The sequence below is a fragment of the Pseudolysinimonas sp. genome, assembly GCF_051954455.1.
Classification (GTDB): Bacteria; Actinomycetota; Actinomycetes; order Actinomycetales; family Microbacteriaceae; genus Pseudolysinimonas.
This window is the reverse complement of sequence record NZ_JBQCHS010000025.1, coordinates 1-101,505: the sequence shown is the minus strand read 5'-3', so window position 1 is coordinate 101,505 and position 101,505 is coordinate 1. Positions and strand designations below refer to the sequence as shown.

The 101,505-nt window shown below is 72.4% G+C and carries 103 protein-coding genes and 1 tRNA gene; 52 read left to right on the top strand and 52 right to left on the bottom strand.

Going from position 1 to position 101,505, the window contains the following annotated elements:
* A partial coding sequence (locus ACTHM3_RS12065; protein WP_440406350.1) for a hypothetical protein occupies positions 1-220 on the top strand: 220 nt, incomplete at its 5' end.
* 68 nt (positions 221-288) lie between these two features.
* On the opposite strand, the gene recQ is transcribed toward ACTHM3_RS12065, so the two are convergent.
* Complete coding sequence (gene recQ / locus ACTHM3_RS12060) at positions 289-2,136, bottom strand: DNA helicase RecQ (RefSeq protein WP_440406349.1); 1,848 nt, start codon at positions 2,134-2,136, stop codon at positions 289-291.
* Between the two features lie 575 nt (positions 2,137-2,711).
* On the bottom strand, positions 2,712-4,583 hold the full coding sequence (locus ACTHM3_RS12055; protein ID WP_440406348.1) for a DEAD/DEAH box helicase: 1,872 nt from the start codon (positions 4,581-4,583) through the stop codon (positions 2,712-2,714).
* Between the two features lie 190 nt (positions 4,584-4,773).
* Between ACTHM3_RS12055 and ACTHM3_RS12050 the strand changes: the two genes are divergently transcribed.
* Positions 4,774-5,724, top strand: coding sequence for an alpha/beta hydrolase (locus tag ACTHM3_RS12050; RefSeq protein ID WP_440406347.1), 951 nt, complete (start codon positions 4,774-4,776; stop codon positions 5,722-5,724).
* A 63-nt stretch (positions 5,725-5,787) separates the two neighbouring features.
* Here the strand turns inward: ACTHM3_RS12050 and ACTHM3_RS12045 are convergent, their stop codons facing one another.
* A complete protein-coding gene (locus ACTHM3_RS12045; protein WP_440406346.1) occupies positions 5,788-8,892 on the bottom strand; it encodes an efflux RND transporter permease subunit in 3,105 nt (1,034 codons plus the stop codon).
* A 96-nt stretch (positions 8,893-8,988) separates the two neighbouring features.
* Positions 8,989-9,405, bottom strand: a complete 417-nt coding sequence (locus ACTHM3_RS12040) for a DUF2000 family protein (RefSeq protein ID WP_440406345.1) — start codon at positions 9,403-9,405, stop codon at positions 8,989-8,991.
* Positions 9,406-9,454: 49 nt separating this feature from the next.
* Here ACTHM3_RS12040 and ACTHM3_RS12035 point away from each other — a divergent pair, with 49 nt between their 5' ends.
* On the top strand, positions 9,455-10,249 hold the full coding sequence (locus ACTHM3_RS12035) for an AraC family transcriptional regulator (protein ID WP_440406344.1): 795 nt from the start codon (positions 9,455-9,457) through the stop codon (positions 10,247-10,249).
* 1 nt (position 10,250) lies between these two features.
* Here ACTHM3_RS12035 and yczR read toward each other — a convergent pair whose 3' ends face one another.
* On the bottom strand, positions 10,251-11,675 hold the full coding sequence (yczR, locus tag ACTHM3_RS12030; RefSeq protein ID WP_440406343.1) for a MocR-like transcription factor YczR: 1,425 nt from the start codon (positions 11,673-11,675) through the stop codon (positions 10,251-10,253).
* Between the two features lie 61 nt (positions 11,676-11,736).
* On the opposite strand from yczR, the gene yczE reads away from it, so the two are divergent.
* Positions 11,737-12,504 carry a membrane protein YczE gene (gene yczE, locus ACTHM3_RS12025; RefSeq protein WP_440406342.1) on the top strand — a complete coding sequence of 256 codons (768 nt, stop codon included), beginning with the start codon at positions 11,737-11,739 and terminating at the stop codon, positions 12,502-12,504.
* 111 nt (positions 12,505-12,615) lie between these two features.
* Here the strand turns inward: yczE and ACTHM3_RS12020 are convergent, their stop codons facing one another.
* Positions 12,616-13,791, bottom strand: coding sequence for a serine/threonine-protein kinase (locus tag ACTHM3_RS12020; protein WP_440406341.1), 1,176 nt, complete (start codon positions 13,789-13,791; stop codon positions 12,616-12,618).
* Complete coding sequence (locus tag ACTHM3_RS12015) at positions 13,788-14,213, bottom strand: hypothetical protein (protein WP_440406340.1); 426 nt, start codon at positions 14,211-14,213, stop codon at positions 13,788-13,790. The genes ACTHM3_RS12020 and ACTHM3_RS12015 overlap by 4 nt, the downstream gene beginning before the upstream one ends.
* 233 nt (positions 14,214-14,446) lie before the next feature.
* Between ACTHM3_RS12015 and ACTHM3_RS12010 the strand changes: the two genes are divergently transcribed.
* The 5 genes from ACTHM3_RS12010 (at position 14,447) to ACTHM3_RS11990 (ending at position 18,920) form a co-directional block, all read left to right on the top strand.
* Positions 14,447-15,268 carry a DUF4097 family beta strand repeat-containing protein gene (locus ACTHM3_RS12010; protein WP_440406339.1) on the top strand — a complete coding sequence of 274 codons (822 nt, stop codon included), beginning with the start codon at positions 14,447-14,449 and terminating at the stop codon, positions 15,266-15,268.
* A complete protein-coding gene (locus ACTHM3_RS12005; RefSeq protein WP_440406338.1) occupies positions 15,265-15,888 on the top strand; it encodes a PadR family transcriptional regulator in 624 nt (207 codons plus the stop codon). The genes ACTHM3_RS12010 and ACTHM3_RS12005 overlap by 4 nt, the downstream gene beginning before the upstream one ends.
* 64 nt (positions 15,889-15,952) lie before the next feature.
* Positions 15,953-18,169: an APC family permease gene (locus ACTHM3_RS12000; protein WP_440406337.1), complete on the top strand. Its 2,217-nt coding sequence runs from the start codon at positions 15,953-15,955 to the stop codon at positions 18,167-18,169.
* Complete coding sequence (locus ACTHM3_RS11995) at positions 18,169-18,552, top strand: fluoride efflux transporter FluC (RefSeq protein ID WP_440406336.1); 384 nt, start codon at positions 18,169-18,171, stop codon at positions 18,550-18,552. The genes ACTHM3_RS12000 and ACTHM3_RS11995 overlap by 1 nt, the downstream gene beginning before the upstream one ends.
* On the top strand, positions 18,549-18,920 hold the full coding sequence (locus ACTHM3_RS11990) for a FluC/FEX family fluoride channel (RefSeq protein ID WP_440406335.1): 372 nt from the start codon (positions 18,549-18,551) through the stop codon (positions 18,918-18,920). Before ACTHM3_RS11995 ends, ACTHM3_RS11990 begins: the two co-directional genes overlap by 4 nt.
* 252 nt (positions 18,921-19,172) lie before the next feature.
* Here ACTHM3_RS11990 and ACTHM3_RS11985 read toward each other — a convergent pair whose 3' ends face one another.
* Genes ACTHM3_RS11985 through ACTHM3_RS11970 form a run of 4 tightly spaced genes read right to left on the bottom strand, consistent with a single transcriptional unit; the run spans position 19,173 to position 23,517 of the window.
* Positions 19,173-20,093 carry a carbohydrate ABC transporter permease gene (locus ACTHM3_RS11985; RefSeq protein ID WP_440406351.1) on the bottom strand — a complete coding sequence of 307 codons (921 nt, stop codon included), beginning with the start codon at positions 20,091-20,093 and terminating at the stop codon, positions 19,173-19,175.
* Positions 20,094-20,095: 2 nt separating this feature from the next.
* The gene (locus tag ACTHM3_RS11980) at positions 20,096-21,160 is read right to left on the bottom strand and encodes a carbohydrate ABC transporter permease (protein ID WP_440406334.1); all 1,065 of its coding nucleotides are present in this window, start codon (positions 21,158-21,160) and stop codon (positions 20,096-20,098) included.
* Between the two features lie 6 nt (positions 21,161-21,166).
* Entirely contained in the window at positions 21,167-22,393 is a 1,227-nt protein-coding gene (locus ACTHM3_RS11975; protein WP_440406333.1) for a sugar ABC transporter substrate-binding protein, read from the bottom strand.
* Positions 22,390-23,517 carry a LacI family DNA-binding transcriptional regulator gene (locus ACTHM3_RS11970; RefSeq protein WP_440406332.1) on the bottom strand — a complete coding sequence of 376 codons (1,128 nt, stop codon included), beginning with the start codon at positions 23,515-23,517 and terminating at the stop codon, positions 22,390-22,392. The genes ACTHM3_RS11975 and ACTHM3_RS11970 overlap by 4 nt, the downstream gene beginning before the upstream one ends.
* A gap of 144 nt (positions 23,518-23,661) precedes the next feature.
* On the opposite strand from ACTHM3_RS11970, the gene ACTHM3_RS11965 reads away from it, so the two are divergent.
* Complete coding sequence (locus ACTHM3_RS11965; RefSeq protein ID WP_440406331.1) at positions 23,662-25,536, top strand: glycogen debranching N-terminal domain-containing protein; 1,875 nt, start codon at positions 23,662-23,664, stop codon at positions 25,534-25,536.
* Between the two features lie 136 nt (positions 25,537-25,672).
* Entirely contained in the window at positions 25,673-26,425 is a 753-nt protein-coding gene (locus ACTHM3_RS11960; protein WP_440406330.1) for an alpha/beta hydrolase, read from the top strand.
* Here the strand turns inward: ACTHM3_RS11960 and ACTHM3_RS11955 are convergent.
* On the bottom strand, positions 26,415-27,518 hold the full coding sequence (locus ACTHM3_RS11955; protein WP_440406329.1) for an NAD(P)-binding domain-containing protein: 1,104 nt from the start codon (positions 27,516-27,518) through the stop codon (positions 26,415-26,417). The genes ACTHM3_RS11960 and ACTHM3_RS11955 overlap by 11 nt on opposite strands.
* Positions 27,519-27,655: 137 nt before the next feature.
* Between ACTHM3_RS11955 and ACTHM3_RS11950 the strand changes: the two genes are divergently transcribed.
* Positions 27,656-27,859 carry a DUF3073 domain-containing protein gene (locus ACTHM3_RS11950; protein WP_440406328.1) on the top strand — a complete coding sequence of 68 codons (204 nt, stop codon included), beginning with the start codon at positions 27,656-27,658 and terminating at the stop codon, positions 27,857-27,859.
* Positions 27,860-27,923: 64 nt separating this feature from the next.
* Here the strand turns inward: ACTHM3_RS11950 and ACTHM3_RS11945 are convergent, their stop codons facing one another.
* The gene (locus tag ACTHM3_RS11945) at positions 27,924-28,805 is read right to left on the bottom strand and encodes an NAD-dependent epimerase/dehydratase family protein (protein ID WP_440406327.1); all 882 of its coding nucleotides are present in this window, start codon (positions 28,803-28,805) and stop codon (positions 27,924-27,926) included.
* 86 nt (positions 28,806-28,891) lie between these two features.
* On the opposite strand from ACTHM3_RS11945, the gene ACTHM3_RS11940 reads away from it, so the two are divergent.
* Positions 28,892-29,464, top strand: a complete 573-nt coding sequence (locus ACTHM3_RS11940) for a TetR/AcrR family transcriptional regulator (protein ID WP_440406326.1) — start codon at positions 28,892-28,894, stop codon at positions 29,462-29,464.
* A 34-nt stretch (positions 29,465-29,498) separates the two neighbouring features.
* On the opposite strand, the gene purM is transcribed toward ACTHM3_RS11940, so the two are convergent.
* Positions 29,499-30,605 carry a phosphoribosylformylglycinamidine cyclo-ligase gene (gene purM / locus ACTHM3_RS11935; protein WP_440406325.1) on the bottom strand — a complete coding sequence of 369 codons (1,107 nt, stop codon included), beginning with the start codon at positions 30,603-30,605 and terminating at the stop codon, positions 29,499-29,501.
* Positions 30,606-30,639: 34 nt separating this feature from the next.
* Here purM and ACTHM3_RS11930 point away from each other — a divergent pair, with 34 nt between their 5' ends.
* A complete protein-coding gene (locus tag ACTHM3_RS11930) occupies positions 30,640-31,194 on the top strand; it encodes a hypothetical protein (RefSeq protein ID WP_440406324.1) in 555 nt (184 codons plus the stop codon).
* Here the strand turns inward: ACTHM3_RS11930 and ACTHM3_RS11925 are convergent.
* Complete coding sequence (locus ACTHM3_RS11925; RefSeq protein ID WP_440406323.1) at positions 31,191-31,823, bottom strand: TetR/AcrR family transcriptional regulator; 633 nt, start codon at positions 31,821-31,823, stop codon at positions 31,191-31,193. The genes ACTHM3_RS11930 and ACTHM3_RS11925 overlap by 4 nt on opposite strands.
* A 92-nt stretch (positions 31,824-31,915) precedes the next feature.
* Here ACTHM3_RS11925 and ACTHM3_RS11920 point away from each other — a divergent pair, with 92 nt between their 5' ends.
* Positions 31,916-33,409, top strand: a complete 1,494-nt coding sequence (locus ACTHM3_RS11920) for an MFS transporter (RefSeq protein WP_440406322.1) — start codon at positions 31,916-31,918, stop codon at positions 33,407-33,409.
* Between the two features lie 14 nt (positions 33,410-33,423).
* Here the strand turns inward: ACTHM3_RS11920 and ACTHM3_RS11915 are convergent, their stop codons facing one another.
* Together ACTHM3_RS11915 and ACTHM3_RS11910 are read right to left on the bottom strand one after the other, a co-directional pair.
* On the bottom strand, positions 33,424-33,849 hold the full coding sequence (locus ACTHM3_RS11915) for a YciI family protein (RefSeq protein WP_440406321.1): 426 nt from the start codon (positions 33,847-33,849) through the stop codon (positions 33,424-33,426).
* A complete protein-coding gene (locus ACTHM3_RS11910; RefSeq protein ID WP_440406320.1) occupies positions 33,846-35,087 on the bottom strand; it encodes an RNA polymerase sigma factor in 1,242 nt (413 codons plus the stop codon). The genes ACTHM3_RS11915 and ACTHM3_RS11910 overlap by 4 nt, the downstream gene beginning before the upstream one ends.
* A gap of 108 nt (positions 35,088-35,195) precedes the next feature.
* Between ACTHM3_RS11910 and ACTHM3_RS11905 the strand changes: the two genes are divergently transcribed.
* From ACTHM3_RS11905 to purF, 4 genes are all read left to right on the top strand, one after another.
* A complete protein-coding gene (locus tag ACTHM3_RS11905) occupies positions 35,196-35,381 on the top strand; it encodes a hypothetical protein (protein WP_440406319.1) in 186 nt (61 codons plus the stop codon).
* 9 nt (positions 35,382-35,390) lie between these two features.
* A complete protein-coding gene (locus tag ACTHM3_RS11900; RefSeq protein ID WP_440406318.1) occupies positions 35,391-36,059 on the top strand; it encodes a cyclase family protein in 669 nt (222 codons plus the stop codon).
* Positions 36,060-36,102: 43 nt separating this feature from the next.
* Entirely contained in the window at positions 36,103-36,903 is an 801-nt protein-coding gene (locus ACTHM3_RS11895) for an isocitrate lyase/PEP mutase family protein (protein WP_440406317.1), read from the top strand.
* A gap of 106 nt (positions 36,904-37,009) precedes the next feature.
* Complete coding sequence (purF, locus tag ACTHM3_RS11890; RefSeq protein ID WP_440406316.1) at positions 37,010-38,467, top strand: amidophosphoribosyltransferase; 1,458 nt, start codon at positions 37,010-37,012, stop codon at positions 38,465-38,467.
* Here purF and ACTHM3_RS11885 read toward each other — a convergent pair.
* The 3 genes from ACTHM3_RS11885 to ACTHM3_RS11875 are packed head-to-tail and all read right to left on the bottom strand — an operon-like array spanning position 38,464 to position 39,750.
* Positions 38,464-39,039, bottom strand: coding sequence for a dihydrofolate reductase family protein (locus tag ACTHM3_RS11885; RefSeq protein WP_440406315.1), 576 nt, complete (start codon positions 39,037-39,039; stop codon positions 38,464-38,466). The genes purF and ACTHM3_RS11885 overlap by 4 nt on opposite strands.
* 28 nt (positions 39,040-39,067) lie before the next feature.
* A complete protein-coding gene (locus tag ACTHM3_RS11880; protein WP_440406314.1) occupies positions 39,068-39,388 on the bottom strand; it encodes a potassium transporter Trk in 321 nt (106 codons plus the stop codon).
* Complete coding sequence (locus ACTHM3_RS11875; protein ID WP_440406313.1) at positions 39,385-39,750, bottom strand: sterol carrier family protein; 366 nt, start codon at positions 39,748-39,750, stop codon at positions 39,385-39,387. The genes ACTHM3_RS11880 and ACTHM3_RS11875 overlap by 4 nt, the downstream gene beginning before the upstream one ends.
* 168 nt (positions 39,751-39,918) lie before the next feature.
* Here ACTHM3_RS11875 and purD point away from each other — a divergent pair, with 168 nt between their 5' ends.
* The 4 genes from purD to ACTHM3_RS11855 are packed head-to-tail and all read left to right on the top strand — an operon-like array spanning position 39,919 to position 43,185.
* Positions 39,919-41,199 (top strand): phosphoribosylamine--glycine ligase, encoded by a 1,281-nt coding sequence (gene purD / locus ACTHM3_RS11870; protein WP_440406312.1) that lies wholly within the window; start codon positions 39,919-39,921, stop codon positions 41,197-41,199.
* Positions 41,196-42,080, top strand: coding sequence for a phosphoribosylaminoimidazolesuccinocarboxamide synthase (locus tag ACTHM3_RS11865; RefSeq protein WP_440406311.1), 885 nt, complete (start codon positions 41,196-41,198; stop codon positions 42,078-42,080). Before purD ends, ACTHM3_RS11865 begins: the two co-directional genes overlap by 4 nt.
* 5 nt (positions 42,081-42,085) lie before the next feature.
* Complete coding sequence (locus ACTHM3_RS11860) at positions 42,086-42,541, top strand: GNAT family N-acetyltransferase (protein WP_440406310.1); 456 nt, start codon at positions 42,086-42,088, stop codon at positions 42,539-42,541.
* Positions 42,538-43,185 carry a GDSL-type esterase/lipase family protein gene (locus tag ACTHM3_RS11855; RefSeq protein WP_440406309.1) on the top strand — a complete coding sequence of 216 codons (648 nt, stop codon included), beginning with the start codon at positions 42,538-42,540 and terminating at the stop codon, positions 43,183-43,185. The genes ACTHM3_RS11860 and ACTHM3_RS11855 overlap by 4 nt, the downstream gene beginning before the upstream one ends.
* Here ACTHM3_RS11855 and ACTHM3_RS11850 read toward each other — a convergent pair.
* Positions 43,182-44,180, bottom strand: a complete 999-nt coding sequence (locus tag ACTHM3_RS11850; RefSeq protein WP_440406308.1) for an NAD-dependent epimerase/dehydratase family protein — start codon at positions 44,178-44,180, stop codon at positions 43,182-43,184. The genes ACTHM3_RS11855 and ACTHM3_RS11850 overlap by 4 nt on opposite strands.
* 43 nt (positions 44,181-44,223) lie before the next feature.
* Here ACTHM3_RS11850 and ACTHM3_RS11845 point away from each other — a divergent pair, with 43 nt between their 5' ends.
* From ACTHM3_RS11845 to purQ, 3 genes are read left to right on the top strand one after another with little or no spacing between them, the layout of a single operon-like run.
* On the top strand, positions 44,224-44,802 hold the full coding sequence (locus ACTHM3_RS11845) for a nucleoside/nucleotide kinase family protein (protein ID WP_440406307.1): 579 nt from the start codon (positions 44,224-44,226) through the stop codon (positions 44,800-44,802).
* A gap of 4 nt (positions 44,803-44,806) precedes the next feature.
* Positions 44,807-45,079, top strand: coding sequence for a phosphoribosylformylglycinamidine synthase subunit PurS (locus tag ACTHM3_RS11840; protein WP_440406306.1), 273 nt, complete (start codon positions 44,807-44,809; stop codon positions 45,077-45,079).
* Complete coding sequence (gene purQ, locus ACTHM3_RS11835; protein ID WP_440406305.1) at positions 45,076-45,780, top strand: phosphoribosylformylglycinamidine synthase subunit PurQ; 705 nt, start codon at positions 45,076-45,078, stop codon at positions 45,778-45,780. Before ACTHM3_RS11840 ends, purQ begins: the two co-directional genes overlap by 4 nt.
* Positions 45,781-45,906: 126 nt before the next feature.
* Here the strand turns inward: purQ and ACTHM3_RS11830 are convergent, their stop codons facing one another.
* On the bottom strand, positions 45,907-47,100 hold the full coding sequence (locus tag ACTHM3_RS11830; RefSeq protein ID WP_440406304.1) for a mechanosensitive ion channel family protein: 1,194 nt from the start codon (positions 47,098-47,100) through the stop codon (positions 45,907-45,909).
* Between the two features lie 88 nt (positions 47,101-47,188).
* Between ACTHM3_RS11830 and ACTHM3_RS11825 the strand changes: the two genes are divergently transcribed.
* The 3 genes from ACTHM3_RS11825 to purL are packed head-to-tail and all read left to right on the top strand — an operon-like array spanning position 47,189 to position 50,987.
* Entirely contained in the window at positions 47,189-47,587 is a 399-nt protein-coding gene (locus ACTHM3_RS11825; RefSeq protein WP_440406303.1) for a GntR family transcriptional regulator, read from the top strand.
* On the top strand, positions 47,584-48,693 hold the full coding sequence (locus ACTHM3_RS11820) for a DUF5808 domain-containing protein (RefSeq protein ID WP_440406302.1): 1,110 nt from the start codon (positions 47,584-47,586) through the stop codon (positions 48,691-48,693). The genes ACTHM3_RS11825 and ACTHM3_RS11820 overlap by 4 nt, the downstream gene beginning before the upstream one ends.
* Before the next feature lie 11 nt (positions 48,694-48,704).
* Positions 48,705-50,987, top strand: coding sequence for a phosphoribosylformylglycinamidine synthase subunit PurL (gene purL, locus ACTHM3_RS11815; protein ID WP_440406301.1), 2,283 nt, complete (start codon positions 48,705-48,707; stop codon positions 50,985-50,987).
* A 19-nt stretch (positions 50,988-51,006) separates the two neighbouring features.
* Here purL and ACTHM3_RS11810 read toward each other — a convergent pair whose 3' ends face one another.
* Genes ACTHM3_RS11810 through ACTHM3_RS11795 form a run of 4 tightly spaced genes read right to left on the bottom strand, consistent with a single transcriptional unit; the run spans position 51,007 to position 54,117 of the window.
* Complete coding sequence (locus ACTHM3_RS11810) at positions 51,007-51,867, bottom strand: SDR family NAD(P)-dependent oxidoreductase (protein ID WP_440406300.1); 861 nt, start codon at positions 51,865-51,867, stop codon at positions 51,007-51,009.
* Positions 51,864-52,175, bottom strand: a complete 312-nt coding sequence (locus ACTHM3_RS11805) for a chorismate mutase (protein WP_440406299.1) — start codon at positions 52,173-52,175, stop codon at positions 51,864-51,866. The genes ACTHM3_RS11810 and ACTHM3_RS11805 overlap by 4 nt, the downstream gene beginning before the upstream one ends.
* Positions 52,172-52,810 (bottom strand): GNAT family N-acetyltransferase, encoded by a 639-nt coding sequence (locus tag ACTHM3_RS11800; RefSeq protein WP_440406298.1) that lies wholly within the window; start codon positions 52,808-52,810, stop codon positions 52,172-52,174. Before ACTHM3_RS11800 ends, ACTHM3_RS11805 begins: the two co-directional genes overlap by 4 nt.
* A gap of 20 nt (positions 52,811-52,830) precedes the next feature.
* Positions 52,831-54,117 (bottom strand): adenylosuccinate synthase, encoded by a 1,287-nt coding sequence (locus ACTHM3_RS11795; protein ID WP_440406297.1) that lies wholly within the window; start codon positions 54,115-54,117, stop codon positions 52,831-52,833.
* 231 nt (positions 54,118-54,348) lie between these two features.
* On the opposite strand from ACTHM3_RS11795, the gene ACTHM3_RS11790 reads away from it, so the two are divergent.
* From ACTHM3_RS11790 to ACTHM3_RS11780, 3 genes are read left to right on the top strand one after another with little or no spacing between them, the layout of a single operon-like run.
* The gene (locus tag ACTHM3_RS11790; protein ID WP_440406296.1) at positions 54,349-54,957 is read left to right on the top strand and encodes a TetR/AcrR family transcriptional regulator; all 609 of its coding nucleotides are present in this window, start codon (positions 54,349-54,351) and stop codon (positions 54,955-54,957) included.
* The gene (locus ACTHM3_RS11785; protein ID WP_440406295.1) at positions 54,954-55,562 is read left to right on the top strand and encodes a hypothetical protein; all 609 of its coding nucleotides are present in this window, start codon (positions 54,954-54,956) and stop codon (positions 55,560-55,562) included. The genes ACTHM3_RS11790 and ACTHM3_RS11785 overlap by 4 nt, the downstream gene beginning before the upstream one ends.
* Positions 55,559-57,388, top strand: coding sequence for a YhgE/Pip family protein (locus ACTHM3_RS11780; RefSeq protein ID WP_440406294.1), 1,830 nt, complete (start codon positions 55,559-55,561; stop codon positions 57,386-57,388). Before ACTHM3_RS11785 ends, ACTHM3_RS11780 begins: the two co-directional genes overlap by 4 nt.
* 17 nt (positions 57,389-57,405) lie before the next feature.
* On the opposite strand, the gene ACTHM3_RS11775 is transcribed toward ACTHM3_RS11780, so the two are convergent.
* Entirely contained in the window at positions 57,406-58,029 is a 624-nt protein-coding gene (locus ACTHM3_RS11775; protein ID WP_440406293.1) for a TrmH family RNA methyltransferase, read from the bottom strand.
* Between the two features lie 17 nt (positions 58,030-58,046).
* On the opposite strand from ACTHM3_RS11775, the gene ACTHM3_RS11770 reads away from it, so the two are divergent.
* Both ACTHM3_RS11770 and ACTHM3_RS11765 read left to right on the top strand, forming a co-directional pair.
* Positions 58,047-58,922 (top strand): DNA-methyltransferase, encoded by an 876-nt coding sequence (locus ACTHM3_RS11770; RefSeq protein WP_440406292.1) that lies wholly within the window; start codon positions 58,047-58,049, stop codon positions 58,920-58,922.
* Between the two features lie 142 nt (positions 58,923-59,064).
* Entirely contained in the window at positions 59,065-59,886 is an 822-nt protein-coding gene (locus ACTHM3_RS11765; RefSeq protein WP_440406291.1) for an HAD-IIA family hydrolase, read from the top strand.
* 5 nt (positions 59,887-59,891) lie between these two features.
* Here the strand turns inward: ACTHM3_RS11765 and ACTHM3_RS11760 are convergent, their stop codons facing one another.
* Genes ACTHM3_RS11760 through ACTHM3_RS11750 form a run of 3 tightly spaced genes read right to left on the bottom strand, consistent with a single transcriptional unit; the run spans position 59,892 to position 61,630 of the window.
* Positions 59,892-60,821 carry a hypothetical protein gene (locus ACTHM3_RS11760; protein WP_440406290.1) on the bottom strand — a complete coding sequence of 310 codons (930 nt, stop codon included), beginning with the start codon at positions 60,819-60,821 and terminating at the stop codon, positions 59,892-59,894.
* The gene (pyrE, locus tag ACTHM3_RS11755) at positions 60,818-61,372 is read right to left on the bottom strand and encodes an orotate phosphoribosyltransferase (RefSeq protein WP_440406289.1); all 555 of its coding nucleotides are present in this window, start codon (positions 61,370-61,372) and stop codon (positions 60,818-60,820) included. The genes ACTHM3_RS11760 and pyrE overlap by 4 nt, the downstream gene beginning before the upstream one ends.
* 48 nt (positions 61,373-61,420) lie before the next feature.
* A complete protein-coding gene (locus ACTHM3_RS11750) occupies positions 61,421-61,630 on the bottom strand; it encodes a hypothetical protein (RefSeq protein WP_440406288.1) in 210 nt (69 codons plus the stop codon).
* A 127-nt stretch (positions 61,631-61,757) separates the two neighbouring features.
* Between ACTHM3_RS11750 and ACTHM3_RS11745 the strand changes: the two genes are divergently transcribed.
* On the top strand, positions 61,758-62,594 hold the full coding sequence (locus ACTHM3_RS11745) for an exodeoxyribonuclease III (protein ID WP_440406287.1): 837 nt from the start codon (positions 61,758-61,760) through the stop codon (positions 62,592-62,594).
* 17 nt (positions 62,595-62,611) lie between these two features.
* On the opposite strand, the gene ACTHM3_RS11740 is transcribed toward ACTHM3_RS11745, so the two are convergent.
* On the bottom strand, positions 62,612-63,535 hold the full coding sequence (locus ACTHM3_RS11740; RefSeq protein WP_440406286.1) for an AEC family transporter: 924 nt from the start codon (positions 63,533-63,535) through the stop codon (positions 62,612-62,614).
* A 247-nt stretch (positions 63,536-63,782) separates the two neighbouring features.
* Between ACTHM3_RS11740 and ACTHM3_RS11735 the strand changes: the two genes are divergently transcribed.
* From ACTHM3_RS11735 to ACTHM3_RS11710, 6 genes are all read left to right on the top strand, one after another.
* Positions 63,783-65,147 (top strand): DUF6421 family protein, encoded by a 1,365-nt coding sequence (locus ACTHM3_RS11735; protein ID WP_440406285.1) that lies wholly within the window; start codon positions 63,783-63,785, stop codon positions 65,145-65,147.
* A gap of 94 nt (positions 65,148-65,241) precedes the next feature.
* Entirely contained in the window at positions 65,242-66,270 is a 1,029-nt protein-coding gene (locus ACTHM3_RS11730) for a threonine aldolase family protein (RefSeq protein WP_440406284.1), read from the top strand.
* 19 nt (positions 66,271-66,289) lie between these two features.
* Positions 66,290-67,078 carry an MBL fold metallo-hydrolase gene (locus ACTHM3_RS11725; protein ID WP_440406283.1) on the top strand — a complete coding sequence of 263 codons (789 nt, stop codon included), beginning with the start codon at positions 66,290-66,292 and terminating at the stop codon, positions 67,076-67,078.
* Between the two features lie 243 nt (positions 67,079-67,321).
* Positions 67,322-69,025 carry a long-chain-fatty-acid--CoA ligase gene (locus ACTHM3_RS11720; protein ID WP_440406282.1) on the top strand — a complete coding sequence of 568 codons (1,704 nt, stop codon included), beginning with the start codon at positions 67,322-67,324 and terminating at the stop codon, positions 69,023-69,025.
* Positions 69,022-69,462: a hypothetical protein gene (locus tag ACTHM3_RS11715; protein WP_440406281.1), complete on the top strand. Its 441-nt coding sequence runs from the start codon at positions 69,022-69,024 to the stop codon at positions 69,460-69,462. The genes ACTHM3_RS11720 and ACTHM3_RS11715 overlap by 4 nt, the downstream gene beginning before the upstream one ends.
* 59 nt (positions 69,463-69,521) lie before the next feature.
* Entirely contained in the window at positions 69,522-70,508 is a 987-nt protein-coding gene (locus ACTHM3_RS11710; RefSeq protein WP_440406280.1) for an LLM class F420-dependent oxidoreductase, read from the top strand.
* 49 nt (positions 70,509-70,557) lie between these two features.
* Here ACTHM3_RS11710 and ACTHM3_RS11705 read toward each other — a convergent pair whose 3' ends face one another.
* Positions 70,558-72,720 carry an ATP-dependent Clp protease ATP-binding subunit gene (locus ACTHM3_RS11705; RefSeq protein ID WP_440406279.1) on the bottom strand — a complete coding sequence of 721 codons (2,163 nt, stop codon included), beginning with the start codon at positions 72,718-72,720 and terminating at the stop codon, positions 70,558-70,560.
* 259 nt (positions 72,721-72,979) lie between these two features.
* On the opposite strand from ACTHM3_RS11705, the gene ACTHM3_RS11700 reads away from it, so the two are divergent.
* The 4 genes from ACTHM3_RS11700 (at position 72,980) to ACTHM3_RS11685 (ending at position 78,266) form a co-directional block, all read left to right on the top strand.
* Complete coding sequence (locus ACTHM3_RS11700; RefSeq protein WP_440406278.1) at positions 72,980-74,305, top strand: ABC transporter substrate-binding protein; 1,326 nt, start codon at positions 72,980-72,982, stop codon at positions 74,303-74,305.
* Positions 74,306-74,389: 84 nt separating this feature from the next.
* Positions 74,390-75,361 carry a carbohydrate ABC transporter permease gene (locus ACTHM3_RS11695; protein WP_440406277.1) on the top strand — a complete coding sequence of 324 codons (972 nt, stop codon included), beginning with the start codon at positions 74,390-74,392 and terminating at the stop codon, positions 75,359-75,361.
* Positions 75,358-76,245 carry a carbohydrate ABC transporter permease gene (locus ACTHM3_RS11690; RefSeq protein WP_440406276.1) on the top strand — a complete coding sequence of 296 codons (888 nt, stop codon included), beginning with the start codon at positions 75,358-75,360 and terminating at the stop codon, positions 76,243-76,245. The genes ACTHM3_RS11695 and ACTHM3_RS11690 overlap by 4 nt, the downstream gene beginning before the upstream one ends.
* Positions 76,242-78,266, top strand: coding sequence for a GMC oxidoreductase (locus ACTHM3_RS11685; protein WP_440406275.1), 2,025 nt, complete (start codon positions 76,242-76,244; stop codon positions 78,264-78,266). Before ACTHM3_RS11690 ends, ACTHM3_RS11685 begins: the two co-directional genes overlap by 4 nt.
* Before the next feature lie 39 nt (positions 78,267-78,305).
* On the opposite strand, the gene ACTHM3_RS11680 is transcribed toward ACTHM3_RS11685, so the two are convergent.
* From ACTHM3_RS11680 to dnaK, 4 genes are read right to left on the bottom strand one after another with little or no spacing between them, the layout of a single operon-like run.
* A complete protein-coding gene (locus ACTHM3_RS11680; protein ID WP_440406274.1) occupies positions 78,306-78,737 on the bottom strand; it encodes a heat shock protein transcriptional repressor HspR in 432 nt (143 codons plus the stop codon).
* On the bottom strand, positions 78,737-79,717 hold the full coding sequence (locus tag ACTHM3_RS11675) for a DnaJ C-terminal domain-containing protein (RefSeq protein WP_440406273.1): 981 nt from the start codon (positions 79,715-79,717) through the stop codon (positions 78,737-78,739). Before ACTHM3_RS11675 ends, ACTHM3_RS11680 begins: the two co-directional genes overlap by 1 nt.
* Positions 79,718-79,734: 17 nt before the next feature.
* Positions 79,735-80,373: a nucleotide exchange factor GrpE gene (locus tag ACTHM3_RS11670; RefSeq protein WP_440406272.1), complete on the bottom strand. Its 639-nt coding sequence runs from the start codon at positions 80,371-80,373 to the stop codon at positions 79,735-79,737.
* A 2-nt stretch (positions 80,374-80,375) separates the two neighbouring features.
* Positions 80,376-82,232 (bottom strand): molecular chaperone DnaK, encoded by a 1,857-nt coding sequence (dnaK, locus tag ACTHM3_RS11665; protein WP_440406271.1) that lies wholly within the window; start codon positions 82,230-82,232, stop codon positions 80,376-80,378.
* Between the two features lie 202 nt (positions 82,233-82,434).
* Between dnaK and ACTHM3_RS11660 the strand changes: the two genes are divergently transcribed.
* Positions 82,435-83,808, top strand: coding sequence for an MFS transporter (locus tag ACTHM3_RS11660; RefSeq protein ID WP_440406270.1), 1,374 nt, complete (start codon positions 82,435-82,437; stop codon positions 83,806-83,808).
* 129 nt (positions 83,809-83,937) lie between these two features.
* On the opposite strand, the gene ACTHM3_RS11655 is transcribed toward ACTHM3_RS11660, so the two are convergent.
* The 6 genes from ACTHM3_RS11655 to ACTHM3_RS11630 are packed head-to-tail and all read right to left on the bottom strand — an operon-like array spanning position 83,938 to position 88,954.
* Positions 83,938-84,807, bottom strand: a complete 870-nt coding sequence (locus tag ACTHM3_RS11655) for a prenyltransferase (protein ID WP_440406269.1) — start codon at positions 84,805-84,807, stop codon at positions 83,938-83,940.
* Positions 84,804-85,109 carry a lycopene cyclase domain-containing protein gene (locus tag ACTHM3_RS11650; RefSeq protein WP_440406268.1) on the bottom strand — a complete coding sequence of 102 codons (306 nt, stop codon included), beginning with the start codon at positions 85,107-85,109 and terminating at the stop codon, positions 84,804-84,806. The genes ACTHM3_RS11655 and ACTHM3_RS11650 overlap by 4 nt, the downstream gene beginning before the upstream one ends.
* On the bottom strand, positions 85,106-85,432 hold the full coding sequence (locus ACTHM3_RS11645) for a lycopene cyclase domain-containing protein (protein WP_440406267.1): 327 nt from the start codon (positions 85,430-85,432) through the stop codon (positions 85,106-85,108). Before ACTHM3_RS11645 ends, ACTHM3_RS11650 begins: the two co-directional genes overlap by 4 nt.
* Positions 85,429-86,964, bottom strand: coding sequence for a phytoene desaturase family protein (gene crtI, locus ACTHM3_RS11640; RefSeq protein WP_440406266.1), 1,536 nt, complete (start codon positions 86,962-86,964; stop codon positions 85,429-85,431). Before crtI ends, ACTHM3_RS11645 begins: the two co-directional genes overlap by 4 nt.
* The gene (locus ACTHM3_RS11635; protein WP_440406265.1) at positions 86,961-87,869 is read right to left on the bottom strand and encodes a phytoene/squalene synthase family protein; all 909 of its coding nucleotides are present in this window, start codon (positions 87,867-87,869) and stop codon (positions 86,961-86,963) included. Before ACTHM3_RS11635 ends, crtI begins: the two co-directional genes overlap by 4 nt.
* Positions 87,866-88,954 (bottom strand): polyprenyl synthetase family protein, encoded by a 1,089-nt coding sequence (locus tag ACTHM3_RS11630; RefSeq protein WP_440406264.1) that lies wholly within the window; start codon positions 88,952-88,954, stop codon positions 87,866-87,868. Before ACTHM3_RS11630 ends, ACTHM3_RS11635 begins: the two co-directional genes overlap by 4 nt.
* Positions 88,955-88,975: 21 nt before the next feature.
* Here ACTHM3_RS11630 and idi point away from each other — a divergent pair, with 21 nt between their 5' ends.
* On the top strand, positions 88,976-89,557 hold the full coding sequence (gene idi, locus ACTHM3_RS11625; RefSeq protein WP_440406263.1) for an isopentenyl-diphosphate Delta-isomerase: 582 nt from the start codon (positions 88,976-88,978) through the stop codon (positions 89,555-89,557).
* Positions 89,558-89,758: 201 nt separating this feature from the next.
* Here idi and dcd read toward each other — a convergent pair whose 3' ends face one another.
* Positions 89,759-90,367, bottom strand: a complete 609-nt coding sequence (gene dcd, locus ACTHM3_RS11620; RefSeq protein ID WP_440406262.1) for a dCTP deaminase — start codon at positions 90,365-90,367, stop codon at positions 89,759-89,761.
* A gap of 57 nt (positions 90,368-90,424) precedes the next feature.
* On the opposite strand from dcd, the gene ACTHM3_RS11615 reads away from it, so the two are divergent.
* Positions 90,425-90,498, top strand: a tRNA-Gly gene (locus ACTHM3_RS11615).
* Here ACTHM3_RS11615 and ACTHM3_RS11610 read toward each other — a convergent pair.
* The 3 genes from ACTHM3_RS11610 to ACTHM3_RS11600 all read right to left on the bottom strand — a co-directional run bounded on the left by ACTHM3_RS11610 (position 90,487) and on the right by ACTHM3_RS11600 (position 93,080).
* Complete coding sequence (locus ACTHM3_RS11610; protein ID WP_440406261.1) at positions 90,487-91,161, bottom strand: hypothetical protein; 675 nt, start codon at positions 91,159-91,161, stop codon at positions 90,487-90,489. The genes ACTHM3_RS11615 and ACTHM3_RS11610 overlap by 12 nt on opposite strands.
* Positions 91,162-91,185: 24 nt before the next feature.
* Entirely contained in the window at positions 91,186-92,031 is an 846-nt protein-coding gene (locus tag ACTHM3_RS11605; RefSeq protein WP_440406260.1) for a hypothetical protein, read from the bottom strand.
* Between the two features lie 140 nt (positions 92,032-92,171).
* A complete protein-coding gene (locus ACTHM3_RS11600) occupies positions 92,172-93,080 on the bottom strand; it encodes a LysR family transcriptional regulator (RefSeq protein WP_440406259.1) in 909 nt (302 codons plus the stop codon).
* A gap of 69 nt (positions 93,081-93,149) precedes the next feature.
* Between ACTHM3_RS11600 and ACTHM3_RS11595 the strand changes: the two genes are divergently transcribed.
* Both ACTHM3_RS11595 and ACTHM3_RS11590 read left to right on the top strand, forming a co-directional pair.
* Complete coding sequence (locus ACTHM3_RS11595) at positions 93,150-94,226, top strand: TDT family transporter (protein ID WP_440406258.1); 1,077 nt, start codon at positions 93,150-93,152, stop codon at positions 94,224-94,226.
* 43 nt (positions 94,227-94,269) lie between these two features.
* Entirely contained in the window at positions 94,270-94,446 is a 177-nt protein-coding gene (locus ACTHM3_RS11590) for a hypothetical protein (protein ID WP_440406257.1), read from the top strand.
* Positions 94,447-94,465: 19 nt separating this feature from the next.
* Here ACTHM3_RS11590 and ACTHM3_RS11585 read toward each other — a convergent pair whose 3' ends face one another.
* Positions 94,466-95,341, bottom strand: coding sequence for an ABC transporter permease (locus ACTHM3_RS11585; RefSeq protein ID WP_440406256.1), 876 nt, complete (start codon positions 95,339-95,341; stop codon positions 94,466-94,468).
* Positions 95,338-96,246 (bottom strand): ATP-binding cassette domain-containing protein, encoded by a 909-nt coding sequence (locus ACTHM3_RS11580; protein ID WP_440406255.1) that lies wholly within the window; start codon positions 96,244-96,246, stop codon positions 95,338-95,340. The genes ACTHM3_RS11585 and ACTHM3_RS11580 overlap by 4 nt, the downstream gene beginning before the upstream one ends.
* 110 nt (positions 96,247-96,356) lie before the next feature.
* Here ACTHM3_RS11580 and ACTHM3_RS11575 point away from each other — a divergent pair, with 110 nt between their 5' ends.
* Both ACTHM3_RS11575 and ACTHM3_RS11570 read left to right on the top strand, forming a co-directional pair.
* On the top strand, positions 96,357-97,226 hold the full coding sequence (locus tag ACTHM3_RS11575) for a fumarylacetoacetate hydrolase family protein (RefSeq protein WP_440406254.1): 870 nt from the start codon (positions 96,357-96,359) through the stop codon (positions 97,224-97,226).
* Entirely contained in the window at positions 97,223-97,981 is a 759-nt protein-coding gene (locus ACTHM3_RS11570; RefSeq protein WP_440406253.1) for an SDR family NAD(P)-dependent oxidoreductase, read from the top strand. The genes ACTHM3_RS11575 and ACTHM3_RS11570 overlap by 4 nt, the downstream gene beginning before the upstream one ends.
* A gap of 19 nt (positions 97,982-98,000) precedes the next feature.
* Here ACTHM3_RS11570 and ACTHM3_RS11565 read toward each other — a convergent pair whose 3' ends face one another.
* Genes ACTHM3_RS11565 through ACTHM3_RS11550 form a run of 4 tightly spaced genes read right to left on the bottom strand, consistent with a single transcriptional unit; the run spans position 98,001 to position 101,339 of the window.
* Positions 98,001-98,324 (bottom strand): L-rhamnose mutarotase, encoded by a 324-nt coding sequence (locus ACTHM3_RS11565; RefSeq protein ID WP_440406252.1) that lies wholly within the window; start codon positions 98,322-98,324, stop codon positions 98,001-98,003.
* Complete coding sequence (locus ACTHM3_RS11560) at positions 98,321-99,439, bottom strand: Gfo/Idh/MocA family protein (protein ID WP_440406251.1); 1,119 nt, start codon at positions 99,437-99,439, stop codon at positions 98,321-98,323. Before ACTHM3_RS11560 ends, ACTHM3_RS11565 begins: the two co-directional genes overlap by 4 nt.
* Positions 99,436-100,383, bottom strand: coding sequence for a carbohydrate ABC transporter permease (locus ACTHM3_RS11555; protein WP_440406250.1), 948 nt, complete (start codon positions 100,381-100,383; stop codon positions 99,436-99,438). Before ACTHM3_RS11555 ends, ACTHM3_RS11560 begins: the two co-directional genes overlap by 4 nt.
* Positions 100,380-101,339 carry a carbohydrate ABC transporter permease gene (locus tag ACTHM3_RS11550; protein WP_440406249.1) on the bottom strand — a complete coding sequence of 320 codons (960 nt, stop codon included), beginning with the start codon at positions 101,337-101,339 and terminating at the stop codon, positions 100,380-100,382. Before ACTHM3_RS11550 ends, ACTHM3_RS11555 begins: the two co-directional genes overlap by 4 nt.
* Between the last annotated feature and the right edge of the window lie 166 nt (positions 101,340-101,505).

Here is a 101,505-nt window from a genome sequence, read left to right as displayed (position 1 = left end):
GCCCGCGGCGGGGGGCCGGCGCGCCCCGGCGGGGCGCGCCCGGCCCGCGCGGGGGGCGCGCGCCCCCCCCCCCCCCGAGGCCGCGGCGAAGGAGGCCTTCAGCGACGCGACGAAGGCGGCGTCGTTCGCCGCGGCCGGTGCGCTCGCGCTCGGCCTGATCGCGACGCTGACCCTGCGGTCGCGGCCCGTCGAGCGGGTCGAGTCGCCGCGGATCGAGTAACCGCGGGTCGAGTAACCGCGCAGCGGCGTATCGAGACCTCGTCGCCCCGCGGGCCTCCGCGGCAGACCTCAGGCCGCCGGCTGCTCCTCGCCGACGACCGCGAGCACGCCCTCGCCGTAGGACTCGAGCTTCTTCTCCCCCACGCCGCTGATGGCGGCGAGCTCGTCGAGGCTCCCCGGACGCGTGAGCGCGATGCCGCGGAGAGTCGCATCGCCGAAGACGATGTACGCAGGAACGCCCGCCTCACGCGCGACGCCCGCACGCCACTCCCGAAGCCGCTCGAACAGCGGCCGCGCCTCCTCCGGCAGCTCCGCGCCGGCGCGCTGCTTCGACGCGCGGGTCGCCCGCGGCGCCTCGCGGCGGAGGAGCACGGTGCGCTCGCCGCTCAGCACCGCGGCCGAGGCGTCGGTGATGACGAGGGTGCCGTATCCGTCGGAGCCGACGCCGAGGAGCCCCTGGGCGAGCAGCTGCCGCACCACCCCGCGCCACTCCTGCTCCGACAGCTCGGTGCCGATGCCGTAGGTGCGCAGTTCGTCGTGCCCGTGCTGGCGGACGCGCTCGGTGGACTTGCCGAGGAGGATGTCGATGAGGTGACCGGCGCCGAAGCGCTGGTTGCGCTCGCGCTTCAGCCGCACCACGGTCGAGAGCAGCTTCTGCGCCGGGACCGTGCCGTCGATCGTCTCGGGCGGGGCGAGACAGGTGTCGCAGTTGCCGCAGGGCGCGCTCTCCTGGCCGAAGTAGCCGAGCAACTGCTGCCGACGGCACTGCACGGTCTCGCAGAGCGCGAGCATCGCGTCGAGGTGCTGCGATTGCCGGCGCTTGTGCGCGGCGTCGCCGTCGCCCTCGTCGATCATGCGGCGCTGCTGCACCACGTCCTGCAGTCCGTAGGCCAGCCAGGCGGTCGATGGGAGGCCGTCGCGGCCGGCGCGCCCGGTCTCTTGGTAGTAGCCCTCGACGCTCTTCGGCAGGTCGAGGTGGGCGACGAAGCGCACGTCCGGCTTGTCGATGCCCATGCCGAACGCGATCGTCGCGACCATGACGATGCCGTCCTCGCGCAGGAAGCGCGACTGGTTGCGGGATCGCGTCGCCGCGTCGAGTCCCGCGTGGTACGGCAGGGCCTCGATGCCCTCGGCGACCAGGGCTTCGGCCGTCTTCTCGACGCTCGCGCGCGAGAGGCAGTACACGATGCCCGCGTCGCCCGGATGCTCGGTGCGGATGAGCTGCAGGAGCTGCGCGAGCGGCTGGTTCTTGGCCTCGATCCGGTACTGGAGGTTGGGGCGGTCGAAGCTGGCGACGAACTGCCGGGCGCCCTGCAGCTCCAGGCGGGTCACGATCTCCTGCCGCGTCTGCGCGGTGGCGGTCGCGGTCAGCGCGACCCGCGGGACCTGCGGCCAGCGCTCGTGGAGCATCGAGAGTTGGAGGTAGTCGGGGCGGAAGTCGTGCCCCCACTGCGAGACGCAGTGCGCCTCGTCGATCGCGAACAGCGCGATGCCCGGCCCGGACGCGACCCGGTCGAGGAGCGAACGCGTCGACTCGAGCGACAGCCGCTCGGGCGCGAGGTAGAGCATGTCGAGGTCGCCGGCGAGCAGCGCCTGCTCGACCCCGCGGCGCTGATCGGCGTCCTGCGTCGAGTTGAGGAACGCGGCCCGCACGCCGACCGCGGCGAGCGCCGAGACCTGGTCGTGCATGAGCGCGATGAGCGGCGACACGACGATGCCGGTGCCCGGCCGGACGATCGAGGGGATCTGGTAGCACAGCGACTTGCCGCCGCCGGTCGGCATGAGCACGAGGGCGTCGCCGCCAGCGACGACCCGGTCGACGATCGCTGCCTGCTCGCCGCGGAACGCGTCGTAGCCCCAGACCCGGTGCAGGGTCTCGAGCGCGGCGGCCGGAGCGGCGGACGGGGCGGGGGGCATGGCTCCCAGGCTACGCATCGCCGGCGACGCCGCGTCGGGACGTATCCCCCCTGCGGGTGGCACCCCAAAGCGTGATCCCGTGGGGGGATCGCGGCGGGTTAGCGTCGTCGTGGCTCGTTACCCATGCACCGCGTCTTGCGCTCCGCGGTCCGTCAGCCCGATCCGGCCTCCTCTCCCGAGGGGGCCGGATCTCTGTGTCCGGCATCTACTCCCCGGCACAACCCCCGCGAATCGTGGGGAACCCCGGGTTCCCGGGGATCCGACGCGCGGTTTCGCACGATTCGACGGGGCGTCCGGAGTCGGGGTCGGGAGTCGGGAGCGGCGACGGGGTGGGTGGGGACCAGTCGGCGACGAGACGCTTGCCCAGCGGGATCGCGGTGTCGCGGCCGTATCCGAGCGCCGCGTAGAAGGCGAGCGCGTCGTCGTTGCCCTCGCGCACAGGAAGAGCTCCGGCTGCACCCGGAGCTTCCGCTCGATGTCGCGACGCGGGTCGTTCCAGGGGCGCGTGAGACCGCACCGCTCCCAGAGGGCGACGACGGCGTCCGTGTCACCCTCCGAGAACCGGCGGATCCTCACTAGTTGCCCGCGAGCTCCGCGATGAGGGCGTCGCCGGGCACGACCTGCGACCACTCGGCCTGGATCTCGGCACGGGCGAGCAGGTCCTCGGTGCGGCGGCGGCGGTTGCGCGGCACGAGGGTCACGACGGTGCCCTCCTTGCCGGCGCGGCCGGTGCGACCGGAGCGGTGCAGGTAGGCCTTGTACTCGTCGGGCGCGTCGGCCTGGATGACGAGCGCGATGTCGTCCACGTGGATACCGCGGGCGGCGACGTCGGTCGCGACGAGAACGTCGACGCGGCCGCTGGTGAGCTTCTCGAGCGCCCGGGTGCGGCGCGACTGGGTGAGGTCGCCGTGGATCGACTCCGCGCGGATGCCGTGGTCGTCGAGGAGGTCGGCCAGCTGCTCTGCGAACGCGCGGGTGCGCGCGAACACGAGCTTCTTGCCGGGGCCGGACGCCAGCTCCACGAGCACCTGCTGCTTGTCGCGCTGGTCGAGCAGCAGCACGCGGTGATCGATGGTCGAGCTCGCCTGGTCCTCGCCCGCGACCTCGAACACGGCCGGCTCGACGAGGTACTTCTCGACGATCTCGGCAACCCCGCTGTCGAGCGTGGCCGAGAAGAGCAGCTTCTGGCCGCCGACCGCGGTCCGGTCGAGGATCTCCTGCACCGGCTCCGCGAACCCGAGCTCGCACATGTGGTCGGCCTCGTCGAGCACGGTGATGACCGTCTTCGAGAGGTCGAGCTTGCCCTGCCCGGCCAGGACGCCGACACGGCCGGGGGTGCCGATCACGATGTCGACGCCGCGCTGGAGCGCGCCGAGCTGTCGGGCGTACGGCACGCCGCCGTAGATCTGCGTGGTGAAGAGGCCGACGCTCTGCGCGAGGGGCTGCACGGTCCGGTCGATCTGGAGGGCGAGCTCGCGGGTCGGCGCCAGGATGAGGGCGCGCGGCGCGCGACCGAACTCGCGCCGCTTCTGGTCGCCGCGCTGCATCTGCAGGAGGCGCTCGACGAGCGGGGCGCCGAAGGCGATGGTCTTGCCGGAGCCGGTGCGCCCGCGGCCGAGCACGTCGCGGCCGGCGAGGACGTCCGGGATCGTCGCGGCCTGGATGGGGAACGGCGCGACCGCGCCGAGCTTCTCGAGCGCGGTCGTGATGTTCTGGCCGAGGCCGAGGTCGCCGAACCCGAGGCCCGAGACCTCCCCGGCCTCGACGGCCTGCGCGGTCAGGCGCTCGAGGACGACGTCCTCGACGAACGGCTTCGCCTCGGCCGGGCGCTCGTCGCGGTCGCGGCGCGGGGCCGGTCGGTCGTCGTACGAGCGGCGCGGACGGTCGTCGAAGGAGCGGCGGGCCGGTCGGTCGTCGAAGGAACGCCGGGCCGGGCGCTCGTCGAACGAGCGGCGAGCGGGTCGGTCGTCACGGGCCGGGCGCTCGTCACGAGCCGGACGGTCGTCGAAGGAACGGCGCGCGGGACGGTCGTCGTAGGAGCGCGCCGGACGCTCATCGTAGGAACGGCGGGCCGGGCGGTCCTCCCGCGCGGCACGGTCCTCGCGCGGCGGGCGCTCGTCCCAGGAGCGACGCGGCCGGTCGTCGTACGAGCGGGCCGGGCGCTCGTCGCGCGAGCGACGGCGCTCCTCGGGGGCGCGCTCCGGGCGGAACTTCGCGTCCTTGCCGCGGGGCTCCCAGACGGGGCGACCGTCCTCGGCACGCTGGGGGCGCGCGGCGCGCTCCGGGCGACCGGAGCGCTCGGGGCGGCCGGCGCGATCCGAGTAGCCGCGGTCGGACGCCGCGGCGCCGCCACGGGGGCGCTCCGCCGGCTTGCCGTGGGCGGCGCGCTTCTCGGAGCTCCAGCGCGGCTTCTTGGCGGAGTTGTGGGCAGGGGTGTTCTTGGGCATGGTGCGTCGTCTTCCGGATCGCATGATGGAGAACCCGAACGAACGATGGTCGGGCCGTGGATGGACGGCCCGCACGACCACACAGGTGAAGCGGAGAGAGCGCGGCAGAGCCACGCGGTCGAGAGCCGACCTGGCCACGTTACAGGATCCGACACGGATTCGGGGGGAATCCGCGATTATGCTCCGACCCTTGCGCGCCGGACCGATGACCTTCGCGGCCATCGGCGTCCTCGCCGCGGTGCTCGCCCCGAGCGCCTGCGCGATCGGCGGCACCCCCGACGCGGGAGTCACGCCGCGCACCCGGGTCGACGATCCCGCGCTGGCGACGCTGCCGAACGTCCGCGTCACCCGCGACGTCGCGTACCGCAGCGATGCCGGCATCCCGCAGACCCTCGACGTCTGCACCCCGCCTACCGCCGCCCGGGCGAAGGATCCCGGTCTGTTCGCCGCGATCGTCGAGGTGCACGGCGGCAGCTGGGCGCGCGGCGACAAGGCCGACCTCGGCTGGCGCGCGATCTGCCAATGGCTCGCCTCCTCCGGCTACGTCGTCTTCAACCTCGACTACCGCTTCGCGCCTGAGCATCCCTTCCCCGCCGGCTTCGACGACCTCCGCGCCGCCGTGGAGTGGATCCGCGAGCCGGCGCAGGTGACGCGCTGGGATCTCGACCCCGACCGGGTCGGCGCCTTCGGCGGCTCCGCCGGCGGCAACCTCGTGTCCCTGCTCGGCACGACCGGCCGCGGCGGCTGGACGACCGGATCCCGCGTCGCCGCCGTCGTCGAGATGTCCGGCCCCGCCGACCTCACGGGCCGGGACGTCAACCCCGACTTCGTGCCCGACCAGCTGGCCTACCTGCACTGCACCTCCGAGGGCGACTGCCCGGACGCGCGGCGGGCGTCGCCGGTCTTCCAGGTCGATCCGACCGACCCGCCGTTCTTCATCACGCACTCGACCGACGAGACGAGGATCCCGATTGCGCAATCGGAGGCGTTCGCGGCGCGACTGCGGAGGGCCGGCGGCGACACGACGTTCGTCGTCGTGCAGGGGCGCGCGCACTCGATCGCGGCGATGAGCGACGACCTGAAGACACGGATCGCGGCCTTCTACCGGCGCACGCTCGGCCCGGCCGCGCGGGTCGAGTAGCGCCGTAGGCGCGTATCGAGACCTCCGTAGCGTGACGGGAGGTCTCGATACGCCGCTGCGCGTCTACTCGATCCGCGGCGCCCGACGCGCCGAGCGGCGCTCGCGCGCGCCCTCGACGAGCACGTAGAGCGCCGGCAGCACGATGAGCGTCAGGATCGTCGACGACACCAGCCCGCCGATCACGACGATCGCGAGCGGCTGCGAGATGAACCCGCCGTGTCCGGTCAGGCCGATCGCCATCGGCAGCAGGGCGAAGATCGTCGCGAGCGCGGTCATGAGGATCGGCCGGAGGCGTCGGGCGGCACCGTGCACGACCGCGTCCTCGACGCTCATCCCCTTGCGCCGGTACTGGTTGACGAGGTCGATGAGCACGATCGCGTTCGTGACGACGATGCCGATGAGCATGAGCACGCCGATGAGCGACGCTGCGCCGAGCGGGATCCCGGACAGGTACTGCAGGACGATCGCGCCGGTGGCGGCGAACGGCACCGACACGAGCAGCAGCAGCGGCTGCCGCAGGCTGCGGAACGTCGCCACCATGACCGTGTAGACGATGAGGATCGCGGCGAGCAGCGCCAGCCCGAGCTGACCGAACGCGTTGGCCTGGTCCTTCGTCGCGCCGCCGAGGGTCGCGGTGGTGCCGGCCGGCAGCTTCACCGCGTCGACCGCCTTCTGCACGTTCGCCGACGCCGTGCCGAGGTCCGAGCTCTTCGGGGTGACCGTGATGGTCGCGGTGCGCTGCCCCCGCTGCGTGCTGATCGACTGCGGCCCGTTCACCTGCTGCACGGTCGCGAGATCGCTGAGCGGCACCGCGCCGGTCGGCGTCGGAACCCGGAACGCCTTCAGCTGATCGACCGTCGTCGGGGCGTCCGGGTCGGTGATGTAGATGTCGAGCGTGCGGTCGTCGAGCTCGACGGAGCCGGAGGACGTCGGCAGCATCGCCTGCGACACCAGCCGCCCCACCGCGACCTCGCTGAGCCCGGCCTGCGCGGCCTTGGCGCGGTCCACCTGGATCGCCAGGTAGGGCTGCGTCGCGGAGAGGTCGCTCGTCGCCTGCGCGGTCTGCGACAGCCTCTTCACCTTCGCGAGGATGTCGTCGGCGGCCGACTGCAGATCCTTGGCGCTCGACGAGGCGATGTCCACCTCGATGTCGGAGCCGCCGAACCCGGCGTTGCCGCTCGACAGGTCGACCTCGCCGACCCCGCTCAGCCTCTTGACGGCGGCGCGCACGTCGGCCTGGATCGTGTCCTGGTTCTTGTTCGCGTCGGTCGTGATCGAGAACGTGACCCCGCCGCCTCCGCCGAATGCCGCCGCGAGCGAGCTTCCGCCCCCGCCGGAGCCGATGGAGGTCTGCACGATCTTCACGCCGTCGACCGCGCGGATCGCCTTCTCGACCTTCTTCGCGGCGGTGTCGGACGCCTCGAGGCTCGTCGCCGGCGGCAGGGTCTCGGTGACGGTGATCGTGTTCTGGCCGCTCGATCCGATGAAGTTGGTCTTCAGCCCGAGGACGCCGAGCGCGGCGGAGCCGGCGAGGATCGCGACGGCGACGAGGACGGTCAGCCAGCGGAAGCGCGTGGTCCACCGGATGACCGGCAGGTACCCGCGCTGGAGCGCCGTGGGCCGGTCGAGCTCGTCCTCGTCGGTCGCAGCACCGGCGACGGCGTCGTGCTTGTGACCGGTCGGGCGGGCCTTCAGGAACCAGTACGCGAGGACCGGGACGATCGTGAGCGCGACGAAGAGCGAGGCGAGCAGTGCGATCGTGACGGTGAGCGCGAAGGGGCGGAACAGCTCCCCCGTGATGTCGCCGACGAGGGCGATCGGCAGGAACACGGCGACCGTCGTGACGGTCGAGGCCGTGACCGCGACTGCGACCTCGCGCACCGCGGCGGTGATGGCGGGGAGCTTCTCCTCGCCGAGCGACAGATGTCGCTTGATGTTCTCGGTGACGACGATGGAGTCGTCGACCACGCGCCCGACGGCGATCGTGATCGCGCCGAGCGTCAGCACGTTGAGGGTGTAGCCGACGCCCCACATCACGATGAAGGCGATGAGCAGCGAGACCGGGATCGAGATCGCGGTCACGATCGTCGAGCGGAAGGAGAGGAGGAACAGCAGGATCACGACGACCGCGAACAGCAGGCCGAGCGCGCCCTCCTCGGCGAGCGAGTTGATCGACTGCTCGATGTAGGGCGCCTGGTCGAAGACGACCGTGATCTTCGCGCCGGATCCGAGGTCCTTCTCCAGCTGCGGCAGGGCCGCGTTGACCTCGCGCGACACGTCGACGGTGTTGCCCGCGGGGGTCTTGGAGACCGCGACGGTGAGCGAGTCCTTGCCGTTGACCCGCGAGATGCCCGCGACCGGGTTCTCGACCGTCTGCACCGTCGCGACGTCGCCGATCGTCGGCACGGCGGCACCCGGCGCGACGCGCGCGCCGATGAGCGGCAGGGCGGCGAGATCGTCGGTGGAGCCGATGCGCTGCCCCGCCTGGACGTCGAGCGTCTTGTCGCCCTCCGTGATCGCGCCCGAGGCGAGCAGGATCCCGTTCTGCTGAAGCGCCGACGCGATCGCCTGCGTCGTGAGCCCCGCCTGCGCGAGCTTCGCGGCGTCGGGGGTGATGGTGATGCGCTGCCCGCGGTCGCCGAGCACGCTCGCCTGGCGGACGCCGTCGAGCTGCTGCAGCTTCGTGACCGTCGACTGCTGCAGCCGCGACGCGAGCGTGGCGGGGTCGAGATCCGAGGTGACGGCGAGCTGGATGACCGGGAAGTCGGAGATGCTGAACGACAGCACCTGCGGCGTCACCCCGTCCGGCAGGCGTGACCCCAACCGATCGACGGCGAGCTGCACCTTCTGCTCGGCGGTCGTGAGGTTCGTGCCGTAGGCGAACGCGGCCGTGACGACCGACTGCCCCGACTTCGAGGTGGAGTGGGTGGAGTCGAGGCCCTCGACCCCCTGGATCGCATCCTCGATCGGCGTCGACACGTCGTTCTCGACGACCTGCGGGCTGGCACCCGGGTAGGTCGACACGACCGTGATCTGCGGCAGCGAGAGCGAGGGGAACAGCTCCTGCTTGAGCAGGGTGAGCGAGATGCTGCCGAAGACCGCGACGACGATCGTCAGCAGGGCGATCAGGGCGCGGTTGCGGAGGCTGAAAACGGACAGCAGGTGCACGGGGAGGTCTCCTCGGTAGGTCCGCACACCATTCTTCGCGAGCGGCGGCGGCGAACGTACTCCCGGCGGATGAAAGCCGGCCGATTGCCGCCGGAGTCAGGAGTGCAGCGTCGCCGCCTTCGTGATCCGGTCGACGACGTTCTTCGGCCCGTGGAGAGCGAGCCCGACGAGGTTCAGGTCGTCGCCGCCGAAGCGGGCGACCTCGGCCCGGTTCGCCTCGTCGTGCCCGGTCGCGAAGATCTCCTCGATGTAGACGGCGACGCGGAGCCCCCGTACCACCGCCTTCGCACGCGCCGCAGCGAGCGTCGCGGCGTCGGCCGCGAACACGAGCACGGGCTGGCGGAGCATCGGCAGGTAGGCGGTTCCGTCCGCGTCGCGGTACGGCTCGCCGGTCATGCCGGATTCTGCCGCAACGCCGCTCGCGAGGAAGGCGGTGACGTTGAGCTCCTGCCAGGCGGCCAGGTCGTCGCGCAGCAGGATCGCGATCTTGGTGTCGAAGCGAACGGGGTCCATGGCGCCATGCTCCCGGCGGTCGCCGGCGGCCGTCTTGTACGTTTCGACCATGGCCGAGCGGGACAGCGTGCGGGCCTGGCGCCCCGGGGTGCCGGGCGTGCAGGAGGTGCTGCACGCCGAGTTCCACGGCCACGCCTATCCGCTGCACACGCACGCCGAGTGGACGCTGCTGCTCATCGACGCCGGCGAGGTCGCCTACCGACTCGACGGGCGCGAGCTGCGCGCCCCCGCGTCGACGCTCACGATCCTGCCGCCCGGGGTGCCGCACGACGGCCGCGCCGCCGCGGGCACCGACGGCTTCCGCAAGCGCGTGGCCTACCTCGACGCCGGGTGGCTCGGCGGGGACCTCGTCGACCGGGTGGTGGACGCCCCGCTCGTCGCGCATCCCGCGATCGCCGGCGCCGCGTCGCGGATGCACCGCGCCCTCGCGAGCGGCGGGGACGGGCTGCGCGCCGAGAGCGAGCTGCTCGCGATCCGCTCGGTCGTGCTCCGCGAGCTGGCCGGACGCCGCGCGCGCCACCGGCGCGACGACCCGCTCGCGGCGCGGCTGCGCGCGCTCCTCGACGACCGGGTCACGGGCGCGCCGACCCTCGCGAGCGCGGCAGTCGAGCTGGGTGCCTCGCCGACGCGGCTCGTGCGGGCGTTCACCGCCGCCTACGGGATCCCGCCGCACCGCTACCTCACCGGGCGCCGGGTCGACCTCGCCCGGCATCTGCTGCTGCGGGGTCGACCGCCGGCGGAGGTCGCGGCGGCCGTCGGCTTCTACGATCAGGCGCACCTGACCCGGCACTTCGCACGCACGCTCGGCGTGACGCCGGCCCGGTTCGCCCGCGCGGCCGCATGACTCAGACGACGGCCGCGAGATCCTCGATGCCGATGTCGACGGGATGCCGCGACACCCGCGCCCACGCGGCCGCTAGTCCGTCGACCGCCTCGTCGAGCACGGCGACCGGATGGCTGAACGGGATCCGCAGGAAGCGCTCGAAGACGCCGTCCATCCCGAAGCGGGGCCCCGCCGCGATGACGACCCCCTCGCTGCGGGCGGCGAGCGCGACCTGCGAGCTGACGGGCGCGCCGAGCTCCACCCAGAGGGTCAGACCGCCCGCCGGCTCGGGCGCGTGCCAGTCGGGGATGCGCGCCGCGAGCAGTCCTCGCAGGTGATCCCGGCCCGCGCGCAGCAGCTCGCGGCGCTCGACGAGGATCCGGTCGTAGTCCGGCAGGAGCTCGCGCACGATGAGCTGCTCGAGGATCGGCGTGCCGAGGTCGCTGCCGAACCGGGCGCGGGCGAGCCGTTGGATGAGTTCGCGGTCGGCGCGGATCCAGCCGATCCGCAGGCCTCCCCAGAGTGTCTTGCCCACCGAGCCGACCGTGACGACGTCGCCGTGGACGCCGAACGGGGTCACCGGCCGGCCGGGACCGAGATCGAAGCCGAGCTCGCCCATCGTCTCGTCGACGACGAGAACCGTCCCCTGTCGAGCCGCCATCGCGACGAGCCGCGCACGGAGCCCCGGTTCCATCGACCGCCCGGTCGGGTTGTGCTGGTCGGGCTGCAGGTAGGCGAGCGCGGGGCTCGTGCGCTGGAGCGCCTGCTCGAGCCCGGCCTCGTCCCATCCGTCGTCCGTCGTCACCGGCACCGGCACCAGACGGCCGCCCGCCTGACGGAGGGCCTCCATCGCGTGCGGGTAGGTGGGCGACTCGACCAGCACCCGGTCGCCGCGCGAGAGCAGTGTGCGGGCGATGAGGGCGATCGCGGACTGCGCGCCGGTGGTGACGAGGATCTCGTCCGGGTCGGTCGGGAGTCCGCGGGCCGTGAACCGATCGGCGAGCGCCTGCCGCAGCACCCGCTGCCCGACGGTGTCGAAGCCCGAGTCGGTCAGGAACGACGGCAGCAGGGCCGCGGCCCGCATCGCGGCGTCGGCCACCTGCGGCACGGCGGGCAGCGTCGCCTTGCTGAGGTCGATGAGGTCGGTCTCGATCGGCGGGGCCTCCGCGTCGACGCGGTTCGGGAGCCGGACCGCGCTGCCGGAGCCGCGCACGCTCTCGAGGTACCCGCCCTCGCGCAGCTGGGCGTACGCCGCGGTCACGGTCGTGCGACTGACGCCGAGCTGGGCGGCGAGCTCCCGCTCCGCGGGGAGGCGCGTGCCGAGCGCGAGCCGCCCGTCGAGCACGAGCAGCCGCACGCGGTCGGCGAGGGCGAGGTAGGCGGGCGCGCTCTCGACGCGCCACGATCCCAGAGCGGAGGCCAATCCTCGGGCGGTGAGCGCGACCATGAGGCCACCCTACGCGGATTGGCTATGGCGAACCAGTCCAATTCGGAAGTTGGATTCCTCTGTGGCTCTCTCCCTCCCGATCGCGATCCCGACCGCGGGCGACGCTCCCGCGATCCGCGCGCGCCGCATCGCGCAGCTGCTCGGCGGCCTCTTCCTCTACGGCATCGCGATCTCGCTCGAGGTCCGCGCCGGGATCGGGCTCTCGCCCTGGGACGTGCTCGCCCAGGGCCTCGCGAACCGGACGGGCATCCCGTTCGGCTTCGTGACCAACATCGTCGGGGCGCTGGTGCTGCTGGTCTGGATCCCACTGCGGCAGCGCCCCGGCATCGGCACCGTGCTCAACGTCCTCCTCGTGGGGCCGAGCGCGCAGCTCGGACTGTGGCTCATCCCTCAGCAGCACGCCCCGATGCTGCAGGGGCTGATGTTCGCGGGCGGCCTGCTCCTCCTGGCCGTCGCGACCGGCCTCTACATCGGCGCACGGATGGGACCGGGCCCGCGCGACGGCCTCATGACCGGCCTGCGGCAGCGCTTCGGCTGGAGCATCTGGGTCGCCCGCACGATCGTCGAGGGATCGGTGCTCGTCGTCGGCGCGATCCTCGGCGGGCAGGTGGGCATCGGCACGGTCGCGTTCGTGCTCCTCGTCGGACCGCTCGTGCACGTCGCGATGCCGCTGCTGCGGGTGCCGGGCGGGGCGGCCGAGACACCGGTCGTGCGCCCGCGGCCCGCCGCCGGGCTCGCGTCGTTCCGCCCGCGGTCGGGTGACCGCGACGGCGAGCGGGTCTACGCCGACCTCCGCGCGGTATCGCAGCGCGACGAGCGGGTCGGGTAGCGCGCAGCGTCCCCGGGGGTCGAGTAGCGCGCGGCGCGGTTCGGGACCCTCGCCCGAGAGATCTCGATACGCGCCTGCGGCGCTACTCGATCCGCTCCGCGGCGGTCCCGCTCAGCGGGCGACGTCGTGCTCGAGCTGACGCAGATGATCGCCGAGGGTGCCGCCGACCGCCGGGTAGCTCGACACCGGGTCGGGCTGAGCCGGCGCCGGATGCGGGATGCCCACGACGGCGAGCAGCAACGCCGTCACGCCGATGGCGGCGAGGACGCCGAGGGCGACGACGAGGGGCAGGCGGAGGGCTCGCGAACGCGGGGAGCGCGCGGCCCGGGGCGGGGCGCTCGCCGGTGGGGCGGAGCGCGACGCCGGCGCCGCGAGCACCTCCGTCGCCGCGTCCGCGCGCGGCAGCACCTTGGTCCGCTCCAGCTGCTCGGACCCGCGGCCGGTGTCCTCGGCGAGCAGCGCGGTGAGGCGCTCGGCGACGGATGACGCCGACGGCCGAGCGCCCGGATCCCGCGCCGTCATCCGTGTCAGCAGGTCGCGCCAGGCCGCGGGCACGGTCTCCGGGACGACCGGGTCGCGGGCCAGGCGAGCGGCGGCGGCCTCGACGGCGTTCCCCGGGAACTCGCGCCGGCCGGTCAGGCACTCCAGCAGCACGAGGCCGAGGGCGTACACGTCGGTGGTGGGCGTCACCGCGACGCCCTGTACCTGCTCCGGGCTCATGTAGCCCGCCGTGCCGATGACGGAGCCGGTCGCCGTGATCTTGGCGTCGTCGACGAGGCGGGCGATGCCGAGGTCGGTCAGCTTCGCCGCCGCCGCCGAGCCGTCCGCGTCGGGCAGCAGGATGTTGCCGGGCGCCACGTCGCGGTGCACGATCCCACGCCCGTGGATGTAGTCGAGGGCCCGCGCGACGTCCGCACCGAGCGCCGCAACCGCGGCCGCAGGCAGCGGGCCGTCGGCCAGCCGGGTCCGCAGGTCGGAGCCCGGGACGTACTCCATGACGAGCACTCCGCGACCGTCCGCGTCGGCGACGGCGTCGAACAGCGTGACGAGCGAGGGGTGCGCGAGTCGCGCAAGGAGCCGCACCTCGGCCCGCTGCCGGGCGAGGTCGTCGGCGGAGGCGAGCTCCTGCCGGAAGACCTTGAGCGCGACGTCGCGGCCGAGCGTCTCGTCGTGCGCGCGGTAGACCCGCGCCATGCCCCCGTCGCCGAGACGGTCGACGATCCGGTAGCGGCCGGCGACGAACCCGGTCGCGCCGGCGGGGCCGGAGCGCTCGTGGACGGCGGTCACGGTCCCCCGTCCTTCTTCTTGCCGCCGGGTCCACCGGGCGCCTTGCCGGGGCCCTGGTGCTGTTGTTGCTGCTCCTCCTGCTGCTGCTGGAGCTGGTCGATCTGCGCCTGCAGGGCGGCCTGCTCGGCCGCGGCCTTCAGCCGTTCGAGGTCGGCGCGCACGGCGGAGACGGAGGCCGCGATCGCGTCGTGCCGCTGGGCGGTGATCCGCCCGGCCTTCGCGGCCGCATCGTTCGCCTTCTCCAGCGCGTCGAGCCGATCGAGTGCACCGGCGTAGTCCTTGCCGGTGGCACTGGTCGCCACGTCGAGGACGCCGTGCTGCAGGGTGCTCGCGGTCGCGGCGGAGTACCCGTCGCCGGCCGCACATCCCGCGAGGGAGAGCACGACGACGAGCGCCGCGACGGCCGCAGCGACACGTCTCATACCGATGGATCCCCTCGCTTTCGGGCATTCGACGCTACGTCGGGCGGATGAGGCCGGTCTCATGCGAGACGTCGAGTGCCGATTCCATGCCCGGTGGAATCAAATCTTCACCTGGGATTTCCACGATGCTCCAGCCCGGCTGTGAGTCGCGGGACGTCCGGCCCTTGCGCCCCACGCAGTCGCGATATATCGTGACTTCCAACACGCGATATATCGCGAGAAAGGGGGCCATCGTGGCCGAGGACAAGTGGCTCCTGGACGGGCCGAAGACCATCGACGTCGAAGGGATCCGCCGGCTCAAGGTGAGCCTCATCCGCGGGCAGGTCGACATCATCGCGCACGACGAGCCCGGCACCCGGGTCGAGGTGCACTCGGTCCGCGGGCGCGACCTCAAGGTCAGCGTCGCGGGCGACACGCTCGAGATCGACCACCCCCAGATCCGGTGGGACAACTGGATCGAGGCGTTCCGCTCCTTCAACGGCACCGCGAGCGCGGATGTGAGCATCGCGGTCCCGCGGGAGGTCGCGCTGAAGCTCGGGGTCGTGAGCGCGACCGCGCTCATCAGCGGACTCCGCGAGGACGCGTCCCTCAGCACCGTGAGCGGTGACGTCACCGTCGACGGGGTGTCCGGCGACCTGCAGCTCAACGCCGTGAGCGGCGAGCTGACGGTCCGCAATCACTACGGCAAGGTGAACGCCCACACCGTCAGCGGGGCGATCACGGTGTCGGGCGAGGTGCTCGGGTTCAGCGCCGACGGGGTGAGCGGCGAGATCATGCTCGACCTGACCGGCGTGCCCGACGGGGTGAAGGTCAACACGGTCAGCGGCGACGTGACCGCGCGCCTCGAGCCGACCACCGCGACCTCCTACACGATCAACACCGTGAGCGGGCGTCTCCAGCTCGACGACGCGCAGATCACGAGCATCCGCGGACGCTACGCCGCGAAGTACGGCACGCTCGAGCAGCGCTGGACCGACTTCCGCGCCAACACCGTCAGCGGCAACGTGAGCGTGCTGCACGTCGCGGGCGCGGCGCACTCCCCCGCCTCCGCATGAGTCCGGCGGTCTTCGCCCACGGGCACCTGCGGCTGTACCTGCTGAGCCTGCTCGCCGAGCGGTCGATGCACGGCTACGAGGTCATCCAGGCGCTCGCCGACCGCTTCGGCGGGACCTACGTGCCGAGCGCGGGCACGATCTACCCCCGGCTCGCGAAGCTGGAGGAGGAGGGCCTCGTCACCAAGACAGCCGAGGGCCGCAAGACGGTGTACGCGATCACCGAGGCGGGGCGCGCCGAGCTCGCCGGGCGCGAGGACGAACTGGGCGGCATCGAGGCGGAGCTGACCGACTCCGTGCGCCGGCTGGCCGACGAGGTGCGGTCCTCCGTCGACGACGCGATGCGCTCCCTCCGCGCCGACCTCGCGGCGGCCGCCCGGGAGGCGCGCGGCGAGGCGGCGACGAGCGGTCGTGTCACGCACGTCGACGACGACCGGATGCGGTCACGCGCCCAGCTGCACGACGCCGAGTCGCTCCTCGCCGAGTTCCGCGCCGAGCTGCGGACGGAGCTGCGGCCCGCCGCGGCCGAGGGCCGGCTCGACGCCGCGACGGTCGACCTGCTCCGATCGGGTCTCCGCGAGCTGCGGAAGCAGGTGACGGCGGCGCTCCGGAACCGCGGCTGAACGGCGGCATCGGACTGCCCGAACGCGCCGCGGCCGCCCGCGACACGGAGTACGCTCACCCCTCGTGACAGAGGAGGGGCCGGCCGACGCGGCGACCGCGGAGGACAAGCCCGAGCGCACCGCCAAGCGGTGGCTCATCGGCGAGCCCCTGCCGTCCGACCGGCTCGAGGGGCAGCTGCTGCCCAAGCACCTCGCGCTCCCGATCTTCTCGAGCGACGCGCTCTCGTCGGTCGCCTACGCGCCGCAGGAGATGATGCTCGTCCTCCTCGGCGGCGGGCTCGCGTTCCTCGCGTTCACGCCGTGGGTGGCGGCGGTCGTCGTCGTCCTGCTGCTCGTCGTCGTCCTCTCCTACCGCCTCCTCATCAAGGCGTACCCGTCGGGCGGCGGCGACTACGAGGTGGCGAGCAAGAACCTCGGCGAGAAGGCGGGGCTCGTCGTCGCGGCGGGCCTGCTCGTCGACTACATCATGACCGTCGCGGTGTCGGTCGCGTCGGGCGTCGACAACATCATCTCGGCGTTCCCCGTGCTCAACACCTTCCGGGTGGAGCTCGCGGTCGGCTGCATCGTGATCCTCGCGGCCGTGAACCTCCGCGGCGTGCGCGAATCGAGCAAGGCGTTCGCGCTGCCCACCTACCTCTTCATCGCGAGCATCGTGGTGCTCGTCGTCACGGCGCTCGTCCGCACCGTCTTCGGCGACGCCCCCGTCGCCGAGAGCGCGCACTACGCCGTCCACTCGACGCAGAACATCGCGCAGGCCGGATTCGTGCTCCTGTTGCTGCGCGCTTTCTCGACCGGGTGCTCCGCCCTGACCGGTGTCGAGGCGATCTCCAACGGCGTGCAGGCGTTCCGCCGGCCGAAGATCCAGAACGCGCAGCGCACGCTCGTGATCATGGGGACGACCGCGATCTCCCTCTTCATCGGCCTGATCGCGGTCGGGCTCATCACGCAGGTGCACTATGCGGAGAACCCGTGCAAGGAGCTCGTCGGCTTCGTCTGCGGACCGGGAGCGGAGCCGCAGCGGAGCCTCATCGCACAGGTCTCGTCGGCGACGTTCGGCGACGACCTCGGCGCCGCACCGACGGCGCTCTTCTTCTACGTCATCCAGGCCGCGACGGCGCTCGTGCTGCTGCTCGCGGCCAACACGGCGTTCAACGGATTCCCGCTGCTCGGCTCCGTCCTCGCCACCGACCGTTACGCGCCCAAGGCGCTCGCCACCCGCGGCGACCGGCTGATCTTCTCGAACGGCGTCATCGCGCTCGGTCTCGCGGCCGGGATCATCGAGGTGATCTTCCAGGCGAACGTCACCGCGCTGATCCAGCTCTACATCATCGGCGTCTTCGTCTCGTTCACCCTCGGCCAGACCGGCATGGTGCGGCACTGGCTGCGGCAGCTGCGCGAGGGCACCGACAAGCGCGGCCAGACCCGCACCTACCTCGTCATCAACACGTTCGGCGCGATCATGAGCTTCTCGGTGCTCGTGGTCGTCACGATCACCAAGTTCACGCAGGGTGCGTGGATCGTCTTCGCGATCATGCCGATCCTGTTCCTCCTCATGCTCGGCGTGAACCGCTACTACCGCGATGTCAGCCGGGAGGTCGAGCCCGACGCCACCACCACCTTCGGCGCCTCGGGCGACCACGCGATCGTGCTCGTCGGTCGGATGCAGAAACCGGTGCTCAAGGCGCTCGACTACGCGATCGCGGCCCGCCACGACTCCATCGAGGCCGTTCACGTCTCCATCGACGACGCGGCGAGCGAGCAGCTGGAGCGCGACTGGGAGGCGCACAACATCCAGGTGCCGCTGCGCATCCTCGACTCGCCCTACCGCGACATCAGCCTGCCGCTCATCAAGTACATCAAGCACCGGCGTGCCGAGAACGGCTCCGAGGTGGTCACGGTTTACACGCCGCAGTACATCGTCGGGCACTGGTGGGAGACGCTCCTCCACAACCACGCCGCCCGCCGCATCCGGCACAAGCTCATGCTCGTGCACGGTGTCGTGCTCGCCCTCGTGCCGTGGCTGCTCGACTCCTCCGACCTGCTCTACGGCCGCCGCTCGCGGCCGCTGCCCGGTCAGGACCGCCGCGGCGAGCCCGTGCGGCCGGTGATGCGCACGCCGATGCCGCCGGCGAAGACCCCCGCCGCCCGCGGGGCCGCCGCCAAGCGGCAGGCGGCGGCGAAGAAGGCGACCCAGGATGCGGCCGTGCGTGCGGACGCCGGCCCGGCGTCGCAGAAGACGTCGAGCAAGCCGACAGCCGGCACCGCCTCGAAGAAGAGCTGATGCCGCTTCTCGCGGTCGTGCTCGGCGGGATCGTCGGCACCGGGCTCCGGATCGGGCTCGACGCCCTGATCCCGCACGACGACACGCAGTTCCCGTGGTCGACGCTCCTCATCAACGTGGTGGGGTCGTTCGTGCTCGGCCTCCTGATCGCGCGGCTCTGGCCGATCGCGCCGGCCTGGCTGCGCGCCGGGCTCGGCGCCGGGCTCCTCGGGTCGTTCACGACGTTCTCCGCCTTCGCGGTCTCGCTCGTGACGCTCACCCGGGCGGGGCTCGGCGGCCTCGCGGTGCTGTACCTGCTCGTGTCGGTCGGCGCGGGCCTCGTCGCAGCGTTCGTCGGCCTGCGCGCCGGCCGACGACCCGAGCCGATGGAGCCCGACCAGTGATCGTCGTGCTCCTCACCCTCGCCGCCGGGGCGGTCGGCGCGCTGCTGCGCTACGGTGCGACGCACCTCGCGGGGCGGTCGCGGTCCCGGCTGCCCTGGGCGGTCTTCGCCGTCAACGCGGTCGGATGCGCGATCGGCGGCACGGTGCTCGGCCTCGTGGACGCGGGGGCGATCGGGCCGGACGTGCGCCTGATCGTGCTGGGCGGGCTCGCCGGCGGGCTCACGACCTTCAGCACCTGGAGCACGGAGACGATCCAGCTGGCGATGTCGCGGCGCTGGCCCCTGGCCCTCGTCAACGTGCTCGCGAACCTCGTCGTCGGCGTCGCGGCGGTCGTCGTCGCCGACCTCGTGGTCCGCGCCCTCGCCTGACCCGCCCCTAGCGCACCGGTCCTCGGAACCCCTCGATGGACGACGCCTCCCAGGTGGGGGACGGGTCGCCCCCCACCTCCGCCATCAGAGCGGGAGCGGCGGCGCGGGCATCGTCCTCGGAGTCCCAGACCACGACGCCGACCAACCGGCCCCCATCGTCGTCGACGACGCCGGTCCAGACGAACCCCGGCTGCGTCCGCGCCCGGGGATCTCACCGCGGGTGCGATTAATCGCAACCGCGGGGCGGGTGGGCTACTCCTTCACGGCGCCGGCGCTCTGGTTGACGATGCGGCGCTGGAAGATGAAGAACACGATCGCGACCGGGATGGTCATGATCGCCCCGGCGGCGAGCTTCAGGGGGTACTGGGTGCCCTGGCTCAGCTGTCCGCTCGCGAGCTGCGCGACGCCCTTCGTGAGCGTCGTGAGCGACGGGTCGCTCGTCGCGACGATGAAGTGCGCGAGCTCGTTCCACGACCCCTGGAAGCTCAGGATGATGATCGTGATGAGCGCCGGACGCGCCATCGGCAGCACGATCGACCAGAACAGCCGGAAGGTGCCCGCCCCGTCGATGCGCGCCTGCTCCTCGACCGCGGCCGGGATGGACTCGAAGAAGTTCTTCATGATGAAGACGCCAGCCGCGTCGACGAGCAGCGGCAGGATCATGCCGGCGTAGCTGTCGAAGATGCCGAGCTGGTTGATCACCAGGAACTTGGGGATCAGCAGCACGATGTTCGGCACCGCCATGACCGCGACGAGCCCCGCGAAGACGACGTTGCGACCGCGGAAGCGCAGCCGCGCGAGCGCGTAGCCGGCCAGCGAGTCGAAGAACACCCGGCCGACGGTGACGAACAGCGTCACGATCGCCGAGTTCGCGAACCAGAGCGGGAAGTCGGAGTTCAGGAACAGCGTCCGGTAGGCCGCCGTCGTCCAGGTCTGCGGGATCAGCGACAGCGGGTTGGCGGCCGCGTCCGGCTCCGTCTTGAACGACGTCGCGATCTCGATGAGGAACGGGAAGATGTACAGCACCGCGATGACGACGAGCACGACGTAGACGACCGATTGGCCGACCACCCGGCCGGGCGTCCAGTGCTCGCGGGTCCGCGGCGGGCGCCGCGGGGCCGTGCCGTCCGCGAGGAGGCCGGCGCCTTCCGCGATCCCGGTCGCACTGCCCATGGTCATCGTGCGCCGCCCTTCGGCGGGTCCGTGATCCACCGCATCCGCCGCTTCGACACCGCGCGCTCCGCCAGCGCCCAGCGCTGGATGAGGGTGAACACGATGATGATCGCGAAGAGGATGAAGGCGATCGCCGCCGCCTGCCCCCACTCCTGGTCGCCGAAGGCCGCGGTGTAGGAGAGGTACGCCGGGGTCAGCGTGGTCTTCGACGGGCCGCCCTTCGTGCCGGTGTAGATCTGGTCGAAGACCTGCCAGCAGCCGATCAGCCCGAGAGTGATGACGGTGAAGAGCGTCGGCCGGAGCTGCGGCAGGGTGACCCGGAAGAAGCGCTGCACCGAGTTCGCGCCGTCGACCATCGCGGCCTCCTCGACGTCGTCGGAGAGGTTCTGGAGCGCGGCGAGGAAGAGCAGCATGAAGGTGCCGCCGGTGGTGAAGACCGCGAGGAGCACGAAGGCCGACATCGCGACGCTCGGCCCCCCGAGCCAGTCCCAGAGGCTCACGCCGAGGATGGTCGGCTGGGTGAGGAACGCGGGCCCGGTCTGGGCGCCGAAATGGAAGATGCTGTCGGCATCGTTGAACCAGTTGGGGCCCTTCGCCCCGAACCAGGCGAGCACCGCGTTGACCGCGCCGCTCTGGGTGAACAGGAACAGCCAGAGCACCGTGATCGCGACCGAGCTCGTCACCGACGGGAAGTAGTACGCGGTGCGGAAGAACCCGCGCCCCCGCAGGAGCCGCCGGTTGACCATCACGGCGAGGAAGAGCGCGACGATCGTCTGCAGCGGCACGACGAGGATCACGTACCAGAAGTTGTTCTTCATGGCGGTGCCGAAGTCCCTCTCGGCGAGGCCGCCGCCCGCCAGCACCTGGCCGTAGTTGGCGGCCCCGACGAAGTGCACGCCGGACGAGAAGGGGCTGCCGCGCCCCGTCCAGTCGGAGACGCTGACCCACGCCGCCATGATGATCGGCACCAGCAGGAACAGCCCCAGGACGACGAGGGCGGGCGCGGTGAACAGCCAGCCCGCAGCGACCTGCCCGCGGGCGATGCCGCGTCCCGTCCTCGTCATCATGGCTCCCTACTTCGTCAGCGCTTCGAGGTTCTTCTGGGTGGAGGTGAGGATCGCCTTCGGATCCGCGGTCGCGAGCTTCGCCACCTGCGAGTTGAAGTCGGCGACCACGTCGGCCGCGCCCTTCGCCGTCGACACGCCCTGGGCGTACGAGGCGGCGTCGAGGAACGGCGCGTAGTCCGGGAACTCCTTCTTCCACTCCGCCGCCGCGGACTGGATCGACGGCATCACGCCGAACGCCTTCGCGAATGCGAGCTGGTCGCTCTTGCTCGTGAGCGCCTTGACCAGGTCGACCGCGCCGTCCTTGTTCTTGGAGTCCGCGGCGATGCCCCAGCAGTTCGTGAACTGCAGGGTGCCGGCTCCGGCCGGGCCCTTGGGCAGCGGGACGACCTTGTACTTCACGTCCGGGTAGTCGTTCTGCTGCGAGCCGCTGATCCAGTTGCCCTCGATCGTCATGGCGCTCAGCTGCTTGCCGAACGCCTCGCCGCCCCAGCCCGCGCCGACGTCGGCCGCGAACTTGAAGTCGCCGGCCTTCAGGTTGTCCTGCACGTACTGCAGGGCCTTCAGGTTGGCGTCGGAGTCGGCGGTGGCCTTCGTCGAGTCGTCGTTCATGAGGTTGCCGCCGGCCTCCGTCATGAAGGCGCCGATGCGCGCGTACTCGCCGCTGATCACGAGGCCGGTCTGGCTGCCGGTCGTGAGCTTCTTCGCGACCGCGGAGAGCTGATCCCACGTCGTCGGGACGTCGGCGTCGGTGAGCCCGGCCTTCGACCACGCGTCGGTGTTGATGATGAGCTGGAGGGTCGAGAAGTCCTTCGGCGCGCACTGCAGCTTGCCGTCGTAGGTGAAGGACTTCACGAGGCTCGGGTAGAAGTCGCTCCGGTTGTCGAGCTTGTCGCCGTAGGCGTACAGCGAGCCGTTGGAGGCGTACCCGGCGAGGGCGTCGGTCGACAGGTAGAACACGTCGGCCGGCTTGCCCGAGCTGAAGCCCTGCGCGAGCTGCTGGTTGAGGTTCGACGCGGCCTGCACGGTCGCCTTCACCCCGGACGTCTTCGACCAGTCGGCGACCTCCTTCTTCACCGCGGCGGTCTCGGCGGGACCCGAGGAGCCGATGAGGACCGTGAGGGGCTTCTTCGAGTCCTGCGCGCCGCCGCCCGAGTTGAACCCGGATCCGCACGCGGTGAGCGCCACCGCGGCGGTCGCGGCGACGAGCACCGCTCCTGCACGTGCGAGTTTCATTCCTGTGTTTCCTTTCCGTTGATGTGATCGCCGGATGTGGTGCCTCCGGCCTCCTCCTCGACGGGCGCCAGGTGACTCGACCGGCGGACGATGAGCTGCGGGGTGATCAGGCGGGGATGCCGGTCGGCGCCGCCGTGCGGCAGCACCCGGGTCCCCTGCTCCCCCATCAGCAGCGCGAGCGTCGCGCGCGCGACCTCGTCGAGCCGCTGGTCGACGCTCGAGAGGCCGACGGCCTTGGCGACGGGGGTGTTGTCGAACCCGATCACGGGGAAGTGCGGGAGGCCGGCCTCGCGGACCGCCATCATGGCGCCGAGGCCGAGCGAGTCGCTCGCGCACACGAGCGCCTCCAGGTCGGTGCCGGCGGCGAGCAGGCGCTCGATCGCGATGCGCGCCTCGGGCACGCGGTCCTCGGCCTCGGTCGTGAGCGCGCGCAGCTCGGCGGCCCCGTGCCCGAACGCGGCCGTCATCGCCGCCTCCCACCCGCGGCGGCGGTCGTCGCCCGTGCCGGACCCGGCCGGCCAGCCCAGCCAGCCGATGCGGCGGAGGCCACGGCCGACGAGGTGCTCGGTCGCGGCCTGGACGCCGGCGCGCCCGTCGACGTCGACCCAGAGCCGGGCCGGGTCGTCGAGCGGCTCGGCGCCCCAGGGGCGGCCGAAGGCCACGAAGGGGATGCCCTCGGCGGCGAGCCCCGCGGTCCGCGGGTCGTCGTAGCGGGTGCCGGTCAGCACGACGCCGTCGATGTCGGCCCCGTCGCGCAGCCGCATGTAGTGCTGCAGCTCGTCCTCGTCGTCGCGGGCGGTGAAGAGGGTGACGCGCATGCCGCGGGCGTCGGCGTGCTCGACGAGGGCGTGGAGGAAGCGGTCGAACACCGAGCCGGAGACGCCGTTGCCGGTCACCGGATCCAGGCGCACGCCGATCGTCGAGCTCTGCCGGGTGCGCAGCCGGCGTGCGGACGCGTGCGGCCGGTAGCCGAGCACGTCGATCGCCGCCTGGACCCGCTCACGCGTCTCGGGGCGCACGATCTCGGGCGAGTTGAGCACGTTGGAGACGGTCTGGCGCGAGACCCCCGCGCGCGTCGCGACGTCGTCGACGGTGGGCAGCTGTGGCGCACGCGCCTCCGTCATCGCAGCCTCCTCGCTCGGTTCGATCGATCCAATGCGGGGCGGCGATGCACCCGTTTGAACGATCAAAAGTTGTTCGGTATGTTACCTCCCGTCGCGGGGGTGTCAATCGGAGCCGCCGGACCCGAGGTGAACACGAGGCCCAGGATGAGCGCGCAACGGCAACCCCTCCTGCACGACGCGGTCGTCACCATTCAGGCGCCCGCGCAGGCCTGGTCGGCGGCGGACGGGACCATGACCGAGGGCGTGCACGGCGTCTACGTCGGCGACGTGCGGATCGCGCGCGGCCTGCGGCTGCTCGTCGACGGCGAGGCCGGCGAGCACATCGCGACCCAGTCGCTCGACGTCGCCCGGGTGCGCGTCGTGTCGCTGCATCGCGGGCTCGACGCGCCGGGTGCCGACCCGGACGTCCGCGGGGAGCTGACCCGCAGCGCGACCGCCGATGGCGTGACGCACGCGTTCACGCTGACCTCCCGGCTCGCCGCGGCCCTCGACGTCACGGTGACGGTGGAGCTCGCCGCCGACCTCACCGACATGGCGTCCGTCAAGGAGGGACGCGGCGACGCGGCGCCCGCGGTGACGATCACCGACGGCGGCGCCCGCTGGGGCGACGACGCCCTGACCGCGGAGCTGCAGGCGCCCGGCGCGCGGATCCTCGCAGCCGACGGCGGCGGCCTCCGGCTGAAGTGGGACCTGCGCGTCGAGCCGCACGGAACGGCCGGCGTCGCGTTCGCGCTGACCGCGGCCGACCCCGCGGCCGTGGTCCGCGCGCCGGAGCCCGCGCGACTCCCCCGCCCCGCCGACACCCCGACCGACGACCGGCTCGTCCGCTGGCTCGAGCGCGCGCTCGGCGACCTGGAGGGGCTCCGCCTCGAGACGGTCGAGCGACCCGGCGACGTCTTCGCCGCGGCCGGGGCCCCGTGGTTCTTCACCCTCTTCGGCCGCGACGCGATCTGGACGGCGCGGATGCTGCTGCCGCTCGACACGGGGCTCGCTGCCGGCACGCTCCGGGTGCTCGCGGCCCTGCAGGGCACGCGCGACGACCCGGACTCCGCCGAGCAGCCCGGCAAGATCCTGCACGAGCTGCGGCGGGGCGACCTCGTGCTGCCCGACGGCGGACTCCACCTGCCGCCGCGCTACTACGGCACGATCGACGCGACCCCGCTCTGGATCTCGCTGCTCGCCGACGCCTGGCGCGCCGGGATGCCCGCCGCCGAGGTCGAGGCCATGCTGCCGAACCTCCGCGCCGCGCTCGGCTGGATGCGCGACAGCGGAGACAGCGACGGGGACGGCCTGCTCGAGTACGTCGACACGACCGGGCGCGGCCTCGCGAACCAGGGCTGGAAGGACTCCGGCGACTCGGTCCAGTGGCGCGACGGCACGCTCGCCGAGGGTCCGATCGCGCTGTGCGAGGTGCAGGCGTACGCGCACCGGGCCGCCCTGGACGGCGCGGAGCTGCTCGAGGCGTTCGGCGCACCCGACGAGGGCGCACCGTGGAGGTCCTGGGCGGCGGCGCTGCGCGAGCGGTTCCGGGCGACGTTCTGGATCGACGACCCGGCCGGCGCCTACCCGGCGATCGCGCTCGACGCCCGGAAGCGCCCGGTCGACACCGTCACGAGCAACATCGGCCACCTGCTCGGCACCGGGCTGCTCGACGCCGAGGAGTCCGCGCTCGTCGCCCGCCACCTGGTCTCGCCCGAGCTCGCCTCCGGCTACGGTCTCCGCACCCTGTCGACCGACAGCGCCGGCTATTGGCCGCTCAGCTATCACGGCGGCAGCGTCTGGACCCACGACACCGCGATCGCCGTCTCGGGCCTCGCCGCCGACGGGTTCGCGGCGGAGGCCGCTCAGCTCTCCGAGGGGCTTCTCCGCGCGGCCGTCGCCTTCGACTACCGGATGCCCGAGCTCTACGGCGGCGACGCGGCGAGCGATGCGCCGACGCCGGTCCCCTACCCGGCCGCCTGCCGCCCGCAGGCCTGGAGCGCCGCCGCCGCGGTGGCCGTGTGGGCCGCGCTGCGCTAGGTTCAAGCCGTTCGTGAACGGCGGAAGGAGGTGGGACCGATGAACTCACTCGAGCGGGCGCTCCCCCTCCACGTCACGATCCGCGCGGTCTAGCCGCCGCCGGGAGCGCTCCCCCGCACTCCCGAAGGGCAGCACCATGGACCTCTCCACCGAACACCGCCTCGACGACGGCCTCGTCGAACACCGCTTCGCGCTCGGCGACGCCGACGGGATCCTCTGGACGCCGCCGCGCTCCGACGGGACGACGCCGGTCATCCTGCTCGGGCACCCCGGTCAGCTCGATCGGATGCGCCCGCGCCTGGTCGACCGCGCCCGCCGGGCCGCCCGCAGCGGCTTCGCGAGCGCCACGCTCGAGCTGCCGGGGGCCGGCTCCCGCCCGCCGATCGACGAGATCGAGCGGGCCCGTGCCGACATGCGCGCCGCCTTCGCCCACGGGGAGCCGGTCGGCGACGACGTCATCGACCGGCTCGTCCTGCCGCTCGTGGACCGGGCCGCGCCGGAGTGGCGCGCCCTCCTCGACGAGGTGCGCGCGCTTCCCGGGCTCGACGGGCCGGCGGCCTGGTCCGGCGGGATCGCCGCCCTCGGCGTGCGCGTCGCGCTGGAGGATCCGCGCATCGCGGCGGGCGGCCTCTTCGCCGGCAGCTTCGTGCCGCGCGCGACGCTCGCCGAGGCGCGACGGGTCACCGTCCCCATGCACGTCCTGCTGCAGTGGGACGACGAGGGCAACGATCGGGAGCGATCGCTCGCGCTCTTCGACGCGCTCGGGTCGGCCGAGAAGACGCTGCAGGCGAATCTCGGCGGCCACACCGGGGTGCCGGCCTCCGCCGCGGAGGATGCGGCGCGCTTCTTCGAGCGGCACCTGCGAGCGGAGCGGCCCGTCAGCGGTTGAGGGACGAGAGCGTCGCGACGACCTGGCGCGCGATCGTGCGCCCGGCACGGTTCGCGCCGATCGTCGACGCCGTCGGCCCGTAGCCCGCGAAGAACACGCGCGCGTTGCGGGTCGCGGCGCTCTGGCCGACGGTGACGCCGCCCGCCTGCTCGCGCAGCTTGAGCGGCGCGAGGTGGCGCAGCTCGGGGCGGAAGCCGGTCGCCCAGATGATCGCGTCGGCGTGCTGGAAGGTGCCGTCGGGGAAGCGCACCCCGTCCTCCTCGATCGACGAGAACATCTCGCGCCGCGAGAGCAGCCCGCGGTCGATGGCGGCCTGGATCCGGCGCGAGCGCGGGACACCCGTGGTCGACACGATGCTCGGCAGTGCCCGTCCCTCGCGGGCGGCCTCGTCTTGGAGCGCGACCGCGCGGGCGCCCGCCTCGGGGTTCAGGTCCTGGGCGCCCTCGAGGTAGTTGACGGGCCGGCGCGTGCACCAGGTGAGGGAGCGCGCGACGCCCTCCAGCTCCAACAGGAATCCGATCGCGCTCGTGCCGCCGCCCACGACGACCACGTCCTGGTCGCGAAGGTCCTCGGCGGAGCGGTAGTCGGTGGTGTGGAGGTGGCGCCCGCGGAAGTCGTTCATGCCCGGATACCACGGGACGAACGGTGCGCCCCAGGTGCCGGTCGCGTTGACGAGCACCGCGGTCGTCACCTCGCGCGTGCCGTGCTCGCCGTCGAAGCGGACGGTGAACCCGTCGAGCGTCGGGTCGACGCGCGTGACGTCCGCCGGTCGGACGACCTGGAACCCGAAGTGCCGCTCGTACTGCGCGTAGTAGTCGGCCACGACGTCCTTGGCCGGCACCTGCCGGTCGGCGCTGTCGAAGCTGAGGCCGAGCTCGTCCATGCCCGGCAGGTCGTTGACGCGGTGGGCATAGCCGAGCTTGAGGGCCTCCCAGCGCAGCTGCCAGGCGCCGCCCGGCCCGGGGCCGCGGTCGAGGAGCACGAAGTCGTTGCCCGGATCGAGCCCCAGCCGGCGCAGGTAGAACGCCACGGAGAGGCCGGCCTGGCCCGCGCCGATGATCACCACCGCGGTGTCCGTCTGCCCCTCGGTCACCCGGCCAAGCGTAGCCGTGCGAGGCGGCGGCTCCCGGCCGGCGCACAGCCGCGACGGATGCTCGAAAGCCCGTGCATGTTAGACTCGCGGCCAGTCTTTTCATATCATCCTGCCCACGGAAAACGAGGGGGTCACGCATGGGGCGCGGCCGTCAGAAGGCAAAGCACACGAAGGTCGCTCGGGACCTGAAGTACTTCAGCCCGGACACGAACTACGGTGCACTCGAGCGTGAGCTCGGCGGAAACCCTCGGCTCGAGGAGGACCTCGACAAGTGGCCGGAGTACTCGGCGTACGACGACGTCGACGAGACCGCCGACGAGGACGAGACGAAGTCCGCCTGACGTCCTCCCCGAACTGCTCGGGGCGCCGCATCGCGGTGCATCGAGACCCCGGGTCGCGAGTTCCTCAGCGCTCGATGAGTTCGAGGTCCGCGAGCAGCCGCGGGTGGGTCGGCGTCCAGCCCAGCACCTCGCGCGTGCGTGCGCTCGTCGCCGGCTGGTCGGTCGCGAAGATCGGCCCGAGCGGGCCGAAGTCCTCTGTCGCGACCGAGGCGACCGGCAGTCCGAGGCGCCGTCCGATGACGGCGGCGATGTCGCGCACCGCGTCCCCCTCGTCGTCGACCGCGTGCCAGGCGCTTCCCGCCTCCGCCCGCTCCAGTGCGAGCCGGAACAGGACGGCGGCGTCGAGCGCGTGCACGGCGGGCCAGCGCTGCGACCCGTCGCCCGGGTAGCCGGAGACGCCGGTGTCGCGGGCGATCCGGGTCAGCAGCCCCGCGAATCCGCCCCGGCCGTCCGCGTGCACGGTGCGCGGCAGCCGCACCGCGGTGCTGCGGAGACCTTCGGATGCGCGCGCGAGCAGGCGGGTGACCGTCCGGCCGCGACCGCCGACCGGGCCGTCCACGGGCAGCGGGTCGTCCTCCGTCGACGGACGGCCTGCGGTGGTCGGCGTGCCCGACACGATCACGAGCGCCTTGCCCGTGCCGGTCAGCACGTCGGCGAGCGCGTCGAGCGCGGCGGTCTCCTCGGCGATGTTGGCGACGAGCGCCTGGGGCGTGGAGAAGTCGTTGCCGAAAGCGAGGTGGATGACGCCGTCGGCGTCCCCGGCGGCGGACCGCACGACGTCGAGGTCGGTGAGCGACCCGCGGAGGGGCTCGGCGCCCGCGTCGCGCGCGGCGGCGGCGGAGGCGTCGGATCGGACGAGGGATCGCACCTCGTGGCCGGCCCGGAGCAGTTCGGCGGTGACGGCCGTGCCGATGAGGCCGGTTCCGCCGGTGATGAAGACGCGCATGTCGGGTTCCTCCTGATTGATGGGACTTGAGTCCCGTCACCGTAGCACGCTGATGGGACCATGGTCCCATCGCGTACCATGAGGGCATGGGACGCTGGCAGCCGGGCGCACGGGAGCGCCTCGTGCTGGCGGCCGTCGACCTGTTCGCCGAGCAGGGCTACGACGCGACCACCGTCGTGCAGATCGCAGAGCGCGCCGGCGTGACCCGGAGCACCTTCTTCCGGCACTTCCCCGACAAGCGCGAGCTCCTGGTCGCCGGGCAGGAGACCATGTCGCGCCTGCTCGCCGAGGGCGTCGCGGCCGCCCCTCCGGAGGCCACGCCGCTGGAGGCGGTCACCGCCGGGCTCCTGCGCGCCTCCACGGCGTTCGGCGAGATGAGCCGCGAGATCGCCCCCCGCCTCTCCGCGATCATCGCCGCGAACGTCGAGCTCGAGGAGCGGGAGGCGCTGAAGTCGGCGGGCCTCGCCGCGGCACTGACCGACTCCCTCCGCGAGCGGGGCGTCGACGAGTCGACCGCGGCGCTCGCGGCCGAGCTCGGCGTGCTCGCCTTCAAACGCGGCTTCGCCGAGTGGTCGGCGGGCGACCGGCGCGACGACATCGGACCCCGCATCATCGCAGCGCTGCACGCGCTCCGCGCGGCGGCCGCCGCGCTCGGGTGAGCCCGGCCGCGCCGAGGGCCGACGAAGCGGCGGTCTAGCGGTACGAACCGACCAGCCGCACCGCTCCCCCGTCGACGCCCTTGGCGCCGGCGAGGAATCCCTCGAGGTCGCGCGCGGTCGTCTCGACCCGGCCCGCGACCCAGGCCGGCAGGCCCGCCGCCGTGAGACTGTGGGTGACGGAGCTCGCCGCGTCCTGCGCGACGATCGCCAGCATCCCGACGCCCAGGTTCCAGGTGCCCTCGGTGTCCTCGAGGGCCAGGCCGCCCCAGTCGGCGAGCACCCGGAAGACGGGCTGCGGGCTCCACGTCGATCGGTCGAGCTCGACCCAGCTTCCGGCGGGCAGCACGCGCGCGAGGTTGGCCGCGATGCCGCCGCCGGTGACGTGCGAGAGCGCGTGGACGGCGTCGCCGAGCTCCTCGACGACCCGGAGCAGCGGGGTCGTGTACAGCCGCGTCGGCTCGAGAAGCGCTTCGCCCACGGCGCCGCCGAGCTCCTCGCTGCGATCGGCGTACCCGATACCGCGGTCGGCCAGGATCTTGCGGACCAGGGAGAAGCCGTTGGAGTGGACCCCGCTCGACGCGATCGCGACGACGACGTCACCGTGCCGCACCCGCTCGGGCCCGAGCACGGCGTCCGCCTCGACGGCGCCCACCGCGGCGCCCGCGACGTCGTAGTCGTCGGGGCCGAGGAGCCCGGGGTGCTCCGCCGTCTCGCCGCCGACGAGCGCGGTGCCGGTCTCGGCGCACGCGCGGGCGATGCCGCCGACGATCGCCGCGATCCGCTCCGGCACGACCTTGCCGCAGGCGATGTAGTCGGTCATGAAGAGGGGGCGCGCGCCCACCACGACGATGTCGTCGACGACCATGCCGACGAGGTCCTGGCCGATCGTGTCGTGCTTGTCGAGGGCCTGCGCGATCGCGACCTTCGTGCCCACCCCGTCGGTGCTGGTCGCGAGGAGCGGATGCCGGAACGACGCCAGCGCGCCGGCGTCGAAGAGCCCCGCGAATCCGCCCACCCCGCCGAGCACCTCCGGCCCGTGGGTCGCGGCCACGGCCGCCTTCATGAGCTCGACCGCGCGGTCGCCCGCCGCCGTGTCGACCCCGGCTTCGCCATAGGCGTCGAGTGCGGCGCTGTCGGTCACGGCATCAGGCTACCGGCGGCGGTACGGTCGGCGGGTGCACACCGGCCGCGGGAGCGAATCCTGGCTCGCGCGCGAGGACTCCTCGGTCTCCGTGCTCACGGCCCTCTACCTCCGCGACGCGCTCGGCGTGGTCGACGTGGGCGGCATGCCGCGTCTGCGCGGCACCGGCCTGCCGGAGGCGGAGCCCGCCGACATGCGGACGTCGTGGGCGTGGATGCGGTGGTGGATCCCGATCGTCGAGGACGACCGCCCGCAGTTTGCGCTGCTGACGGACCTCGACGAGGACGCCGGCCGCGCGATCGGCCGGCACCTCGACAGTGCCCGGACGTGGGCCGCGGTCGCGCACGCCGCGTACGGCGAGCGCGCGGCCGCTCACCGGGACCTCACGGTGACCCACACCGTGCGCGAGCGCGAAAGGGAGCTCGGCCGCCGGGCGCGACCGTTCCGCCTGCGCATCGAGGTGCTCCCGCTCGTCGAGTCCGGCCTCTGGTGGATCGGCGAGAACGCCGTCGCGGTGGACGACGTGCTCCGCGACGAGCCGATCCTCTTCGCCGACGCCCTGCGGCCGGTGGTGGAGCAGCTGGCCTAACGGGCGGCTGCGGGCTCCGCGGTCTCGGGCACGATGCCGACCGCCGGCAGGAGCACACCGTCGATGATCGAGATGAGGAAGGCCCGGTCGACGGGCTTGCGCTGGATGAGGGTGCGGTGCGCCGCCATCGACGACGACACGAGCGCAAGGGTGTCGACGTCCACGTCGGCGCGGATCTCGCCGCGGTCGATCGCGCGGCGCAGGAGGAACCGGGTGACGCGCACCCGCGGCTCGACGATGACCTCCTGCGCGGTCTCGACGAGTTCGGGATGCCGGGTCAGCATCGAGACGAGGCCGCCCATGACCTGCATCTTGCGCTGCGCGTCCTGGATCGAGTGCGGCTTGATCATGGCGACGAGGTCGCCTCGCAGGGTGCCGGTGTCGGGCAGCGAGTCGGGATCGAGGCCGGCCGTCTTGAGACAGGCGACCGCCTCGAGGACGAGCTCGTTCTTCGACGCCCAGCGGCGGTACACGGTGGCCTTGCCGGCCTTGGCGCGCGCGGCGACGAGGTCGATCGTCATGCCCTCGTAGCCGGTCTCGGCGAGGACCTCGATGGCGGCGTCGAGGATGGCGGGATCGCGGGATGCGTCGCGCTTGCGCCCCGGTCGCAGGGCCTCGGCCTCGGTCATCGCCTCCCTCTCCGGGCCCCATCGTACATCGGGAGGCGCATTAAGGAACTGTTCATTTCCGATACGCCTCAGTTCCGTATATGCTCGCCGCCATGTCCGATTCCTCTTCGATCGCGCCGGTGTCGCCCCGGCGCTGGTGGACGCTCGCGGTCGTCGCGCTCGCCCAGCTCATGGTCGTGCTCGACTCGACCGTCGTGAACATCGCCCTGCCCGCCGCCCAGCACGACCTCGGCTTCAGCGACGGCAGCCGTCAGTGGATCATCACCGCCTACTCACTCGCCTTCGGCAGCCTGCTCCTCCTCGGAGGCCGCATCTCCGACCTCATCGGCCGCAAGCGCGCCTTCCTCATCGGCCTCGTGGGCTTCGCCCTCGCCTCCGCGCTCGGTGGCGCCGCGCCCGACCTCGGCCTGCTGGTCGCGGCCCGCGCGCTGCAGGGAGCCTTCGGCGCGCTCCTCGCACCGACGGCGCTCGCCGTCCTCGCGACGACCTTCACCGTCCCCAGGGAGCGCTCGCGCGCGTTCGGCGTGTTCGGTGCGCTGGCCGGCGCCGGCGGCGCCATCGGCCTCCTGCTCGGCGGCTACCTGACCGAGTACGTCGGATGGCGCTGGAACCTCTACATCAACGTGGCCATCGCGCTCGTCGCGGTCGTCGGCGCGATCGTGCTGGTGCCGACGATCGCCCGCAGCGGACCGCGGCCGCGCCTCGACATCCCCGGCACGGTCCTCGTCTCCGGCGGCCTGTTCGCGCTCGTCTACGGCTTCTCGAACGCGGAGACCGACAGCTGGAGCAGCCCGCTCACCTGGGGCATGCTCGTCGCCGCCGGCGTGCTCCTCATCGCGTTCGTGCTCTGGCAGCGCCGGGCGGCGCACCCGCTGCTGCCGCTCGCGATCGTGCTCGACCGCACGCGCGCCGCCGCGTACTTCTCGATCCTGCTGGCCGGGGTCGCGATGTTCGGCATCTTCCTCTTCATCACTTACTACCTCGAGGTGAACCTCGGCTTCAGCCCGATGTCGACCGGTCTCGCGTTCCTGCCGATGATCGGGATGCTCGTGCTCGCGGCGCAGGTCGGCAACAACCTCCTCGTCCCGCGCTTCGGCGCGAAGGTGCTGGTGCCGATCGGGATGGGGCTCGGGGCGCTCGGGATGCTGCTGCTCACCCGGCTCGACGCGCACAGCACCTACGCCGGCGGCGTCCTGCCGTCGCTTCTCATCCTGGGCACGGCGATGGGCACGATCATGCCGTCGTCGTTCCAGAGCGCGACCCTCCGGCTCGACCCCCGCTTCGCGGGCGTCGGCTCGGCGATGACCAATACGAGCCAGCAGGTCGGCGGATCGATCGGCACGGCCCTCCTCAACACCCTCGTCGCGACCGCAGCCACCGACTACGTGGGCTCGCACCTGCCCGCGACGCCGGCCGTCGCCGCAGCGGCCGCCGTCCACGGCTACACGGTCGCGTTCTGGGTGTGTGCCGGGGTCTTCGTCCTGGGCGGCGTGCTCTCGGGCACGCTGTACCGCCGGCACCGTCACGCCCTCGGACGCATGCCCACGGCCGCGATCGCGACGCAGGAGCCCGCGATCGCCCACTGACCCCGCCGGCGGCGCTACTCGACCCGCTCGGAGTCGCGGAACTCCCCCGGGCCGAGACCCGCCGCGGAGCGCGCCCGCACCGTCTCCTCGAGCAGCTCGTTCGACTCCACCGGGTTCATGAGGGGCGCGACGATGATCTGCCCGAAGCGGGCCGTGGGATGCCGCGACGCGATCTCGACGGCCGCGTCGATGTCCGCCGCGTTGATCAGGTCGAAGCCCGCGAACCACTCCGTGAACTCGGCGAAGGGCCCGCTCGTGACGCCCACCTCGCCGCGACGCTTCACGACGCGCCGCGCGTCCTCCGGCTCGGTGAGCCGCTCGCCGATCACGCTGATGCCGGTCGGGATGACCGTCTCCAGCCAGTCGGCGAGGTCGTCGTCCTCGGGGCGGAAGGCCTCACCGTCGGGGGCGGACATGTGCAGGAAGAGGTACTGGTTCACGGGGTGTCTCCTTCGTCGGTGATGCGGGTGATGCGGTCGGCCTGCGCCCGGAGCCAGCGGCGCTCGGCGGTGTTCGCCGCGCGGGACGCGGCGCGGAGGTAGGCGGCGCGGGCCTCGGCGAGCGCCCCGGCGCGTTCGAGGAGACCGGCGCGCACGGCGGGAAGCCGGTGGCCGCGCGCGAGCCGTGGGTCGGGTTCGAGCTCGGCCAGCTCGGCCAGGCCGGCGAGCGGGCCGCGGGCCATGCCGATCGCGGCGGCCCTCCCGAGCGACGCGGCCGGTCCCGGCTGCAGGCGCACGAGCACCTCGTAGAGGCCGACGATCTGGCGCCAGTCGGTGTCGTCCGCGGTCCGGGCGGCGGCGTGCACCGCGGCGAGCGCGGCCTGCACGTGGAGCGGCGACGCCGCGCCGTCGGCGAGCGCGGCCGCCGCGAGCGCGCGGCCCTCGGCCAGCAGCTCCGGGCGCCAGCGCGTCCGGTCCTGGTCGGCGAGCGGGATCGGCAGCCCCTCCGCATCGGTGCGGGCCGGGGTCCGGGCGGCGGTGAGCAGCAGCAGGGCGAGGAGCGCGGTGGTCGCCCCGTCGTCCGGGCGCGCGTCGTGCAGGAGGCGGGCCAGGCGGATCGCCTCCGCGACGAGCTCGGTGTGCACCGGCAGCTCCCCGCCCGAAGGCGCGTGCCCCTCCGTGAACATGACGTACACGACGGTGCGCACGGCGTCGATCCGCTCGTCGAGCACCGCGCCGTCGAAGACCCCGAAGTCGCGGCCGGCCTCGTCGATCGTCCGCTTCGCGCGGGTGATCCGCCGGGTCATCGCGTCCTCGCTCACGAAGAAGGCGGCCGCGATCTGCGCCGTCGTGAGGCCGCCGACGGCACGCAGGGCGAGGGCGACCTGCGAGGTCGGCTCGGGCCCGGGATGGCAGCAGAGGGTCAGGAGGGCGAGGGAGTCGTCGAGGGCGGCCGGCCGCGCATCGCGCACGGCCGTCGCCGCGTCGGCATCCTCCCGGCGGCGACGGGCCGCGTCGGTCCGCACGGCGTCGACGTACCGGCGCCGGGCGACGGTGAGCAGCCACGCGCGGGGGTCATCCGGCCGGCCGTGCTCCGGCCACGCGACCGCGGCCTCCACCAGCGCCTCCTGCACCGCGTCCTCGCAGTCGGCAAGGGAGCCGTACCGGCGCACCAGGGCCGCGACGACCACGGGGATCGCCGCCCGCACGGTCGCGTCGATCAGATCGCTGCCCGGCATCCTCTGCCTCCCTCCTCGAACGCTGTCACACCCCGGTCGGAGCCGACAGCCCGGATCGGACACGACGGGGGGACGTCCGATGCGGCCCCATCGTTCCGACCCCGTGGCATGACGACGAACCACCTGATCGACTCGACCGACGACGCCGAGGAGGCCGTCCGGATCCTCCGGGCGGAGCTCCGGGCCGCGCGCCGCCGCCGCGCCCTGCTGCGGGCGGTCGCAGCACGCGAGGCCTTCTCCGGCCTTCCGCTGACGCCCCTCGGCGCGATCCCGGATCGCGGACCGCGTCCCTAGGCTGACGGCGTGCTCGTCGACCTCTCGCACCCGATCCGCGCCGGCCTCGTGACGTACCCGGGGCTCCCGGCACCGACGATCGCGCCGCACCTCACCCGCGAGGCGTCACGCGCCGTCTACGCCCCCGGCACCGAGTTCGCCATGGACGTCATCACGATGATCGGCAACACGGGCACGTACCTCGACTCGCCCTTCCACCGCTACGCCGAGGGCCACGACCTCGCGGGCCTCGCGCTCGAGACGCTCGTCGACCTGCCCGCCGTCGTCCTGCACCGCGCGCGCGACGCGGCACGTGGGATCGGCGCCGACGAGCTGCCGGAGGCGGCCGCAGCCGGCACCGCGGTGCTCCTCGACACCGGCTGGAGCCGCCACTTCGGCACGCCGGCCTACACGGTCGACGCGCCCTTCCTCACCGGCGAGGCCGCGGAGGAGCTGGTGCGCCGCGGCGTCGCGCTGGTCGGGATCGACTCGCTCAACATCGACGACACGAGCGCGGAGGCGGCGGGGGCGCGGCCGGCGCACTCGGCGCTGCTGGCGGCCGGCATCCATGTCGTCGAGCACCTCACCGCGCTGGACGCCGTGCCCGCCGCGGGTGCGACGTTCACGGCGGTGCCGCCGCGGGTCGAGGGGTTCGGGACGTTCCCGGTGCGCGCGTTCGCGAAGGTCGGAACGGCCTGAGCGGACTACCGCCGCGCGAAAGCGCCCGGCTACCGTCGAGGTCATGAGCACCACGAACGACGAGCGCATCGCCCGCTTCCGCGAGCTGCACGAGGAGGGGACCTTCGTTCTCCCCAACGCCTGGGACGTCGCCTCCGCCGCGCTCCTCGCCGCCGACGGGGCGGTCGCCCTCGCGACCACCAGCGCCGGTCTCGCCGCCACCCTCGGCCGTGCTGATCAGCACGTCACCCGCGACGAGCTCGTCGCGCACGTGTCGGCCCTGACGGCGGTCGTCGACGTGCCGCTGTCCGTCGACGCGGAGGACGGCTACGCCTCCTCGCCCAAGGGGGTCGCGAAGACCGTGCGGCAGCTGGCCGACGCGGGAGCCGCCGGCCTGTCGATCGAGGACTGGGACGCCGAGGCCGGCGCGGTCCGCGAGCTCGACGCCGCCGTCGAGCGGGTCGCGGCCGCGGCGGAGGCCGCGAAGGAGGCCGGCGGGCTCGTCCTCACGGCACGCGCCGAGAGCCTGCTCTACGGCACCGGCGACATCGACGAGGTGATCGAGCGCCTCACCGCCTATCGCGCGGCGGGCGCCGACGTCGTCTCCGCGCCGGGCCTCACCGACGTCGTCGAGATCCACCGCCTCGTCGCCGAGACGGGCGCGCCGGTCAACGTGCTCGCCCTGCCGGACGGCCCGAGCGTCGCGGAGCTCATCGTGCTCGGGGTGCGCCGCGTCTCGACCGGCGCCGGGCTGGCCTGGGTCGCCTACGGGGCCGCGGTCGACGCCGCGAACGCGCTCCGCCGCGGCCGCACCCTCCCGGCCGGCGTCGCGCCCGACCTCCGCACCCGCGCCTTCGGCGGCTGACCGCGTCTCCGACCGCCCCGGCGGCCGACGGCGCGGCTGTGGGAGACTGTGGCGTACCCGCTCGGGTGCACCCCGTTCCCCTCTGAAACACGGAGTCCTCCCGCAAATGTGCGGCATCGTCGGCATCGTCTCCGCGAATCCGGTCAACCAGCAGATCTACGACGCGCTGGGCCTGCTCCAGCACCGCGGCCAGGACTCCACCGGCATCGCGACGGCGGACGGCAACGTCATCCACATGCACAAGGCCAAGGGCCAGGTGCGCGAGGCGTACCGCACGCGCGACATGCGGAGCCTCCTCGGCACGATGGGCCTCGGGCACGTCCGGTACGCGACCCGCGGCGACGCCGCGAAGGAGCAGGAGGCGCAGCCCTTCTACGTCAACGCGCCCTACGGCATCGTGCTCGTGCACAACGGCAACCTCACGAACACGCGCGAGCTCACCGACGAGCTCTTCCGCATCGACCGGCGCCACCTCAACACGAGCTCCGACACGGAGCTGCTCGTCAACGTGCTCGCGAACGAGCTGCAGGCGCAGGCGCGCGGGCTCGACCTCGACCCCGACCAGGTGTTCGACGCGATCAGCACGCTGCACGAGCGCGTCGAGGGATCGTACGCGGCCATCGCGCTCATCGCGGGGCACGGGCTCCTCGCGTTCCGCGACCCGTTCGGCATCCGGCCGCTCATCCTCGGCAGGCGCGAGACCGGGCTGGTCGGCGCGGAGTGGGTGGTCGCGAGCGAGTCGCTGGTGCTGGAGCACGGCGGCTACGAGGTGGTCCGCGACATCGCCCCCGGCGAGGCCGTGTTCGTGACCCCGAGCGGGGAGCTGCACGCGCGCCAGTGCGCCGCGAATCCGCGTCTCATCCCGTGCTCCTTCGAGTACGTCTACCTCGCCCGCCCCGACTCCGTCATGAACGGGATCTCGGTGTACGACGCGCGTCTGCGGCTCGGCGACCGGCTCGCCGACACGATCGCGCGGGAGGTGCCGGGCGGCGAGATCGACGTCGTGATGCCGATCCCGGACTCCTCGCGCCCGGCCGCGATGCAGGTCGCGCGGAAGCTCGGCATCGAATACCGCGAGGGCTTCTACAAGAACCGCTACGTCGGGCGGACGTTCATCATGCCCGGGCAGGAGGAGCGCAAGCGGAGCGTCAAGCAGAAGCTCAACGCGATGAGCTCCGAGTTCCAGGGCAAGAACGTGCTCATCGTCGACGACTCGATCGTGCGCGGCACCACCTCGCGCGAGATCGTCGACATGGCGCGCCTCGCCGGCGCGAACTCGGTCACCTTCACCTCGGCGGCGCCGCCCGTGCGCTTCCCGCACGTGTACGGCATCAACATGCCCACCCGCCACGAGCTCGTCGCGGCCGGGCGCAGCATCCCCGACATCGCGCGCGAGCTCGGGGCCGACCACCTCGTGTACCAGGAGGTCGCCGACATGGAGTCCGCGATCCTCGAGGGGTCGGGTATCGGCGCGCTCGAGATGAGCTGCTTCACGGGCGACTACGTCACGGGCACCGTGACCCCCGAGTACCTCGAGTGGGTCGAGCGCAACCAGCTCAGCTAGCCGCCCGCGGAGCCGGTGCCGGGTCGCACCCGGAACACCACGCGCGCGAACTGGCCGATCGCCTCGGCCGAGACGAGCTCCAACCGGTCGGAGTCGAGGCGGCGCGGGAGGAGCGGCGCGCCGCCGGTCAGCGCGACCGGGGCGATCGAGAGAGCGATCTTGTCGAGCGCCCCCGCGTCGAGGAACTGCCCGGCGAGGTCGCCGCCGCCCACCACCCAGATGTCGCCGTCGCCTGCCGCCGCGCGCAGCTCCGGCAGCACCGCCGCCACGGGACCGGAGCGGAACCGGATGTCGGCGCCCGCGGGCGTCGGCAGCTCGCGGCTCGTGAACACGAAGGTCGGCCGATCGCCGTGGAACCCCGCCCACCGCTCCGGATGCGCCATGATGTCGGACTCGGCCAGCACCCACTCGTACGTCGTCGACCCCTCGACGAGCACCGTGGCGCCGCTCGGCAGCAGCCCCTCCGCCGGCTCGTCGCCGCCCGGGACGGCGAAGAGCCACGCGAGCGAGTTCTGCTCGTCGGCGATCCAGCCGTCGAGCGACGTCGCGGTGTCGAAGACGATCCGGGTCACGCGGGCAGGCTACGGGGGGCCGGCGACACTAGCCCCGGTCGTCGTCCGCGGGATCGGACTCGTCGCCCTCCACCATCGCCCGCTCCACGGACACGAGGCGGGCGCGGCGCCGCGACACCTGGTCGATGACGATCGCGACGAGGGCGCCGACGAGGATGCCGAGCGGGATGCACCAGAGGCACAGGTAGCCGAACGTCGCACCGAAGCCGACCTTCGGATCCAGCTGGCCGACGGCCGTCAGCACGAGCGCCGCGATGACGCCGAGCACCGCCCCGAGGACGAGGAACACCGGGAGCCGGGGCGCGCGGCGCAGGTGCGCCTGCGTGGTCTCGGTGGTCGGCTCGTTCACGCCTCCCAGGCTAGGGGAAGCACCTCCGAGAGGTCCGCGCGCGAGCCGGAGGCCGCGATCCGGTCGGCCGCCGTCGCGTCGACCCACGCGAGCGCGCCGGTGGCGAGGGCGACCCAGGTGACCGGGTCGGTCTCGATCACGTTGGGGGGCGTGCCGCGGGTGTGGCGCGGGCCGGGGATTGCCTGCGCGGCGCCGTAGGGCGGCACGCGCACCTCCACCGTGTGGCCCTCGTGCGCGCTGGCGAGCTCCTCGAGGAGGAAGCGGGTCGCGGTCGCGAGCGCGGTCGCGTCCTCGGGGTCGGCCTGCGTCGCGCGCACCGCGGCCCGCCCCGTCTCGACCTCGATCCGCCTGCGCACCGCCACCCCCCGATCCTCCCACCCCTCTCCCGCTCCTCCCCATTGCGAAGAAGCCCTGTCGGCGCCGTGGCGCACAGGGCTTCTGTGCAAAGCGGCGATGCAGAAGGTGGGTCGATCACGCCGACCGCGGAGCCCGTGGTCGGGGCGGCGCGCGGCCGCCGGTAGCCTGAAACGGTGAAGATCCTCGTCCTCGGCTCCGGCGCCCGGGAGCACGCGATCGTCACCGCTCTGCAGGCGGAGGACGCCGGCCACGAGATCGTCGCGGCCCCCGGCAACGCCGGCATCGCCCGTCAGGTCGAGACCGTGCGGCTCGACGCGAGCAACGGCAGGCTCGTCGCCGGCTATGCGGCCGACAACGGCGTCGAGCTCGTCGTGGTCGGACCGGAGGCGCCGCTCGTCGCGGGCGTCGCCGACGCGGTCCGGGCCCGCGGGATCCCGGTCTTCGGGCCGGGCAAGGCGGCCGCCGCGCTCGAGGGCTCGAAGGCCTTCGCGAAGCGGATCATGGACGACGCGGGCGTCCCCACCGGCCGCGCGATCACGGCCTCCACCCGTGACGAGGTCGCCGCCGCGCTCGACGAGCTCGGCGCCCCCCACGTCGTCAAGGCCGACGGGCTCGCCGCCGGCAAGGGTGTGCTCGTCACCGGGGACCGCGAGGCCGCGCTCGCCCACGCCGACCACTACCTGCAGCAGGGCCCGGTGCTCGTCGAGGAGTACCTGTCCGGCCCCGAGGTCTCCCTCTTCTTCCTCGCCGACGGCCACGACGTCGTGCCGCTCAGCCCGGCCCAGGACTTCAAGCGGCTCCGCGACGGCGACGAGGGCCCGAACACCGGCGGGATGGGCGCCTACTCGCCGCTCCCCTGGGTCGCCGATCGATGGGGGTCGGAGGCGTCCTTCACCGACGAGGTGCTCGATACGATCGCGCTGCCGACCGTGCGCGCGCTCGAGGCCGCGGGGGCGCCGTTCATCGGACTCCTCTACTGCGGACTCGTGCTGACGCCGAGCGGCGTGAAGGTCATCGAGTTCAACGTGCGCTTCGGCGACCCGGAGACCCAGGTCGTGCTCCCGCGCCTGCGCACCGCGCTCTCGCAGCTGCTTCTCGCCGCCGCGACCGGCGGACTCGGTCGCCTGCCGTACCCGACCTTCTCCGACGAGGCTGCGGTCGTCGTCGTCCTCGCGAGCGAGGGCTACCCGGAGGCCGCGGAGACCGGGCGCCCGATCACCGGTCTCGACGCCGCCGCCGCGATCCCCGGCGTGACCATCGCCCACGCCGCGACGGCCGAGCTCGACGGCGGCCTCGTCGCGACCGGGGGCCGCGTGCTCGGGGTCGTCGGCACCGGAGCCGACCTGACCGCCGCCCGCGACGCCGCCTACGCCGGGATCCGCGCGATCCGCCTCGAGGGCGCCCAGTACCGCACCGACATCGCCCGCGCCGCAGCCGAGGGGGCCGCCCGATGACCGACTCCCGTCTCACCGCCCTGGGCTGGACGCACCGCTACTCCGGCAAGGTCCGCGACCTGTACACGTCGGAGGCCGTGCCCGGCCGCATCCTCGTGGTCGCCTCCGACCGGGTCAGCGCCTTCGACCACGTGCTCGAACCGGGGATCCCGGGTAAGGGCGCCATGCTCACCCAGCTGAGCCTGTGGTGGTTCTCGCGCCTCGGGATGCGCAACCACCTCGCCGCCGCGCATCCGTCGCTCGGCGAGCACCTGCCTCCGGGCATCGCGGAGCGCGCCATGCTCGTGCACGAGCTCGAGATGTACCCGGTGGAGGCCGTGGTGCGCGGCTATCTCGTCGGGTCGGGTTGGGCCGAGTACCGCGCGACGCAGAGCGTCTGCGGCATCGCACTCCCGGCGGGACTCGGCGAGGGCGACCGGCTGCCGGAGCCCATCTTCACCCCCGCCTTCAAGGCCCCGATGGGCGAGCACGACGAGAACATCACGTTCGAGCGCATGGTCGATCTGGTCGGCGCGGAGGCCGCGGCGAGCATCCGCGACACCTCGCTCGAGGCGTTCGACGCGGCGAGCGCCATCGCCGCGCGGCACGGGCTCATCCTCGCCGACACCAAGTTCGAATTCGGCCGCGATCCGGTGAGCGGAGAGCTGACGCTGGCCGACGAGGTGCTCACGAGCGACTCGTCACGGTACTGGGACGCCGAGACGTATGCCGCGGGCGGCATCCACCGGCTCGACAGTTTCGACAAGCAGATCGTGCGCGACTGGCTCGCCGCCAACTGGGACCGCTCCGGTGAGCCGCCGGAGCTCCCCGCCGAGATCGTCGAGCGCACGGCCGCCCGCTACCGCGAGCTGCTCGAGCGCCTCGAGGACGACGAGGACTGACCGCGATGGCGATCGAGGTCGCCGCGGTGCCGTGGGGCGACCCCGACGGGTCGGCCCTGCGCGACGCCCAGCGCGTCGAGCTCGACACCCGCTACGGCGCCGACACCGAGCCGGGTCCCAAGCCGAGCGCCGACGACATCGCGCTGTTCCTGGTGGCCCGGCTCGACGGCGAGGCCGTCGGCTGCGGCGCGCTTCGGTCGATCGACGCCGAGCACGGGGAGATCAAGCGCATGTACGTCGCGCCGCCCGCCCGCGGCGCCGGCGTCTCGCGGGCCGTGCTGGCGGCGCTGGAGGCGGCGGCGCGCGAGCGCGGCTGGACCCGGCTGGTGCTGGAGACCGGCACGCTGCAGCCGGACGCGATCCGGTTCTACACGCGCGAGGGCTACGAGCCGATCGAGCGGTTCGGCCACTACGCCGAATCGGCGACCTCGCTCTGCTTCGGCAAGGCGCTGTCGGCGTGAGCCGCCTCCCGGTCTACCTCCTCGCGCCGATCGTGCTGCCGCAGTCAGTCGCACTCCGGCGGCGCACCCCGGAGCTCGACGACCCGCCCGGCGAGCGAACGGGCGGCGCCGGCGATCGGCTCGTGCGCGTCATCGGCGACTCGACGGCCGTCGGGATGGGAGTCGACTCCCTCGACGCGGCGCTGCCCGCGCGTCTGGCGGCGCGCCTCGGGGCGCGGTGGAGCGTCGCGGGCCGGAGCGGCTGGACGGCGCCGGAGGTGGTGCGCGACTTCGTCGCCGACGCGAGGGAGCCGGCCGAGGTGCTCGTGCTCCTCGTCGGCTGGAACGACGCGATGCAGCTGCGGTCGCCGCGCGCGTTCGAGGAGGCCCTCGACGCCCTCGTGGTCGGGGCGCACGCCGAGCGGGTCGTGGTGGTGGGCCCGCCGCGTTTCGACCGCTACCCGGTGCTGCCGGAGCCGCTGCGCTTCGCCCTGGGCGCGGTCGCGCGCGAGCTCGCTCGCCGCGCGGCGCGGGTCGCCTCCCGCCGCGGCGCGCTCCTCGTCCGCGGGTTCGACGGCGCGCAGGTCGCGCGCGACGGGTTCCACCCCGACGCCGCCGGGTACGACGCGATGGCCGAGACGATCGCGCACGCCCTGCGCGACTAGCTCCTGCGCGACCGGCCGGCGAACCGCAGCGGCGGGATCCCCTCGCCCAGCTCTCCGTCGCTCCGCAACCGCTCGACGGCCTCGGCGACCGTCGCGAGCGAGCTGTGGTCCGGCGCGTAGCCGAGCAGCCGGCGCCCCTTCTCGATGCTCATCACGTGGCTGCGCGAGAGGTGCGCGAGAGCCGCCTCTCGGTGCTCCTCGGGCAGGGACTCCGCGAAGTCGTCCCACGTCGTGAATCGCAGCTCCGCCTCCCGACCGAACCACCCCGCCGCCTCCTCCGCGAAGCCGTGCGCGGTGAGCGCCTGGGGCGACACGGCGTGGAAGGCCTCCGAGTCCGCGGCCTCCGGCTGCTCGATGCAGAGCCGGATGAGCTGCGCGACGTCCTCGGCGTGCACGTGGTGCAGGGTCTCGAGCCCGAATCCGGGAAGCAGCACCTCGCCGCCGGTGGCGAGCCGACGCCACACGTCGGGGTCGAGCGTGCCCTGCGGGCCGATGACGCGCCATCCCGGACCGGAGATGTGTCCGGGATGCACGATCGCGACCGGCAGCCCGCCCTCGGCCCGCGACTGAGCGAGCAGCATCCGCTCGATCGCCGCCTTCCGCACGCCGTAGTCGCCCCACGGCCGCTTCGGCGCGTCCTCGGTGGCCGGGACCTCGGTGAGCGTGCCGTGGGTCCAGATCGTGCCGATGTGCACGAGCTGCCGCGCCCGGCCGCGGAGTGCGTCGACGAGCTGCCGCGCGGAGTCCTCGGTGAAGCAGATCATGTCGACGACCACGTCGGCGCCGAGAGCGGCGATGCGGGTTCCGAAGGTGCCGGCGGCATCCTCGGCCGTTCGGTCGGCGACCACGCGCTCCACCCGTTCCCACCCCGGATCGTCGCGGTACGGCGTCGCCTCCCCGCGGCTCACGGCGACGACGTCGTGCCCCCGCTCCACGAGCTGCGGGATCAGGTAGCCGCCGACATGGCCGGTCGCTCCGATGACGACGATGCGCATGCCTCGACCCTACGAGCGGCGGGGCACTAGATTCATCTGCGCCATGGAGCCATCGCGCACGCTCATCGGGATCGCCGGCGCCCCCGGGGTGGGCAAGTCGACCTTCGCCCAGCAGTTCGCGCAGCAGCTCCTGCGCGATCGGGTGCCGACGGTCGTCGTCGGCATGGACGGATTCCACCTCCCCCAGGCGGAACTCGTCCGGCTCGGACGCCGCGACCGGATGGGCGCGCCGGACACCTTCGACCTCGCGGGGTTCCTCTCGGCGCTGCGGGTGCTCCGCGACGCACGGCTCCCCGCGGTCCTCCCCGTCTTCGACCGCCACCTGGAGGAGGCGCGACCGCGCGCGCTCAAGGTCGGCCCCGAGATCCGCACCGTCGTCGTCAAGGGCAACTACCTGCTTCACGACCGCGACGGGTGGGAGGAGGTGGCGCCGCTCCTCGACAGCGTGCTGTTCCTCGAGGCGCCCGAGGAGGCCCGCGTCGAGCGCCTCATCCGGCGGCACGTGGAGTTCGGCAAGTCGGAGGAGGAGGCGCGGGCCTGGGCGCTCGGCCCCGACCAGCGGAACGCCGAGCTCATCGCCCCCGGTCGCGAGCGGGCGTCGATGGTGATCGCCGTAGACTGACGGCATGCCGGTGATCGTGGTCGAGGTCATGCCCAAGCCCGAGCTTCTCGACCCCGCCGGCAAGGCCGTCGCGGGCACGCTCGCGAAGCGCGGCGACGGGGAGTTCACCGCGGTGCGCATCGGCAAGCGGTTCGAGCTGACGGTCGACGAGGTCACCGACGCGGTGCTCGCCAAAGCGCAGAAGCTGGCCGACGAGCTCCTCTCCAACGCCGTCATCGAGGACGTCGTGCGCCTGTATGTGGCCGACGCTGCTGTCGCGGAGGCCGCCACCGCATGAGCACCCGGATCGGTGTCGTCACCTTCCCCGGCTCGCTCGACGACCGTGACGCGCAGCGTGCGGTGCGGCTCGCGGGCGGCACGCCGGTACCGCTCTGGCACGGCGACCACGACCTCCAGGGCGTCGACGCGGTCGTGCTCCCGGGCGGCTTCAGCTACGGCGACTACCTGCGCTGTGGGGCGATCGCGGCGCAGGCGCCGATCATGCACGAGATCGTGGATGCGGCGAACGCCGGGCTGCCCGTCCTCGGCATCTGCAACGGATTCCAGATCCTGGTGGAGGCGCACCTCCTGCCCGGCGGACTGATCCGCAATGAGGCGGGCGCGTTCGTGTGCCGCGACCAGCGGCTGCGCGTCGAGAACGCGACGACCGCCTGGACGAACGGCTTCGCGGCGGGCGACGAGATCACGGTCCCGCTGAAGAACGGCGAGGGCGGCTTCATCGCCGACGCGGACACGCTCGCCCGGCTCGAGGGCGAGGGCCTCGTCGCGTTCCGCTACCTCGACGTGAACCCCAACGGCTCCCTCCACGACATCGCCGGTCTCACGAACGAGCGCGGCAACGTGGTCGGTCTCATGCCGCACCCGGAGCACGCGACGGAGCCCGGCTTCGGCCCCGACACCCGCGACGCGATGCGCTCCGGCGTCGACGGACTGACCTTCTTCCGCTCGGTCATCGAGCGCACCCTCGCCGCCGCCTGACCCGCGCCGCCGCGTCCCCACGCACCCCACCGGTGCGATTTGTCGCACCGGCCAAGAAACGTCCGGGTGACCGTGCGATTAGTCGCACCGCCAGGGAGGGTCAGGGCAAACCCGACCGGCCGGTCGCTACTCCCCGCCCCGCTGCGCGGCGTCCGGCCGGACGACCGGCAGCGTGTTGGTGAAGGTGTGCGCCCGGTGCTCGGCCGCATCGCTCCCGCTGAAGACGCCCTCGGGCTCCTCCTCGTCCTCTGCCGGCCGGCGGGCCGCGGGGCGCGTCTCCGCGTCGATCTCCACGCGGTGGGTCGGCAGCGCCTCGGGCGCCTCGCGCTGCAGCCACTCGATGAGCCGCTCCCGCACGAGCGCGCGCAGGTCGAACAGCGCGGCGGCGTCGCGCGCGGTGACGAGCACACGGACGTGCACGTAGCCGCCGATCGCGTCGGTGACCTGGAGCACCTTGGTGCGGCCGTCCCACAGCGACGCGTTGTCGAGGATCCGGTCGAGCTCCTCGCGCATCCGTCCGGTCGGCACGCGCCAGTCGAGGTCGAACTCGACGGCACCGAGGAGTTCGCTCGAGGTGCGCGTCCAGTTCTCGAACGGGTTTTGGGTGAAGTAGGTGCACGGCAGGACGAGGCGGCGGTCGTCCCAGATGTGGACGACGACGTACGAGAGCGTGATCTCCTCGATCCGCCCCCACTGCTGCTCGACGACCACGACGTCGTCGACCCGGATGGCGCCCGAGAACGCCAGCTGCATCCCGGCGAACAGGTTCGACAGCGTGGACTGGGCCGCGAGGCCGGCGACGACCGAGATGACGCCCGCCGAGGCGAGGACGCTCGTGCCGACCGCCTGCACGCCGGGGAAGGTGAGCAGCACGGCACCGATCGCGATGACGAAGAGGATCACGTAGATGAGCCGCCGGACGACCGCGAGCTGCGTGCGCACCCGGCGCGCGATGCGGTTGTCGGGCACGTCGATCCGGTAGCGCCCCATCGCCAGCCCGATCACGAAGCCGAGGATCGCGCCGAGCAGCCACGCGCCGACCACGATCGCGACGATGAGGACCGCGTGGTCGCGGAGCCGCGCGCTCGCGGCGTCGCCCGGCCAGGTCAGCTCGAGGGCCGCGGCCACGAGGGCGACCACGAGCGCCATGCGGAACGGCCAGCGCACGTGGCGCATCGGGTCGCCCTGCCAGCGCCGCCGACGACCGACGGCGCGCACGACGAGGGTGACGACGCCGGCGACGACGAGCGCCAGCACGAGCGCCGCAGCGACCGCGATCGCGAGCGCCGGCCAGGAGTGCTGCACGAGCGAGAAGGACATCGACTCCACCTCCGGGTCCCACGGTAGCGAGGTCCTGGACGGCCACCTGCCCGATCTGTACTATGACTACCAATACAGATTGGCATCCATGCAGATCGACGTCGACCCCCGTTCGGAGGTCCCGCTCTACCAGCAGCTGCGCGACCGCATCGTCGAGTCGATCGCCGACGGCTCGCTGCCGGAGGGGACCGCGCTCGCCTCCGTGCGCCAGGTCGCCGGCGCCTTCGGCATCAACCTCGCGACCGTGGCGAAGGGGTACGACCTGCTGCGGCAGGAGGGTTTCGTGCGCACCAATCGACGCTCGGGCTCGGTCGTCGCCCGCGATGCCTCCTCCGGGCCGCCACCCGCCGGCTTCGCCGCCCACTGGGAGCCGCGGCTACGCACTCTCGTCGCCGAGGCAGTCGCCCAGGGGATGGACGACGACGCCGTGTCCGCGGCCGTCGCCTCCCAGCTCCGCACCCTTCGCTCCGGAAAGGACCCCCGATGACCGCCTTCGTGCTGGTGTTCTCGCTCGTCTACGTCGCCCTCATCGCGGGGCTCCTGATCGCGATGCCGTCGATCGCTCCGCGCGGCCTGCCGCTCGGCGTCGCGGTACCGGAGGCGCACCTCGACGACCCGGCGGTCGCGACCGCGCTCCGCCGTTACCGCCGGGGCGAGGTCATCGTGACGGGCATCGCCGTGGTCGTTTCGATCTTCCTGGCGTTCACGGTTCCGATCGCCGGAGCCATCGCGCCGATGCTCGTGCTCATCGTGCTCAGCCTCGTGGTCTACGTCGTGACCCGACGCGGCATCCGGCAGGCCAAGGCGGCGGGCGACTGGTACGCCGACGTGCCCGTGCGGCTGACCGCCGAGGTCACGGCGCCCGCGCACCACCGACCGCCGATCGTGTGGCCCGTGCTCGCGGCCGTGCTGCTCGTCGTAGCGGCCGGCATCGGCGTCGCCGCCTACCCGCACCTTCCCGACCCGTACCCGACCCACCGCGCACTCGACGGGCATGTGACGGCGACCGCGCCCAAGACGGTGCTCGTCGTGTTCCTGCCCCTGATCATCGGCGCCCTGGTCTCGGGCCTCATGGCCCTGTTCTCGACGATCGCGGCGCGGGCGGCGCTGCGTGCGACCCCGGGCGACGACCCCACGCATGCCCTCGTCCTCGCCGCGGCCCGGCGCGGCATCCTCGCCTCCCTCATGTCGGAGCTCTCGGCGGTCATCGCGTTCGGACTCTCGCTCATCGCGGTGCTCGACTGGCTCGGGCCCGTCACGGGTGTCCTGGCCCGGCTCGGACTCATCGTGCTGGTCGTGCTCCTGGCGACGACCCTCATCGCGGCGGCGGTCCGGGTCCGGCGGGTCACCCGGTCGGGTGCGGAGCATCCCCGCGCCACGGGCCGCGCCGAGGCCCCCGACGACGACGCGCGCTGGAAGGCGGGAGTCATCTACGTCGACCGCGACGACCCCGCGCTCTTCGTGCCGAAACGGTTCGGACTGGGATGGACGATCAACTTCGGCCACCCCGCCGGCAAGGCGCTCGCGGTCCTCACGATCCTGATCGTCCTGGCCGTGGTCCTGACGCCGATGATCGGTCTGCTGCACCGATAAACTCACCGGTGATGACGACCCCGCCGATCGACTCCGTCGCCGTGGCCGCCGCCACCCCCGAGAAGGAGCAGCCGTTCGCGGCCCTCGGACTGCGCGAGGACGAGTACCTCCGCATCCGATCCCTGCTCGGCCGTCGGCCGACGAGCGGCGAACTCGCGATGTATTCCGTGATGTGGAGCGAGCACTGCTCCTACAAGAGCTCCAAGGTGCATCTGCGCAAATTCGGCGACAAGGTCTCCGACGAGATGCGCAAGAACCTCATGGTGGGCATGGGCGAGAACGCCGGCGTGGTGGACATCGGCGAGGGCTGGGCGGTCACCTTCAAGATCGAGAGCCACAACCACCCGTCGTACGTGGAGCCGTTCCAGGGCGCCGCGACCGGGGTCGGCGGCATCGTGCGCGACATCATCTCGATGGGAGCCCGCCCCGTCGCCGTCATGGACGCCCTGCGCTTCGGCGCGGTCGACCACCCCGACACCCACCGCGTGCTGCCGGGGGTCGTCGGCGGCATCAGCTTCTACGGCAACTGCCTCGGGCTCCCGAACATCGGGGGCGAGACCTGGTTCGACCCGGTGTACCAGGCCAACCCGCTCGTCAACGCGCTCGCGGTCGGGGTGCTGCGCCACGAGGACCTGCACCTGGCCAACGCGCGCGGCGCCGGCAACAAGGTGGTGCTCTTCGGCGCCCGGACCGGCGGCGACGGGATCGGCGGCGCGTCGATCCTCGCCTCCGACACCTTCTCCGAGGGCGGCCCCACCAAGCGCCCGAGCGTGCAGGTCGGCGACCCGTTCGCCGAGAAGGTGCTCATCGAGTGCTGCCTCGAGCTCTTCGCGGGCGACCTGGTCGAGGGCATCCAGGACCTCGGCGCTGCGGGCATCTCGTGCGCGACCTCCGAGCTCGCCAGCAACGGCGACGGCGGCATGAGCGTGGAGCTCGACAAGGTGCTGCTGCGCGATCCCTCGCTCACGGCGGAGGAGATCCTCATGTCGGAGAGCCAGGAGCGCATGATGGCGATCGTGCGCCCCGAGAAGCTCGAGGGTTTCCTCGCCGTGACGTCGAAGTGGGATGTCGAGACGAGCGTGCTCGGCGAGGTCACGGAGTCGGGTCGGCTCGTCATCACGTGGCGCGGCGAGACCATCGTCGACGTCGACCCGCGCACGGTCGCGATCGACGGGCCGGTCTACGAGCGCCCGATGGTGCACCCGACCTGGCTCGACGCGCTGAACGCCGACACCGCGGAGCGCCTCGATCGCGACGGCGACCTGCGCGCCCAGCTGCTCGCGCTCGTCGGCAGCGCGAACCTAGCCGACAAGAGCGTCATCACGAGCCAGTACGACAAGTACGTGCTGGGCAACACCGCCCTGAGCTACCCCGACGACGCGGGGATGATCCGGGTCGACGAGACCTCGGGCCTCGGCGTCGCCCTCGCGACGGACGCCAACGGGCGCTACTCCTACCTCGACCCGTACGCGGGCGCGCAGCTCGCGCTCGCGGAGGCGTACCGCAACGTCGCGACGTCCGGCGCGGTGCCGGCCGCGGTCTCCGACTGCCTCAACTTCGGCAGCCCCGAGAACCCCGAGGTCATGTGGCAGTTCGCGCAGAGCGTCGAGGGGCTCGCGGATGCCTGCCTCGAGCTCGGCGTGCCGGTCACCGGCGGCAATGTGAGCTTCTACAACCAGACCGGCGACGTGCCGATCCACCCCACCCCGGTCATCGCGGTGATGGGCACGATCGACGACGTCGGCCGGCGCATCCCCTCCGGTTGGCAGGACGCGGGCGACAACCTGTACCTGCTCGGCACGACGGCGCTCGAGCTCGACGGCTCGGCGTGGGCGGGTGTGATCCACGGCCACCTCGGCGGCCGACCCCCGGCCGTCGACCTTCCGCGCGAGCGCGAGCTGGCGGCGCTCCTCGCCGCCGCCGCGCACGAGGGGCTGCTGAACGGCGCCCACGACCTTGCCGACGGCGGCCTCGCCGCGGCGCTCGTCGACGCGTGCCGGCGCTTCGGGGTCGGCGCGCGCGTCTGGCTCGACGAGGTCATGGCCCGCGACGGGATCGACGCCGCGACCGCCCTCTTCAGCGAGACGGGCGGCCGCGTGGTCGTCGCGGTCCCGCGCGAGGAGGACGTCAAGTTCACGCGCCTGTGCGAGGGACGCGGCTATCCGGTGGCGCGCATCGGCGTGACGGACGACGGCGCGGGTTCGGAGCCGGCGCTCGAGATCCAGGGGATGTTCTCGGTGGGGCTCGACGAGCTCCGCGCGACGTCGGCGGCGGCGCTCGCGTCGTTCGCGTGACCGCCGCCGGAACTCAGGCTCAGCCCAGGTCGTAGGTCACGCCGGTCGCGGCCTCGGCCTGCCGCCAGACCTCGGCGCCCGCCTCGGCGGCCGCGCTCGCGGCGACGGGCTTCGCCTGCTGCGGCGGGCCGGTCAGTCCGAAGCGCGGTCCCCAGAAGGTGCCGTTGCCGGCCGCCGGGTCGAGGGCGGCGCGCACGACGGGCCAGGCCCCGCGCTCCTTCGTCTGCACCACGAGCGGGAACGACCTCTGGTCGAGCGCGAAGCCGGGATGCGCGACGAGCGACCGCTGCACCCGCCCCGCCGCCTCGAAGCGGCGCGCGAGCTCGAAGGCGAGCGCGTGGACCGCGTGCTTCGACAGTCCGTAGGCGCGGAAGGCCCGATACCGCCGCCGCGACTGCAGGTCGTCGGTGTCGAGCGGCACGAGGCGGGTGGCGAAGCTGCCGAGGCCGACCACCCGACCCCCCGGCGCGAGCGCGGGCAGCACGAGGCCGGTGAGCGCGAACGGGCCGAACGCGTTGGTGCCGACGATCAGCTCCAGGCCGTCCTGCGTCTCCTGACGCTCGGAGACGGTGTCGGTGCGGCCCGCGTTGTTGACGAGGACGTCGATCGGGCCGAGCGCGCGGAGCTCGGCGGCGGCGGTGCGCACCGACTCCAGCGACGCGAGGTCGAGGCGGACGAACGCGAGCGACGCGCCCGGTGTCTCGGCGCGCACCGCCTCCATCGAGTCCTGCGCCGTCGACGGGGTGCGCGCGGCGACGACGACGCGCGCCCCGGCGCGCGCGAACTGCCGGACGGCCTGGAACCCGATGCCCGCATTGCCGCCCGTCACGACGACGGTGCGGCCGCTCTGGTCGGGCAACGCTGCGGGATCCCAGCTCACGCGGTCTCGATGCTCCCGGTGGCGGCGATCTGCTCGTGGTGGTGGATGACCTCGGCGACCACGAAGTTGAACCATTTCTCGGCGAAGGCCGGGTCGAGGTGCGCCTCCTCGGCGAGCGCACGGAGCCGCGCGATCTGCACCCGCTCGCGCTCCGGGTCGGCGGGCGGCAGGTCGTGGGCGGCCTTGAGGTGCCCGACCGCCTGCGTCGCCTTGAACCGCTCCGCCAGCATGTGGACGAGCGCCGCATCGATGTTGTCGATCGTGCGCCGGTAGGCCGCGAGCTGCGCCGCGACGTCCGGTTCGGTCATGCTCCGAGCCTAATCACGGAGTCCGCCGCGACGAACGCGGCGAGCCGCTCCTCCAGGCCCGCCCGGACCCCGGGCCACTCGTCGACGAGGATCGAGAAGACGGCGGAGTCGCGCCAGCTCCCGTCCGCGCGGCGCACGTCGCGGCGGGTGGTCCCCTCGAACCGCGCGCCGAGCTTGAGGATCGCGGCCCGCGACCGTGCGTTCCGCTCGTCGGCCTGGAGCTTGACCCGCCCGAAGCCGTGGTCGAACGCCTCGGACAGGAGCAGGAGCTTCGCCTCGGGGTTGACGGGGCCGCCCCACACCGCGGGGTGCCATCCGGTCCAGCCGATGTGGGCGTGCTCGCGCCGCTCGTCGAAGTCGGCGAGGCTCGAGGACCCGACCACGGCCCCGGCGTCCGGACCGGACCGGACGACGGCGACGTAGGTGTTGCCGGTCGTCGGCAGGGCCGCCGGGAACCGCTCCCGGAACGCCGGCTCGTCCGGCCACAGCCCCGCCGGGCCGCCGCCGTAGCCCCCGGCGAAGACCTCGGGGCGAGCGAGGGCGCGGTAGAGGCCCGGCAGATGCTCGGGCGTGAAGGGCTCGAGCCGGATGAACCGCCCGGCCAGCACGCGCGGCTCCGGAATGGTCGCGGTCACGCTGCGGTCCTCGTCGTCGCTCAGTCGAGCAGATCGTGCCGCACGACGATCGCCTCGCGGCCGGGTCCGACGCCGATCGCCGAGATGCGCGATCCGGACATCGCCTCGACCGCGAGGACGTAGTCGCGGGCGTTCTTCGGCAGGTCGTCGAACTCGCGGGCGCCCGTGATGTCCTCGGTCCAGCCCGGGAACTCCTCGTAGATGGGCGTCGCGTGGTGGAAGTCGGTCTGGTTGACCGGCACCTCGTCGTGGCGCACGCCGTCGACGTCGTAGGCGACGCACACCGGGATCCTCTCGAGCCCGGTGAGGACGTCGAGCTTCGTCATGACGAAGTCGGTCACGCCGTTGATGCGAGCGGCGTACCGCGCGATCGGGGCGTCGTACCAGCCGGTGCGCCGGGGACGGCCGGTCGTGGTGCCGAACTCGAACCCGGCGGACCGGAGGAACTCGCCGGATTCATCGAAGAGCTCGGTCGGGAAGGGGCCGGCGCCGACGCGGGTCGTGTACGCCTTGACGATCGCGATCACGCGGTCGAAGCGGTTGGGCGCGACGCCGGAGCCGGTCGCCGCTCCCCCGCTCGTCGCGTTGGACGACGTGACGAACGGGTACGTGCCGTGGTCGACGTCGAGCATGGTCGCCTGGCCGCCCTCGAAGAGCACGGTCCTGCCCTCGTCGAGCGCGCGGTTCAGCTCGAGCGAGGTGTCGGCGACGAGCGGACGCAGCCGCTCGACGTACTGCAGCAGGTCGTCGACGATCTCGTCGGCCGCGATCGCGCGGCGGTTGTAGATCTTCAGCAGCATCTGGTTCTTGACGTCGAGGGCCGCCTCGACCTTCTGCCGCAGGATGTTCTCGTCGAACAGGTCCTGGATCCGGATGCCGACGCGGTTGATCTTGTCGGCGTACGACGGCCCGATGCCGCGGCCGGTCGTGCCGATCTGCCGCTTGCCGAGGAAGCGCTCGGTCACCTTGTCGATCGTGCGGTGGTACTGCGTGATGACGTGCGCGTTCGCGCTCACCCGAAGGCGCGAGACGTCGATGCCGCGGGCGCTCAGCGCGGTGAGCTCGTCGAAGAGCACCTCGATGTCGACGACGACGCCGTTCGCGATGACGGGCGTGACGCCGGGGCTGAGGATGCCGGACGGCAGCAGGTGCAGCGCGTACTTCTCGTCGCCCACGACGACTGTGTGGCCGGCGTTGTTGCCGCCGTTGAACTTGACGACGTAGTCGACACGGCTGCCGAGCAGGTCGGTCGCCTTGCCCTTGCCTTCATCGCCCCACTGGGCGCCGACGAGAACGATCGCGGGCATGGGTACTCCCTTACTTCAGAACGAGGGATTGCACCCCAGCCTATCGGAGCCCTCCTCGGCCTTCCCCCTGCGCCCGACTCCGCCCAGTCGAAAGTTCAGGTTCAGACGGCGCGTTCTGCCCCATACCCGGCCGCGGGACGGCGTTCCTCCTGAACTCTCGACCGGGGGAGGAGGGGGCGGGGGTCGCCACAAAGTGCACATGAGTGTGCAAGATCGCGGTACACTCGTCGCATGCCCCGTCGCGATGCGCTCGAGAACCGGGCCGCCCTGCTCGCGGCCGCGCGGGTCGTGCTCAACCGCGACCTCGACGCGACGCTCGAGGCCATCGCCTCCGAGGCGGGCCTGACCCGGCGGAGCGTCTACGGCCACTTCGCCACCCGCGATGAGCTGCTCCGCGAGCTCGTGAGCACGGGAACCGCCCGCGTCGCCGGCGAGCTCGCGGCCGTCGCGCATCCCGATCCGCTCGTGCGCCTCGCGCTCGTCGCCGCCCGGATGTGGGCGGAGGTCGACGACGTGCGCGTCATGACGCTGTTCGCCGTGCGCGGCCCGTTCCAGGACCTCATCGCCCGTGAGCTGGAGCCGGTGCGGCGCCTGCTGCGCGAGGCGGTCGAGGAGGGCGCCGCCGCGGGCCGGATCCGCGCCGACATCCCCGCCGCGACGCTCGGGCGGCTCATCGAGGCCGCCGCGATCGCGGTGCTCGACGAGGCCAATCGCACCCGGCTGACGGCCGCGGCGGGGCGTCGGTACGTCATGCTCTCGGTCCTCTCGACCGCGGGCCTGTCGGCCGCCGACGCCGCGGCGCTCGTGGATGCCACGCCCGAACTGGAGACCACGCGATGACCCGCATCACCCTTGACGGCGCGGCCGTCGGCAGCGGGCCGGCGGCCGCGCTCCCGCCCGTCACCCTCGACGCCCGCCCCGGCGCGGTCACCGTCGTCGCCACCGAAGGCGGGCAGCGCCCGACCGTCCTCTCGCTCGTCGCGGCCGGCCGCATGGCGGTCGACGCGGGCACGGTCGACGCCGAGCGCGCGCGCATCGCGCTCATCGACACTCCGACCGTCGCGGAGCACTCCGACGACGTGCGGGTCGCGGCCGTCGTCCGCGAGGAGCTCGCCCTCGCCGGGCGGCACGGCACGGCCCGCGAACTGGACCGCCTCGGTCTCGTCGAGTGGGCGAAGCGCCCGTTCGGTGCGCTGCCGACGGTCGACCGCCTCCGGCTGCTCGTCGAGCTCGCGCTGCTCCGCCGCGGGGTCGACGCGCTCGTCGTGACCTCGCCCGAGCGCCACGGCGGCGACCCGGCGACCTGGTTCCGCTACCTCCGCGAGGTCGCAACCCGCGGCGTGACGGTGCTCGTCGTCACCGACCACGCCACGCGCGACGCGCTCCCCGACATCCCGGCGCCGGGTCCCGGCGCCCTGCCGCTCTTCGAAGGGCCCCTGAGATGACCGTGCTCACCCTCGTCCGCTCCGAGCTCGCCCGCCTGGTGGCGACGCCGCTCGCCCGCCTCGCCCTCGTCGCACTCATGCTCGTGCCCGTGCTCTACGGCGGGCTGTACCTCTGGGCGAACCGCGACCCGTACGCGGGCCTGGACCGCGTGCCGGCGGCGCTGGTCGTCGCCGACCACGGCACGGAGGCGCGGGACGTCGCCCGCGAGCTCCAGGACGGCAAGGCCTTCGACTGGCACCGGGTGTCGGCGGCGACCGCCGCGGCCGGGGTCGAGAGCGGGCGCTACGACTTCAGCATCACGCTGCCCGCCGGGTTCTCGGCCTCCCTCGACTCGCTCGACGGCGCGCACCCGGCCCCGGCGACGATCCGCCTCGTGACCAACGACACCAACGGCTACCTCTCCTCCACGATCGCCGAGCAGGCGACCGAGAAGGTGCGCGCGGCGATCGCGAAGAAGGTCGGGACGGAGGCCGCCGGCCGGTTCCTCGTGGCGCTCTCCGACATCCGCGGGCAGCTGCAGACGGCCGCGGACGGCGCGGGACGGCTGGCCGACGGCGCGACGCAGGCCGAGTCGGGCGCGCAGCAGCTCGCCGACGGCACGGGGTCGCTCGCCTCCGGTGCGGCCGCGCTGTCGAGCGGCGCCGGGACGCTCGCGGACGGGACCTCGCGCGTGGCCGCCGGGGCGTCGCAGGTCGCCGCCGGCACGCAGCAGCTCGCCGCGAAGGGCGACCAGGCCGCGGCGCTCGGCGACCAGCTCGCCGGGCAGGTGCCGACGCTCCGCGCGCAGCTCGCCCAGCAGCTCGCGGATCAGGGCCTCACGCCGACGCAGGTCGACACGATCCTCGCCGACCTCGACCCGCTGGCCGCGAAGGCGACCGCGGCGAACGGGCAGCTGCAGGCGCTCTCCGGTCAGGTCGACCAGCTCGCGGCGGGCGCCGCGCAGGTCTCGACCGGGGCGTCGCAGGCGGCGTCGGGCGCCTCGGCCCTCCGCTCCGGTGCGTCACAGGTCGCGAGCGGAGCCGCGCAGGCGCACGACGGCGCGACCCAGTTGTCGGGCGGCCTCGGCTCGCTAGCGGGCGGCGCGACGCAGCTGCGCGACGGGCTGAGCGACGGCGTCGGCAGGATCCCGGCGAGGACCGCCGCGCAGCGCAGCGCGCAGGCGACGGCGATCGGCGACCCGGCGGCGGTGCGGCAGCACGCCGACACGACCGCCGGCGGCTACGGCGCCGGTCTCGCCCCCTTCTTCGTGTCGCTCGCCGCGTGGATCGGCATTTACGCGCTCTTCCTCATCGTCAAGCCGATCTCGCGCCGCGGGCTCTCGGCCGTCGACCGGCCGGTGCGGATCACGCTCGCCGCCTGGCTCACGCCGGCCCTCCTCGGGATGCTGCAGATGGCGATGGTGTTCGCCGTGCTGACCCTCGGGCTCGGCTTCTCGATCGCGAACCCGGCGGGCACGTTCCTCATGATGGCGCTCGCCTCGGCGACGTTCTCGGCGATCATCCTCGCGCTCAACGTGTGGCTCAGCAGCGTGGGGCAGTTCCTCGGCCTCGTGCTCATGGTCGTGCAGCTCGTCACCGCGGGCGGCACGTTCCCGTGGCAGACGCTTCCGGGACCGCTGGCCGCGCTGCACCCGGTGCTGCCGATGAGCGCGGCGGTGGACGGGCTCCGGCGTCTCATGTACGGCGGCAGCACCCTCACCGCGCTCGGCGACGCGGGGGCGCTGGCGCTGTGGCTCGCCGGGGCACTCCTCGCGACGGGGATCGCGGCCGTGCGGATGACGCACCGCCGCACCCTGCGCGACCTGCGCCCGTCGCTGATCGGCTGACGCGCCGGTCGAGCCGCTCACTCCGCGGGGGCGTGCACCCGGACCCACTCGTGCATGACGATCGCCGCCGCGGCCGCCGCGTTGATCGAGCGGGTCGACCCGAACTGCCGGATCGACACGACCCGGTCCGCCGCGGCGAGCGCCTCCGGGGTGAGCCCCGGCCCCTCCTGCCCGAACAGCAGGATGCAGCGCTCCGGAAGCGGGGCCGCCGTGACGTCGACCGACCCCTCGACGTTGTCGACGGCGACGATCGGCACCCCGCCGCCCGCCTCCACGAGGTCGTCGATCGTCGGATGGTGCACGACGTGCTGGTAGCGGTCGGTCACCATGGCGCCCCGCCTGTTCCAGCGCCGCCGCCCGACGATGTGCACCGACTCCGCGAGGAACGCGTTCGCGGTCCGCACGATCGACCCGATGTTGAGGTCGTGCTGCCAGTTCTCGATCGCCACCGAGTAGGGATGCCGGCGGGCGTCGAGGTCGGCGACGATCCCCTCGACCGTCCAGTAGCGGTAGCGGTCGACGACGTTGCGGGCGTCGCCGTGCTCGAGGAGCTCCGGGTCGTACCGCGGGTCGTCGGGCCACGCAGCGCGGCCGCCCGGCCACGGGCCGACGCCGACGGGTGCGCGGGGGTCGTCGTCCATCCTGTTAATCTCGCGGCATGCGGTGGGATGTCGAGGAGTGGCTCGCCGCCGACCGCCCGGACACGATCGTCCACGGCGACAACCTCGCGCTCACCACGACCCTGCCGGACGGCGTCGCCCGCCTCGTGTACCTCGACCCTCCGTTCAACACGGGGCGCACCCAGCGGCACCAGCCGATGCGGGTGGTGCGCGACGCGGAGGGGCCGCGGGTCGGATTCCAGGGCCGCAGCTACGCCGCCGTGCGCGGTGAGCTCTCCCGCTACGACGACCGCTTCGACGACTACTGGGCGTTCCTGCACCCCCGGCTCGAGGAGGCGTGGCGGCTGCTCGACGAGCGCGGCACCCTCTACCTGCACCTCGACTACCGCGAGGCGCACTACGCGAAGGTCGCGCTCGACGCGCTGTTCGGCCGCGACTGCTTCCTCAACGAGCTCATCTGGGCTTACGACTACGGGGCGAAGTCGACCAGGCGCTGGCCCGCGAAGCACGACACGATCCTCGTCTACGTGAAGGAGCCCGCCTCCTACTACTTCGACTCGACGACGGTCGACCGGGAGCCCTACATGGCGCCCGGCCTCGTGACGCCCGAGAAGGCGGCGCGCGGCAAGCTGCCGACCGACGTCTGGTGGCACACGATCGTCGGCACGAACGCCGCCGAGCGCACCGGCTACGCGACGCAGAAGCCGGTCGGGATCCTGCGCCGCATCGTGCAGGCGTCGAGCGCGCCGGGCGACCTCGTCGTCGACCTCTTCGCCGGGTCGGGCACGACGGGCGCGGCCGCGGCGGCGCTCGAGCGCCGCTTCCTCCTTGCCGACGCGAGCGCCGACGCGGTCGCCGTGATGCACGCGCGCCTCCCCGACGCCCGCCGCGTCTCCCTCCCGTCGCTGCCGTGACCCCTCCCGCCCCTCTCTCCCCCGAACTCGCCCCCTCCCGGCACCTCCCGGTCTGTAGCCGGAGACGACCCGTGGGATCCCGCATCCACCCGCCGTTTCCGGCCTCAGAACACGCGGGCCGGCACTCGTTACGCTGAAGTGCATGACGAGCCACGCGCAGACGGGCGCCGACCGTCGCGGCGAGATCGAATGCTGGCTGACCGACATGGACGGCGTGCTCGTGCACGAGAACACGGCGCTGCCGGGCGCGCAGGAGCTCGTCCAGCAGTGGACCGACGCCCGCACGCCGTTCCTCGTGCTCACCAACAACTCGATCTTCACGCCGCGCGACCTCGCGGCGCGGCTGCGCGCATCCGGCCTCGACGTGCCGGAGGAGGCCATCTACACGAGCGCGCTGGCGACCGCCGACTTCCTCGCGAAGCAGGCCCCCGGCGGTACGGCGTTCGTGATCGGCGAGTCCGGGCTCACCACCGCGCTCTACGAGGCCGGCTTCACCACGACCGAGACCGACCCCGACTTCGTGGTGGTCGGCGAGACGCGCAACTACTCCTTCGAGGCGATCACGAAGGCGATCCGTCTCATCGACCGGGGCGCGCGCTTCATCGCCACCAACCCGGATGCGACCGGCCCGAGCGCTGACGGCGCGCTGCCCGCGACGGGGGCGATCGCCGCGCTCATCACGAAGGCGACCGGCAAGGACCCGTACGTCGTGGGCAAGCCGAATCCCATGATGTTCCGCTCGGCGATGAACAAGATCGGCGCGCACAGCGAGAACACCGCCATGATCGGCGACCGCATGGACACCGACGTCGTCGCGGGGATCGAGGCCGGGCTCCACACGATCCTCGTGCTGACCGGGATCAGCGACCGCGCCGAGATCGAGCGCTACCCGTTCCGGCCCGACGAGATCCTCGCCGGTGTGCACGAGCTCGTCGACGCGGAGCCGCGCGAGGTGGAGATCTAGCCGCCCTACGGCGCCGGGGTCGCGTCGTGGGCGACCGCGACGCTGCCGGTCAGCGGCTCGCCCGAGGAGCGGGTGACGAAGCAGTAGTACCAGTGGTCGCCGGCATCCCACTGCGCCGCCGTCGCGGGGTAGCTCGCCTGGATCTGGGCGTCGGTGTAGCGCGCGGCGGCGGCCAGGTCGATCACGCCCGGGGCCGAGCAGAGCACCGACATCCGCGACTGCAGCTCCGCCTGGCCCGGGTAGCCGGGGGTCGCGGGATCGGGGAACCGGCCGCGCGCGACGAGTTGCGCCGGGTGCGGGGCCGCGCAGTCGACCACGCGATAGCTGAGCGCCCACGGGCCCGGCCACGCGCCGAGGCACTCCCCGCCGAGCAGCTGGTCCCAGCGGTGGGTCCCGACGGCGACGGGGCCGGGCGGCAGCACGGTCGGCACGGGGGTCGGCGTCGGCGTCCGAGCGGTGCGGCTCGCCGAGGGCTCAGCGTCCGCGGCCGCGCCGAGCCGGGTGCCGACGAAGAAGAGGCCGACGAGCGCCGCGGCGGCGAGCAGGCCGCCCGTCACCGCGAGGAGGGTGCGCTGCAGCGGGGTGAGATGGTGCTCGGTCGGCGCCGGTCGCGCCGATGCGGGCGGCCGGGGCGCGGGAGCGGCCGGACGAGGAGGCGGCCCGGTCGGCGCCTCGTAGTCGTGGAACCGGTCATCGCCGAAGAGGGTGTCGATGCCCGAGGTCGGCTCGCGCGGCGGGGGCGGCTCGGCGATCAGCCGGTTGGCCGCCGTCGAGGACACGAGGTCGATGGGATTCGACGGCGGGGTGGTGCGCGCGAAGGCACCGGTGGTAGGGCGCGCGACGTCGACGGGCTCCGTCGGATCGCCCAGATCGAGGGCCTCGGTGGGCGCCGGCTCGTCCTCCTCGGCCGCGTCGGGGTCGCGGCCCTCGGTCACTGCGGTTCCAGCCCCAGGTCGGCGAGTCCGATCGCCGCGCGGTACGGGTACCCGGCCGCCTCGATGACGTCCTTCGCGCCCGTGGCCCGGTCGACGACCACCGCGACGCCGACGACGGTCGCGCCCGCGCGCTCCAGCGCCTCGGCCGCCTTGAGCGGCGAGCCGCCCGTGGTCGAGGTGTCCTCGAGCACCACGACGCGCTTGCCGGCGACGTCCGGCCCCTCGACCTGCTTGCCGCGCCCGTGGTCCTTCGGCTCCTTGCGCACGACGAACGCGTCGTAGTCGCGGCCGAGCGCGGCGGCCTGGTGCAGGACCGCGGAGGCGATCGGATCGGCGCCCATGGTGAGCCCGCCGACGGCGTCGACGTCCGGGAACTCGGCCAGCAGCTCCGTCATGACCCGGCCGATGAGGGGCGCCACCCGGTGGTCGAGCGAGACCTTGCGGAGGTCGATGTAGTAGGTCGCCTTCTTGCCGCTCGTGAGCGTGAAGTCGCCGTGGAACACGGCCTCCCGGGCGATGTGGTCGATGAGCTGCGCGCGGTCGTCGGTCACACGCCTACGGTAGCGGCCACCCCGGGGAACGCGGTCAGACCCGGAGGATCAGGGCAGCGGCTTGTGCCCGCGGACCTCGCTCAGCGAGAGCGTCGTCAGCTGCGTGGTCGAGGCGGCCGGGCTGGGCGCGGCGAGCTGCGGACGGTCGCTCGCGCCGGCCGCGTGGCCGGCGGTGAACCCGAGCGTCGCCATGGCCGCAGCGGCCACGAGCACACCGGCGGAGCCGAGCACCCGCGCGCGCCGCGACAGTCTCGGCAACCGCTCTGCGTCGGGGGATCGGGGGGTCACCGCCGCCCAACTTAACGCGGCGTGCGCCGACCCCGCGCTCCCCTCTTGTGGGGCAGACCGCACCCGCGACGACGGCGGTCGCGGATAGCGTTGCGGTATGCGTCTGGCCACCTGGAACGTCAACTCCGTGCGGTCGCGGGTCGGCCGTGTCGTCGACTGGCTCACTCGGGAGGACGTCGACGTGCTCGCGATGCAGGAGATCAAGTGCACGGAGGCGCAGTTCCCGTTCGCGGAGTTCGAGGACGCCGGCTACCGGGTCGTCCTGCACGGTCTCAACCAGTGGAACGGCGTCGCGATCGCGAGCCGCTACGAGCTCGACGACGTCGCGATGCAGTTCGACGGTCAGCCCGGATTCCTCAAGGGCGCCGAGGGCCCCGACCAGCCGATCGAGGCGCGGGCGATCGGCGCGACGACGAACGGCATCCGCGTGTGGTCGATCTACGCGCCGAACGGCCGCGCGCTCGGCGATCCGCACTACGACTACAAGCTCGACTGGTTCGCCGCGCTGCAGGGCTCGATGACCGAGTGGATGGCCTCGAACGCCGACACCCCGCTGATGGTCGCCGGCGACTACAACGTGGCCCCGCTGCCGGAGGACGTCGGCGACCCGACGATCATCGAGGGCGTGTCGACGCACGTGTCGCCGCCCGAGCGGGAGGCGTTCCAGGCGCTCCAGGCCGCCGGGCTCGCCGACGTGGTGCGCCCGCTCATCCCCGAGGGCTACACCTACTGGGACTACAAGCAGCTGCGGTTCCCGCGCAACGAGGGGATGCGGATCGACTTCGTGCTCGGCTCGAAGCCGTTCGCGGACCGCGTGACCGGCGCCGCCATCCATCGCGACGAGCGCAAGGGAGATGCCCCGAGCGACCACGTGCCCGTCACGGTCGACATCGACACGGAGCTCGAGGACGACGACCGGCCGATGATCTTCTGACCGACCGACCGGCCCGGCTATCGCGGCGCGAGCAGCGCCGCGATGACGAACATCGCCGGCAGCGAGAGGCCCGTGGTCAGCAGGACCACGTCGCGCGCGATCGCCGCTCCGCGACCGTAGCGCTGCGCGTAGTTGAAGACGTTCTGCGCCGACGGCAGCGCGGCGAGCACCACGACGACGAAGAGCGCGTGTCCCTCGAGGTGGAACACGAACGCGCCCACCGCCCACGCGATCGCCGGCATGAGCAGCGTCTTCACCGTGACCGCGAGGATGACGAGCCGGCGATCCGACCCCGCCGCGAGCGGACGGCGGCCGCGCAGCGAGATCCCGAACGACAGCAGCACGACCGGCACAGCGGCCGCGCCGACGAGCGTGAACGGCTGCAGCACCTGCGTGGGGAGACGGATCCCGGCCAGGTTGATGACGAGCCCGAGCAGGGAGGCGAGGATCAGCGGGTTCTTGACCGGCTGCAGCAGGATCCGTCCGAGCGTGAAGCGCCCGCTCGTCGACACGTCGAGCACGGCGAGCGCGATCGGCGCCAGCAGGATCACCTGGAGCAGGATCACCGGCACCGAACTCGTGGCGTCGCCGAGGATGTACGCCGACACCGGCAGGCCGATGTTGTTGGCGTTGACATAGCCGGCGCCGAGGCCGGCGACCGTCGTCTCGGGGACGGGGCGGCGCCAGATCCGCCCCACCGCGACCACGAGCCCCATGCACACGACCGCGCAGATCGCGGAGACCGGCAGCACCGACGAGAAGAGCCGGTGCAGGTCGGCGGTCGCGAGGGTGGTGAACAGGAGCGAGGGGATCAGCACGAAGAACGCGAGCCGGGTCAGCACCTGCTGCGCGGTGGGACCGAGGAGGTCGATCCGCGCGATCAGGTAGCCGGCGCCGATCACGACCGCGATGATCGCGAACCCGATCAGCACGCCCGCCACGACTCGAGCGTAGGGGGGCGCTGGTCCGAATCAAGGAGATCCGGTCCCGTGGTCGCGGGACGCGCGGATCGGCGGGCCGGCGCGACCAGATCTCCGTGATTCGGACATCGGACCGCGGCGCCGGACGCAGCGAAATGGAGCGTTCCGGGCGGCGGGCGCAGCGTTCGGCGTGCCGGACCGCGTCCCACGCAGGTTCGTTGCGCGGCAGTCAACCCTTTGCGGCGGGGTTCTCCGTAGCGTCGTGGGCATGACGATGACGATGCCCGCCGTGCCGGTCGAGCTTGTCGAGACCCACCCCGCGTGGCTCGACCTGAAGGATGCCGTGAGCGCATTCCGGGCGCTGCAGATCAAGGACGGATCCCTCGCCGAGGACGCCGACCGCGGCGAGGCCGCCGAGCTCGTCACCCGCATCCGCGACGCCGTCCGCGGACTGGCCCCGGCCTTCCCGCACGACGCCGCCTACCTCGAGGCGCTCGACGTCGACCTCGCCCGCTGGGCGGACTCCGGCTTCGGCATCCCCGACTTCCTCGACTCCCTCGTCGCGTTCCAGCCGCAGGAGCACCGCGTCGACGGGCTGCGCCACCTCGTCGTCTTCCCGATGACGACGCAGAACGGCTCCCCCGACCGCCTGCTCGAGGCGGTGCTGGTCGAGGTCGTCTGGCCCGACTTCATCGCCGAGCTGCAGGAGACCTATACGAACGCGCTGTTCGTGCCGATCCGCTTCGTCGACTTCACGGGCGGCTACGACACGAACTCCGCCGTGCTCTTCCCCGAGACGGTCGCGATGCGCGAGATCCCCCGCTTCACCTGGGGCGCGATCTTCGCCGACCGCGAGGCCGCGCGGTTCCGCCGCGTCGTGAAGGCGGCCTCGGACATCACGAAGCTCGACGCGACCGACGAGCTCGCGCGCCTGCTCGGCGACCAGCGGCTGACGGAGGAGGCCTTCGTCATGTGGGACCTCATCCACGACCGCACGCACATGCGCGGCGACCTGCCGTTCGACCCGTTCATGATCAAGCAGCGGATGCCGTTCTTCCTCTACTCCCTCGAGGAGCTGCGCTGCGACCTCACCGCGTATCGCGAGGCGACGAAGCTCGCCGCCGATGAGGGCGTCTCGCCGACGATCCGCGACCGGGCACGACTCGTACGGGTCGCGATCCTCTTCGACCGCATCTTCCGGTTCCCGCTCACCGGCACCCGCACCCGCAACTACGACGGACTCGGCGGGCAGCTGCTGTTCGCCTGGCTGCACCAGCACGACGTGCTGCACTGGACCGACACCCAGCTCGCGATCGACTGGGACGAGGTGCCGGCGGCGGTCGGCGCGCTCGGCGACGCGATCGACGAGCTGTACTGGAAGAGCATCGACCGCCCGAAGACCGCGCACTGGCTCGCAGCGTACGAGCTCGTGCGCGCGACGCTGGAGCCGAATCCCGCCTCGCGCTGGGCGCGCGGACTGCCGGACGAGATCCTCGTCGGGGCGCCGAAGGGCTACACCGACGCCGTGCTGGACGACGAGTTCCCGCTGTCGATGTTCTACGAGGCGCTCGGCAGGAAGCTCGGCGACGTGATCGCGTCGACCTCCGGCATCACCGCGCAGCGGGTCGAGTAGCGCCGTCGGCGCGTATCGAGGCCCTGTCGCGACGAGGTCTCGATACGCCGCTCTGCGACTGCTCGACCATCTCGGAATTGACAGACTGGATCCCATGGACCGCACCTTCGCCTCCGACAACTACGCGGGGGTGCACCCCGAGGTGCTCGCCGCGATCGCCGCCGCCAACACCGGCCACGAGATCTCGTACGGCGAGGACGTCGTCACGGAGCGGCTGCAGCACGTCATGCGCGAGCACTTCGGCGAGCGCGCCGAGGCCTTCCCGGTGTTCAACGGCACCGGTGCCAACGTCGTCGCGCTGACCAGCGTGCTGCCCCGCTGGGGCGCGATCGTGACCACCACGACGAGCCACATGCACACCGACGAGGGCGGCGCCCCCGAGAAGACGGCGGGCCTCAAGCTCTTCCCCGTGCCGACCCCCGACGGCAAGCTGACGCCCGAGCTGCTCGAGACCGAGGCGTTCGGCTTCGGCGACGAGCACCGCGCCCAGCCGCTCGCGCTGTCGATCGCCCAGACGACGGAGCTCGGCACGCTCTACCGCCCCGAGGAGATCCGCGCGATCGCCGACGCGGCCCACGGCCACGGCATGATCGTGCACCTCGACGGCGCCCGGATCTGGAACGCGGCGGCGGCTCTCGACCTGCCGTTCCGCGCCTTCACGACGGAGGTCGGCGTCGACATCGTCAGCTTCGGCGCCACCAAGAACGGCGCGCTCGGGGCCGAGGCGATCGTGGTGCTGAACCCGGACGCGGTCGACGGCATCGTGTTCCTGCGCAAGACCGCGATGCAGCTCGCGAGCAAGATGCGCTTCCTCTCCGCGCAGATCCTCGCGCTCTTCGAGGACGGGCTGGGTCTCCGGTCCGCCGCGCACGCCAACGCGATGGCCAGCCGGCTCCGCGCCGCGATCGAGGGAGTTCCCGGCCTCGGCTTCTCGCAGGCGACCGAGGCGAACGCGGTCTTCGCGGTGCTCGACAACGCGGTCGCCGACCGGATCCGCGACCGCTACCGCTTCTACGACTGGGACCGCGCGAACGGCCAGGTCCGCTGGATGACCGCCTTCGACACGACGGAGGCCGACGTCGACGCATTCGCCGCCGCGATCCGCGAGGAACTCGCCCGATGACGGGAGCGGAGCCGGCGCGGTGACCCCGCCCGACGTCCTGTCGATCCCGACGCCGCCCGGGCCGCACCCCGCCCAGACCAACTGCGTCGTGCTCCGCGACGGCGCGGCGGTCGACCTCGTCGACCCCGGCTGGGACGACCCGGCCGCGCTCTCGGCGCTCGATGCCGGGCTGGCGGAGCTCGGCCTCCGCCTCGAGGACGTGCGGTCGATCGTCGCCACGCACTGGCACGTCGACCACCTCTCGCTCGCCGCCCGGATCCGGGAGCGGAGCGGGGCCCGGATCCTGCTCGGCCGGCCCGACGCGGGCGAGGCCGGCATCCCGATCGACGGCCTCCTCGACGACGGACAGGAGCTGCGCCTCGGCGGTCGGACGGCCCGCGTCGTCGCCACCCCCGGCCACACCCCCGGCAGCATCTGCCTCGACCTCGGCGACGTCCTGCTGACCGGCGACACCGTCCTCCCCGCGATCAACCCCGGCCTCGGCCTGAGCGTCGAGGTCGCGGGCAACCCGATCCGCGACTACCTCGCGAGCCTCGACCGGATCGCGCGGGAGTTCGCCGGCCGCCCCGCTCTCCCCGGCCACGGCCTCGCGATCGACGACCTTCCCACCCGCTGCGCCGAGCTCGCCGCCCACCACCGCGCCCGCACGGCGCAGGTCGCGGCCGCCCTCGCCGAGCGGCCGGACGCGACCGCCGAGGAGATCGCCCCGCTCCTCGGCTGGACCGGCGGCTGGGCCTCCCTCACCGACGTCACCCGCATGTCGGCTCTGCGCCAGACGGCGTGGCACCTGGAGCTCGTGGGCGCCTGACCCCGCCTCCGCGCCGCGTCCCAGCGTCCCGCCCTCCGCTGTCCGAAATGCAGGAGATCTGCTCCCCGCCGGACCGACATGCCCGGAGAACCTGGGAGCGGCGACGCGGAACTCCTGCATTTCGGACAGGGGATCGCGCCGCGGTTGCCAGCAGGGCGTGCCGCGAGGGACGGTGGGGGTCGCGCGCGAGAGCCCGGACGGGGCGCGGGAATGGCCCGGCACGGGAGTCCTTAGGCTGAACGCATGCCCACGGATCCGGCGAAGCCCTGGCTCGACTCCTACGCGGAGGGCGTCCCGCACGAGATCCCGCTCCCGACCGGGTCGCTCTCGGACCTCATCCGCTCCTCGGTGACCGAGTTCGGCTCGCACGTCGCGATCGAGTTCTTCGGCCGCGAGTGGACCTACGCCGAACTCGGCGCGCAGATCGACCGGGCCGCGGAGGGGCTCCGGCGCCTCGGCGTCCGCAAGGGCGACCGCGTCGCGATCGCGCTGCCGAACTGCCCGCAGCACGTCGTGGCGTTCTACGCGATCCTCCGCCTCGGAGCGATCGTGATCGAGCACAACCCGCTCTACACGCCGCGGGAGCTGCGCCACCAGTTCGAGGACCACGGGGCGAAGGTCGTCATCGCCTGGGACAAGCTCGTGCCCGAGATCCAGTCGTTCCCGGACGACGTCGCCGTCGACCGCATCATCTCGGTCAACATGACCCGGGCCATGCCGGGCCGCCTGCGCTTCCTCCTCTCGCTGCCGATCCCCGCTGCCCGGAGGCAGCGCGCGGAGCTCACCCAGCGCGTGCACGACACGCTCCCCTGGGAGGATCTCGTCACAGCCGAGCCGATCAAGGCCAGCGTCCCCGGGCCGTCGGTCGACGACGTCGCGGTCATCCAGTACACGAGCGGGACGACGGGCAGCCCGAAGGGCGCGACGCTCACGCACCTGAACCTCGGGGTCAACGCCGCGCAGGCGCGCGCGTGGGTGCCGACCATCCGACGCGGGGACTGCACGGTGTACGCGGTGCTCCCCCTCTTCCACGCCTACGGCCTCACCCTCTGCCTCACCTTCGCGATGAGCATGGGCGCGCGGCTCGTGATGTTCCCGCGGTTCGACCCGGACCTCGTGCTGCCGGTGGTGAAGAAGCACCCGCCGACCTTCCTCCCCGCCGTGCCGCCGATCTACGACCGGCTGACCAAGGCAGCGCAGGAGAAGGGGGTCTCGCTGGAGGGGATCGAGATCGCGATCTCCGGCGCGATGCCGCTCTCGCAGGCCGTCATCACGCCGTGGGAGAGGATGACGAAGGGGTATCTCGTCGAGGGGTACGGGCTCTCCGAGACGAGCCCGGTGCTGATGGCCAACCCGGTCGCCGACAACCGCAAGCAGGGCACGGTCGGCCTGCCGCTCCCGCTCACCGAGGTCCGGGTGGTCGACGCCGACGATCCGACGAAGGAGCTGCCGCTCGGCGAGAAGGGCGAGCTCGTCGTCCGCGGGCCGCAGGTGTTCTCCGGCTACTGGAACAAGCCGGAGGCGACCGCCGAGGTCTTCGTGGACGGGTGGTTCCGCACCGGCGACATCGTCACGATCGACGAGGACGGATTCGTGTCGATCGTCGACCGCATCAAGGACCTCGTCATCACCGGCGGCTTCAACGTCTCGCCGACCGAGGTGGAGGACGCGCTCCGCGGGTTCGCGGGCGTCGCGGACATCGCGATCGTGGGCATCCCCGACGCCCGCGACGGCGAGCACGTCGTGGCCGCGGTCGTCGAGAAGCCGGGCGAGAAGGTCGACGGCGAGGCCCTCCGGGCCTACGCGAAGGAGAACCTCGCGCACTACAAGGCGCCGAAGCGGGTCTACGTGGTGGACGAGCTGCCGAAGTCGCTCATCGGCAAGGTCATCCGTCGCAAGGTGCGCGATCAGCTGCTCGACCGCACGGACGTCAAGGCCGACGGGTGACCGAGCCCGACGACTCGGCCGCGCAGGCCGAGTCCGCGGCGCTCATCCCGCCGCTCCTCGAGGCGGCTCGGGCGGCCGGAACCGAGGGCGACGGGATCGCGGAGCAGCGGGCGCTCTGGCGCGCGGTCTTCGCCCTTCCGCGCTGGCTCTTCATCGCGCGTGGCGGCCTCGAGGAGCCGCGCCCGTTCATCGGCGAGACGCCCGACGGTCCGACCCTCTTCGCGTTCACCGAGGGAGCCCGCGCGCAGCGGTTCGCGACCGAGCAGCTGCACCTCCCGGAGGAGGAGGCCGGGCTCGTCCTCGCGATCCCGACGGCGAGCGCCGTCGACTGGGTCGTCGGATTCGGCGAGTACGGCGTGACGCGCATCATGTTCGACGACGCGTTCTTCGCGCCGCTCGGCAACCTGCTGCCGATCCGCGCCGACGTCGCCGGGTGACGCCTCGACGCCGGCGGGGAGTCGGCGGCCGGTCGCCGCACGAGGGCTAACGTCGGATCATGCGCTTCGGACTCTTCATCCCCCAGGGCTGGCGGCACGACCTGGTCGGCATCGCACCCGACCGGCAGTGGGCCGTCATGCACGACCTCGCCCAGCACGCCGACGACGGACCGTGGGAGTCGATCTGGGTCTACGACCACTTCCACACCGTGCCGGTGCCGAGCGAGGAGGCGACGCACGAGGCGTGGACCCTCATGTCGGCGTTCGGCGCGACGACCAAGCGCGTGCGGCTCGGCCAGATGTGCACGTGCATGAGCTACCGCAATCCCGCCTACCTCGCGAAGGTCGCGTCGACGATCGACGCCATCTCGGGCGGCCGCGTCGAGATGGGCATCGGCGGCGGCTGGTACGAGCACGAGTGGCGCGCGTACGGCTACGGGTTCCCGGGCGTGAAGGAGCGGCTCGGGCGCCTGCGTGAGGGCGTCGACATCATGCGCCAGGCGTGGGCGACCGGGGAGGCGACGCTCGACGGCGAGTACTACCAGGTGGACGGCGCCCGGGTCTGGCCGAAGCCGCTGCAGGAGGACGGGATCCCGCTGTGGGTCGCCGGCGGCGGCGAGAAGGTGACGCTGCGGATCGCGGCGCAGTACGCGCGGTACACGAACTTCGGCGGCGACCCGGCGACGTTCGCCGCCAAGAGCGACATCCTCCGCGGGCACTGCGACGAGCTCGGCACCGACTTCGACGCGATCACCCGGAGCGCCAATTACAGCACGGTCATCGGCTCGACCGAGGCCGAGGTGCGGGAGCGCCTCGCCCGGATCGACGCACGCGTGCGCCCGTACCTCGGCGACGAGGTCGCCGACCGCTTCATGGCGGAGTACGACGGCGCGATCGGCGTCGGCACGCCGGAGCAGATCGTGGAGCGGATGCGCGAGGTGCAGGCGCTGGGGCTCGGCTACGCGATCCACTACTTCCCGGAGGCGGCGTACGACCGCTCCGGGATCGAGCTCTTCGAGCGCGAGGTCGTGCCGGCGCTCCGCTGAGCGGTCGAGGAGGCGCGGAGCGCCGTAGCCGCTCCTCGACCCGCGGCGATCAGACGGCAGCCGGCTCGAACCGCGATACGGCGAGGCCGTCCGCGTCGCGGTCGACGTCCACCCGCACCGTGTCGCCGTCGCGGATGACGCCCTCGAGGAGCGCCTTCGCGAGCCGGTCGTCGATCTCGTGCTGCATGAGCCGACGGAGCGGCCGCGCGCCGTAGATCGGGTCGTACCCGCGCTCCGCGAGCCAGCCGCGCGCGTCGGGCGTGACCGCGAGCTGCAGCCGCCGCTGGCCGAGCCGGCGCTCGAGCCGGTCGACGTACAGCGACACGATCTGCCCGAGGTCGCCCTGGGTGAGGGGCGCGAACACGACGATGTCGTCGAGGCGGTTGACGAACTCCGGCTTGAACGCCTGGCGCACGAGCTCCTGCACCGACGCCTCCTTCTGCTCCCACGGCAGGTCCTGGTCGACCAGGATCTGGCTGCCGAGGTTCGAGGTCAGGATCAGGATCGTGTTCCGGAAGTCGACCGTCCGGCCCTGCCCGTCGGTCAGCCGCCCGTCGTCGAGCACCTGCAGCAGGACGTCGAACACCTCCGGGTGCGCCTTCTCGACCTCGTCGAGGAGGATCACCGAGTACGGGCGCCGCCGCACGGCCTCGGTGAGCTGACCGCCCTGCTCGTAGCCGATGTACCCGGGAGGGGCGCCGACGAGGCGCGACACCGCGAACTTCTCGCCGTACTCCGACATGTCGATGCGCACGAGCGCCTTCTCGTCGTCGAAGAGGTACGCGGCGAGCGCCTTCGCGAGCTCGGTCTTGCCGACACCGGTCGGCCCGAGGAAGAGGAACGAGCCGGTCGGCCGGTCGGGGTCGGAGATGCCGGCGCGCGTGCGGCGCACCGCCTCCGAGACGGCCCGCACCGCGTCCTTCTGCCCGATCAGCCGCTTGCCGAGCTCCGCCTCCAGGTGCAGCAGCTTCTCCTGCTCGCCCTGGCGCAGCTTGTCGACCGGGATGCCGGTCCACGCCGCGACGACCGCCGCGATGTCCTCGTCGGTCACCTGATCGTTGACCATCCGCGGCCCCTGCTGCTCGACCTGCTCGGCCGACGCCAGCTTCTTCTCGATGCCGGGGATCGTCTCGTAGTTGAGCTTCGACGCCTTCTGGTAGTCGCCCTCGCGCATGGCCCGGTCGAGCTCGATGCGGGCGTCGTTCAGCTGGGTCTTGAACTCGCCGACCGAGTGGAGGCCGGCCTTCTCGGCGGCCCACCGGGTCTGGAGCACGTCGAGCTCCGTCTCCATGGTGCGCAGGTCGGAGCGCAGCTTCTCGAGCCGCGCCTTGGAGGCGTCGTCCTTCTCCTTCTTGAGGGCGAGCTCCTCGATCTTCAGCCGGTCGACGGCGCGCTTCAGCTCGTCGATCTCGACGGGGCTGGAGTCGATCTCCATCTTGAGCCGCGACGCCGCCTCGTCGATGAGGTCGATCGCCTTGTCGGGCAGCTGCCGCGCGGTGATGTACCGGTTGCTGAGGGCGGCCGCGGCGACGAGCGCGCTGTCGGCGATGGTCACCTTGTGGTGCGCCTCGTAGCGCTCCTTGAGCCCGCGCAGGATCGCGACCGTGTCCTCCACGGACGGCTCTCCCACGTACACCTGCTGGAACCGGCGCTCGAGGGCGGCGTCCTTCTCGATGTACTCGCGGTACTCGTTGAGCGTGGTCGCGCCGATGAGCCGCAGCTCGCCGCGGGCGAGCATCGGCTTGAGCATGTTGGCGGCCGCGACCGACCCCTCGCCGCCGCCCGCCCCCATCAGGGTGTGCAGCTCGTCGATGAAGGTGATGACCTGGCCGTCGGAGTCGGTGATCTCCTTGAGGACGGCCTTCAGCCGCTCCTCGAACTCGCCGCGGTACTTGGCGCCCGCCACGAGCGCCGCGAGGTCGAGCGAGACGAGCTGCTTGTCCTTGAGCGAGTCGGCGACGTCGCCCGCGACGATGCGCTGGGCGAGCCCCTCGACGACGGCCGTCTTGCCGACACCCGGCTCGCCGATCAGCACGGGGTTGTTCTTGGTGCGCCGGGTCAGCACCTGGCTGATGCGCCGGATCTCAGCGTCGCGGCCGATCACGGGGTCGAGCTTGCCGCTCTTCGCGATCTCGGTGAGGTTGATGCCGTACTGCTCGAGGGCGCTCTTCTGCTCCTCCTGGCTGGAGGGGGCGCCCTGCATGTTCGCCAAATCCACTCTCCTGTGTGAGGTTGAAAGCTGAGTCTACTGAACTCAACTTTATCCGAGCGGCCCGCATTCCGCCATGGTCGGATCGGGCGTCGCGCGGGTGATCGCGTTATTTGTTGTCGGAATCGCGAATTTTTCGTTGACCCGTCCCCGCTTCGCTGTTTCACTAGGGGAATCCGGCCCCTGCCTGCGGGTGCCGGCTGATCCCCTCAACGCAGAGACGGCTGGGCACAGACGGCCCGCAGATCAGAGAGAGGCAACGATGCCAACACAGAATGGTGCGAGTTTCACCCGACGCGGATTCCTCGGCGTCGCCGGAGGCGTGAGCCTCGCGGCGGTGCTGGCCGCATGCTCCGGCGGTGGCGCCGGCGGCTCCGGCGGCGGAAGCGGCAAGCCGCTGAAGTTCTGGAACATGCCCTGGGGTGGGACGACCTTCAACCCCACCGATAAGAAGATCACCCTCGCCTACAAGCCGAAGAACGGCCTGCCGGCGGCGACGTACCAGGAGATCCAGTGGGCGAACTTCACCCAGACGTTCTCCTCCGCGATCGCCTCCAACACCGGACCCGCCGTCAGCTCCGGCGGAGGAACCCAGGCCTTCCAGTTCGCGGCGCAGGGCAAGATCGCCTACGCCGACAACCTCATCAAGTCGTGGGAGTCCAACGGCCTGAAGGATGACTTCCTCGACGGCCTGCTCGACACCATGAAGACGGACAAGGGCTACGCGGCGGTGCCGTACAACCTGGACGTCCGCGTGGCCTGGTACAACAAGTCGCTCATGCAGCAGGCCGGTGCCGATGTGCCGCAGACCTGGGACGAGTACAAGGACGTCTGCGCCAAGCTCAAGAAGATCGGCGTCTTCGGCTTCGGTCTCGGCTCGGGCGCGGGGTCCTTCACGGGCAGCCACATCATGACGGCGTTCATGATCAACAACGGCGGCGGCCTGTTCAACTCGAAGCAGGAGCCCGACGCGGTCACCGACGCGAACATCGAGGCGATCGACTTCATCCTCGAGCTCGTGAAGAACGGGTACTCGGACCCGGCCGCGGCGACCTACACGTCGGACAACGTGCAGGCGCAGTGGAAGGCGAAGAAATTCGGCTTCGGCTGGGACGGAGCGGGCCTGCCGGCCGGCGCGGTGGGCGACGTCGCGGGCGACCTCATGGTCGCGGACCCGCTGACGAGCCCGTCCGGCAAGAAGGGCGGCCTCTACTTCCCGAACAACATCATGATGTACACGAACACCCCCAGCCAGAAGGGCTCGGAGGCGTTCGTCACGTACTACTACCAGAACATGAAGGAGCTCTGGACCAAGAACACCGGCATCGGCCTCCCGCCCCTCAAGTCCATCGCGGCGACCGAGGAGTTCAAGTCGAACGCCAACAACGTGAAGATCCTCAACGACTGGAACCCCATCTTCAAGACGTGGGCGGCTCCGGGCGGCAACGGCCTCTTCGCCAACATCGCCAACACGGTGGACGGCACGCAGCCGATGCTCAACTTCACGCAGGCCATCCTCGGCGGCAACACCGACGCGAAGTCGGCGCTGCAGACGCTCCAGAACGGCATCGAAGGACTGATGAAGTAAGGCGATCCGCGACGTTTCGCGATCGTCTCCGCGGCCCCGGGGCATATCCTCGGGGCCGCGGCCTTCAACGGAGAAGAGACCCCCATGTCGACAGAATCCCTCACCACCGGCATCAGCCGGGCTCGCCGCGGCGTCGGAGCCGGAGGCGCGGGGCGGCGCCCCAAGCCCTCCAGCACCAATCGGATGCCGGGGCATCGCTCGCGGTCCGCGACCCTGATCGCGTTCGCAGCGCCCTCCCTCGTCCTGCTGGTCCTGCTGAACCTCTACCCCGTCATCTACGCGGGCCAGCAGTCCGCGCGTAACGGCGACCTGCTGTCGGCCGGCAACTTCGTCGGCCTGCAGAACTACCTGACGGTCCTCCAGGAGCCGGTGTTCTGGCACGCGGCCCTGTTCACGCTGATCTTCACGGTCGTCGGCGTCTTCGGGTCGTGGATCATCGGCCTCGCGCTCGCCCTGCTGCTGCGCACCAAGATCCCCGCCAACGGGGTCTTCAAGGTGCTTCTCCTGCTGCCGTGGGTCGTGCCGACCGTCGTCTCGGCGACCGCGTGGAACTGGCTCGTGGCCACACCGCAGTCCCCGTTCCCGGTGATCGCCCACTTCTTCGGTCTGGGCACGCCGCTGTTCCTCGCCGACCCGACCCTGGCGCAGATCCTCGTCTGCATCTTCAAGGTGTGGATCAGCTTCCCGTTCATGATGATGATGATGGCGTCGGCCCTGGCGTCGGTCGACACCAACGTCTACGAGGCCTCGAAGGTCGACGGCGCCGGCCCGTGGCAGACCTTCCGCCTCATCACGCTGCCGATCATCTCCCGCACGACGTACATCTCGTGGATCCTCATGACGATCTTCTGCGTCAACGACTTCCCGACGATCTTCCTCCTCACGGGCGGAGGACCGGTGCAGTCGACGCAGACCCTCGTGGTGATGGCGTACGTGACGGTGTTCCAGAACTACCAGACGGGCCCCGGAGTCGCGATCGCGTTCCTCATGACCATCGTGCTCGTCATCATCTCGGTCCTCCTGTACCGCCAGATCCGGAAGGTCAACATCGAATGAGCGCCACCGACCTCCCCCTCACCGGCAAGCTCCAGGTGGGTGTCACCAATTCCACGCGCCAACGGCGATCGGCCCCGCCCGGGACCCGCGGGCAGTGGGGACGATTCATCGGGATCCTGCTCATCACCGCGATCGTGCTCATCCCGATCGTGGCGGTGCTGATCCTGTCGCTCACCCCGTCGCTCGGCTCGCAGACCCAGGGCCTGACGCTCGAGAACTTCGGGATCGCGTTCTCGCAGACGAACGTCGGCCTGTGGCTCGGCAACAGCCTCATCTGCACGCTCGCGACCGTCATCGTGGCCGTCGTGGTCGCGGCGCCGGCCGGATACGTGCTGTCCCGTGGCCGCAACCGGCTGGTCTCGGGCTACTCGCTCGTGCTGTTCATCGTGCAGTCGCTGCCGGTCGTCACCTCGGTGATCCCGCTCTTCATCCTGTTCGCGCAGCTCGGTCTGGTCGACAACCTGACCGGCGTCACGATCATCTACGTCGGCTCCACCCTCTCGGTGGCGACCTGGATGATGGCGGCCTACTTCGACTCGATCCCGATCATGCTCGAGGAGGCCGCCTGGATGGACGGGACGAGCGTCTTCGGCTCGTTCATGCGGATCATCCTGCGCAACTCGCTCCCGGGCGTGCTGTCGACGGCGATCTTCTGCTTCCTGCTGGCCTGGAACGACTACCTGGTCGCGGCGGTCTTCCTCCGGTCGGACGAGAACAAGACGCTCCCGGTGGGGTTGCAGACGTTCTTCCAGCAGAACCAGGCCAACTGGGGTCTGGTCATGACGGTCGCCGTCGTGATGATGGTCCCGCCGATCCTCATCTTCGCGGTGCTCAACCGGTACTTCAGTGTCGGCGGAATCGGCGGCTCGCTGGCCGGACGGTGACGTCGGCCGACTCCATCCTGCGCGCAGCCGTCGACCGGGTCATCCCGGCCGACGGCTGGCGCGGCGGGTGGGACGGCGGCGTCGGCTCGTACCTCGCGCAGGCGGGGCCGGACCTCGCATGGGCGCAGCCGCTGCTGGTGTCGCTCGTGGGGAGGCTCGGCGACGGCTTCCTCGACCTCGACCCCGCGGGGCAGGACGCGGCGCTCGCGCTCCTCGCGGACGACCCGGAGGCGACGCGAGAGTTCGCGGCACTGCGACGGGTGTGCTGGGAGGGGTACTACGCGTCGGCGGGCGGACGCGACCCCGAGGGCCTGCGGATGATCGGATTCCGCGACGTGCCCGAGGGCGTGACGCCCGTCGACCCGCCCGCCCCGCGCACCATCGACTCCTCGCGGGTGCGGCGCCGCTACGACGCGGTGATCGTCGGGTCGGGCCCGGGCGGGGGGGCAGTCGCGCGGCAGCTGACCGGCGCGGGAAAGCACGTGCTCGTGCTGGAGCGCGCGGCCTGGCGCCCGAACTCGTCGCTCCGCGGCGACCACCTGCACGACAAGCGCAACGCCGTGTACCGTCCCTCGGCCGGTCCGGGCGCCGGCCATCCGCGGATCCACGTCGACCCCGCCGACGACCGCGAGACGCTGGTCGACGGGGACGGCGACGCGGCGCTCTACGGTCTCAACGCGATGCTGCCGGGCGGCGGCACGCGGATCTGGCAGGGCATGGCCTGGCGGTTCCTGCCCGAGGACTTCCGCATGGAGTCCGAGTACGGCAATCCCGAGGGCGCGAGCCTCGTCGACTGGCCCGTCGACTACGACGAGATGGAGCCGTACTACTCCCAGGCGGAGCACGAGCTCGGCGTCGCGGGCGAGCAGGGCGGCCTCACGACGCGAACCCGGCGCTCGCGCGACTACCCCATGCCGGCCATGGGCACCGAGCGGTCGCGCGAGGTGCTGGGCGCGGCGGCCGACGGGCTCGGCTGGCAGTGGGGCCCGATCCCGCTCGCCCTCAACAGCGTGCCGCGCGACGGGCGCGCCGCCTGCGTGCGGTGCCCGCAGTGCGTGGGGCACGCCTGCCCGGTCGACGCCAAGAACGGCGCGCACAACACCTTCATCCCGCTCGCGCTCGCGACGGGGCGCTGCGAGTACCTCCTCGACGCGGAAGTCGTCCGGGTCGCGGACGGCGAGGCCACCGCGAGCGTGCGGGTCATGGTCGACGCGACCACCGCGCATGCGCGCGAGGTCGTGGTCGAGGCGGACATCGTCGTGGTCTCCGCCGGCGCGGTGGAGACGCCGCGCCTTCTGTTGGCCTCGGGCCTCGGCAACGACGAGCTGGGGCGGCATCTGCACGACCACCGCTTCGTCACGGCGCTCGGCCTCGTCGACCCGCCCGCGAAGACGTGGGTCGGGCCAGGGCACTCGATCGCGACCCTCGACAACGTCCACGCCGACACGATCCCGTGGGGCGGCGGCGTGCTCGTCGACCTCATGACGATCCTGCCGCTCACGATGGCCTCCGACCCGCCGGTAGACGGCGTCCCGGGCTGGGGGGCGGACCATAAGCAGTGGATGCGCGAGGGACGCCGGCACGTGTTCGGCGTCTTCGGGATGGGCCAGGAGGTCATGCTGCCGAGCTCGCGCGTGACGCTCGCCGACGTGCGCGACCGGTGGGGCAACCCCGGGGCGCGGCTGCGCAAGGACACCCACCCGGCGTCGCGCGAGATCGAGGACGGGATGGCGCGCGAGGCCGCGCGGTGGCTGGAGGCCGCGGGCGCGCGCGACGTCGCGCGTCGCATCCAGCGGGCCACCGCGTCGGCGGCCGGCGAGCACTCGTGCGGGACCGCGCGGATGGGTGACGACCCGGCGCGCTCGGCGACCGGGGCGGACGGCCGGCTGCACGGCACTCGCCGGGTCTACGTCGCCGACTCCTCGCTGCACCCGTCGAACGGATCGGTGAACCCGACGCTGACGATCGTCGCCAACTGCCTCCGGGTCGCCGACCGCATCCTCGCCGACTGGCCCGCCTGAGCGGGCCGGATACGCCGCCTCGCGGCTGCTCGACCCGCGTCAGAACGGGCGCCAGACGACGACCTCGTTCTGCTTGCGCACGCGCTCGCCCGCGCGGAGCGGCACGATGTCGCCGCCCTCGCGGGCCGCGAAGACACGGCGGCCGGGCCGGTTGAGCAGCTCGTCGGCGAGCGCCGACTCCAGCTCGCGCACCCGCGCCTGCAGGGCGGACACCTGGTTCTCGAGGTCGAGGATGCGCCGGATCCCCTCGAGGTTCAGGCCCTCGGCGCTCAGCCGCGCGATCTCCCGCAGCTGCACGACATCGCGCATCGAGTAGCGGCGGGACTGCCCGGCCGTCCGCCGGGGCGAGACCAGGCCGAGCCGGTCGTACTGCCGCAGGGTCTGCGGATGCATCCCGCTGAGCTCCGCCGCCATCGCGATCGCGAAGACCGGCGAGTTCTCATCGATCCCCCGCTGATCGAAGCCGGCCATCAGGAGTTCCGCGCCTTGGCGAGCAGGTCCTCCCGCGGGTTCTCGGCGGGCAACGCGGCGACGAACTCCTCGAGCTTCTCCCGCGCGCCGGCGGACAGGTGGCTCGGGACCGCGACCTCGACGGTCGCGAGCAGGTCGCCCGTGCCCTTCGCGGTCGTGACGCCCTTGCCCTTGACCCGCAGCACGCGGCCGCTCGGCGTGCCGGGCGCGATCCGCAGCTTCACGGGACCCCCGTCGAAGGTGGGCACCTCGATCGTCGCGCCGAGCGCGGCCTCCGCGAACGTCACCGGGACGTCGATGCGCAGGTTCAGCCCGTCGCGCTCGAAGACCGGGTGCTTGCGCACCTTGACCGTGAGCACGAGGTCGCCGGGCTCCCCGCCGTCCGGGCTCGGGAGTCCCTTGCCCTTGAGTTTGATCTTCTGCCCGTCGGCGACGCCGGCCGGGATCTTGACCGTCGTCTCGCGCCCCGACTGCATGGTGAGCTTCACGGTGTCGCCGCGGATGGCGGTGCCGAAGTCGAGCGTCGTGTCGGCCGTCGCGTCCGCCCCGCGCTGCGGACCGCCGTACCCGCGGAAGCCGCCGGTCGAGCGCCCGAACTGGCCGCTGCCGAAGACCCCGCCGAGCAGGTCGTCGAAGTCCGACTGCGTGTAGCTCGTGCGTCGGCCGCCGCCCCCGCCGAACATGCCGCCGAAGACGTCCTCGAAGCCGCCCTGGCCTGCGCCGCCCGCGGTGAAGCGGGCACCCGATCCCATGGCGCGCACCTGGTCGTACTCGGCGCGCTGCTCCTTGTCGGAGAGCACCGAGTACGCCTCGCTAATCTCCTTGAAACGCGCCTCCGCCGCCGCGTCGCCCGGGTTCGAGTCCGGGTGGAACTGGCGCGCGAGCTTGCGATACGTCTTCTTCAGCTCCGCGTCCGACACGTTCTTCGTGACGCCGAGGACGGCGTAGAAGTCCTTGTCGAACCAGTCCTGACTGGCCACGTAATCTCCTTCGGTGGTTACGCGGGGACGCTGACCGCGACCTTGGCGGGGCGGATCAACCGCTCGCCGAGGGCGTAGCCCACCTCGATGACGTCGGCGATGGTCTGCACCGTGACGTCGGGGGTCGGCAGCTGCACGAGCGCCTCGTGGAACTTCGGGTCGAAGGGCTCGCCCTTCTCACCGACGCGCGTCAGGCCGTACTTCTCGAAGCCGCCGCGGAGCTTCGAGGCGACGATCGCGAGGGGGCTGCCCTCGGTCAGGTCGCCGTGCGCCTCCGCGCGGTCGAGGTCGTCGATCGCCGGCAGCAGCGAGCGGATGACCTCGGCGATGACCGCCTCGCGGTTCGCCTGCCGGTCGCGCTCGACGCGGGTGCGGAAGTTCTTGAGCTCCGCCTCCGCCCGCGCCGCCCGCTCGCGGTACTCGGCCACCAGGTCGCGCTCCGCCTCCGCGAGCAGCGCCATGTCGTCGTCGCTCAACTCGACGTCCGCGTCCTCCGCCTGGACGAGGTCCTCCGCCGACTCCACGTCGGCGGGGGCCCCGTCCTCGGCCTGCGGCTCCCGGACGTCCTCGGACCGAGCCTCTCCGGTCTCGGGGTCGATCTTCCGCTTGTCGCGGATCTTCGACTCCTCCTCGTTGTCGTCCCTGTCCTTCGCCATGGTTACTTCTTGGGCTCCTCGTCGTCGACGATCTCCGCGTCCACCACGTCCTCGTCGTCGTTCGACGACGACGCGTTCGCGTCACCCGCGGGCGCCGCGGGCTCGGCCTGGCCGCTCGCGTAGATCGCCTCGCCGAGCTTCGTCTGCGACTGGTTGAGCTTGTCGAACGCGGACTTCACGGCCGCATCGTCCTCGCCCTGCAGCGCGGTCTTCAGCTCGTCGACGTCGCCCTGGACCTCGGTCTTGACGTCCTCGGGCAGCTTGTCGTCGTTGTCCTTGATGAGCTTCTCGATCGAGTACACGAGCTGCTCGGCGCTGTTGCGCACCTCGGCGCTCTCGCGGCGGGCCTTGTCCTCCGCCGCGTGCTCCTCGGCCTCGCGCACCATGCGCTCGATGTCCTCCTTGGGGAGGGACGAGCCGCCGGTGATCTTGATCGACTGCTCCTTGCCGGTTCCCTTGTCCTTCGCCGACACCTCGACGATGCCGTTGGCGTCGATGTCGAACGTGACCTCGACCTGCGGCACGCCGCGGGGGGCGGGGGCGATGCCGGTCAGCTCGAACGTGCCGAGCGCCTTGTTGTCGCGCGTGAAGTCGCGCTCGCCCTGGAACACCTGGATCGCGACCGACGGCTGGTTGTCGTCGGCGGTCGTGAAGGTCTCGCTGCGCTTGGTCGGGATGGCCGTGTTGCGCTCGATGAGCTTGGTCATGATCCCGCCCTTGGTCTCGATGCCGAGGGACAGCGGGGTGACGTCGATGAGGAGGACGTCCTTGCGCTCGCCCTTCAGCACGCCCGCCTGGAGCGCGGCGCCGACGGCGACGACCTCGTCCGGGTTCACGCCCTTGTTCGGGTCCTTGCCGCCGGTCTCCTTCTTGACCAGGTCGCTCACCGCGGGCATGCGGGTCGACCCGCCGACGAGCACGACGTGGGCGATATCGGAGACCTTGATGCCGGCCTCCTTGATGACGTCCTGGAACGGCTTCTTGGTGCGGTCGAGGAGGTCGGAGGTCATCTGCTCGAACTGGGCACGGGTGAGCGTCTCGTCGAGGTTCGCCGGGCCGTTCTCGGTGAGCGAGAGGTACGGGAGCTGGATGCTCGCCGACATGCTCGACGACAGCTCCTTCTTCGCCTGCTCCGCGGCCTCCTTGAGGCGCTGCAGCGCGATCTTGTCCTTCGAGACGTCGACGCCCGTCGACTCCTTGAACTTCTTGATGAGCCACTCGACGACCCGCTGGTCCCAGTCGTCACCGCCGAGGCGGTTGTCGCCGGAGGTCGCGCGCACCTGGATGGTGCTGAAGTCGTCGTCCTTGCCCACCTCGAGGAGGGAGACGTCGAACGTGCCGCCGCCGAGGTCGAATACGAGGATGAGCTCGTCCTCCTTGCCCTTGTCGAGCCCGTAGGCGAGGGCGGCCGCGGTCGGCTCGTTGATGATGCGGAGGACGTTGAGGCCCGCGATCTCGCCGGCCTCCTTGGTGGCCTGGCGCTCGGCGTCGTTGAAGTAGGCCGGCACGGTGATGACCGCGTCGGTCACGTCCTCGCCGAGGTACTGCTCGGCGTCGCGCTTCAGCTTCTGGAGGATGCGGGCCGAGATCTCCTGCGGCGTGTACTTCTTGCCGTCGACCTCGGTGGTCCAGTCGGTGCCCATGTGGCGCTTGACGGACGAGATCGTGCGGTCGACGTTGGTGACGGCCTGGCGCTTCGCGGTCTCGCCGACGAGCACCTCCCCGTCCTTGGTGAAGGCCACGACCGACGGGGTCGTGCGGAAGCCCTCCGCGTTGGCGATGACGGTCGGCTCGCCGCCCTCGAGGACCGAGACGACCGAGTTGGTGGTGCCGAGGTCGATTCCGACGGCTCGTGCCATGGTGTGGTGCTCCTGTAGTTATTTCGATGTGGTCTGCGGGATCCGGCGAGGTTGAGCCGGATCGTGTCAATTCTGCGCGGCCGGGCGCCGCTGTGTCAAGTCGGGTTGAGCCGATGTGACTCAAGTTCTTCAACCGGGTGGGGCGCGGATTTCTTCCCGCGGCGGTCGCCACCGCGACACGACGGTCCGCTAGCGTTCGCGCATGACGACGACGGCGCCGCTCGTCCGCGGCCTGGATCTGCAGCAGGGCACCCGGGTGCCGTTCCGACGGGTGGTCGCCTGGGCGTTCTGGGACTGGGGCTCGGCGTCCTTCAATGCGGTGGTGACGACGTTCGTCTTCACGGTGTACCTGACGAGCACCAAGGGCTTCGGCGACACCGACACGGTGTCGGTCGTGCTCGGCGCGGCCCTCGCCGTCGCGGGCGTGCTCGTGGCCCTCATCGCTCCCATCACCGGGCAGCGCTCGGACGGGCGCGGGCGGCGCAAGTTCTGGCTCGCCGTCAACACCGCCGTCGTAATCGTCTGCATCGCCGGCCTCTACTTCGTGTCGCCGAGCCCGACCCTCCTCTGGCTCGGCGTCGCGCTCCTCGCGATCGGCACCGTGTTCTACGAGATCGCCGGCGTCAACTACAACGCGATGCTGCTGCAGGTGTCGACGCCGACGACGGTCGGCCGGGTCAGCGGCTTCGGCTGGGCGATGGGCTACTTCGGCGGCATCGTGCTGCTGCTCATCCTCTACTTCGGGTTCATCCACCCCGACGTGGGACTCTTCGGCGTGACGAGCGCCGACGGCCTGTCGGTCCGCGTGTCGATGCTCATCGCCGCGCTCTGGTTCCTGCTCTCAGCCCTGCCGATCCTCCTCGCCGTGCCGGAGTACCGCGCCCCGTCGGCCGCTCCCCCGCGCCCGCGGGTCGGCTTCTTCCGCTCCTACGCGGTGCTCGGTCGCGACATCGCGACGCTCTGGCGGGAGAGCCGGCGGACCGTGTGGTTCCTCCTCGCGAGCGCGATCTTCCGCGATGGTCTCACCGGCGTCTTCACCTTCGGCGGCGTCCTCGCCGCGGGCACCTTCGGCTTCTCGGCCGGCGAGGTCATCATCTTCGCCGTCGCCGCCAACGTGGTCGCGGGCCTCTCGACCGTGCTCGTCGGCACGCTCGACGACAGGGTGGGTCCGAAGCCCGTCATCGTCGCGGCCCTCGTCGGGCTGCTCGTGAGCGGGCTGTTCGTCTTCTTCCTGCACGACGGCGGGCAGATCGTCTTCTGGACGGCAGGCCTCGCGCTCTGCCTCTTCGTCGGGCCGGCGCAGTCCGCGAGCCGCACCTTCCTCTCCCGCCTCGCGCCGGCCGGCCGCGAGGGCGAGGTGTTCGGTCTCTATGCGACGACCGGACGCGCGGCGACCTTCCTCGCGCCCGCGCTGTTCTCGCTCTGCATCACGATCTTCGGCGCGCAGTACTGGGGCATCCTGGGGATCCTGGTGGTCCTCCTCGCCGGGCTCGCGATCCTCATCCCGGTCCGCTCCCCCGAGCGCACCGCGGCGGCCGACGCCGCCGCCCCCGAGCCCGCCGCACCTTTCACCTGACCCGCGCCCGCGCCGCTCGCGCGTCGAGTCGCCGGATCCGGCCGCTTCTGCCGCTCTGGAGCGGTCCGATGCGGCATCTCGGCGAGATCGCGCGGTGCAGCGCCGAGCGCGGGTCAGCGGATCAGCGGGTCAGCGGGTCAGCGCCCACCAGATGAGCAGGAGCGTCACCAGGAACCCCGTGACGTAGTTGATCCACAGGAACCTGCGCCACCCGCGGTTGGCGCCGGGCGCATCGGCGTCGGTCACCGACCACCACGGCGCGACGTTCGCCGCATACGGCAGCGCGAGGATCGCGGCGAGCGAACCGGGCCACGGGGTCAACAGCAGGAGCACGCCCGCCGCGAGGTAGAGACCGAGCGCGAGCCGCACGGTGGCGCGCGCGCCGATCACGGTCGCGACCGAGCCGATGCCCGCCTCGCGGTCGGCCCCGATGTCCTGCACGGCGCCGAACGCGTGCGAGGCGCAGCCCCAGAGGAAGTAGGCGAGCAGCAGCGCGATGAGCGACGCGGTCGGGACCGCGCCGGCGAGCGCCAGGCCGAAGACGGCCGGGCTCACGAAGTGGGTCGACGACGTGAGGGAGTCGAGGAACGGCCGCTCCTTGAACCGCAGCCTCGCGACCGAGTACGCGACGACCGCGAACAGGCTGATCGCGAGGACGAGGTCGCTGACCCCGTTGCCGACGATCACGAGGTAGACGACGAACGGCAGAGGGAGGAGCGACGCGGTCCAGAGGGTCGCGCGGTGGTGCGCGGGCCGCAGCAGGGCGCCCTCGACCCCGCCCTTCCGCGGGTTGCGGAGGTCGGACTCGTAGTCGAAGACGTCGTTGATGCCGTACATCGCGAGGTTGTACGGCACGAGGAAGAAGGCGGTGCCGATCACGACCGTCGCGACGGCGAGCGCATCGAGCCGGGGAGCGGCGAGCAGGAACGCCGCCGCGAACGGGTAGGCCGTGTTCACCCAGCTGAGCGGCCGGCTGGTGAGCAGGAGCGCGCGGATCACGCGGCGCGCTTCCGGGGCGCGAGCAGCACCCAGAGCGACGGCAGCAGCACGACGGCCGCGATCGCGTAGGCGAAGTCCTCGACGGGCATGACCCCGAGTCTGAGCCCGCTGATCCGGTCGGGGTCGTAGGCGACGACGCCCGTGCCGACGATGACGTTGTCGAACACGGCGGTGAGGAGGACGAGCGGGATCGCGGCGAGCCCGACCGCCCGCCAGCGTGGTCCGCGGCGCGACAGCCCCGCGGCCGCCGCGACGAGCAGGACCACGCCGAGGAAGGGCAGGTTCAGCAGCAGGTAGGTCACGCCGCCGCCTTCCGGGCGGGACGCGGGCGGGTGAACCAGCCGTACGCGTTCATCGCGGTGTAGCAGAGGAGGGTGAGGAAGAAGACCTCCTCGAGCGGCAGCCCGGGCGCGAGCATGACGCCCGTCACGATGCTCGCCGGACCGGGGAAGAAGACCTCGAGGCGGATGCCGAGCACGTCCCAGATCAGGAAGAACGCGATCCCGAGCACCATCACCGTCGCGGCGCGGACCGGCGAGCGGCGGAAGAAGAGCCCGAACCGCACGTCGAGCACGATCATCCCGGCGATGCCGACGAGCAGCCCGGCGAGATAGAGGAGGGTCACCGTGCGGGCTCCGGCAGCGGCCCGGCCGAGGTGTCGCCGCGCAGCCGCTTGACGATCAGCTCCGCGCTGATGAGGCACATGGGCAGACCCACGCCGGGGATCGTGGTCGACCCCGCGTAGAGCAGGTTCTCGACCTTGCGGCTGGTGTCGCCGGGCCGGAAGAACGCGGACTGCCGCAGGGTGTGCGCGAGGCCGAGCGCCCCGCCCTGCCACGAGTTGTAATCGGCGGCGAAGTCCGCGGGGCCGATGGTGCGGCGCACCTCGACGCGGCCGGCGAGGTCGGCGATGCCGGCCCACGCGCCGATCTGGTCGATCACCCGGTCGGCGAGCGTCTCCATGGTCGCCGCCCCGTCGCCGTCGACGCCGCCCTGGCCGAGGCCCGGGTCGGCGGGCAGCGGCACGAGCACGAACAGGTTCTCCATCCCGGCCGGCGCGACCGACGCGTCGACGCCCGACGGCTTGCAGACGTACACCGACGGCGTCGCGGGGATGCGCGTCGGCTCGTCGAAGATCGCCGAGAAGTTGTCCTTCCAGTCCTCCGAGAAGAAGAGGGTGTGGTGCTCGAGCTCGGGCAGCGCGCCGCGGACGCCCAGCAGGATGAGCAGCGCGCTCGGGCCCGGCTCACGCCGCGCCCACGACGACTCGGGATGCGTGCGGTGCACCTCGTCGAGCAGCTCGGTCTCGGTGTGGTGCAGGTCGGCCGCCGAGACGACGGCGTCGACCTCGACCCGGGATCCGTCGCCGAGCTCCACGGCGGTCGCCCGGCCGCCCTCGACCACGATGCGGCGCACGGCGGTGCCGGTGCGGAGGTCCACGCCCTCGGCCTCGGCGAGCGCCGCGATCCGGTCGATGATCGTGCGGAAGCCGCCCATCGGATAGCGCACGCCGTCCGCGAGGTCGAGGTGGCTCATGAGCGAGTACATGCTCGGCGTCATGTCGGGGGCCGAACCGAGGAAGACCGCGGGGTAGCCCAGGATCTGCCGCAGCCGGCGATCCTGCACGGTGCGGCGGGTGAGCGATCCGAGCGTCTCGACGAGCAGGCGCCCGAGGCGGGGGGCCTTGCCGAGCACGCCGCCGCCGAACACCGGGCCGAGCTTCGCGAAGGTCGTGTAGAGGAAGTGCTCCTTCGCGATCTCGTACATCTCCGCCGCGCGGGCGAGATAGGCGCGCAGCCGCTTCCCTGCGCCCGGCTCGATGCGCTCGAAGAGGGCGATGTTGCCCTCCACATCGGCGGCGATGTCGACGGGATCGGTGAACCCCTCCGCGTAGACGCGGTAGCCGGGGTCGAGCTGCACGAGCTCCAGCTGCTCGGCGGTCGAGGTGCCGAGCAGGCGGAAGAAGTGGTCGAAGACCTCGGGCATGAGGTACCACGACGGGCCGGTGTCGAAGCGGAAGCCGCCGTGCTCCCACAGGCCGACACGCCCGCCGACCGTGGGGTTCTTCTCGAGGAGGACGACCTCGTGCCCCTCGCGGGCGACCAGAGCGGCGGTGGCGAGACCCGCGATCCCGCCGCCGATGACGGCGACCCTCACGAGCGCGCCAGCGTCGCGGCCGCGGCGATGCGGACCTTCACCGGATCGGGCACCCGGACGCGCGCGACGAGAAGCCGCTCGGCGGGGGTGGCCCGGAGCCGGCGCGAGAGCTCCGCGAAGAGCCCGTGCGCGAGCAGCACGGCCCGGCGGGAGTTGGCCGGCAGCCGCGGGATCGCGCGGGCGGCGGTCGCGAGGTCGGCGTCGATGTCGTCGAGGAGGCGCACCTTGTCATCCTCCCCGAAGGCGGCGACGTCGAGGCCGGGGAAGTAGGTGCGTCCCAGCACCTCGACGTCGGCGTGCAGGTCGCGGAGGAAGTTGACCTTCTGGAACGCCGCCCCGAGCGCGCGGGCGCCCGCGGTCAACTCGGCACGCTCGGCCTCGGATCGGGCGGGGCCGCCCGTCCGGGCGTCGTCGGCGAGGAACACCGCCAGGCACATGAGCCCGACCACCTCGGCGGAGCCGTAGACATAGCGCGCGAAGCTCTCCGGGTCGTGCGCCGTCTCGTGCAGGTCGGCGCGCATCGACGCGAAGAACGGCGCAGTCAGCTCCGACCCGAAGCCGCCGAAGCACGCCGTCCGGGCGAACGCGTGCACCACGAGGTCGCTCGCGTAGCCCTCGGCCATCGCGCGCTCGGTCTGCGCCTCCAGCTCGTCGAGGAGCCGCTCCGCCGCCGCCCGGTCGAGCCCCGCCTCCGTCGCTCCGCCGTCCACGATCTCGTCGGCGACCCGCACGAGGGCGTAGACGTTCTCGACGTGCGGGCGCACGCCGGTTCCGAGGAGGCGCGACGCCATCCCGAACGACGTCGAGTAGCGCCGGATCACGAGCGCCGCCGCCTGGTGGGCGACGTCGTCGTAGAGCGCCAGCCGCGGGCCGCCGTCGCCGCCGCGGTCGCCGGAGTCGCTCACGCGCGGCGCGCCAGGACGGCGTCGGCGATCGGGTGCAGCTCGGTGCGGAGCGCCGGCGGGATGTGCGGCTCGAGAAGTCGGGCGAGGGCTCGGTTGGCGTAGTACCGGGCGAGGCCCTCCGCGAACCCGCGGGCCCCGCACGCGACGAGATGGGTGCGGAGCCGATCGGCCCCCGCGTCGTCCAGGTCGGCCGAGCCGAACAGCGGGGCGACCTCGTCCCAGCCCTCCTTCTCGCTCGCGTAGGCGATCAGGACGGTCCGCTTGCCCTCGCGCAGGTCGCCGGAGGCCGACTTGCCGGTCTCCTCCTCCCGCCCGAAGACGCCGAGCAGGTCGTCGACGAGCTGGTACGCGATGCCCATGTCGCGCCCGAAGTCGCCGAGCGTCCTCACGGTCTCGTCGGGGGCGCCGGCGAGGATCGCGCCCGCCTGCAGGGGGCACTCGAAGGAGTAGACCGCGGTCTTGAGGCGCTCCATGTGCACGATGTCGTCGACGGCCGGCGCGTCGGGCAGCCACGCGAAGTCGACGTCGATGAGCTCGCCGGCGGCACTCGCGAAGAGGGCCTCGTCCATGACGTCGAGCAGCCGGCTGCGGGTCGCGCCGTCGACCCCGCTCCGGTCGATCAGCCGGTACGCCCCCATGAGTGCGAGGTCGCCCGCGATCACGGAGGCGCTCATGCCTCGGTGCTCGGCGACCGGCTCGGGCGCTCCGGCGGCGCGCGCGGCGTCGCGGTAGCTGCCGGAGATGTTCGGGACGCCGCGGCGGACGAAGTCGTGGTCGATCACGTCGTCGTGCACGATGAGCGCGGTGTGCAGCAGCTCGAACGCGGCGCCGACGCAGGCACCCGAGTCGAGCTCCGTGCCGCCGAGGCTCTCGTAGGCGGCGAGCACCATCCGGGGACGGAACCGCTTGCCGCCGATCGTGTTCGCCTCGAGCCGCTCCCAGAGCCGCACGTACTCGGCGCCCAGGGGTTCCGCGCGGCGCCTGGCTACGCTGAAGTACCGGGTCAGGACGGCGTCCACGCGGGCCTGACGGTCGTCGGGTCGAGGCCCGGCACCGCCCACCAGCCGTAGACGCGCGGCATCCATTTGGACAGACTACCTATCAGCATGCTGACAACCCCAGGCCCCCTCAGGGATTCCGCAGCCGGGCCCGCGGGCGCTCTCACGGATCCCGACGCGGCCGAGCAGGTCGTCCTGCTCGACGAGCAGGGCGGGCCGATCGGGGTGGCCGACAAGGCGACCGTGCACGGCGCCGACACCCCGCTCCACCTCGCGTTCTCGTGCCACGTCTTCGGGCCCGACGGCCGCGTGCTCGTGACCCGCCGCGCCCTCGGCAAGCTGACCTGGCCGGGCGTCTGGACGAACTCCTTCTGCGGCCACCCCGGCCCCGACGAGGCGATGGAGGACGCGATCCGGCGACGTGCGGAGCGCGAGCTCGGGCTGTCGCTCGGCGGGATCGAGCCGTTACTGCCCGACTTCCGCTACCGCGCGGTCGACGCGTCCGGCGTCGTGGAGAACGAGATCTGCCCGGTGTTCCGCGCGGTCGTCGACCGGGATCCCTCCCCCGCCGCCGACGAGGTCGCCGAGTGGGCCTGGATCCCGCTCGACGAGCTGCGCGCCGCGGTCGCCGCCGCGCCGTTCGCGTTCAGCCCCTGGCTCGGTTGGCAGCTGGAGGCCTGGCGCCCCTGACCGGCGCCGGCTGCCTGCCCCCGCCCGAGCGCCGAGCCCGCGCGACGGCGGCGGTTGCTACTGCTGAACAAATGACGGATCGGAGGCCGCAGCCCCGCCCAGCTCCCCAGCATTCACGGGCGACCGCCCTGATCCGCCGACCAGATCTCCGTCATTTGTGACATCGCGACCAGAATCGGAGCGGGGCGCGAAGGACCCGGGTCAGTTGCCGGGGGATCCCGCGTCGATGCCGGTGACGTCGGTGCGGTGGAAGTTCTGGAACGACCGCGACGCGGTCGGGCCGCGCTGCCCCTGGTAGCGCGACGAGTACTCGCTCGACCCGTACGGCTTCTCGGCCGGCGAGCTGAGACGGAAGAAGCAGAGCTGCCCGATCTTCATGCCCGGCCAGAGCTTGATCGGCAGCGTGGCGACGTTGCTGAGCTCGAGCGTGACGTGCCCCGAGAAGCCGGGGTCGATGAATCCCGCCGTCGAGTGGGTGAGGAGGCCGAGCCGGCCGAGTGAGCTCTTGCCCTCCAGACGCGCGGCGATGTCGTCGGGCAGCGTGATGAGCTCGAAGGTCGAGCCGAGCACGAACTCCCCCGGGTGCAGGATGAACGGCCGGTCGGGTTCGGAGACCTCGATGAGCCGGGTGAGCTCCGGCTGGTCCTCGGCGGGGTCGATGAACGGGTACTTGTGGTTGTCGAACAGCCGGAAGAACCGGTCGATGCGGACGTCCATGCTCGAGGGCTGGATCATGGACCGGTCGAGCGGGTCGAGTCCGATCCGTCCGGCGTCGAGCTCGGCCTTGATGTCCCGGTCGCTGAGGAGCATGGGTCGAGGGTATCGGGAGGGCCGTATATCCTGGTGCGAGTGCCCCCGGGCACGCGCGCGGATGTAGTTCAATGGTAGAACTTCAGCTTCCCAAGCTGATAGCGCGGGTTCGATTCCCGTCATCCGCTCCACGAGGCGTCAGGAACGTCCGCCGCCTGGGCACGGGGCCGGGCCGTCATCACAACCGAGACCGCGGCGAGCCAGACCACGTAGAGCGGGTACGGCAGGAACGCGGACACCCACCCTCCGGGCGCGAGGGGGCCGCCATCGGCGACGATCCCGAACAGGGGCACCACCTGGAGCGCGGCCGCGCCGATCGAGAGCCACCCGATCCACGTCGCGAACGCGTGTCGAGCGAACACAAGGACGGCGACGGCGACCAGGGTGACGGTGAGCGGCAGACCGGCGATCAGGAAGAGCGTGTCGTGCAGGGCGGCGAGTGACATCGTCGGGGTCTCGAGCGTCAGGGCGTCCTGGACCGCCAGGGCGACGAGAGTCAGGGTGCTCGAGGCGGCGCCGGCGACGAGCGCCAGCGTGGCGAGCGCTCCGTCGCGCCCCTCCGCCGTGGCGAGGCGGGACCTCAGCCCCGCGAGGAACCAGACGAGGAACGCCGCGCCCAGGACGAACAGCAGCGTCTGCACTCGCGCGCTGGTCGCGTGATCGTGGAAGTACCGGATGGTCTCCTGGTCGGTGCCGCCGCGAGCGACCCCGGCCTCGAACACCTCTGCGGCGAGGGCGAGCGCGACCGAGACCAAGCCGACGACTCCGCCCTGGCGTTCCGCGCTCCACGTCATCATGCGATCCGAGGACCCGGTCGGCTACCGCGTCGCGGGTTGCGGTCGGCGCGCGAGATCGTTCGCTGAGGCTCGCTGGGCCGCTGCGAGGAACCAGGTCAGCACGGCAGCGCTGGCGGCGCTGATGACCAGGTGGACGACGATCACGGAGAGGTCTGTCCGGATGCCGCCGGTGAGATCGTCGGCGCCTGCCGCGACGGCGAAGGCGACGCCGCCCAGGGCGGAGACGAGGAGGAGGGCGGGACCAGTCGCGTAGCCGAAGGGGCGTCTCGTCCACAAGAGGATTCCGCTCATGACCAGCACGGGCGTGCCCAGCACCCAGTCGGCGACCCAATGGCCGCGCCAGGCCGCCTCGGTCGCGGAGCCGAACGCGGAGATCGCGGTGATCACGAGCCCGGCGTAGGCGAGGAGACCGATCGCGGTCAGGATCACGCCGACTCCTCGGGCCGGTGCTGCGGCGAGATGCTCGCGTAGGGCGACAGCATCGATTCCTGCGGCCAGCGACGCCACACCACCGGCTGCGGCGAGGAAGGCCGCGACATCCGCGAGGATCACCGGCGTGAAGGGCGCGCCGATCAGGTAGGGCAGACAGGCGTATGCGAGGTAGAACAAGCTGCCGGGCCACAGCAGCAGAGCGGTGAGCGATCCGCGGTGCGCCAGCCACATGGTCGCGACCATCACGACCACGACGATGAGGTTCGCAGCATCTGCCCCGCGGGAGACCAGGACGGACTCCGAGCCGGCGTACCGGCTCTGACCGGAGATCAGCCCGCTGACGGAGGCGAGCGCGACGGCCATCCCCGCGACCGTCGAGGCCACTGTCGCGATGCCGAGGCCGTGCCGAAGGGGCAGGCTCCGCTTCTTCGTCATTCGAGATCACCTTCTCTCGACGCCTGCGGTGACGAGCGGCTTCGAGGACATGAGCACGTCTGCCGTGCGCTCCTCGCCTCCGCGGCCGGAGGCCACGTTACGAATCAGCGAGGTCGGACGGGGAGGCCTTAAGCCCCTTCTCACCGGGCGAGAGAACCGGCTCCGAGTCCCCGCGCCGCCTCGAGCAAGGCCGTAGCGGCCGCGGAGATCCGCTGATCCGGCCGCCGGACGACCCGCAGCTCCCGCACGGTGCGGGCGTCGTGGATCGGCACGCGCACCAGCCGGCCCGAGGCGAGCTCGTCGCGCACCGCGAGGATGCTGAGGACCCCCGCGTGCGTGCCCGCGGCGATCGCCGTCCGCACCGCGGATGTCGTCGGCAGCTCGACGGCCGGCGCCGCCGGGGTGAGCCCCGCGGCGCGCAGCAGTCCCTCCCAACTCGCCCGGGTTCCGGATCCCTCCTCGCGGGTCACGAGCGGCAGAGCGGCGGCCTCGGCGAGCGAGACCGGCACCGCGGCTCCCGGATGCGTCGGCGCGGCCACGAGGACCAGCTCGTCGCGCGCGAACACGGTCGCCATCAGACCGGGGAGCGACGCGGGCGACTCGACGAATCCCAGCTGCGCCGCCCCCGAACGCACGCGCTCGACGACCTCGCGGCTGTTCGCCGCCGTCACGGCGAGCGCCCGCCGCGCGGGGCCGTCGACGGCCAGAAGCCAGCGCGGGAGCAGGTGCTCGGCGATCGTCAGGCTCGCCGCGACCGCCGTCGAGCCGGCCTCCTCGCGGAGCGCCGCGACGCCCGCCTCCAGGCGCGATGCCGCCTGCTCGACATCGTCGGCCCACGCCGCGACGGCGAGCCCGTCGGCGGTGAGGGCGCTCCCCCGGCCCGACCGGCGCAAGAGGCTCAGCCCGAGCCGCCGCTCGAGGGCTCGGATCCGTGCCGAAGCCGCCTGCTGACTGACGCCGAGGCGCTCCGCGGCGCGGGTGATCGATCCGAGCTCGGAGACGGCCGCGAGGATCCGATACGACGTGAGGTCGTCGATCCGGCCAGGCACAACCCTCTGTTGTGGCTCCACAATGAGCCGACGATACCGCGAGGCCGGCCCACGGAGCAGGTTGGGGTCGTGCGCTTCAGTCTCCGCTCCGTCACCCCCAACTGGTTCGCCTCCGTCATGGGCACCGGCATCGTCGCGAACGCCGCCACGGGGCTCCCGCTGCAGATCCCCGGGCAGCGCGCGTTCGCGCTCGTCGTGTGGATCGTCGCCGCGGCGCTCCTCGTCTTCCTGCTCATCGCGGCGGCGGTCGCCGCGTTCCGCTCGCCCGCCGCCGCCCGCTCCCACCACCTCGACCCCGTGATGGCGCACTTCTACGGGGCTCCGCCCATGGCGCTGCTGACGGTGGGCGCCGGCGCGCTCCTGGTCGGGCGCGACGTGATCGGACTCCCCGCCGCCGTCATCGTGGACGCCGTGCTCTGGAGCGCCGGCACCGTGACCGGGCTGCTGAGCGCGGTGGTCGTGCCGTACATCGCCTTCACCCGGCATCGGAACGACGCCGACGCGGCGTTCGGCGGCTGGCTGATGCCGATCGTCCCGCCGATGGTGTCGGCCGCGACGGGGGCCCTGCTCGTGCCCTACGCGCCCGCCGGCCAGCTGCGCGAGGACCTCGCCGCGGGCTGCCTCGCGATGTTCGGCCTGAGCCTCATCGCCTCGCTCGTCGTCATCACGCAGCTCTGGAGCCGCCTGGCGCACCACGGGGTCGGAAGCGAGCGCATGGTGCCGACCCTGTGGATCGTCCTCGGGCCGCTCGGCCAGTCGATCACGGCGATCAGGCTGCTCTCGCGCAACAGCTCGGGGGCCCTCGGCGCGTCGGTGGACGGGGCGCTCCCGACGGTCGCCGTGCTCTTCGGCCTGCCCGTGCTCGGTTTCGCCCTGCTCTGGATCGGCGTCGCGGCGCTCGTGACCGTGCGCGCCGCTCTCCGCGGCCTGCCCTTCTCCCTGACCTGGTGGTCGTTCACGTTCCCGGTGGGGACCTGCGTCACCGGGACCACCGGCCTCGCGATCGCGACGGGCAGCACGGCCATCGCCGCCCTGTCGGTCGTGCTCTTCTGCGGTCTTCTGTTCGCCTGGGGGGCGGCCGCGGTCCGCACCGTCCGAGCGCAGCTGCCGGAGCGGAGCATCCCGGCCCTCGCGCCCTCCCGCTGAGCGCGGCCTACGATCGAGGCACCCGCCCACGAAAGGGACGCCCGTGAACTCGCTCGCCGCCTTCTTCTCCGTCATGACGCTCGACGAGCCGACCCCCCGTCAGCGCGCCGCCGCCTGGGGCATCTGGTTCGTCTCCGTGATCGTCGTGCTGGGGCTCATCGTGCTCGCGGTCCTCGGGCTCTGGCAGCTCATGGAGCTCGCCGTCGCGAAGCTGCGCTGATGCGGGCCGGCGCGGCCGGTCACCGGATCCGGCGCCCGATCCGCCACGCGCCGAGGGCGAGGAAGACCAGCAGCACCGCCGCGAGCTCGGCGAGTGCCCAGCCGTTCGTGACCGTCGCGTCGCCGACCTTCGCGGTCATCCCGTAGAAGGCGGAGATCGTGGACTCGGCCCGGCCGCTGCCGTCGGTCATCCGCACGAGCGCCTCGTGCGTGAGCGGCTGGCGGATCAGTTGGGCCGACTGCGAGAACGGGAGCGCCTGGACCACGTTCGACACCGCGGACGGCAGCACGCCGGGCGGGATGTAGGCCCCGGCGAGGAAGCCGATGAGCGTGCCGACGATCGTCGCGACCGCGGTGAAGGCGTTCGCCGAGCGCATGAAGGTGACCAGGAACGCCGACATCGCGACGAACGCCGCCGACGACAGTGCGAGGTAGCCGAGCACGGTCGCGATCTGCGGCGGAGTCATGACCGGCGCGCCGATGATCGCGAGGTACAGCTGCCCGGCGATGACGGTGACGAGCGAGATGAGCACCGAGATCATGAACGACGAGACCAGGTAGCCCAGGATCAGCTCGATCCGACGCACGGGCGAGACGAGGAAGTCGCGGAAACGTCCCGAGCTCGCGTCCTCGACGAGCTGGCTCAGCGACGAGAGCCCGGTCGTGAGGGTCGTGATCATCGCGACGCCGGCGAAGACCCACGCGACGACGAACGCGGTGATGTCGGCCTCGCTCGCCCGCGGCAGCGTCTGCTCGAGCGCGTCGACCTGCTGGTGGCCGAGGAAGAGCGCGTACAGCCCGATGAGGATGAGCGCCGAGAGGATCGAGAAGAAGACCGCGGCGCGGTCGCGGAAGAAGAGGCGGAGGTTGCGCCAGGTGACGGTGAGCGCGTTCACGGCTCGGGCGCCGTCTCGGTGAGCGCGAGGAAGACGTCGTCCATCGTCCCGTGGCGGAACTCGAAGTCGACGAGCGCGTCGCCGAGCGCATCCATGACCTCCCGCGCCTGCGTCGCGGAGGAGACCGGGACCCGCCAGCGGTCGCCGTCCGCCGTCGCGGCGAGACCCATCGGGTCGGCGGCGGCCGCGAGCCGGCCCGGGTCGGCGACGGTGAGGGTCAGGACGCTGGAGCTGTGCTGTCGGCGGAGCTCGGTCGGCGATCCCTGCGCGACGATGCGGCCGGCGTCGATGATGCAGACGTCGGCGGCCTCCTCCGTCTCGGCCATGTAGTGCGTGGTGAGGAAGACGGTCGTGCCCTGCTGCTCGCGCAGCGCGTGGACCGCGTCCCAGACCTGCTCCCGGCTCTGCGGGTCGAGACCGGTCGTCGGCTCGTCGAGGAAGAGCACCGCCGGGTCGTGCACGAGCGCCCGCGCGATGTCGGCGCGGCGGCGCTGGCCGCCGGAGAGCGTGCCGTAGCGGCGGTCGAGGAAGGTGCCGAGCTGGATGAGCTCGGAGAGCTCGCCCACCCGGCGCCGCGCGGCCTCGCGCGTCAGTCCGTAGAAGCGCGCCCGCGTCTCGAGGTTCTCGCGCACGCTCAGCAGGTCGTCCAGCAGCGACCCCTGGAAGACGACCCCGATGCGCCGGCGGATCGCCGCGTCGTCGCGCCCGACCCGCGCGCCGTCGACGAGGATCTCGCCGGAGTCGGGCGCGAGCACCGTCGTGATGCAGGAGATGGTCGTCGACTTGCCGGCGCCGTTCGGCCCGAGGAACGCGAACACGGTGCCGCTCTCGACGTCGAACGACACGTCGCGGACGGCGGGCACGGCGCCATACGACTTGCGCAGCCGTCGCACCTCGATGCCCACGCGCTCATCATGCCGGGTGGTGCTGACGATCTCGCCTTTTCGGTTCGCGCACGTGTCCGCGGCGCACTAGCCTGGCCAGGGATTCATCAGATCTATCAGGAGGCGCGAGGATGCGGCTGGCACGACTCGGCGAACGCGGCGCGGAGCGCCCGGTCGTCCTCGACGGGGACCGCGTGCTCGACGCATCGGGCGTCGTCGCCGACTTCGAGGGGGATGCGTTCGCCCCCCAGAGCCTGGATCGGCTGCGCGCCGCGCTCGCCGACGGGTCGCTGCCGGAGGTGCCGGATGCCGCCGGGCTGCGGATCGGCTCCCCCCTCGCCCGGCCGAACGCCGTCATCTGCATCGGCCAGAACTACGCGGCGCACGCAGCCGAGTCGGGTGCGGAGCCGCCGCAGAACCCCATCGTGTTCCTCAAGTCGCCGTCCTCGATCTGCGGTCCGGACGACGAGCTGCCCCTGCCGCCGCGCGCCGAGCGCGCCGACTGGGAGGTCGAGCTCGCCTTCGTGATCGGAACCCGCGCCCTGTACCTCGACTCCCCCGCCGACGCGCGCGACCACATCGCCGGGTTCCTCGCCGCGGACGACATCTCCGAACGCGCCTTCCAGCTCGACGAGTCCGGCGGCCAGTGGAGCAAGGGCAAGACCGCGCCGAACTTCTGCCCCCTCGGCCCCTGGATCGCGACGGCGGACGAGCTGAGCTCCTCCGGGCTGTCGGCCGACGACCTCCGGCTGCGCAGCTGGGTCAACGGCGACCCGCGCCAGGACTCCCGCTCGAGCGATCTGATCTTCGGGATCGACGAGCTGGTGTGGAATCTCAGCCAGTACATGGAGCTGGTGCCGGGCGACGTGATCCTCACCGGCACCCCGCAGGGCGTCGCGCTGTCGGGGCGGTTCCCCTATCTGAAGGAGGGCGACGTGCTCGAGATCGAGATCGACGGGCTGGGCCGTCAGCGGCAGCAGGTCGTGGGGGCCCGGGCATGAGCGGCGCGTTCGACGGGATGACCGCCGTCGTCACCGGCGGCGCCTCCGGCATCGGGGCCGCGATCGCGGCCCGCCTGATCGAGGGCGGGGCCCGTGTCGCCGTGCTCGACCGCGACATCGCGCACGCGGCCGCCGACGTGCTCGCCATCGCCGCCGACATCACCGACGACGCGTCCGTGCGCGCCGCGATCGACCGGGTCGTCGAGGAGCTCGGCGGGATCGACGTGCTCGTCAACAACGCCGGGATCGGCGCCCAGGGCACCGTCGCCGACAACCCCGACGACGAGTGGACGCGCGTGCTCGACGTCAACGTGATCGGCATCGCGCGCGTCACGCGCGCCGCGCTGCCCGCGCTGCGCGCGTCGGGCCGCGCGGCGGTGGTCAACACCTGCTCGATCGCGGCGACCGCGGGGCTCCCGCAGCGGGTGCTGTACAGCGCGTCGAAGGGCGCTGTACTCGCGATGACGCGCGCCATGGCCGCCGATCACCTCCGCGAGGGCATCCGCGTGAACTGCGTGAACCCGGGCACCGCGGACACCCCGTGGGTCGGCCGCCTGCTCGACGCGGCGGCAGATCCGGCCGCGGAGCGCGCGGCGCGCGCCGCGCGGCAGCCGCACGGCCGGCTGGTCTCGGCGGAGGAGGTGGCCGAGGCGGTCGCCTACCTCGCCGACCCGCGCAACTCGTCGACGACCGGCACGAGCATCGCCGTCGACGGCGGGATGCAGGAGCTGCGGCTGCGCCCGGAGCAGGACTGACGCGCCGGCCCCGCGCGCGTCAGTCCTGGTGGAAGACCTCCGGCAGGTCCGACCACCAGGCGTCGTCGGCGCGGTCGTCGAACGGGCGCTGCAGCGGCATGCACACGGCCCACCACTCCCGCGTCGTCGGATCCGCGGCCATCGCGGCCATGTCGGCCTCGTAGTCGTCGCCCACGTACTCGAAGTAGGCGAAGAGCACGTCGCCGTGCCGGTAGATCGAGTAGTTGCGGATGTTGCTCCGCGCGATCTGCTCCAGGACCGCCGGCCACACCGCTGCGTGCAGCTCCTCGTAGCGGGCACGGTTCTCCAGCGGCAGCCCGATGGCCTGCGCGACGCGTCTCATGCGCGACCCTCCGGGAGGTCGGGCGCCGGGTAGTCGGGCACCGTCCCCGTCGCGGCGGCCGAGGTGTAGGCGGCCTCCACGACCGCCATGGTGTGCAGCACGTCCTCGACGCTCGTGGGCAGCTCGTCGACCGATCCCTCGACGTAGCGCTGGAGCGCGCCCATCGACCCGATGAACGCGTCCGGGAACCAGCTCCCCTCGAACGGCACCGCTCGCCAGCCCTCGTCGCGGCGCGAGCGCTGCACGATCTCGAGGGCGTCCTCGCCTCCGCGCGGGTAGTCGAGGAGCAGGCCGAGCTGCGCGCGGATCGCGCCATCCGACCCCTCCCACTTGATGAAGCTCTCCTCGTGCCGCGGCCCGAAGTCGTGGTCGTGGTCGGTCGTGACGACGACGCGCAAGGGCCGACCGGCGTAGCGCAGGATCACCGCCGAACGCGTGCTCGCGAGGTCCGGCTTGCGCGGGTGGCCGACGGTCACGGCGTCGACGCCGGTCGGGTCGCCGAGGAAGGAGCGGACGAGGTCGAGGTAGTGCACCGAGTGCAGCGTGAACTCGAGCCGCTCGCGCCCGAACACGAAGGGGAACATCTCCCACGGTGTCAGCACCGACACCCGCACCTCGAGGTCGATCAGCTCCCCGATCGCGCCCTGCGCGATGAGCGCCCGGGCGGCGGCGATCTGGGGTGCGAACCGCAGCTGCGTGTTGATCGCCGCCACGAGTCGCTTCCGCCGGCAGATCGCCACCAGCTCCCGCGCCTCGTCGAGGGTCTCCCCGAGCGGCTTCTGCAGCTGCACCGCCGCACCCTCCGGCAGCGCCTCGAGCGCGGCGGGGAACTGATCCGGTACGAGCGCGACGTCGAAGACGGCGTCGGCGGGCGCGGCGGCCACCGCCTCCTCGATCGAGCCGGTCACGGTCGGGATCCGGTAGCGCGCGGCGAGCTCCTGCGCCCGGGGGCGGTCGCGGTCGCAGATGCCCGCCACCGGGAACCCGGCCTTCGCGTAGGCCGGCAGGTGCGCGTCGCGCACGATGCCGCCGGCGCCCAGGATAACGATCGGCCGCGGCGCACGCGGCGGCTCGAGCGTGTACGCCGCGGCCGGCGCCGACTCCGGCCGGGTCACCCTTTCAGCGCCCCGACGGTCTGCCCGCGGACCAGGAACCGCTGCGCCACGACGAACACCACGAGCAGCGGGATCGTCGAGATCGCGGTCGCGAGCCCCAGCTCCGGCATGTAGAGCTTGACGTTGAGGCCGGCGGCGGTGGTGGGGTTGAAGAGCGGACTCGAGCTGATGAGGCTCTGGATCCCGACCGAGATGGTCTGCGAGCCGAGGTTCGAGGTGAGCAGCGCGAGCGGGAGGAAGAAGTTCGTCCAGTTCGCGAGGAACGAGAAGAACGCGACGAGCGCGACCGCCTGCTTCGAGATCGGCAGCGCGATCCGGGCGAAGATCGCCACCTCCCCGAGCCCGTCGATACGGGCCGCCTCCACCAGCTCCGACGGCATCGCCGTGCGGAAGTGGATGTAGGCCAGGTAGACGCCGAACGGGTAGAAGCCCATGAGGACGGCGACCGGCCAGAGCTCCCCGACCGCGCCGATCGCGTTGACCTCGAGGAACAGCGGGATGACGAGCACCGTGTTCGGCATGACCATCGCGAGCAGCGTGATCACGAGCAGGGTCCGCTGGAAGCGGAACCGCAGCTTGGCGAGCGCGTAGCCGGAGGGCAGCGCCGCGACGAGCGCGATCAGCATCCCGCCGATCGCCACGACGAGCGTGTTGCCGAGCCAGCTGAGGTAGACGTTCGGGGTGTCCGATCCGCCGTAGCCGATGATCTGGCTCCAGCTGTGCTGGATGCCGTCCCACGAGATGCCGCCGATGCCGAGCGGCCCGCCCGTGCCGTTCGCGACGCTCGCGTCGGAGCGCAGCGCGACGATGAAGAAGCCGAGCAGGGGGTAGAGGAAGGCGGCGGCGACGATCAGCATGACGACGACGCGGGCGATGCGCCCGGCGTCCCAGCGGCGGATCCCGCCGGCGCGCGAGCCGACGTTGCGGGCGGCGACGACGGTCATGACGCGTCCTCCTTGCTGAACAGGCCGCTGCGGAACACCACGAGCAGACCGATGATCAGCGTGACGATGACGATGATCACGCTCATGGCCGCGGCGGCGGGGAAGTTGGATCCGACGAAGGCGAACCAGTACGAGAGCTGCGTGGGCGCGTACTCGGAGGGCAGCGCGCCCGAGGCGACCTGATTGAGGAGGTACGGCTCGAGGAAGAGCTGGAACCCGTAGGCGAGGTTCATGAGCGCGGCGTACCCGATCCACTGGCGGATCATCGGCAGCTTCACCCGCCAGGCCAGCTGCCAGGCGTTGGCGCCGTCGAGGCTCGCCGCCTCGAGCACCTCGTCGGGGATGCTGTTGAGGCCGCCGCTCACCGTCACCACCCAGGCGCCGAGCCCCTGCAGCAGGAGCATGAGCGCGAGGACGACGGGCAGGGAGCCCTGCGTCGCGAGCACCTGCTTGATCGTCTCGAAGCCGAGGAGATGCAGGAACCCGGAGATCGGCGACTGCGAGGGGTTCAGCAGGTAGACCCACAGCATCAGGTTGGCGATGCCGCCGAGGGCCCCCGGGATGTAGTAGACGAACCGCATCGCCGCGCCGAAGCGGCCCGGACTCGCATGGATGAGCAGCGCGAGCGCCACGATCGCGACGATCATGATCGGCATCCACACGACGAGGACGTTGAGGATGTCGAGGAACGACCGCGTGAACCGGAAGTCGGTGATCGCCGTCACGTACGCGTCGATCCCGCCGAAGCCGCGCCGGGTCGGATCGACGAGGGTCGGGGTCTGCTGGAAGCTGATCCATAGCGCGTAGGCGATCGGGATGATCCCGGCCACGAGCAGGAGGATCGCGTACGGCGCCAGGAGGGTCCAGGCGCCGGCGACCTCCTTGCGGCGGGAGGCCGCGTGCTGGCGGCGCGTCCTCGGCGCGGCGGCGCGGGCGGGGGCGGTGAGTGCGGTCATCGGTGACTTTCTCGTCGGAGCGGTCGTGCGGCGGGGCCCGGGCCGGGGGGGGGCGGCCCCGGCCCCCGGGCGGCCGCCCCTGGTGGCCCACATGTAAGCCGCGGCCGTGGCCGGAGAAACCACAGACCCAGCGGGATAAGGCCCCCCCATTGAGAACCACAGGGCC

Bases quoted from the DNA above. Each gene is read 5' to 3' on its own strand.
- ACTHM3_RS11940 (WP_440406326.1), top strand. From the start codon at position 28,892: ATGGGACGCTGGCAGCCGGGCGCACGGGAGCGCCTCGTGCTGGCGGCC.
- ACTHM3_RS11605 (WP_440406260.1), bottom strand. From the start codon at position 92,031: ATGACGAAGAAGCGGAGCCTGCCCCTTCGGCACGGCCTCGGCATCGCG.
- ACTHM3_RS11790 (WP_440406296.1), top strand. From the start codon at position 54,349: ATGCCCCGTCGCGATGCGCTCGAGAACCGGGCCGCCCTGCTCGCGGCC.
- ACTHM3_RS12005 (WP_440406338.1), top strand. From the start codon at position 15,265: ATGAGTCCGGCGGTCTTCGCCCACGGGCACCTGCGGCTGTACCTGCTG.
- ACTHM3_RS12040 (WP_440406345.1), bottom strand. From the start codon at position 9,405: ATGGACCCCGTTCGCTTCGACACCAAGATCGCGATCCTGCTGCGCGAC.
- ACTHM3_RS11780 (WP_440406294.1), top strand. From the start codon at position 55,559: ATGACCGTGCTCACCCTCGTCCGCTCCGAGCTCGCCCGCCTGGTGGCG.
- ACTHM3_RS11575 (WP_440406254.1), top strand. From the start codon at position 96,357: ATGCGGCTGGCACGACTCGGCGAACGCGGCGCGGAGCGCCCGGTCGTC.
- ACTHM3_RS11795 (WP_440406297.1), bottom strand. From the start codon at position 54,117: ATGCCCGCGATCGTTCTCGTCGGCGCCCAGTGGGGCGATGAAGGCAAG.
- ACTHM3_RS11845 (WP_440406307.1), top strand. From the start codon at position 44,224: ATGGAGCCATCGCGCACGCTCATCGGGATCGCCGGCGCCCCCGGGGTG.
- ACTHM3_RS11570 (WP_440406253.1), top strand. From the start codon at position 97,223: ATGAGCGGCGCGTTCGACGGGATGACCGCCGTCGTCACCGGCGGCGCC.
- ACTHM3_RS11785 (WP_440406295.1), top strand. From the start codon at position 54,954: ATGACCCGCATCACCCTTGACGGCGCGGCCGTCGGCAGCGGGCCGGCG.
- purQ (WP_440406305.1), top strand. From the start codon at position 45,076: ATGAGCACCCGGATCGGTGTCGTCACCTTCCCCGGCTCGCTCGACGAC.
- ACTHM3_RS11690 (WP_440406276.1), top strand. From the start codon at position 75,358: ATGAGCGCCACCGACCTCCCCCTCACCGGCAAGCTCCAGGTGGGTGTC.
- ACTHM3_RS11950 (WP_440406328.1), top strand. From the start codon at position 27,656: ATGGGGCGCGGCCGTCAGAAGGCAAAGCACACGAAGGTCGCTCGGGAC.
- ACTHM3_RS12015 (WP_440406340.1), bottom strand. From the start codon at position 14,213: ATGAGACGTGTCGCTGCGGCCGTCGCGGCGCTCGTCGTCGTGCTCTCC.
- ACTHM3_RS11775 (WP_440406293.1), bottom strand. From the start codon at position 58,029: ATGGACGACGACCCCCGCGCACCCGTCGGCGTCGGCCCGTGGCCGGGC.
- ACTHM3_RS11830 (WP_440406304.1), bottom strand. From the start codon at position 47,100: ATGTCCTTCTCGCTCGTGCAGCACTCCTGGCCGGCGCTCGCGATCGCG.
- ACTHM3_RS11695 (WP_440406277.1), top strand. From the start codon at position 74,390: ATGTCGACAGAATCCCTCACCACCGGCATCAGCCGGGCTCGCCGCGGC.
- ACTHM3_RS11825 (WP_440406303.1), top strand. From the start codon at position 47,189: ATGCAGATCGACGTCGACCCCCGTTCGGAGGTCCCGCTCTACCAGCAG.
- ACTHM3_RS11975 (WP_440406333.1), bottom strand. From the start codon at position 22,393: ATGAAACTCGCACGTGCAGGAGCGGTGCTCGTCGCCGCGACCGCCGCG.
- ACTHM3_RS11945 (WP_440406327.1), bottom strand. From the start codon at position 28,805: ATGCGCGTCTTCATCACCGGCGGAACCGGCCTCATCGGCACGGCCGTC.
- ACTHM3_RS11850 (WP_440406308.1), bottom strand. From the start codon at position 44,180: ATGCGCATCGTCGTCATCGGAGCGACCGGCCATGTCGGCGGCTACCTG.
- ACTHM3_RS12055 (WP_440406348.1), bottom strand. From the start codon at position 4,583: ATGCCCAAGAACACCCCTGCCCACAACTCCGCCAAGAAGCCGCGCTGG.
- ACTHM3_RS11805 (WP_440406299.1), bottom strand. From the start codon at position 52,175: ATGACCGAACCGGACGTCGCGGCGCAGCTCGCGGCCTACCGGCGCACG.
- ACTHM3_RS11970 (WP_440406332.1), bottom strand. From the start codon at position 23,517: ATGACGGAGGCGCGTGCGCCACAGCTGCCCACCGTCGACGACGTCGCG.
- purL (WP_440406301.1), top strand. From the start codon at position 48,705: ATGACGACCCCGCCGATCGACTCCGTCGCCGTGGCCGCCGCCACCCCC.
- ACTHM3_RS11660 (WP_440406270.1), top strand. From the start codon at position 82,435: ATGACGACGACGGCGCCGCTCGTCCGCGGCCTGGATCTGCAGCAGGGC.
- ACTHM3_RS11860 (WP_440406310.1), top strand. From the start codon at position 42,086: ATGGCGATCGAGGTCGCCGCGGTGCCGTGGGGCGACCCCGACGGGTCG.
- ACTHM3_RS11610 (WP_440406261.1), bottom strand. From the start codon at position 91,161: ATGACGTGGAGCGCGGAACGCCAGGGCGGAGTCGTCGGCTTGGTCTCG.
- ACTHM3_RS11925 (WP_440406323.1), bottom strand. From the start codon at position 31,823: ATGACCGAGGCCGAGGCCCTGCGACCGGGGCGCAAGCGCGACGCATCC.
- dcd (WP_440406262.1), bottom strand. From the start codon at position 90,367: ATGCTCCTCAGCGACCGGGACATCAAGGCCGAGCTCGACGCCGGACGG.
- ACTHM3_RS11995 (WP_440406336.1), top strand. From the start codon at position 18,169: ATGCCGCTTCTCGCGGTCGTGCTCGGCGGGATCGTCGGCACCGGGCTC.
- ACTHM3_RS11555 (WP_440406250.1), bottom strand. From the start codon at position 100,383: ATGACCGTCGTCGCCGCCCGCAACGTCGGCTCGCGCGCCGGCGGGATC.
- ACTHM3_RS11980 (WP_440406334.1), bottom strand. From the start codon at position 21,160: ATGATGACGAGGACGGGACGCGGCATCGCCCGCGGGCAGGTCGCTGCG.
- ACTHM3_RS11985 (WP_440406351.1), bottom strand. From the start codon at position 20,093: ATGGGCAGTGCGACCGGGATCGCGGAAGGCGCCGGCCTCCTCGCGGAC.
- ACTHM3_RS12035 (WP_440406344.1), top strand. From the start codon at position 9,455: ATGGCCGAGCGGGACAGCGTGCGGGCCTGGCGCCCCGGGGTGCCGGGC.
- ACTHM3_RS11905 (WP_440406319.1), top strand. From the start codon at position 35,196: ATGACGACGAACCACCTGATCGACTCGACCGACGACGCCGAGGAGGCC.
- ACTHM3_RS11960 (WP_440406330.1), top strand. From the start codon at position 25,673: ATGGACCTCTCCACCGAACACCGCCTCGACGACGGCCTCGTCGAACAC.
- ACTHM3_RS11765 (WP_440406291.1), top strand. From the start codon at position 59,065: ATGACGAGCCACGCGCAGACGGGCGCCGACCGTCGCGGCGAGATCGAA.
- purF (WP_440406316.1), top strand. From the start codon at position 37,010: ATGTGCGGCATCGTCGGCATCGTCTCCGCGAATCCGGTCAACCAGCAG.
- ACTHM3_RS11700 (WP_440406278.1), top strand. From the start codon at position 72,980: ATGCCAACACAGAATGGTGCGAGTTTCACCCGACGCGGATTCCTCGGC.
- ACTHM3_RS11820 (WP_440406302.1), top strand. From the start codon at position 47,584: ATGACCGCCTTCGTGCTGGTGTTCTCGCTCGTCTACGTCGCCCTCATC.
- ACTHM3_RS11965 (WP_440406331.1), top strand. From the start codon at position 23,662: ATGAGCGCGCAACGGCAACCCCTCCTGCACGACGCGGTCGTCACCATT.
- ACTHM3_RS11735 (WP_440406285.1), top strand. From the start codon at position 63,783: ATGACGATGACGATGCCCGCCGTGCCGGTCGAGCTTGTCGAGACCCAC.
- ACTHM3_RS11565 (WP_440406252.1), bottom strand. From the start codon at position 98,324: ATGAGACGCGTCGCGCAGGCCATCGGGCTGCCGCTGGAGAACCGTGCC.
- dnaK (WP_440406271.1), bottom strand. From the start codon at position 82,232: ATGGCACGAGCCGTCGGAATCGACCTCGGCACCACCAACTCGGTCGTC.
- ACTHM3_RS11770 (WP_440406292.1), top strand. From the start codon at position 58,047: ATGCGGTGGGATGTCGAGGAGTGGCTCGCCGCCGACCGCCCGGACACG.
- ACTHM3_RS11910 (WP_440406320.1), bottom strand. From the start codon at position 35,087: ATGCCGGGCAGCGATCTGATCGACGCGACCGTGCGGGCGGCGATCCCC.
- yczR (WP_440406343.1), bottom strand. From the start codon at position 11,675: ATGGTCGCGCTCACCGCCCGAGGATTGGCCTCCGCTCTGGGATCGTGG.
- ACTHM3_RS11920 (WP_440406322.1), top strand. From the start codon at position 31,916: ATGTCCGATTCCTCTTCGATCGCGCCGGTGTCGCCCCGGCGCTGGTGG.
- ACTHM3_RS11710 (WP_440406280.1), top strand. From the start codon at position 69,522: ATGCGCTTCGGACTCTTCATCCCCCAGGGCTGGCGGCACGACCTGGTC.
- ACTHM3_RS11680 (WP_440406274.1), bottom strand. From the start codon at position 78,737: ATGGCCGGCTTCGATCAGCGGGGGATCGATGAGAACTCGCCGGTCTTC.
- ACTHM3_RS11840 (WP_440406306.1), top strand. From the start codon at position 44,807: ATGCCGGTGATCGTGGTCGAGGTCATGCCCAAGCCCGAGCTTCTCGAC.
- ACTHM3_RS11730 (WP_440406284.1), top strand. From the start codon at position 65,242: ATGGACCGCACCTTCGCCTCCGACAACTACGCGGGGGTGCACCCCGAG.
- ACTHM3_RS11550 (WP_440406249.1), bottom strand. From the start codon at position 101,339: ATGACCGCACTCACCGCCCCCGCCCGCGCCGCCGCGCCGAGGACGCGC.
- recQ (WP_440406349.1), bottom strand. From the start codon at position 2,136: ATGCCCCCCGCCCCGTCCGCCGCTCCGGCCGCCGCGCTCGAGACCCTG.
- idi (WP_440406263.1), top strand. From the start codon at position 88,976: ATGCTGACAACCCCAGGCCCCCTCAGGGATTCCGCAGCCGGGCCCGCG.
- ACTHM3_RS11865 (WP_440406311.1), top strand. From the start codon at position 41,196: ATGACCGACTCCCGTCTCACCGCCCTGGGCTGGACGCACCGCTACTCC.
- ACTHM3_RS11670 (WP_440406272.1), bottom strand. From the start codon at position 80,373: ATGGCGAAGGACAGGGACGACAACGAGGAGGAGTCGAAGATCCGCGAC.
- ACTHM3_RS11895 (WP_440406317.1), top strand. From the start codon at position 36,103: ATGAGCACCACGAACGACGAGCGCATCGCCCGCTTCCGCGAGCTGCAC.
- ACTHM3_RS11720 (WP_440406282.1), top strand. From the start codon at position 67,322: ATGCCCACGGATCCGGCGAAGCCCTGGCTCGACTCCTACGCGGAGGGC.
- ACTHM3_RS11630 (WP_440406264.1), bottom strand. From the start codon at position 88,954: ATGGATGCCGCGCGTCTACGGCTGGTGGGCGGTGCCGGGCCTCGACCC.
- ACTHM3_RS11745 (WP_440406287.1), top strand. From the start codon at position 61,758: ATGCGTCTGGCCACCTGGAACGTCAACTCCGTGCGGTCGCGGGTCGGC.